The 85,827-nt window shown below is 59.9% G+C and carries 83 protein-coding genes (1 of these 83 running past the window's edge); 46 read left to right on the top strand and 37 right to left on the bottom strand.

Annotation, left to right across the window (positions count from 1 at the left end; all coding sequences use genetic code 11):
* The first annotated feature begins 7 nt into the window (after positions 1-7).
* Positions 8-1,132: an ISL3 family transposase gene (locus BFQ01_RS04240; RefSeq protein ID WP_083244914.1), complete on the top strand. Its 1,125-nt coding sequence runs from the start codon at positions 8-10 to the stop codon at positions 1,130-1,132.
* Between the two features lie 24 nt (positions 1,133-1,156).
* Here BFQ01_RS04240 and BFQ01_RS04235 read toward each other — a convergent pair whose 3' ends face one another.
* From BFQ01_RS04235 to BFQ01_RS04220, 4 genes are read right to left on the bottom strand one after another with little or no spacing between them, the layout of a single operon-like run.
* Positions 1,157-2,314, bottom strand: coding sequence for an osmoprotectant ABC transporter ATP-binding protein OsmV (locus BFQ01_RS04235; RefSeq protein ID WP_053131666.1), 1,158 nt, complete (start codon positions 2,312-2,314; stop codon positions 1,157-1,159).
* Positions 2,311-2,964 (bottom strand): ABC transporter permease, encoded by a 654-nt coding sequence (locus BFQ01_RS04230; protein ID WP_027604864.1) that lies wholly within the window; start codon positions 2,962-2,964, stop codon positions 2,311-2,313. Before BFQ01_RS04230 ends, BFQ01_RS04235 begins: the two co-directional genes overlap by 4 nt.
* 12 nt (positions 2,965-2,976) lie before the next feature.
* Positions 2,977-3,870, bottom strand: a complete 894-nt coding sequence (locus BFQ01_RS04225) for a glycine betaine ABC transporter substrate-binding protein (RefSeq protein WP_065924324.1) — start codon at positions 3,868-3,870, stop codon at positions 2,977-2,979.
* Between the two features lie 20 nt (positions 3,871-3,890).
* The gene (locus BFQ01_RS04220) at positions 3,891-4,643 is read right to left on the bottom strand and encodes an ABC transporter permease (protein ID WP_244653856.1); all 753 of its coding nucleotides are present in this window, start codon (positions 4,641-4,643) and stop codon (positions 3,891-3,893) included.
* 295 nt (positions 4,644-4,938) lie between these two features.
* Between BFQ01_RS04220 and BFQ01_RS04215 the strand changes: the two genes are divergently transcribed.
* Positions 4,939-6,522, top strand: coding sequence for a peptide chain release factor 3 (locus BFQ01_RS04215; protein ID WP_053131660.1), 1,584 nt, complete (start codon positions 4,939-4,941; stop codon positions 6,520-6,522).
* A 134-nt stretch (positions 6,523-6,656) separates the two neighbouring features.
* Positions 6,657-6,902 carry a hypothetical protein gene (locus tag BFQ01_RS04210; RefSeq protein ID WP_065924323.1) on the top strand — a complete coding sequence of 82 codons (246 nt, stop codon included), beginning with the start codon at positions 6,657-6,659 and terminating at the stop codon, positions 6,900-6,902.
* A gap of 208 nt (positions 6,903-7,110) precedes the next feature.
* Here BFQ01_RS04210 and BFQ01_RS04205 read toward each other — a convergent pair whose 3' ends face one another.
* The 11 genes from BFQ01_RS04205 to BFQ01_RS04155 all read right to left on the bottom strand — a co-directional run bounded on the left by BFQ01_RS04205 (position 7,111) and on the right by BFQ01_RS04155 (position 24,014).
* Positions 7,111-8,082 (bottom strand): peptide ABC transporter ATP-binding protein, encoded by a 972-nt coding sequence (locus BFQ01_RS04205; protein WP_017138288.1) that lies wholly within the window; start codon positions 8,080-8,082, stop codon positions 7,111-7,113.
* Positions 8,082-9,050, bottom strand: a complete 969-nt coding sequence (locus BFQ01_RS04200; RefSeq protein WP_065924322.1) for an ABC transporter ATP-binding protein — start codon at positions 9,048-9,050, stop codon at positions 8,082-8,084. The genes BFQ01_RS04205 and BFQ01_RS04200 overlap by 1 nt, the downstream gene beginning before the upstream one ends.
* Before the next feature lie 10 nt (positions 9,051-9,060).
* Positions 9,061-9,972 (bottom strand): ABC transporter permease subunit, encoded by a 912-nt coding sequence (locus tag BFQ01_RS04195; RefSeq protein ID WP_027604858.1) that lies wholly within the window; start codon positions 9,970-9,972, stop codon positions 9,061-9,063.
* 10 nt (positions 9,973-9,982) lie between these two features.
* A complete protein-coding gene (locus tag BFQ01_RS04190) occupies positions 9,983-10,993 on the bottom strand; it encodes an ABC transporter permease subunit (protein ID WP_003215992.1) in 1,011 nt (336 codons plus the stop codon).
* Between the two features lie 76 nt (positions 10,994-11,069).
* Positions 11,070-12,665: an ABC transporter substrate-binding protein gene (locus BFQ01_RS04185; protein WP_065924321.1), complete on the bottom strand. Its 1,596-nt coding sequence runs from the start codon at positions 12,663-12,665 to the stop codon at positions 11,070-11,072.
* A gap of 80 nt (positions 12,666-12,745) precedes the next feature.
* Entirely contained in the window at positions 12,746-14,143 is a 1,398-nt protein-coding gene (locus BFQ01_RS04180; protein ID WP_065924320.1) for an OprD family outer membrane porin, read from the bottom strand.
* 171 nt (positions 14,144-14,314) lie between these two features.
* Positions 14,315-15,859 carry an ABC transporter substrate-binding protein gene (locus BFQ01_RS04175; protein ID WP_370671244.1) on the bottom strand — a complete coding sequence of 515 codons (1,545 nt, stop codon included), beginning with the start codon at positions 15,857-15,859 and terminating at the stop codon, positions 14,315-14,317.
* Between the two features lie 364 nt (positions 15,860-16,223).
* Positions 16,224-17,852 carry an ABC transporter substrate-binding protein gene (locus tag BFQ01_RS04170; RefSeq protein ID WP_027604854.1) on the bottom strand — a complete coding sequence of 543 codons (1,629 nt, stop codon included), beginning with the start codon at positions 17,850-17,852 and terminating at the stop codon, positions 16,224-16,226.
* A 258-nt stretch (positions 17,853-18,110) separates the two neighbouring features.
* Entirely contained in the window at positions 18,111-19,712 is a 1,602-nt protein-coding gene (locus BFQ01_RS04165) for an ABC transporter substrate-binding protein (RefSeq protein ID WP_065924318.1), read from the bottom strand.
* Positions 19,713-19,807: 95 nt separating this feature from the next.
* The gene (locus BFQ01_RS04160; protein ID WP_256097677.1) at positions 19,808-23,113 is read right to left on the bottom strand and encodes a dermonecrotic toxin domain-containing protein; all 3,306 of its coding nucleotides are present in this window, start codon (positions 23,111-23,113) and stop codon (positions 19,808-19,810) included.
* A 190-nt stretch (positions 23,114-23,303) separates the two neighbouring features.
* Positions 23,304-24,014 carry an SIMPL domain-containing protein gene (locus tag BFQ01_RS04155; protein WP_065924316.1) on the bottom strand — a complete coding sequence of 237 codons (711 nt, stop codon included), beginning with the start codon at positions 24,012-24,014 and terminating at the stop codon, positions 23,304-23,306.
* 248 nt (positions 24,015-24,262) lie between these two features.
* Here BFQ01_RS04155 and BFQ01_RS04150 point away from each other — a divergent pair, with 248 nt between their 5' ends.
* From BFQ01_RS04150 to BFQ01_RS04140, 3 genes are all read left to right on the top strand, one after another.
* Complete coding sequence (locus tag BFQ01_RS04150; RefSeq protein WP_027604851.1) at positions 24,263-25,525, top strand: ATP-binding protein; 1,263 nt, start codon at positions 24,263-24,265, stop codon at positions 25,523-25,525.
* Positions 25,518-26,078 (top strand): response regulator transcription factor, encoded by a 561-nt coding sequence (locus BFQ01_RS04145; RefSeq protein WP_010565532.1) that lies wholly within the window; start codon positions 25,518-25,520, stop codon positions 26,076-26,078. The genes BFQ01_RS04150 and BFQ01_RS04145 overlap by 8 nt, the downstream gene beginning before the upstream one ends.
* A gap of 97 nt (positions 26,079-26,175) precedes the next feature.
* A complete protein-coding gene (locus BFQ01_RS04140) occupies positions 26,176-27,900 on the top strand; it encodes an ABC transporter ATP-binding protein/permease (RefSeq protein WP_065924315.1) in 1,725 nt (574 codons plus the stop codon).
* 114 nt (positions 27,901-28,014) lie between these two features.
* Here the strand turns inward: BFQ01_RS04140 and BFQ01_RS04135 are convergent, their stop codons facing one another.
* Positions 28,015-28,452, bottom strand: coding sequence for a YhcB family protein (locus BFQ01_RS04135; protein WP_003171734.1), 438 nt, complete (start codon positions 28,450-28,452; stop codon positions 28,015-28,017).
* Positions 28,453-28,599: 147 nt separating this feature from the next.
* Between BFQ01_RS04135 and BFQ01_RS04130 the strand changes: the two genes are divergently transcribed.
* The 3 genes from BFQ01_RS04130 to zapE all read left to right on the top strand — a co-directional run bounded on the left by BFQ01_RS04130 (position 28,600) and on the right by zapE (position 31,783).
* The gene (locus BFQ01_RS04130) at positions 28,600-29,229 is read left to right on the top strand and encodes an alpha/beta hydrolase (RefSeq protein ID WP_065924314.1); all 630 of its coding nucleotides are present in this window, start codon (positions 28,600-28,602) and stop codon (positions 29,227-29,229) included.
* 24 nt (positions 29,230-29,253) lie between these two features.
* A complete protein-coding gene (locus BFQ01_RS04125; RefSeq protein ID WP_065924313.1) occupies positions 29,254-30,609 on the top strand; it encodes a tryptophan--tRNA ligase in 1,356 nt (451 codons plus the stop codon).
* Positions 30,610-30,688: 79 nt separating this feature from the next.
* Positions 30,689-31,783 carry a cell division protein ZapE gene (gene zapE, locus BFQ01_RS04120; protein ID WP_053131627.1) on the top strand — a complete coding sequence of 365 codons (1,095 nt, stop codon included), beginning with the start codon at positions 30,689-30,691 and terminating at the stop codon, positions 31,781-31,783.
* A 130-nt stretch (positions 31,784-31,913) separates the two neighbouring features.
* On the opposite strand, the gene BFQ01_RS04115 is transcribed toward zapE, so the two are convergent.
* Positions 31,914-32,834 (bottom strand): GlxA family transcriptional regulator, encoded by a 921-nt coding sequence (locus tag BFQ01_RS04115; protein WP_169899207.1) that lies wholly within the window; start codon positions 32,832-32,834, stop codon positions 31,914-31,916.
* A gap of 220 nt (positions 32,835-33,054) precedes the next feature.
* On the opposite strand from BFQ01_RS04115, the gene BFQ01_RS04110 reads away from it, so the two are divergent.
* Complete coding sequence (locus BFQ01_RS04110; protein WP_065924312.1) at positions 33,055-34,191, top strand: acyl-CoA dehydrogenase family protein; 1,137 nt, start codon at positions 33,055-33,057, stop codon at positions 34,189-34,191.
* A gap of 60 nt (positions 34,192-34,251) precedes the next feature.
* On the opposite strand, the gene BFQ01_RS04105 is transcribed toward BFQ01_RS04110, so the two are convergent.
* Entirely contained in the window at positions 34,252-35,292 is a 1,041-nt protein-coding gene (locus tag BFQ01_RS04105) for an NADP(H)-dependent aldo-keto reductase (protein ID WP_065924311.1), read from the bottom strand.
* Between the two features lie 248 nt (positions 35,293-35,540).
* Between BFQ01_RS04105 and rplM the strand changes: the two genes are divergently transcribed.
* The 8 genes from rplM (at position 35,541) to BFQ01_RS04065 (ending at position 41,333) form a co-directional block, all read left to right on the top strand.
* Entirely contained in the window at positions 35,541-35,969 is a 429-nt protein-coding gene (gene rplM / locus BFQ01_RS04100; protein ID WP_003171742.1) for a 50S ribosomal protein L13, read from the top strand.
* Between the two features lie 14 nt (positions 35,970-35,983).
* Positions 35,984-36,376 carry a 30S ribosomal protein S9 gene (gene rpsI / locus BFQ01_RS04095; RefSeq protein WP_003171743.1) on the top strand — a complete coding sequence of 131 codons (393 nt, stop codon included), beginning with the start codon at positions 35,984-35,986 and terminating at the stop codon, positions 36,374-36,376.
* A gap of 266 nt (positions 36,377-36,642) precedes the next feature.
* On the top strand, positions 36,643-37,236 hold the full coding sequence (gene petA / locus BFQ01_RS04090; RefSeq protein ID WP_027604843.1) for a ubiquinol-cytochrome c reductase iron-sulfur subunit: 594 nt from the start codon (positions 36,643-36,645) through the stop codon (positions 37,234-37,236).
* Positions 37,236-38,447, top strand: coding sequence for a cytochrome b (locus BFQ01_RS04085; protein WP_003171746.1), 1,212 nt, complete (start codon positions 37,236-37,238; stop codon positions 38,445-38,447). Before petA ends, BFQ01_RS04085 begins: the two co-directional genes overlap by 1 nt.
* Positions 38,447-39,226, top strand: a complete 780-nt coding sequence (locus BFQ01_RS04080) for a cytochrome c1 (RefSeq protein ID WP_027604842.1) — start codon at positions 38,447-38,449, stop codon at positions 39,224-39,226. Before BFQ01_RS04085 ends, BFQ01_RS04080 begins: the two co-directional genes overlap by 1 nt.
* A 148-nt stretch (positions 39,227-39,374) precedes the next feature.
* Positions 39,375-39,992, top strand: coding sequence for a glutathione S-transferase N-terminal domain-containing protein (locus BFQ01_RS04075; RefSeq protein ID WP_027604841.1), 618 nt, complete (start codon positions 39,375-39,377; stop codon positions 39,990-39,992).
* 17 nt (positions 39,993-40,009) lie between these two features.
* Complete coding sequence (locus BFQ01_RS04070) at positions 40,010-40,429, top strand: ClpXP protease specificity-enhancing factor (protein ID WP_065924310.1); 420 nt, start codon at positions 40,010-40,012, stop codon at positions 40,427-40,429.
* A gap of 157 nt (positions 40,430-40,586) precedes the next feature.
* Complete coding sequence (locus tag BFQ01_RS04065) at positions 40,587-41,333, top strand: FadR/GntR family transcriptional regulator (protein WP_027604839.1); 747 nt, start codon at positions 40,587-40,589, stop codon at positions 41,331-41,333.
* A gap of 36 nt (positions 41,334-41,369) precedes the next feature.
* Here the strand turns inward: BFQ01_RS04065 and BFQ01_RS04060 are convergent, their stop codons facing one another.
* Both BFQ01_RS04060 and BFQ01_RS04055 read right to left on the bottom strand, forming a co-directional pair.
* Positions 41,370-41,612, bottom strand: a complete 243-nt coding sequence (locus tag BFQ01_RS04060; RefSeq protein WP_065924309.1) for a hypothetical protein — start codon at positions 41,610-41,612, stop codon at positions 41,370-41,372.
* 275 nt (positions 41,613-41,887) lie between these two features.
* A complete protein-coding gene (locus tag BFQ01_RS04055) occupies positions 41,888-43,042 on the bottom strand; it encodes a phospholipase (protein ID WP_065924308.1) in 1,155 nt (384 codons plus the stop codon).
* A gap of 242 nt (positions 43,043-43,284) precedes the next feature.
* Between BFQ01_RS04055 and kdgD the strand changes: the two genes are divergently transcribed.
* The 5 genes from kdgD (at position 43,285) to BFQ01_RS04030 (ending at position 49,881) form a co-directional block, all read left to right on the top strand.
* Positions 43,285-44,196 carry a 5-dehydro-4-deoxyglucarate dehydratase gene (gene kdgD / locus BFQ01_RS04050; protein WP_027604837.1) on the top strand — a complete coding sequence of 304 codons (912 nt, stop codon included), beginning with the start codon at positions 43,285-43,287 and terminating at the stop codon, positions 44,194-44,196.
* Between the two features lie 54 nt (positions 44,197-44,250).
* Positions 44,251-45,696, top strand: coding sequence for an aldehyde dehydrogenase family protein (locus BFQ01_RS04045; protein ID WP_027604836.1), 1,446 nt, complete (start codon positions 44,251-44,253; stop codon positions 45,694-45,696).
* Between the two features lie 99 nt (positions 45,697-45,795).
* Positions 45,796-47,160: an MFS transporter gene (locus BFQ01_RS04040; protein WP_027604835.1), complete on the top strand. Its 1,365-nt coding sequence runs from the start codon at positions 45,796-45,798 to the stop codon at positions 47,158-47,160.
* Between the two features lie 11 nt (positions 47,161-47,171).
* On the top strand, positions 47,172-48,725 hold the full coding sequence (gene garD, locus BFQ01_RS04035; protein ID WP_065924307.1) for a galactarate dehydratase: 1,554 nt from the start codon (positions 47,172-47,174) through the stop codon (positions 48,723-48,725).
* Positions 48,726-48,939: 214 nt separating this feature from the next.
* Complete coding sequence (locus tag BFQ01_RS04030) at positions 48,940-49,881, top strand: AEC family transporter (protein ID WP_027604833.1); 942 nt, start codon at positions 48,940-48,942, stop codon at positions 49,879-49,881.
* Here BFQ01_RS04030 and BFQ01_RS04025 read toward each other — a convergent pair.
* The 6 genes from BFQ01_RS04025 to gatC form a co-directional block, all read right to left on the bottom strand.
* The gene (locus BFQ01_RS04025; RefSeq protein ID WP_065924306.1) at positions 49,878-50,258 is read right to left on the bottom strand and encodes a carboxymuconolactone decarboxylase family protein; all 381 of its coding nucleotides are present in this window, start codon (positions 50,256-50,258) and stop codon (positions 49,878-49,880) included. The genes BFQ01_RS04030 and BFQ01_RS04025 overlap by 4 nt on opposite strands.
* Complete coding sequence (locus BFQ01_RS04020; RefSeq protein WP_065924305.1) at positions 50,255-51,301, bottom strand: calcium/sodium antiporter; 1,047 nt, start codon at positions 51,299-51,301, stop codon at positions 50,255-50,257. Before BFQ01_RS04020 ends, BFQ01_RS04025 begins: the two co-directional genes overlap by 4 nt.
* A 58-nt stretch (positions 51,302-51,359) precedes the next feature.
* Positions 51,360-51,731: a septal ring lytic transglycosylase RlpA family protein gene (locus BFQ01_RS04015; protein WP_065924304.1), complete on the bottom strand. Its 372-nt coding sequence runs from the start codon at positions 51,729-51,731 to the stop codon at positions 51,360-51,362.
* A gap of 159 nt (positions 51,732-51,890) precedes the next feature.
* Positions 51,891-53,336, bottom strand: a complete 1,446-nt coding sequence (gene gatB / locus BFQ01_RS04010; protein ID WP_065924303.1) for an Asp-tRNA(Asn)/Glu-tRNA(Gln) amidotransferase subunit GatB — start codon at positions 53,334-53,336, stop codon at positions 51,891-51,893.
* A gap of 10 nt (positions 53,337-53,346) precedes the next feature.
* Complete coding sequence (gene gatA / locus BFQ01_RS04005; protein ID WP_065924302.1) at positions 53,347-54,798, bottom strand: Asp-tRNA(Asn)/Glu-tRNA(Gln) amidotransferase subunit GatA; 1,452 nt, start codon at positions 54,796-54,798, stop codon at positions 53,347-53,349.
* A gap of 16 nt (positions 54,799-54,814) precedes the next feature.
* Entirely contained in the window at positions 54,815-55,102 is a 288-nt protein-coding gene (gatC, locus tag BFQ01_RS04000) for an Asp-tRNA(Asn)/Glu-tRNA(Gln) amidotransferase subunit GatC (protein ID WP_003171764.1), read from the bottom strand.
* A gap of 210 nt (positions 55,103-55,312) precedes the next feature.
* Here gatC and mreB point away from each other — a divergent pair, with 210 nt between their 5' ends.
* The 8 genes from mreB to tldD all read left to right on the top strand — a co-directional run bounded on the left by mreB (position 55,313) and on the right by tldD (position 66,523).
* Positions 55,313-56,350 (top strand): rod shape-determining protein MreB, encoded by a 1,038-nt coding sequence (gene mreB, locus BFQ01_RS03995; RefSeq protein ID WP_002555108.1) that lies wholly within the window; start codon positions 55,313-55,315, stop codon positions 56,348-56,350.
* 138 nt (positions 56,351-56,488) lie between these two features.
* Positions 56,489-57,610, top strand: a complete 1,122-nt coding sequence (gene mreC, locus BFQ01_RS03990) for a rod shape-determining protein MreC (RefSeq protein WP_083221158.1) — start codon at positions 56,489-56,491, stop codon at positions 57,608-57,610.
* Complete coding sequence (mreD, locus tag BFQ01_RS03985; protein ID WP_027604826.1) at positions 57,610-58,098, top strand: rod shape-determining protein MreD; 489 nt, start codon at positions 57,610-57,612, stop codon at positions 58,096-58,098. The genes mreC and mreD overlap by 1 nt, the downstream gene beginning before the upstream one ends.
* Before the next feature lie 51 nt (positions 58,099-58,149).
* Entirely contained in the window at positions 58,150-58,746 is a 597-nt protein-coding gene (locus BFQ01_RS03980) for a Maf family protein (RefSeq protein WP_027604825.1), read from the top strand.
* Positions 58,747-58,817: 71 nt separating this feature from the next.
* Positions 58,818-60,275 (top strand): ribonuclease G, encoded by a 1,458-nt coding sequence (gene rng, locus BFQ01_RS03975; RefSeq protein WP_010213134.1) that lies wholly within the window; start codon positions 58,818-58,820, stop codon positions 60,273-60,275.
* Between the two features lie 76 nt (positions 60,276-60,351).
* Positions 60,352-64,167 (top strand): YhdP family protein, encoded by a 3,816-nt coding sequence (locus BFQ01_RS03970; RefSeq protein ID WP_065924300.1) that lies wholly within the window; start codon positions 60,352-60,354, stop codon positions 64,165-64,167.
* Positions 64,168-64,215: 48 nt separating this feature from the next.
* The gene (locus tag BFQ01_RS03965; protein ID WP_065924299.1) at positions 64,216-65,064 is read left to right on the top strand and encodes a carbon-nitrogen hydrolase family protein; all 849 of its coding nucleotides are present in this window, start codon (positions 64,216-64,218) and stop codon (positions 65,062-65,064) included.
* Positions 65,065-65,080: 16 nt separating this feature from the next.
* The gene (tldD, locus tag BFQ01_RS03960; RefSeq protein WP_065924298.1) at positions 65,081-66,523 is read left to right on the top strand and encodes a metalloprotease TldD; all 1,443 of its coding nucleotides are present in this window, start codon (positions 65,081-65,083) and stop codon (positions 66,521-66,523) included.
* 44 nt (positions 66,524-66,567) lie between these two features.
* On the opposite strand, the gene yjgA is transcribed toward tldD, so the two are convergent.
* A complete protein-coding gene (gene yjgA, locus BFQ01_RS03955; RefSeq protein WP_017138246.1) occupies positions 66,568-67,089 on the bottom strand; it encodes a ribosome biogenesis factor YjgA in 522 nt (173 codons plus the stop codon).
* 108 nt (positions 67,090-67,197) lie between these two features.
* Here yjgA and pmbA point away from each other — a divergent pair, with 108 nt between their 5' ends.
* The 6 genes from pmbA to BFQ01_RS03925 all read left to right on the top strand — a co-directional run bounded on the left by pmbA (position 67,198) and on the right by BFQ01_RS03925 (position 72,452).
* A complete protein-coding gene (gene pmbA / locus BFQ01_RS03950; protein ID WP_065924297.1) occupies positions 67,198-68,544 on the top strand; it encodes a metalloprotease PmbA in 1,347 nt (448 codons plus the stop codon).
* Between the two features lie 147 nt (positions 68,545-68,691).
* The gene (locus BFQ01_RS03945; protein ID WP_027604820.1) at positions 68,692-69,087 is read left to right on the top strand and encodes a hypothetical protein; all 396 of its coding nucleotides are present in this window, start codon (positions 68,692-68,694) and stop codon (positions 69,085-69,087) included.
* Complete coding sequence (locus BFQ01_RS03940; RefSeq protein ID WP_065924296.1) at positions 69,080-70,456, top strand: class II fumarate hydratase; 1,377 nt, start codon at positions 69,080-69,082, stop codon at positions 70,454-70,456. Before BFQ01_RS03945 ends, BFQ01_RS03940 begins: the two co-directional genes overlap by 8 nt.
* A 27-nt stretch (positions 70,457-70,483) precedes the next feature.
* Entirely contained in the window at positions 70,484-70,912 is a 429-nt protein-coding gene (locus BFQ01_RS03935; protein ID WP_024073462.1) for a hypothetical protein, read from the top strand.
* 1 nt (position 70,913) lies between these two features.
* Positions 70,914-71,525 carry a superoxide dismutase gene (locus BFQ01_RS03930; RefSeq protein ID WP_065924295.1) on the top strand — a complete coding sequence of 204 codons (612 nt, stop codon included), beginning with the start codon at positions 70,914-70,916 and terminating at the stop codon, positions 71,523-71,525.
* 33 nt (positions 71,526-71,558) lie between these two features.
* Positions 71,559-72,452: a ZIP family metal transporter gene (locus tag BFQ01_RS03925; RefSeq protein WP_065924294.1), complete on the top strand. Its 894-nt coding sequence runs from the start codon at positions 71,559-71,561 to the stop codon at positions 72,450-72,452.
* Positions 72,453-72,475: 23 nt separating this feature from the next.
* Here the strand turns inward: BFQ01_RS03925 and BFQ01_RS03920 are convergent, their stop codons facing one another.
* The 10 genes from BFQ01_RS03920 to BFQ01_RS03875 form a co-directional block, all read right to left on the bottom strand.
* Positions 72,476-72,748 carry an HPr family phosphocarrier protein gene (locus BFQ01_RS03920; protein WP_027604815.1) on the bottom strand — a complete coding sequence of 91 codons (273 nt, stop codon included), beginning with the start codon at positions 72,746-72,748 and terminating at the stop codon, positions 72,476-72,478.
* Positions 72,749-72,764: 16 nt separating this feature from the next.
* Positions 72,765-73,622, bottom strand: a complete 858-nt coding sequence (gene rapZ, locus BFQ01_RS03915; RefSeq protein ID WP_027604814.1) for an RNase adapter RapZ — start codon at positions 73,620-73,622, stop codon at positions 72,765-72,767.
* Positions 73,623-73,624: 2 nt separating this feature from the next.
* On the bottom strand, positions 73,625-74,089 hold the full coding sequence (gene ptsN / locus BFQ01_RS03910) for a PTS IIA-like nitrogen regulatory protein PtsN (protein ID WP_065924293.1): 465 nt from the start codon (positions 74,087-74,089) through the stop codon (positions 73,625-73,627).
* A 10-nt stretch (positions 74,090-74,099) separates the two neighbouring features.
* The gene (hpf, locus tag BFQ01_RS03905) at positions 74,100-74,405 is read right to left on the bottom strand and encodes a ribosome hibernation-promoting factor, HPF/YfiA family (RefSeq protein WP_027604812.1); all 306 of its coding nucleotides are present in this window, start codon (positions 74,403-74,405) and stop codon (positions 74,100-74,102) included.
* A gap of 75 nt (positions 74,406-74,480) precedes the next feature.
* Positions 74,481-75,974 carry an RNA polymerase factor sigma-54 gene (locus tag BFQ01_RS03900; protein ID WP_065924292.1) on the bottom strand — a complete coding sequence of 498 codons (1,494 nt, stop codon included), beginning with the start codon at positions 75,972-75,974 and terminating at the stop codon, positions 74,481-74,483.
* A 197-nt stretch (positions 75,975-76,171) separates the two neighbouring features.
* Positions 76,172-76,897, bottom strand: coding sequence for an LPS export ABC transporter ATP-binding protein (gene lptB / locus BFQ01_RS03895; RefSeq protein ID WP_027604810.1), 726 nt, complete (start codon positions 76,895-76,897; stop codon positions 76,172-76,174).
* Entirely contained in the window at positions 76,897-77,430 is a 534-nt protein-coding gene (gene lptA, locus BFQ01_RS03890; RefSeq protein WP_027604809.1) for a lipopolysaccharide transport periplasmic protein LptA, read from the bottom strand. The genes lptB and lptA overlap by 1 nt, the downstream gene beginning before the upstream one ends.
* Positions 77,417-77,989, bottom strand: a complete 573-nt coding sequence (lptC, locus tag BFQ01_RS03885; protein ID WP_065924291.1) for an LPS export ABC transporter periplasmic protein LptC — start codon at positions 77,987-77,989, stop codon at positions 77,417-77,419. The genes lptA and lptC overlap by 14 nt, the downstream gene beginning before the upstream one ends.
* An 8-nt stretch (positions 77,990-77,997) precedes the next feature.
* Positions 77,998-78,522 (bottom strand): KdsC family phosphatase, encoded by a 525-nt coding sequence (locus BFQ01_RS03880; protein WP_065924290.1) that lies wholly within the window; start codon positions 78,520-78,522, stop codon positions 77,998-78,000.
* On the bottom strand, positions 78,523-79,497 hold the full coding sequence (locus BFQ01_RS03875) for a KpsF/GutQ family sugar-phosphate isomerase (RefSeq protein WP_027604806.1): 975 nt from the start codon (positions 79,495-79,497) through the stop codon (positions 78,523-78,525).
* A 311-nt stretch (positions 79,498-79,808) separates the two neighbouring features.
* Between BFQ01_RS03875 and BFQ01_RS03870 the strand changes: the two genes are divergently transcribed.
* From BFQ01_RS03870 to hisD, 9 genes are all read left to right on the top strand, one after another.
* Positions 79,809-80,618 (top strand): ATP-binding cassette domain-containing protein, encoded by an 810-nt coding sequence (locus BFQ01_RS03870; protein WP_065924289.1) that lies wholly within the window; start codon positions 79,809-79,811, stop codon positions 80,616-80,618.
* Complete coding sequence (gene mlaE / locus BFQ01_RS03865; protein WP_010213107.1) at positions 80,618-81,415, top strand: lipid asymmetry maintenance ABC transporter permease subunit MlaE; 798 nt, start codon at positions 80,618-80,620, stop codon at positions 81,413-81,415. Before BFQ01_RS03870 ends, mlaE begins: the two co-directional genes overlap by 1 nt.
* Positions 81,415-81,882 carry an outer membrane lipid asymmetry maintenance protein MlaD gene (mlaD, locus tag BFQ01_RS03860; protein WP_003171814.1) on the top strand — a complete coding sequence of 156 codons (468 nt, stop codon included), beginning with the start codon at positions 81,415-81,417 and terminating at the stop codon, positions 81,880-81,882. The genes mlaE and mlaD overlap by 1 nt, the downstream gene beginning before the upstream one ends.
* A gap of 11 nt (positions 81,883-81,893) precedes the next feature.
* The gene (locus BFQ01_RS03855) at positions 81,894-82,541 is read left to right on the top strand and encodes an MlaC/ttg2D family ABC transporter substrate-binding protein (RefSeq protein ID WP_065924288.1); all 648 of its coding nucleotides are present in this window, start codon (positions 81,894-81,896) and stop codon (positions 82,539-82,541) included.
* The gene (locus tag BFQ01_RS03850; protein WP_065924287.1) at positions 82,538-82,843 is read left to right on the top strand and encodes an STAS domain-containing protein; all 306 of its coding nucleotides are present in this window, start codon (positions 82,538-82,540) and stop codon (positions 82,841-82,843) included. The genes BFQ01_RS03855 and BFQ01_RS03850 overlap by 4 nt, the downstream gene beginning before the upstream one ends.
* A gap of 114 nt (positions 82,844-82,957) precedes the next feature.
* Positions 82,958-83,197 carry a BolA family protein gene (locus tag BFQ01_RS03845; RefSeq protein ID WP_027604803.1) on the top strand — a complete coding sequence of 80 codons (240 nt, stop codon included), beginning with the start codon at positions 82,958-82,960 and terminating at the stop codon, positions 83,195-83,197.
* 23 nt (positions 83,198-83,220) lie between these two features.
* Positions 83,221-84,486, top strand: a complete 1,266-nt coding sequence (murA, locus tag BFQ01_RS03840) for a UDP-N-acetylglucosamine 1-carboxyvinyltransferase (RefSeq protein ID WP_034102217.1) — start codon at positions 83,221-83,223, stop codon at positions 84,484-84,486.
* A gap of 212 nt (positions 84,487-84,698) precedes the next feature.
* Positions 84,699-85,334 (top strand): ATP phosphoribosyltransferase, encoded by a 636-nt coding sequence (hisG, locus tag BFQ01_RS03835; protein ID WP_003188599.1) that lies wholly within the window; start codon positions 84,699-84,701, stop codon positions 85,332-85,334.
* A gap of 128 nt (positions 85,335-85,462) precedes the next feature.
* Positions 85,463-85,827: the 5' portion of a histidinol dehydrogenase gene (hisD, locus tag BFQ01_RS03830; RefSeq protein WP_065924286.1), read on the top strand. 955 nt of this gene lie beyond the right edge of the window; 365 of the gene's 1,320 nt are visible here — the first part of the coding sequence; the start codon lies at positions 85,463-85,465; its stop codon lies beyond the right edge, outside the window.

Below are 85,827 nucleotides of genomic sequence, written 5' to 3'. Positions count from 1 at the left end.
TCTAAAGATCGATCTGATTCCCCACGCCACCCGATTCCCTTCCTGCGGCGGCTGCCAAAAACCTTGTTCAACCACTCATGAGTATTGCGAGCGAACCGTTCGTGATCTGCCCATTCTCGGTCGCGCGGTGCGCCTCAGCATTTTGCTCAGGCGTGTTGGCTGCCGCGACTGTGGAAAACGCATGGAGGCCGTCAGTTGGCTGGATCGCTATGCCCGCATGACGCGCCGCTTGGCCGAGGCGGTCATTCAGGCCTGCGAGCGCCTTCCCACCCTGCACGTGGCCCAGATGTTTGGACTGCATTGGGACACTGTTCGGTTGCTGGAGCGTCGAGCCTTGCAGGCGGTGTTGAGTGAGTTGCCGAAGGCGCAACCACGACGCCTGATCATGGACGAGTTCGCGTTATTCAAAGGTCATCGTTACGCCAGCGTTGTGCTGGATGCCGATACACGACGAGTGCTGTGGATCGGTGAAGGCCGTAGCCGAGCGGCAGTCAGGCCGTTCTTCGAGGAGCTGGGGCCGGAGGGCTGCGCTCGAATCGAAGCGGTGGCGATGGACATGAATACTGCTTTTGATCTGGAGGTTCGCCAGCATTGCCCGAAAGCGCGAGTGGTCTACGACCTTTTCCATGTGGTGGCCAAATATGGCCGAGAGGTGATTGATCGGGTCCGCGTCGACGAAGCTAATCGGCTGCGTCATAACAAGCCGGCTCGCAAGGTCATCAAGCAGGCACGATGGCTGTTGCTGCGTAACCCACAGAACCTGAAAACGCCGGAACAACAGGTCCATTTGCAGGATTTATTGGAGGCCAACCAATCGCTGATGACAGTTTATTTGATGAAGGCTGAACTCAAAACGCTCTGGACACCGAGCACTGCCTGGACCTGGAGATCGGCCTGGAAGCAATGGCTGCGCCATGCATATGAAAGTGAAATACCGGCTCTGATCCAGTTTGCCAAACGGCTAAAGGGTTATTGGCGGGGCATCGTCAGTCGGGTTCGCTGGCCGATGCACACCGGTCAGTTGGAAGGAATAAACAATCGAATAAAGGTCATCAAACGGATGGCGTACGGTTACCGGGATAGCGAATTCTTCTTCATGAAGATCAAGAGCGTCTTTCCCGGTAATCCGTGATGAACCATTTTTTACCGCGTTGTGTCAGGCCAGTGCGGTCTCGGCAGGCGACACGATGCTGGTCTTGCCCCCACGGGACTTACCGGAACTCAGGTACTCGGCAATCGACTCCTGGGTCACTTCACCCAGGAACACCCGTTCCGCATCCATCACCGGCAACCACGAGCGGTTGAACTCGTACATGCGCGACAACAGGATGCGCAAATGCTCGTCATACGCCGCCGTGGCGTTGAACTCGCGCAGGTACTGGCCGCAAGTGCCGGTCTGACGGTGCAGGTCGCGACGTCGTACATAGCCCAGCGCTTTGTTCTCGGCACAGGTGACGACCACATAACGGCGGTCGGTTTCGTCCATCAGCTCCAGGGCCTCGGCCACCGGAGTTTCTGGGCTCACCGATGGGGCGTTGTCCGCCGCATCTTCAGCCTTCACCAGCAACAGGCGCTTGAGGGTGCTGTCCTGGCCCACGAAGTTGCTGACGAACTCGTCGGCCGGATGGGCCAGCAGGGTGTCCGGATGATCGATCTGCAGCAGCTTGCCGGCGCGGAAGATGGCGATCTTGTCACCCAGCTTGATGGCTTCGTCGATGTCGTGGCTGACCATGATCACGGTCTTGTTCAGCGCACGTTGCATCTCGAAGAACTCGTTCTGGATCATCTCGCGGTTGATCGGGTCGACCGCGCCGAACGGCTCATCCATCAGCAGCAGCGGGGCGTCGGCCGCCAGTGCGCGGATCACGCCGATCCGCTGTTGCTGGCCGCCCGACAGTTCACGCGGGTAGCGATGCAGGTACTGCTTGGGTTCCAGCTTGATCATGCTCATCAACTCGCGGGCGCGGTCGTGGCATTTCTGCTTGTCCCAACCGAGCAGCTTGGGCACGACCACGATGTTTTCCTCGATGGTCATGTTCGGGAACAGGCCGATCTGCTGGATCACATAGCCGATGTTGCGACGCAGGGTCACTTCATCGAGGTCGGTGGTGTCTTCGCCGTTGATCAGGATCTTGCCCGAGGTCGGCTTGATCAGCCGGTTGATCATTTTCAGCGTGGTGCTCTTGCCGCAGCCCGAAGGGCCGAGGAATACGCAAATCTCGCCTTCGTTGACGGTCAGGCTTACGTCGTTCACGGCCGAAACAGTTTTGCCGTTGCTTTGAAAAGTCTTGGTCAGGTTTTGAAGTTCGATCATTTGAGCAGTCCTTTTGGAGTCAGCGAGCGTTGCAGCCATTGCAGAAGCAGGTCGGCGAAGATGGCCAGGAGACTGACCAGCACGGCGCCAACGATCAGCATCGACATGTCGCTGCGGCTGATGGAAGCCAGAATAAGTACACCCAGGCCACCGGCACCGATGGTGGCGGCGATGGTCATGACGCCGATGTTCATCACCACGGCGGTACGCACACCGGCGAGGATCACCGGCACGGCGATGGGCAACTCGACCATGCGCAGGCGCTGGCCGAAGGTCATGCCGATGCCTTTGGCGGCTTCGCGAATGCCCGGTTCAACGCCGGTGAGGGCCAGGTAGGTGTTACGCATGATCGGCAGCAGGGAGTAGAGGAACACGGCGGTGATCGCCGGCATCGGCCCCAGGCCCTGGCCGAATTTTGAGTAGAACGGCAGCAGCAGGCCGAACAGGGCGATGGACGGTACGGTCAGCAGCACCGTGGCGCTGGCTTGCAGGGGGCCGGCGAGGGTCGGGAAGCGGGTCATCAGCACGCCGAGGGGCACGCCGACGACAATCGCCAGGATGACCGCGATACCGACCAGGGTGATGTGCTGCCAGGTCAGGTGCAGGACCTGGGCCCAATCAAGATGGGAAAAGGCGTTCAGGAATTCCATGTCTTCTCCTTCTTAGTTGATCGGATGTTGGCGCAGGAAATCGGCGGCAACAGCGGAGGGGCTTTCATGGTCGACGTCGACCCGCGCGTTCAGCTGACGCATGGTTTGGTCGTCGAACAGATTGGCCAGCGGCTTGAGCTCAGCAGCCAATTGCGGGTGCTTGTCGAGGTATTCCTGACGTACCACCGGCGCGGCGGTGTAGTCCGGGAAGTAGTGCATGTCATCCGCCAGCAGCTTGAGCTTGAAGGCGTTCAGACGACCGTCAGTGGTGTAGACCAGGCCCGCAAACACCTGGCCATTACGCAGGGCGGTGTAGACCAGACCGGCGTCCATCTGCCGGGTGTTTTTGCGCGTGAGGTTCATGTCGTACAGCTTGACCATGCCGGCCAGGCCGTCGGAGCGGTTGGCGAACTCGGTGTCCAGGGCCACCAGGCGGTGTTCCTTGGTATCTGCCGCCATGGCCTTGGTGAGGTCGCTGATGCTGTTGATCTCGGGATGTTCTTCAGCGACTTTCTCCGGCAGTGCCAGGGCGTAGGTGTTACTGAAGTGCGACGGCGACAGCCAGACCAGGCCTTTTTTCGCGTCGAGTTCTTTCACTCGGGCGTAGGACTGTTCGCTGTCGAGCTTCTCATCGACATGGTTGTAGGCCACGAGCGAGACGCCGGTGTATTCCCAGATCAGGTCCAGTTGCCCGCTTTCCTGGGCACTGCGCGCCAGGTTGCTGCCCAGGCCGCCGGTCACCCGGGTGTCATAGCCCTTGGTGCGCAGGTACTGGGAGGTGATTTCGGCCAGCAGGGTCTGTTCGGTGAACACCCGCGCGCCAATGCGGATCACGGGTTTTTCGGCAGCTTGCGCAAAACCTGCAAACAGCAGGACGCAGCTCAGTATCAAGGTGATTTTTTTCATGTGTATTCCTTTGCCAAGCCTTAAGACGGACGCAACCCGCGTTCCAGCCAGAGGCGGCTGGCCATGGTCACCAGACCGTCGAGCAGCAATGCCAGCAGTGCGGTGCATGCGGCACCCAGCAGCAATTGCGGCTGATTGTTCAGGGCGATGCCGGGGAAAATCAGGCTGCCCAGGCTGTTGGCACCAATCAGGAACGCCAGCGGCGCGGTACCCACGTTGATCGCCAGGGCCACGCGCACGCCACCGATAATGATTGGCACGGCGTTGGGCAATTCGACGCGAAACAGCACCTGCCGCGGGGTCATGCCGATGCCGGTGGCGGCTTCTTTCAACGAGCCTTGAACGTTTTTGAGGCCTTCGTAGGTGTTGCGCACGATGGGCAACAAGGAGGCGAGGAACAGCGCGAAGATGGCCGGGCCACTGCCGATGCCGAGGACGCCGAGGGCGATGGCCAGTACGGCCAGGGGCGGGACGGTGTTGCCGATGTTGAAGATCTGCATGAAGCGTTCTGCGCGCCCGACCATGTTTGGTCGGCTAAGCAGGATACCGGCGGGGATGCCCACGACGAGGGCGGCCAGCATGGAGACTAGAACCAGGATCAAATGAGCTTGCAGGTAAAACAACAAATCGTCGCGGTACAGTTCGATCGTGTTGATGCCGATCCAGTGGACCAGCAGGGCCAGGAGAGCGACGACAACCACTCCTCCTATCAGCCCTTTGCCATAGCGAATAGCCACAGGCGGACTCCTTTTTTCTTTTGTCGGCGAACACATTTCCGAGCGGCAGTGCCATTCCTGGCTGTCGGCAAATGTGGTCGCGAAAAGCAGCTCGCCAATACCGGCAACGCGGTATCAAATCGAGCCATGAGCGCAGCCTCGTCAGGCTAACTTGCTGATTTATCAGCCCCTGTTCCGAGTGCGGTAGCAGGGGAGTGGACGTCTCTACCTTTTAAAAGGTTCCATACTTGGCAGCATTTAGCCACCCCCAATGGGGTGAACGGTGGTCCGGCACCTGCGGTTTGCGCTATACTCGCCGCCCTTTTTTGACTCACCTGCCAGGCGATTTCCCATGACCCACCAGGCCGCCGAAGTCGCGAAACGCCGCACTTTCGCCATTATTTCCCACCCCGATGCCGGTAAAACCACCATCACCGAGAAGCTCCTGCTGATGGGCAAGGCGATCGCAGTGGCCGGCACGGTGAAATCGCGCAAATCCGACCGCCATGCCACCTCTGACTGGATGGAAATGGAAAAACAACGGGGTATTTCCATTACCACGTCGGTCATGCAGTTCCCGTATCGCGACCACATGGTCAACCTGCTCGACACCCCGGGCCACGAAGACTTCTCCGAAGACACCTACCGCACCCTGACCGCGGTGGACTCGGCACTGATGGTCCTCGACGGCGGTAAGGGCGTCGAGCCGCGTACCATCGCGCTGATGGACGTATGCCGGCTGCGTGATACGCCGATTGTCAGCTTCATCAACAAACTCGACCGTGATATCCGCGACCCGATCGAATTGCTGGATGAAATCGAAGCCGTCCTGAAGATCAAGGCTGCGCCGATCACCTGGCCGATCGGTTGCTACCGCGACTTCAAGGGCGTGTACCACCTGGCCGATGACTACATCATTGTCTACACCGCCGGCCATGGTCACGAACGTACCGATGTGAAAATCATCGAGAAGCTCGACTCCGACGAAGCCCGCGCCCACCTGGGTGACGAGTACGACCGCTTTGTCGACCAACTGGAACTGGTGCAGGGCGCCTGTCACGAGTTCAACCAGCAGGAATTCCTCGACGGCCAGCTGACCCCGGTGTTCTTCGGGACCGCCCTGGGCAACTTCGGCGTCGACCATGTGCTCGACGCTGTCGTGAACTGGGCGCCAAAGCCCCTTGCCCGTGTCGCCAACGAGCGCACCGTGGAACCGGTGGAAGAGAAATTCACCGGCTTCGTGTTCAAGATCCAGGCGAACATGGACCCCAAGCACCGCGACCGTATTGCCTTCATGCGCATCTGCTCGGGCAAGTACGAAAAAGGCATGAAGATGCGTCACGTGCGCACCGGCAAGGACGTGCGCATCGGCGACGCCCTGACGTTCTTCTCCTCCGAGCGTGAACAGCTCGAAGAGGCCTACGCCGGCGACATCATCGGCCTGCACAACCACGGCACCATCCAGATCGGCGACACCTTCACCGAAGGCGAAGCGCTGGGCTTCACCGGTATCCCGCACTTCGCCCCGGAACTGTTCCGCCGCGTGCGCCTGCGTGACCCGCTGAAATCCAAGCAATTGCGCCAAGGCCTGCAGCAACTGGCGGAAGAGGGCGCCACCCAGGTGTTCTTCCCCGAGCGCAGCAACGACATCATCCTCGGCGCCGTGGGTGTGCTGCAGTTCGATGTGGTCGCCAGCCGCTTGAAAGAGGAATACAAGGTCGAATGCTCCTACGAGCCGATCACCGTGTACTCCGCGCGCTGGATCGATTGCAGCGATAAGAAGAAGTTGGAAGAGTTCTCCAACAAGGCTGTGGAAAACCTTGCAGTCGACGGCGGTGGTCACCTGACCTACCTGGCCCCGACCCGGGTCAACCTGGCGCTGATGGAAGAGCGCTGGCCGGATGTGAAATTCCGCGCGACCCGCGAGCACCACTAAGGTCTGAGCGCCGAAAACAAAATGTGGTAGGGGGGCTCGCCCCCTCCCCACATTTTTTTCTCCACCAGCCGTTAGATTGGCGAGAACCCGGCATCGGGTCTAGCGTTTATCTACCGACTGCAAAGGAGATCACCGTGCGAAATGCTCAACGCGTCATTCCCCTGGTGTTGCTGGCCGTCCTGGGGCTGACGTCCCTTCCGGCACTGGCGGGCGCAGGAGCGCCGCAGTGGAAAGACACCGGCCCGGTCACCAAGAAAAAGCAGAACGAGGTCAACTCCGGCAGTTGGCAACCCCAGGCCCAGCCTGCGCCCAAGGAAGATGCAGAAAACCCCTATAACGAAGGGGAAGACAGCGAAACCTATGACGACGGCGACAGTTAACCGTGGCCAAAAGAAAGCCCCTCCCACCAAGCTGATGCGCAACCTGACGGGAAGGGCTGTAGAACGCTGTATCACTGCTTACACATTTTTAATCTGATGTTCCGTAGCAGCTGCCGAGCCTTGGCGAGGCTGCGTTCGCGGTGTGTCTGACATACCGCTGACGCAGCCTCGCCAAGGCTCGGCAGCTGCTACGTGGCAGATGTTTTACTCAAGCAACGAACTGCTCCGCGTAGTGGCAAGCCACCTGACGGTTATCCAGCGCGCGCAACTGCGGTTCCTCGCTGCTGCAACGTGCCGTCGCATACGGGCAACGCTTGTGGAACGCGCAGCCAGGCGGCGGGTTCAGTGGGTTGGGCAACTCGCCAACGATTTTGATCTTCGGTTTGTTCGGATCCGGATGAATGGTCGGGGTGGCCGAGAGGAGCGCCTGGGTGTACGGATGCAGGGGGCGGGCGTAGATGTCTTCCTTGGGGCCCACTTCCACCGGGCGACCGAGGTACATCACCATCACATCGTCGGCGACGTGCTGCACCACCGCCAGGTTGTGGGAGATGAACACGTAGGCGGTGTTGAATTCCTGCTGCAGGTCCATGAACAGGTTGAGCACCTGGGCCTGGATCGACACGTCCAGCGCCGAGGTGGGTTCATCCGCCACCAGCACTTTCGGTTGCAGCATCATCGCGCGCGCCAGGGCAATGCGCTGACGCTGGCCACCGGAGAACATGTGCGGGTAGCGCTGGTAATGCTCAGGGCGCAGGCCCACTTGCTTCATCATCGCCTGCACTTTCTCGCGGCGTTCGGCGGCGGACAGGTTGGTGTTGATCAGCAGCGGCTCGCCCAGTTGATCACCAACCTTCTGGCGTGGGTTCAACGAGGCATACGGGCTCTGGAACACCATCTGCACGTCTTTGCGCAATTGCTTGCGCTGGGCCTTGTCGGCACCGGCGACTTCCTGGCCGGCGATTTTCAACGAGCCCGAGGATGGCTCTTCAATCAGCGTCAGCGCACGGGCCAGGGTGGATTTGCCGCAACCTGACTCGCCTACAACCGCGAGGGTCTTGCCGGCTTCCAGTTCAAACGACACACCATTAAGCGCGCGTACCAGCGCATGGCCCTTGAACAGGCCACGGGACACTTCGTAATGCCGGGTCAGGTCGCGGGCAGTAAGAACGACGGCCATTACGCCACCTCCTGGTTCAAGGGGTAGAAGCAGCGCGCAAGGCTGTTGCTTTTCGGATCAAGGCCGGGCCGCTGGGCACGGCATCTTTCCTGCACATACGGGCAGCGTGGCGACAGCAGGCAACCCTGCGGGCGGTCATAGCGGCCGGGCACGATACCCGGCAGCGTGGCCAGGCGCGTGGCGCCGAGGCTGTGCTCGGGGATCGCCTTGAGCAGCGCTTCGCTGTACGGGTGCGCCGGGATATCGAACAACTGCGGCACCTGGCCGACTTCCACGGCTTGTCCGGCGTACATCACGCACACGCGCTGGGCGGTTTCAGCCACCACTGCCAGGTCGTGGGTGATCAGTACCAGGCCCATGTTCTGCTCTTTTTGCAGGGCCAGGAGCAGGTCCATGATTTGCGCTTGAATGGTGACGTCCAACGCCGTGGTCGGTTCGTCGGCGATCAGCAGTTTCGGCTCGCCGGCAATCGCCATGGCGATTGCCACACGCTGGCTCATACCGCCGGACAACTGGTGCGGGTAGGCGTCCATACGGCTGGCGGCGCCTGGGATCTCGACTTTTTCCAACAGCTCGATGGCGCGCTTGCGGGCTTGCTTGCCGGACATTTTCAGGTGCAGGCGCAGCACTTCTTCGATCTGGAAACCCACGGTGTAGCTAGGGTTCAGCGCGGTCATCGGGTCCTGGAACACCATCGCCAGGTCTTTGCCGACGATCTGGCGGCGCTGGCGGTTGCTCAGCTTGAGCATGTCCTTGCCGTCGAAGTTCAGGGCGTCGGCGGTTACGATGCCAGGGTGCTCGATCAGCCCCATCAGCGCCATCATGGTCACGGATTTACCCGAGCCCGACTCGCCAACGATGGCCAGGACTTCGCCCTTGTCGACGGCAATATCGAGGCCATCGACCACCGGCACGGCGGTCTTGTCGCCGAAGCGGACGTTGAGATTCTTGATTTCTAACAGTGACATGGGAATCTCCTCAGGCGGCGTTCTTGAGTTTCGGGTCCAGCGCGTCGCGCAGGCCGTCACCCATCAAGTTGATTGCCAGCACGCTGAGCAAAATGGTCAGGCCAGGCAGGCTCACCACCCACCAGGCGCGTTCGATGTAGTCACGGGCCGAAGCCAGCATGGTGCCCCACTCGGGGGTTGGCGGTTGTACGCCAAGGCCAAGGAAGCCCAGGGCCGCGGCATCGAGGATCGCCGAAGAGAAACTCAGGGTCGCCTGCACGATCAGCGGTGCCATGCAGTTAGGCAGAACGGTGATGAACATCAGGCGGGGCAGGCCGGCACCGGCGAGGCGGGCGGCAGTCACGTAGTCACGGTTCAGCTCGCCCATCACCGCAGCGCGGGTCAGACGTACGTAGGAAGGCAGCGACACGATGGCGATGGCGATCACGGTGTTGATCAGGCCAGGGCCGAGGATCGCGACAATGGCGACAGCCAGCAGCAGCGAGGGCAGGGCCAGCATGATGTCCATCAGGCGCATGATGGTCGGCCCGAGCAGGCGCGGGAAGAAGCCGGCGAACAGGCCCAGCAGGATGCCCGGGATCAGCGACATCACTACCGACGACAAGCCGATCAGCAACGAGAGGCGCGAGCCCTGGATCAGACGCGAGAGCAGGTCGCGGCCCAGCTCATCGGTGCCGAGCAGGAACTGGATCTGCCCGCCTTCCAGCCACGACGGCGGGGTCAACAGGAAATCGCGGTATTGCTCGCTCGGGTTATGCGGCGCTACCCAGGGGGCGAAGATCGCGCAGAACACGATCAGCAACATGAACAGCAGGCCGGCAACCGCGCCCTTGTTCTTGGAAAAGGCTTGCCAGAATTCTTTGTACGGCGACGGGTACAGCAGGCTTTGATCGACTGCTGACACTTGAGTAGGTGTGGTCATGGTCATGATCTCAGCGCTGGTGACGGATGCGTGGGTTGGCGAAGCCGTAGAGGATGTCCACCACGAAGTTCACCAGGATCACCAGACAGGCGATCAGCAGGATGCCGTTTTGCACCACCGGGTAGTCTCGCGCGCCGATGGCCTCGATCAGCCATTTGCCGATGCCGGGCCACGAGAAGATGGTTTCGGTCAGCACCGCACCGGCCAGCAGGGTGCCGACTTGCAGGCCGACCACGGTGAGTACCGGGATCAGCGCGTTACGCAGGCCGTGCACGAACACCACGCGCGCCGGCGACAGGCCCTTGGCCTTGGCGGTGCGGATGTAGTCTTCGCGCAGCACCTCGAGCATGGATGAACGGGTCATCCGCGCGATCACTGCCAACGGGATGGTGCCGAGCACGATGGCCGGCAGGATCAGGTGGTGCAGCGCATCCCAGAACGCGTCCGGCTCGTCAGCCAGCAGGGTGTCGATCAGCATGAAGCCGGTGCGCGGCTCGATGTCGTAGAGCAGGTCTATTCGCCCGGAAACCGGGGTCCAGCCCAGGCTCACCGAGAAGAACATGATCAGGATCAGGCCCCACCAGAAGATCGGCATCGAATAGCCCGCCAGGGAGATGCCCATCACCCCATGGTCGAACAGGGATCCTCGCTTGAGTGCCGCGATCACCCCGGCCAACAGGCCCAGGATGCCGGCGAACAACAGGGCGGCCATGGACAGTTCCAGGGTTGCCGGGAAGAGGGCGGTGAACTCGGTCCACACGCTGGTGCGGGTACGCAGGGATTCGCCAAGGTCGCCGTGGGCGAGCTTGCCGACGTAGTCCAGGTATTGCGCGTACAGCGGCTTGTTAAGGCCAAGGCGTTCCATTGCCTGTGCGTGCATCTCGGGGTCGACGCGCCGCTCGCCCATCATGACTTCGACAGGGTCGCCAGGGATCATGCGTATCAACGCAAACGTGAGCAACGTGATGCCGAAAAACGTGGGGATCAATAACCCCAGTCGGCGGGCAATAAAACTAAACATCTTGTGGTGTACCTCAATCAGCCGGTTAGGCAGGTTCGGCACCGTCCTGGTGGGCGGTGCCGAGCGTTTCTCTTATTTACTTCACCTGGGTGGTGGCGAAGTTATTGTTCGTCAGAGGGCTTTGGGTATAACCCTCGACGTTCTTGCGCATGGCGGTGAACATTTTCGGGTACGCCATGGGAATCCACGGTTGGTCCTTGTCGAAAACCTCCAGGGCTTGTTGATAGAGTGCGGCCCGCTGCTGGGGTTCAGCGTCGGCGCGGGCCTTATCGATCAAGTCCTGAAACTCTTTGTTACACCAGCGGGCGTAGTTTTCGCCGTTTTTCGCTGCATCGCAACTCAGGTTCGGCGTAAGGAAGTTATCCGGATCGCCGTTGTCACCGGCCCAGCCGGCGGAAACCATGTCGTGCTCGCCGGCTTTGGCGCGCTTGAGCATCTCGCCCCATTCCATGACCTTGATGTTCACTTTCAGGCCGATCTGCGCCAGATCCGCCTGCATGCGCTGGGCGCCGAGCATCGGGTTGGGGTTGGTCGGGCCACCGCCGTTACGGGTAAACAGGGTGAACTCGGTGCCTTCCGGTACACCGGCTTCCTTGAGCAGGGCACGGGCCTTGTCCAGGTCGCGTTCAGGGTTTTTCAGCTTATCGTTGAAGCCCAGCAGGGTCGGCGGATACGGCCCGGTGGCGTCCACGGCGTTGCCTTTGCCATACAGGGATTCGTTGTAGCCTTTCTTGTCGAACGCGATGTTGATCGCGTGACGCACCCGCGCGTCGCTCATGTACTTGTGGGTGGTGTTCAGGGCGGTGTATGCGGTGGTCATCGCCGCCAGTTCGGCGACCTTCAGGTTTGGGTCTTTCTTGATGCTGGGAAGGTCGTCGGGCTTGGGATACAGCGCGATCTGGCATTCGTTGGCCTTGAGCTTCTGCAGGCGCACGTTGTTGTCGACCGCAATGGCCAGGATCAACGGATCGGCCGGAGGCTTGCCACGGAAGTACTCCGGGTTGGCCTTGAAGCGCACCTGAGCGTCCTTCTGGTAGCGTGTGAAAATGAACGGGCCGGTGCCGATCGGCTTGCTGTTGAGCTCTTCGGTCTTGCCGGCGGCGAGTAGCTTGTCGGCGTACTCGGCGGAGTGGATGGCGGTGAACGGCATCGCGACATCGGCCAGGAACGGTGCCTCAGGGCGGGTCAGAGTGAAGACCACGGTATGGTCATCGGTCTTCTCCACGCTCTTGAGCAGTTCCTTGAAGCCCATGCTTTCAAAGTACGGGTAGCCCACGCTGGATTTGTTGTGCCACGGGTGTTTCGGGTCCAGTTGGCGCTGGAAGCTCCAGAGCACGTCGTCGGCATTCATGTTGCGCGTGGGTTTGAAGTAGTCGGTGGTGTGGAACTTGACGTCGTCGCGCAGATGAAAGGTATAGGTCAGGCCGTTGTCACTGATTTCCCAGGAAGTGGCGAGCGCTGGCACGATCTCGGTGGTGCCGGGCTTGAAGTCCACCAGGCGGTTGAACATGGTTTCCGCGGCGGCGTCGGCGGTGACGGCGGTGGTGTACAGGACCGGGTCAAAACCCTCCGGGCTGGCTTCGGTGCAGACCACCAGGGGTTTGGCCGATACGCCGATAGCCACGCTTAACAGCGCAGCGGCAACGGCAGCTTGTAGCGGGAGCATTTTCATTCAGAGCCCTCTGCAATCGATGGGACCAGACAAGCGTAGACGGCAGGCTCGTCCTGAGCCTGCCGTCTACCTGGTGCTAGTTAAAGAATGTTGAACGGGATGGTGGTGACCAGACGGAACTCTTTGATGCTGCCGTCGGACTGGAACTCGCTGCCGCGGTGCTCAACGTAGGTTGCTCGCACAGTGGTGGCCTTGAGCGCGCCGCTCTGGATCGCATAAGAGGCGCCTACACCGTATTCCTGGTGTTTTTCGCCGTCTTGTTTCTGGATGCCGTCGTAGGCGAACTTGGCACGGCCATTGTTGCCGGTGTAGTGGGTACCGTCGATGTCCCAGCCGCGGGCCGAGTAGGCGTTGAACTTCAAGCCTGGCACACCGTATTCGGCCATGTTGATGGCGTAGGCGATCTGGAAGGACTTCTCGTTCGGGCCGTTGAAGTCCGAGGTCAGGGAGTTGGCCAGGTAGATGCCGTTGGTTTCGTGCAGGTAGTCGAAGTACTCGTTGCCGTTCACTTGCTGGTACGCGAAGGTCAGGCTGTGTGCCTGGTGAGCCAGGCCCAGGGACAGGGAGTAGGTATCGTTGTCGATTTCCCCCATCTCTTTTTTGCCTTCATCGACAGTTTTGTAGTAGTTGAAACCGGTGGTCAGTGCCAGTTGCTGGGCGTCGCCCAACTCGTGGGTTGCGCCGAAGTAGTACTGGTTCCAGAAGTCTTTTACGTTGGCGGCGAAGAAGCTGGTTTTCAGGCTTTTCAACGGCTGGTAGTTCACGCCCAGGGTCGATACCTTGTCGGTTTCCTGGGTGCCGTTGCCGTATTCGCTACGGAATTTCGACAGGCTTTGTTCGGTACGTGGCGAAACGCGATCGAAGATACCGCCCTGGAACGACAGGTTGCTGAACTCTTCGCTATTGAAGCTCACACCTTCGAAGCTCGATGGCAAAGCACGGTTGCCGATGGTGTCGACGATGCCGCTGCTGAAGTTCTGGCGACCTGCGGTCAAGGTTGTGTTGGACACGCGGAACTGCACGTTGGCCAGGCCTAGTTTGCTCCATTGATCGACTGCATCACCGTTGGAATCGGCCAGGGTGCGGTTGGAACCGCCTTTGATATCACGCTTGCTGCGGTCCAGGACCAGGGCGTTGTACACCGCCAATTCGGTCTTGACGCCTACAGTGCCCTGGGTGAAGCCCGAGCTGGCGTTGATGATGGTGCCCTGTACCCAGTTGGTGCGGTTACGGTCGGTACGGGTTACGCCGTGTTTCTCGTATTCGAAGGTGCCGCCACGGTATTTGCTTTCATGGGAGTACCAGTTACGGGTGGTGCCGCCCAGGCTGAAATCTTCGACAAAACCTTTGGCCTCGCTTTGGGCGCTGGTCCCGGCCAGGGTGGTTGGAACAAAATCCTGGCTTGCGGATTCAGCATAGGCGGTGGCCGTGATGCTGCTGATGGCCAAGGCCAGAAGCGCTTTGCTGCTCAGTTTCATGGGTTGAAGCTCCTTTGGTTCTCTTTTTAATGCCGGTCTTTTTTGGTGATCCGGCTATTGGGTGTGTAACTCGATCAAGCTGTTGCAAACGTTTGCTGTAGGAAAAATCCCAACAAAAGGCTGCGCGTTTGCGAGAGAGCTAACTTCGCTCCCTGCAATCCGGTTATTTTCTTATGGGGTAATGCTGACGCCCGAGAACACGTTGCGGCCGAACGGGCTTACTTTGAAGCCTTCGACTTTGGCGCTTAACGGCTGGTTGACCGTCGAGTGGGCGACGGGTGTGATCGGCACCTGCTGCTTGAGCAGTTGTTGCGCCTGTTTGTACAGAACAGTCCTTTGTTCGCGGTCGGTCACGACCTTGGCTTGCTTGATCAGCTTGTCGTACGCCGGGTCACACCACATGGAGTAGTTGTTCCCGCCGATGGCGTCGCAGCTGTAGAGGGTGCCCAGCCAGTTGTCCGGATCGCCGTTGTCGCCGGTCCAGCCGATCAGGCTGACATCGTGCTCACCGTTCTTGGTGCGCTTGATGTATTCGCCCCACTCGTAGCTGACGATCTTGACCTTGAGGCCGATCCTGGCCCAGTCGCTTTGCAGCATCTCGGCCATCAGCTTGGCGTTGGGGTTGTACGGCCGTTGCACCGGCATCGCCCACAGGGTGATCTCGGTACCTTCCTTCACGCCGGCGGCCTTGAGCAGTTCCTTGGCTTTTTCCGGGTTGTAGGCGGCGTCCTTGATGCTGTCGTCGTAGGACCATTGGGTCGGCGGCATGGCATTGACTGCCAACTGCCCCGCGCCCTGGTACACGGCGTTCAAGATGCTCTGCTTGTTCACCGCCATGTCCAGCGCCTGGCGCACTTCGAGCTGGTCGAACGGCTTGTGGCGCACGTTGTAGGCGATGTAGCCCAAGTTGAAGCCCGGCTTGGTCAGCAATTGCAGGTTCGGGTCGGCCTTGAGCGCGTCGACGTCGGCCGGGCGCGGGTGCAGGGTGACCTGGCATTCGCCGGCCTTGAGTTTTTGCACGCGTACCGAGGCGTCGGTGTTGATGGCAAAAATCAGTTGGTCCAGCTTGACCTTGCTCGGGTCCCAGTACTGTTTGTTGCCCACATAGCGGATCTGCGAGTCTTTCTGATAGCGCTGGAAGACAAAGGGACCAGTGCCGATCGGCTTCTGGTTGATATCGCTGGGCTTGCCTTCCTTGAGCAACTGCTCGGCGTATTCGGCCGACAGGATGGCGGCAAAGCTCATCGCGATGTTCTGCACGAACGCAGCGTCGACCGAGTTCAGCGTCATCACCACGGTATGAGGGTCGGTTTTCTCGACCTTGGCGATGTTCTTGTTCAGGCTCATCCCGTTGAAATACGGAAACTCGGTGGGGTAGGCCTTGCGAAACGGGTGGTCGGGGTCAAGCATGCGATTGAAGGTGAACAGCACGTCGTCGGCGTTGAAATCCCGCGTCGGCTTGAATTCCTTGTTGCTGTGGAATTTCACCCCTTCACGCAGGTGAAAGGTGTAGGTCAGGCCGTCTTCGGAAATATCCCACTTGGTCGCCAGTCCAGGTACGACGTTGGTCGCTCCCTTTTCAAACTCAACCAGGCGGTTGTACAGCGGCTCGGCCACATCGTTATCGGTGGCGGTGGTGTACTGCGCGGTGTCGAACCCTGCCGGGCTGCCTTCAGAGCAGAACACCAGGCTCTTCTTGTCGGCCGCCTGGCCCATCGTGGCTACAGCCAGCAGGCTGGTGCCAAAAATTGCGGATAGAACGGTGGTATGGCGCATGACGATCCCGATCCTTGTTTGTAGTTGTCATCAGCAAGCAATCACCCTGGCGTAGTGCCAGGGGGACATTACTGATCCCACACACAGCAAGTGCCTTTCCCAGGTTGGAGCCTCTGCTGTCCTACGACGGTATGGGTCGCGGACTGCGCAGTAAATGCGCCAAATTGGACTGACCTTGTAGGCAAAAGAGCTACTTGTCGCAGTTCGCAGCTGTAGGAAGCGGCGATTGCGAGCGTGGTCTATTTCCTACGGTCGAGGCGGATGCAATAACGGCGACGTTATGAAACGTCGCCGTCATTGGTCCTTACTTGCCGCTTACGCTCACGCCATAGAAGGAGTTCAGGCCAAACGGGCTGATCTTGAAGTCCTGTACGGTGTTGCGCATGGGTTGATACACCGTCGAGTGCGCGATAGGTGTCATCGGGACTGCATCTTTGAGGATATGTTGCGCCTGCTTATACAGCTCGGTGCGTTTGGCGACGTCCGACGTAGCCTTGGCTTCTTTCACGACGCCGTCGAATTTCTTGTCGCACCACTTGGAGAAGTTGTTACCGGCCAGGGAGTCGCAGCCGAACAGCACGTTCAGCCAGTTGTCCGGGTCACCATTGTCGCCGCTCCAGCCAATGATCATGGCCTGGTTCTCGCCGCCTTTGGAGCGCTTGATGTACTCGCCCCACTCGTAGCTGGTGATCTTGACCTTCAGGCCGATCTTGGACCAGTCGTTTTGCAGCATTTCAGCCATCAGCTTGGCGTTCGGGTTGTACGGACGCTGAACCGGCATCGCCCACAGAACGATCTCGGTACCTTCCTTGACACCCGCTTCCTTGAGCAGCGCCTTGGCTTTCTCGGGATCGTACTTGGCGTCCTTGATGGTGGTGTCGTAGGACCATTGGGTTGGCGGCATGGCGTTGACCGCCAGTTGGCCTGCACCCTGGTAGACGGAGTCGATGATCTGCTGCTTGTTCACCGACATGTCCAGCGCCTGGCGTACGCGCAGGTCAGCCAGTGGGTTGGGCTGGTCGCTGCCCTTGACCTTGTCCATGACGTTGTAGGCGACATAGCCCAGGTTGAAGCCGGCCTGGTGCGGCAGTTTCAGGTCCTTGTCTTCACCCAGCGCCTTGAGGTCGGCCGGACGTGGGAACAAGGTGATCTGGCACTCGTTTTTCTTCAGCTTCTGGATACGCACCGACGGATCGGTGGTGATGGCGAAGATCAGGTTATCGATCTTCACGTCCTCAGGTTTCCAGTAGTCCTTGTTACCGGTGTAGCGAATGTTCGAGTCTTTCTGGTAGCTCTTGAATACGAACGGGCCAGTGCCGATTGGCTTCTGGTTGATGTCCTGAGGCGTGCCATTCTTCAGCAACTGGGCGGCATATTCGGCCGACTGGATCGACGCGAAGCTCATCGCCAGGTTCTGGATGAACGCGGCGTCCACGGTGCCAAGGGTGAACTTGACGGTGTGGGCATCGACCTTCTCGATGTTCTTGATGTTGGTGTCCATCCCCATGTCCGTGAAGTACGGGAACTCGGTGGGGTAGGCCTTACGGAATGGATCGTCTTTGTTGATCATCCGGTTGAAGGTGAACAGGACGTCGTCAGCCGAGAATTCACGAGTCGGCTTGAAGTACGGGGTGGTATGGAACTTGACGCCTTCGCGCAGGTGGAAGGTGTAGGTCAGGCCATCCGGGGACACGTCCCAGCTGGTGGCCAGGCCAGGAACAACGGCGGTGCCGCCTCGTTCAAACTGGCTCAGGCGGTTGAACATGGTTTCGGCCGAGGCATCGAAGTCTGTTCCGGTGGTGTACTGGCCTGGGTCGAAACCGGCCGGGCTCCCTTCGGAGCAGAACACCAGGTTAGTCGCCGCTTGGGCGAATGGGGCCGCGGCCATAAGGCCAGCGCTCACTAATAACGGAAGGACTGCGTGTTTAAGCATGTTGGCCTCATGATTTGTTGTCATTTTTGGTGGTGAGGGCGACCTCGTGAGTCGGCCTGCGGATACTTATGCAGGCGCCATACCCATTGCAAGATGCTGAACCGTTGCAAGGCGGAAAGAGTGGTACGAACGTACAGGAATGTCGCAATTATGAAAGTTTTGACATATTTGAGCTTATTTATAGGTTTTTTTCGGTGCAGGAGGCGCACCAGGAAGGGTCAACCGAGGCGTCTGGCGCACTCGGTTGAGGCATTGCTGTTACTTATCTAGACTCACGCCGTAGAACGGTGTCAGCCCAAAGGGGCTGATCTTGAAGTCCTTCACTTCCTTGCGCAGGGGTTGGAAAACCGTCGAGTTTGCAATAGGTGTTATAGGTACTTGTTCTTTAAGGATTTTCTGTGCCTGCTGATACCACTTGATGCGTTGCTCGCGGTCGCTGCTGACCTTGGCCTGCTGCACCAGTTTGTCGTACGCCGGGTTACACCATTTGGCGTAGTTGCTGCCCTTGACCGCGGCACAACTGTAGAGCACGCCGAGCCAGTTATCCGGGTCGCCGTTGTCGCCGGTCCAGCCATAAATCATCGCATCGTGCTCGCCATTTTTGGCGCGCTTGATGTATTCGCCCCACTCATAGCTGACGATATTGGCCTTGATGCCGACTTTTTCCCAATCCTGCTGGATCATCTGGGCCGACATGCGCGCGTTCGGGTTGGAAGCGCGCTGGACGGTCATTGCCCACAGGTTGATGGTGGTGCCCGGTGCAACCCCTGCTTCTTTTAGTAGCGCGCGGGCCTTGGTCGGATCGTGCGGGGCATCCTTGATGGAGGGGTCATAAGACCACTGCGCCGGTGGCAGTGCGTTCTGCGCCAATTGTCCGGCGCCCTGGTACACCGCCTTGATGATCGCCGGCTTGTCGATGGCCATGTCCAGGGCCTGGCGGACCTTGAGCTGGTCCAGCGGTGGGTGGGTCACGTTGTAGGCCAGGAAGCCCAGGTTGAAACCGGCTTGCTGCAGCACGCGCAGGTTGGGGTCCTGCTTCATCACCTCGATATCCGACGGGCGCGGGTAGCCGCTGACCTGGCATTCGCCGGCCTTGAGTTTTTGCAGGCGCGACGCAGCGTCCGGGGTGATGGCGAACACCAGGTTGTCGAGTTTCACATCCTCGGGCTTCCAGTACTGTTTATTGGCCACGTAGCGAATCTGCGAGTCCTTCTGGTAGCGCTTGAACACAAACGGCCCGGTGCCCACCGGCTTCTGGTTGATGTCTTCGGCCTTGCCTTCTTTCATTAGCTGGGCGGCATACTCGGCCGATTGCACGGAGGCGAAACTCATGGCCAGGTTCTGCACGAACGAGGCATCGACGTTGTTCAGGTTGAAACGCACGGTGTGCCCGTCGAGTTTGTCGACGCTCTTGATCGTGGTGTTCAGGCCCATGTCGGTGAAGTACGGCGATTCGGAAGGGTAGGCCTTGCGGAACGGGCTCTCGGCATCCAGCAGGCGATTGAAGGTAAACAGCACGTCATCCGCATTGAAGTCGCGGGTCGGCGTGAAGAAATCGGTGGTGTGGAACTTGACCCCGTCGCGCAGGTGGAAGGTGTAGGTCAGACCATCCTTGGACACCTCCCAGCTTGTGGCCAGGCCCGGTTCGACTTCAGTGCCGCCACGCTTGAATTGGGTCAGGCGGTTGAACACGGTTTCGGCGGACGCATCGAAGTCGGTGCCGCTGGTGTACTGGCTGGGGTCGAAGCCGGCGGGGCTGGCTTCGGAGCAGTAGACCAGGGTACTGGCCGCGTGGGCCGTCGGCATGAAGGCCAGCAGGCCGGCGGCGAGAAGCAGTGGTTTGAAGGCGATTCTTTCCATGGAGACCTCTGAAGTGGCAGTGAGGTAACGCTGCCCGAACGAAAACGGCGGTAACCGAGGTTACCGCCGTTCTGGTTTTTGAGGTAGCCGCAGGGCTAGTTCTGGTCGGTGATAATCGACGTCCTCAGGGTGAATGGCGCGCTTTTATCGATGGCGTATGGATTTGCCGCTTCTTCCAGGTCGTTGCTTTCTCGAATGTGGAACGTTCGCCCCGTGGCGGCGGCGGTATTGGGAATGGGGGCAGCATCTTTGTCCAGATCGAGCAATGTCATTTGGGCTCCGACGGTGACCTGCGCCTCTTTAGTTGTCGGGTCATAGGTGACGATGTAATGGGTGTCCTTGCCTTTGAAACCGACGTGTTCTTGGAGTTGATTCATTTTCAGCTCCACCGATGCTGGGGCGACACTGCCCTGATGAGCGACTTCGGATATGCGCGAGCGCATGTTCGCGTCGGGGATTGCCTCCTCGAACTGCTGCAAGCGCCTACGCAGTGTTTCGCCATCGGCAGTTCCTGTGGCATCCAGTTCAAAAGTGGTGTGCCCTTCGGGCTGCTTTATCCGAACGGTATAACGGTCACGGTTCAGGTCTTTTATAAAGTTTGGCGAATAGTCAGTTGAGCCATATTCGTTGGGTTGCGCCCTTTCGTCGGGGAAAACTTCGAAGCTGTTTTCCTCGACGGTCCAGGACACCGTGAGTTTTCTTTTGAGGACTCCCGCCTCTTCAAGGTTGTTCACCGATTGCTGGTAGGCAGTGTTGCTGTTGTATTTAAAGATCTCATCAAACTTATCGGCACCACTGGTCTTGGGGTCGCCCAGGATTTCGAAGCCGTCTGAAAGTTTTGGCTCTACTTTGAGGTCGTTGCTGGGGTTCGGCGAAGGCTCGCGCTGCCACGGCCACTTGGCTCCGCCATCGGTTTTCATGCGGACCCAGTCGCCCTCGCCGTTAGCGTGCACCGTCATTACCGGCTTACCCGTACCGGGGTCAATGATCTGTACATAGTCATTGCTCAGTTTGAAGTCGCCTTTTATCTCAAACACCTGGCGAATACCTGTCTCGTCGGTATAGCGAATAAACCATTGGTCCAGGCCGGTTGTTGCATCCTTGACCTGGTAAATGCCCTTCGCGTTGCGTACGGCCCTTTCAATGAGCTGCTCACCGTTCGGTACACCATATTGGGTAATGTTGCCCGCTTGGCTGGGCTGCAGGCGGTTACTGCCAGGCAGGGCTCGTGGGCGTTCAATCCACGGGGACTCGTCTGGGGTGGGCGTGAGCGGTTTTTCTCCAGGGGGAATGAAGGGGTCTTCAGCCGAGCCACTGGCGCCCACCGAGAACAGCGTATTCAGCAAGCCATCGAATGCCTTCGATGCACCGTCATTGCGTTCGGCCAGGGTATCGCCGGAGGCTTGTTTTTCCGCCCCAAGCGCCAATTCGGTCAACCCGGTAGCCACAGCGGCGACGGCCACCGGGGCGGCAATAGGCGCCAGCTTTGCCAGCAGGCCCGCCGCCACGGTGATGTCGTTAAGCCAAGTGTCCCGCGTCACCTCGCTGTTGGACTTGATCATTACGTCGGCATCACTGGTCATGCGCTCTTTACTGGCGGACGTCATCGCAGAGAAGACGTCACCCTTGAGGTGTGAGCCGTCACCATTGAACGTCGGGTCTGTCAGTTTTCCATTGGCGAGTTTTTCGAAAGTGCTGTCCAGACCTTCGGTTTTGCTGCCCACGTTGGTAAACCACAATACGGGCATAAACACTTTCGCCAGTTTTTCAATAGTGCCGGGCTCGTGGTCCTGGCGGGCGATCAGTGGGAAATGAGTCATCAAGGATTCGCGCTTTTTCGGGTCCTTGGTTTGGTCGATCACCCATTGATCCAGTTTTTCCAGGGAATCGAACCGCAGAAATGCGGGTTCCGAGCCAGGGATGTAGAGGACCTGGCGGCCACCGTCGGCAGCGCTGAAGCGCACAATATCGTTGGACAAGAAGCCTTTGATATTGAAGGCGTGGGCCTGGACCGCACCTTTTACAGGGGCCTCGGCCTTGAGCTGTTCGACGTTGATCGGTGCATTTTCGTCGAGCGGAAGATTGGACGCCGCGCCCATGACCAAGCGGTAATCCTCCCGCGTGAACCGATACTCGGGCGCTTGCAGCGCTTGCTCGGCCGGCGGCCTGGCGGCGGCTGTCTTCAGTTGTTTTCGGGCCTGGTAGGCAAACTCGCCTTTGATCGCCGTCTGGTAGTCATTGCTGTGGGTGTTCCAGAAGTCGTCGATTTTTTGTGTCATGACCGATTGGAAGTCGGTTTTCCAACTCGTATGCATAAGCACCGAAGGGGCCAGCGGGAATTGGTTATGCGCACCGTACCCCCCGGTTTCACTTTTACCGGGGCCGTCTATATATAAACCGGCTTGCGAGTCCAGATTGCCGGGGACCCAGTCGTTTTCAGAGAAGTTTTTCAGCAGTGCATCCGGCAGGCGCAGAGAGGCGGTCGGCTCCTCGCCCTTATGCTCCCAGCCGGTAGCTGTTGAAGCGCTTTGCGAGCCATTGAAACGGTTCAAGTAAAGTGTATCGGCATCCACATGTTTGCCCGTCAGGTTGAAAATGACGGACTCCGCCCATTGTTTTGCTTGTGCACGTACGTTTGGCAGTGTCTCGGCAACCTCCACTGCCAGATGCTTGTAGGCCAATGCCTGAGGTGCATGGGTGTAGAACGTTTCGGCACTGAGCTTGAGTTGTTCAAGGGCTTGCGCCGAGCGCTGGTTGGCTGGGCGTACGGGATCATCCGGCGGGATGGGGTCGAAGGCTTTGTTGTGTTCCAGTCGCCTGATTTGTGTCCGCGCCTCGGCCAGTGATGTGGGAAGGCGCTCACCCTGGAAGTTGGCTACCAGCCCTGCGCGTACTTGAATGTAGTCTTCGCCAAAGCGTACCTGCAACTTCTCAACAGTTCCCGGCGCAATGATTTTGGCCGCCTCAAGAAGCGGGCGGCTGACTTGGCCCCAACCGGAGTTGTCCGTGAGGGAGAACGTTTTCATGTTTCCGTCCGCCATGGCAGTCAGAGTGCCTGTGCGGGGGTTGACGGTTAAAAGCGTGTTCTGGTCGATCTTCTGGTCGCGCATCCAACCTTGAACCACTGGGTGCTGCAACTGCGCCCGATAGACTTCGAGCCACTGGCCCAAATTGCTCTCGGGGGGGACTTTTATAAGCCCGGGATTGTTGCCCAGTACTTTGCTTTGCACCGCTGCCAGGTATTCGTTAAGCAGCGCTGTTTCGTGAGGGGAGGTGGACGGGCCAGGCGTATCTTGTGACGCCCGCGTGACGGCTGATTCGCTGTTGTTTATCGGCCCGCTTGAAACAGGGTCGATGTATTGCCGAATAGGGGAGGTGGTTTTGCTTGAAGGTGCGTACATGGTTTCAGTTCTCGTGAAGTGAATAAGTACTGCCACAGCACTCCCTGTTAGCGTGGGCACTCTTTGCGTAACGAAAACCGGGTGCTTGATTCCGCCGAATATGCCGCTGGATATGACGAGGTCGTGTGGAACAAGCGCAAAAAAAGGCGCAAGCCGTGAGGGCTGCGCCTTTGTTTTGTCGAAACCGGGGTTATTGCAACACTTCGATCACCCCATCGGCACTCATGCTCACCTGGCTGGTACCGGCTTCTACTTCTGGTGCCGGCGCCGAATCCATCATGGCGGCTTTCATCATCATCCCTCCACGTGCATAGGGCTGTGGATAACCATTGGTGTTGAAGTTCAGGTTGACGATCTTGTAGCCCTTGCCGCCCAGCGCATCGGTGGCCAGTTGCGCGCGTGCTTTAAACGCGGCGACCGCGTCCTTGAGCAGGGCGTCTTCGCTGGCCTTGCGCGTGGTGTCGGCGATGGCGAAGTCCATGTTTTCCATTTTCAGGGTATTGAGCAACTCGCCGGTGAGTTTGGACAGCGCCGGGAAGTCCGCGCTTTCCAGGCGCAGTTCGGCGCGCTCGCGCCAGCCGGTGATCTTCTGGTTCTTGTTGTCGTAGATCGGGTAGCTGTTACGGCTGCCCTGGCGCAAGATCACGCCTTGGACTTCGCGCGCCTGGCCCAGGGCCGTGTTCATGGTGGTGGTGATTTCGGCGGCGAGCTTGGCCGGGTCGGTGTTCTGGGACTCGGTGTAGAGGGTGACGATCATCTTGTCGCGGGCCACTTCCTGGCTGACCTCGGCGCGCAGGGAAATCTGGTTGTAATTCAGTGCATCGGCGGCCAGTGCCGGAAGGCTGGCCAGGGCGCTGGCGCTGAGGGTGAGAACAACTGCACTGCGAGTGAAACGAGACATGGAAGCTCCTTAGGGTGTTCGTATCGGTATGACTGTAGACGGTGGTGTCGGGTTCTTCGGGTTTACGAATTAGAAAAAAAGCTTCAAGCGGCAAGCTGCAAGTTAGCGGCGAAGAGGTTTCTTGCAGCTTTTGACTTGGGGCTTGCTGCTGCGGCGCCCATGCGTCAAAGAGCCACACACCCAATGCCCGAGGCGCCGCTTCGTTTATACTCCTGCCGATCCGCCTGCAGCGCTCATCGGGAGAGCTCATGCTCGCCGCCGTAAAACTGACTTCCGCCACCCGCCAGAACCTCTGGCGCCTGACGTTCATTCGTACCCTGGTACTGGCCGCGCAGGCTGGTTCGGTCGGGCTCGCCTATTGGTTCGACCTGCTGCCGCTGCCGTGGCTGCAATTGGGCGTGACCTTGGGTTTCTCCATCGTGCTGTGTGTGTTTACCGCCATTCGGTTGCGCACCACCTGGCCGGTGACGGAGCTGGAATACGCCCTGCAATTGGCCTGCGACCTCTTTATCCACAGTGTGTTGCTGTATTTCTCCGGCGGTTCCACCAACCCGTTCGTGTCTTATTACCTGGTGCCACTGACCATCGCTGCGGTGACCTTGCCGTGGCGCTACTCGGTGGTGCTGTCGGGTATCGCCCTGACCCTGTACACCCTGCTGCTGGCGCGGTTCTATCCGTTGCAAACGTTCCCCATCGCCCGCGAAAACCTGCAGATCTACGGGATGTGGCTGAGCTTTGCCCTGTCTGCCGCCGTGATCACTTTTTTTGCTGCGCGCATGGCCGAAGAGCTGCGCCGCCAGGAAGAACTGCGCGCCATTCGCCGCGAAGAAGGCCTGCGTGACCAGCAACTGCTCGCCGTCGCCACCCAGGCTGCTGGCGCGGCTCACGAATTGGGCACGCCGCTGGCGACCATGAGCGTGCTGCTCAACGAAATGACCCAGGACCATCACGACCCGGCGCTGCAAGAGGATCTCGGCGTGCTGCGCGAACAGGTCAAGCAATGCAAGCAAACCTTGCAGCAACTGGTACGCGCGGCTGAAGCCAATCGCCGCCTGGCGGTCGAGATGCAGGACGTGACCCAGTGGCTCGACGAAGCCCTGAACCGCTGGCACCTGATGCGCCCCGAAGCCAGCTACCGTTTCCATCTGCTGGGGCAGGGGACCGTGCCGCGCCTGGCGCCACCGCCGGACCTGACTCAAGCTTTGCTCAACCTGCTGAACAACGCCGCCGACGCCTGCCCCGAAGGCCTGGAAGTCCGGCTGGATTGGGATGTGGATGACCTGACGATCAGCATTCGCGACCATGGTGCAGGCGTGCCGCTGGCCATCGCCGAGCAGATCGGCAAACCTTTCTTTACCACCAAGGGCAAAGGCTTCGGCCTGGGCCTGTTTTTGAGCAAGGCCAGCGTGACCCGCGCGGGCGGCTCAGTGAAGCTCTATAGTCATGAGGAAGGCGGTACGCTCACCGAGCTGCGCCTGCCCCGTGTCGCACGAGGAGATATCGATGAGTGACGAGATCCAAGTCGAAGGCGAAGAACTGCCGCACCTGTTGCTGGTAGATGATGACGCCACGTTTACCCGCGTGATGGCGCGCGCCATGAGCCGTCGCGGTTTTCGCGTGAGCACTGCCGGCTCCGCCGAAGAAGGCCTGGCCATCGCCCAGGCCGACTTGCCGGACTACGCCGCGCTCGACCTGAAAATGGATGGCGACTCCGGCCTGGTGCTGTTGCCCAAGCTGCTGGAACTCGACCCGGAAATGCGTGTGGTGATCCTCACCGGTTACTCCAGCATCGCCACGGCCGTCGAGGCCATCAAGCGCGGCGCCTGCAACTACTTGTGCAAGCCGGCGGATGCCGATGATGTGCTGGCCGCATTGCTGTCCGAGCACGCCGACCTCGACACCCTGGTGCCGGAAAACCCGATGTCGGTGGACCGCCTGCAGTGGGAACACATCCAGCGCGTCCTCACCGAACACGAAGGCAATATCTCCGCCACTGCCCGCGCCCTGGGCATGCACCGGCGCACCCTGCAACGCAAACTGCAGAAGCGTCCGGTACGCCGCTGAACCTAAGCTGAACAGCCTGCTTCAGGCCGCACGGAACCCTGAACCGATCACCTATGATCGGTTCAAACGCCTGCCTTCCTCCCTACGAGCCTGAACGATGAATCAGAACGCTGAGTACTCTGCGGTCAATGACGCTGTGCGTGGGCAATTTTTTCGCCGAACCTGGGCGATGATCACGCCTTATTGGCGAAGTGAAGAGAAGGGCAAGGCCTGGTTGTTGCTCGCCGTGGTGATTGGCCTGTCGCTGTTCAGCGTGGCCATTTCCGTGTGGCTCAACCACTGGTACAAGGACTTCTACAACGCCCTGGAAAACAAGGACACCGCCGCCTTCTGGCAACAGATCGTTTACTTCTGCGGTATCGCCACGGTGGCGATTCTCGGCGCGGTCTACCGTCTCTACCTCACTCAGATGCTGACCATTCGCTGGCGTGCATGGCTCACCGAAAAGTATTTTGCCCGCTGGCTTGGCAACAAGAACTACTACCAGCTGGAGCAGGGCGGCTACACCGATAACCCGGACCAGCGGATTTCCGAAGACCTCAACAGCTTTACCCTCAACACCCTGAGTCTTGGCCTTGGGCTGCTGCGCAATGTGGTCAGCCTGGTGTCGTTCTCCATCATCCTGTGGGGCGTGTCGGGCAGTATTGAAGTGTTCGGTATCACCATCCCCGGCTACATGTTCTGGTGTGCATTGGTCTATGCCGGTGTCGGCAGTTGGCTGACCCATCTGATCGGTCGTCGTTTGATCGGCTTGAGCAACCAGCAGCAACGCTTCGAAGCGGACTTGCGTTTCTCCATGGTGCGGGTGCGGGAGAATGCCGAGAGCATCGCCCTGTACAACGGCGAACCTAATGAGCATCAGCGGTTGAGCGCGCGGTTCGGGAAGGTCTGGCATAACTACTGGGACATCATGAAGGTGTCCAAGCGCCTGACGTTCTTCACTGCCGGCTATGAACAGATTGCGATCGTCTTTGCGTTTATCGTGGCTGCCCCGCGCTACTTTTCCGGCAAGATCGAACTGGGCGAACTGATGCAAATCAACTCGGCGTTCGGCAACGTGCAGGGCAACTTCAGCTGGTTTATCAGCGCGTACGCCGACCTGGCCGGCTGGCGCGCGACCAGCGATCGTCTACTGAGTTTTCAGCAGGCCATGCGTGAAAACGAGCAACGCCCAGCGGCCATCGACGTCAGCGCAGAGGGCGAGCGTCTTGTGGTGCAAGGGCTGGGCTTGAACCTGGTGGATGGTCGCCACCTGCTGACCGACGCCAACATGATCGTTGAGCCGGGCCAGCGCGTCATGCTCAGCGGCCGTTCCGGCAGCGGCAAAAGTACCTTGCTGCGCGCCATGGGACATCTCTGGCCGGCTGGTCACGGCAGCATTCGCCTGCCGGCCAGGCGTTACCTGTTCCTGCCGCAGAAGCCCTATCTGCCGATCGGCACACTCAAGGCGGTGTTGAGTTATCCACAGGACGACAGCGTCTATTCGGCAGAACGTTATGCACAGGTCCTGGAAACCTGTCGCCTGCCGCACCTGGTGGGTCGCCTGGATGAAGCCAACCATTGGCAACGCATGCTCTCGCCCGGCGAGCAACAGCGCCTGGCCTTTGCCCGAGCCTTGTTGTTCGCGCCGCAATGGCTCTATATGGACGAAGCGACATCGGCCATGGATGAAGAGGATGAGGCGACGTTGTATCAGGCGTTGATTGATGAGCTGCCGGGGTTGAGCATTGTCAGCGTCGGCCATCGCAGCAGCCTCAAGCGCTTCCATGGGCGGCATGTGCGGATCGAGGGTGGGTGGCTTCAAGAGCAACCTGTGGCCTGAGGCCGGACATTGGTCAATGTGGGAGAGGGCAAGCCCCCCTCCCGCAAGAGCGAGGCCAACAAAAAGCCCGGTTGATCAGCGATCAACCGGGCTTTTCTATTGCTTGAAAATAACTTACTTCTTCAAGCCGTAATGCTCATCCAGCATGCCTGGGGCGTTTGGCGTTTTTGGCGCGTAGTCCCGTGGCGGCTCCTGGTTTTCCCGGGGGGGAGTCAGGCGTTCCCGTGGAGTTTGCGGTGCATCGGAATGCAGCGCGGCCAGCAGGCGCTGGCGGGTGATGTCGTCGAGGGCCAGGCGGTTTGCGCCATCGGCGAGGTGATCCTGTACTTCCTGGTAGCTCTGGGTGAGTTTCTTGACCAGGGTCGCGGTGCTGTTGAAGTGGGTAACAACCTCGTTCTGATAACTGTCAAAACGTTCCTGAATGTCATCCAACTGACGCTGCGTGCGGTTAGGCGCGGCATTCGGCAGCAGGCGGGCAACCAGGAATCCAATGGCGACACCGGCAACCAAGGCGAGAGTCGGCAACAACCAAACTAAGAGCGAGTGTTCCACGAGTCCTTCCTCTATAAACGGCTTTGCTTTACGTTAACGGCTCAAACCTGCGCTGTATACCGCGATTAAGCTCGCAATGATGCCATGCACAGACTTTTAGCTAGACGAGTCGACCCTTTGAGAGGTCACGGAGTTCATTCCTTGCTCATGCGTGAAACCCCCGTTTTGATCGATGGCCCGGTAGGCCAATTGGAAGCCCTGTACCTGGATCACCCCGAGCCACGTGGCCTGGCGCTGATCTGCCACCCTAATCCGGTGCAGGGCGGGACCATGCTCAATAAAGTCGTTTCGACTCTGCAACGCACGGCTCGCGATGCAGGGTTGATTACTTTGCGTTTCAATTACCGTGGCGTCGGCGCGAGTGCCGGCACCCACGACATGAGCACCGGTGAAGTGGACGATGCCGAAGCGGCTGCCACCTGGCTGCGTGAAAAGCACCCCGACCTGCCGATCACCCTGCTCGGTTTTTCCTTTGGCGGCTACGTGGCGGCCAGCCTCGGCGGCCGCCTGGAAGCCAAAGGCGAAAAGCTCGCGCACCTGTTCATGGTCGCCGCGGCGGTGATGCGCCTGCGCGATACCGATGTGCTGCCCCACAGCTGCCCGTTGACCCTGATCCAGCCGGAAACCGACGAAGTGGTCGACCCGCAAACCGTCTACGACTGGTCCGCCGCCTTGAAACGCCCCCATGAGCTGCTGAAAGTGGCAGAATGCGGGCACTTTTTTCATGGCAAGCTCACCGATCTCAAGGATCTGGTGCTGCCGCGCCTCTCGAATTGATAGCAGTCTGATAAGCGATTACCCATGACGACTCGTACCCGTATCCTCACCGGCATCACCACCACCGGCACGCCGCACCTGGGCAACTACGCTGGTGCGATCCGCCCGGCGATCCTGGCCAGCCAGGATGCCAATGCCGACTCCTTCTACTTCCTGGCCGACTACCACGCCCTGATCAAATGCGATGACCCGCAGCGCATCCAGCGCTCGCGTATGGAAATCGCCGCGACCTGGCTGGCCGGTGGCCTGGATGTGAACCGGGTGACCTTCTATCGTCAGTCCGACATCCCGGAAATCCCCGAGCTGACCTGGCTGCTGACCTGCGTCGCCGCCAAGGGGCTGCTCAACCGCGCCCATGCCTACAAGGCCTCGGTGGACAAGAACGTGGAGACCGGCGAAGACCCGGATGCGGGCATCACCATGGGCCTGTACAGCTACCCGGTGCTGATGGCGGCGGACATCCTGATGTTCAACGCGCACAAAGTGCCGGTGGGCCGCGACCAGATCCAGCACGTGGAAATGGCCCGCGACATCGGCCAGCGCTTCAATCACCTGTTCGGCAACGGTAAAGAATTCTTCACCATGCCCGAGGCGTTGATCGAGGAAAGCGTTGCCACCTTGCCGGGCCTGGATGGCCGCAAGATGTCCAAGAGCTACGACAACACCATCCCGTTGTTCACCAGCGCCAAGGACATGAAAGACGCCATCTCGCGCATCGTCACCGACTCGCGCGCCCCTGGCGAAGCCAAGGACCCGGATAACTCACACCTGTTCACCCTGTACCAGGCGTTTGCGAGCAAGGCCCAGGAAGAAGAATTCCGCGCCGAACTGCTGCAAGGCCTGGGCTGGGGCGAGGCGAAGAACCGTCTGTTCCAGCTGCTTGATGGTCAGCTCGGCGAAGCGCGCGAGCGTTACCACCAGTTGATGTCGCGCCCTTCGGACATGGAAGACCTGTTGCAGGTCGGCGCCAGGAAAGCCCGTGCCGTCGCCGCGCCATTCCTGGCCGAGTTGCGTGAAGCGGTGGGCCTGCGTTCGTTCGTCGAACAGGCAGCAGCGCCGGTCGCGGTCAAGAAGAAGGCCGCGAAGGCCGCGCGTTTCGTGAGCTTCCGTGAAGACGACGGCAGCTTCCGCTTCCGTTTGTTGGCCGCCGATGGCGAGCAATTGCTGCTGTCGCGCAATTTTGCCGATGGTAAAGCGGCCGGCGCAGTCACCAAGCAACTGCAAAGTGGTGCTGCGCTGGACGTACGCAGCGAGGCCCTGAGCTTCAGCGTATGGCTGGACGGTGCCGCAGTGGCCGACAGCGCCGAGTTCGCCGATGCCGCATCCCGTGATGCCGCCATTGCAGCCCTGCGCATTGCGTTGACCCCAATCGAGGATTAACCCGACCAAGGGTTGATTGCCATTATCCAGGGCCGTCGTTACAGTGACGGCCCGTTTTTGTTGCCTTGCTAACGAAATTATGACGCCCCTAGAACGATACCAAGCTGATCTGAAACGCCCTGAATTCTTCCATGACGCGGCCCAGGAAACGGCGGTGCGTCATTTGCAGCGCCTGTACGACGACCTGGTTGCGGCCTCGCAAAGCAAGCCGGGGATGCTCAGCAAGCTGTTCGGCAAGAAAGACCACACGCCGGTCAAGGGCCTGTATTTCTGGGGCGGCGTGGGCCGGGGCAAGACCTACCTGGTCGATACGTTCTTTGAAGCGCTGCCGTTCAAGGAAAAGGTACGGACACACTTCCACCGCTTCATGAAGCGCGTGCACGAAGAGATGAAGACCTTGCCGGGCGAGAAAAACCCGCTGACCATCATCGCCAAGCGTTTCTCCGATGAAGCGCGGGTCATTTGCTTCGATGAGTTCTTCGTCTCCGATATCACCGATGCCATGATCCTCGGCACCCTGATGGAAGAGCTGTTCAAGAACGGCGTGACCCTGGTCGCGACCTCGAACATCGTGCCCGACGGCCTGTACAAGGACGGCCTGCAGCGCGCGCGCTTCCTGCCGGCCATTGCGCTGATCAAGCAGAACACCGAGATCGTCAACGTCGACAGCGGCGTCGACTACCGTCTGCGTCACCTCGAACAGGCGGAGTTGTTCCATTTTCCGCTGAACGAAGCGGCGCACGAAAGCCTGCGCAAAAGCTTCCGCGCCCTCACGCCGGAATGCACCCAGGCGGTGGAAAACGACAAGCTGATGATCGAGAACCGCGAAATCATCGCCCTGCGTACCTGCGATGACGTGGCCTGGTTCGAATTCCGCCAACTGTGCGACGGCCCACGCAGTCAGAACGACTACATCGAACTGGGCAAGATCTTCCACGCAGTGATCCTCAGCGGCGTGGAGCAGATGAGCGTCACCACCGACGACATCGCACGACGGTTTATCAACATGGTCGACGAGTTCTACGACCGTAACGTCAAGTTGATCATCTCGGCCGAAGTCGAGCTCAAGGATCTTTATACCGGTGGCCGCTTGAATTTCGAGTTCCAACGCACCCTGAGCCGCTTGCTGGAAATGCAGTCCCACGAGTTCCTGTCGCGCGGTCACAAACCTTAAGATCAATGCAGATCAAATGTGGGAGGGGGCTTGCTCCCGATCGCGGAGTGTCAGTCACTGTAGAAGTTGACAGATCCATCGCAATCGGGAGCAAGCCCCCTCCCACATTTACCCTGTGTATACCCCTATTTTATGCGGCTTGCTGAAACTGTTGCCGATATTGGTTCGGTGACAGCTCCGTGTGCTGCCTGAACAACCGCGCAAAGAAACTCGCATCGTCGTAACCCACCTCATAACTGATGGTCTTGATGCTCTTGCGGCTGCCCGAGAGCAGGCCCTTGGCCGTCTCGATACGCAGCCGTTGCAGGTAATGCAGCGGCTTGTCGCCGGTGGCGGTCTGGAAGCGGCGCATGAAGTTGCGGATGCTCATGCCGTGTTCCCGGGCGACGTCTTCGAAGCGGAATTTGTCGGCGAAGTGCTCTTCGAGCCAATGCTGGATCTGCAGGATGATCACGTCCTGGTGCAGCTTCTGGCCGCCAAAACCGATACGTCCCGGCGAGTAGCTGCGCTGCACTTCGTAGAGGATGTCGCGGGCCACGGCCTGGGCGATGTTGGCGCCGCAGAAGCGTTCGATCAGGTAGATATACAGGTCGCACGCCGAGGTGGTGCCGCCGGCGCAATACAGGTTGTCGGCGTCGGTGAGGTGCTTGTCCTGGTTGAGCTGGACCTTGGGGAAGCGTTCGCCGAACGCGTTGAAGAAACGCCAGTAGGTGGTCGCCTCCTTGCCATCGAGCAGGCCGGCTTCGGCCAGCCAGAACACCCCGGTGGCTTCGCCGCAGAGTACCGCGCCCCGTGCATGCTGTTCGCGCAGCCACGGCAGCACTTGCGGGTAGCGCGCGCACAGGGCATCGAAGTCATCCCAGAAGGCTGGTAGCACGATAATGTCGGCGTCTTCCAGGCCGCCGTCCACCGGCATGATCACGTCACTGAAGCTGCGCACCGATTTTCCGTCGGGGCTCACCAGGCGTGTTTCGAACGCTGGGGTCAGGCCCAGGCCTTGCTGTTTGCCATAACGCAGGCTGGCGAGATGGAAGAAGTCCTTGGCCTGCATCAGGGTCGAAGCGAATACCCGATCAATGGCCAAAATGCTGACGCGCCGCAATGGCGTGGAGATTTGGTTAGACATAATTTCATTTATTCTTATAGGGGAAAGTGGTCACCAGACGGCTGGATCGTCTTATTTTTTGTCGCATGTGTCCAGTGTCCTGTGACGCCATCGGGGCATAGGCTCTGTGGGCTCGTCCTTGTCCGACAATCCACGCAGGTGACCCATGATTCCGAGAACCTTGTTCAGCCCGGAGCACGAACTCTTCCGCCAGAGCGTGCGCACCTTTCTTGAAAAAGACGCTGCACCGTTTCACGGGCAATGGGAGAAGCAGGGCTACATCGACCGTAACCTGTGGAGCAAGGCGGGGGAGGCGGGGATGTTGTGTTCCCATCTGCCGGAGGAATACGGCGGGCTGGGCGCGGACTTTCTCTACAGCGCAGTAGTGATCGAAGAGATCAGTCGCCTGGGCCTGACCGGCATCGGCTTTTCCCTGCATTCGGACATTGTCGCGCCCTACATCCTGCATTACGGCAGTGAAGCGCTGAAGCACAAGTACCTGCCCAAGTTGATCTCCGGTGAGATGGTCACGGCCATCGCCATGACCGAGCCGGGTGCCGGGTCCGACTTGCAAGGGGTCAAGACCACCGCGGTGCTGGACGGTGATGAGTATGTGATCAATGGCTCCAAGACCTTTATCACCAACGGGTACCTGGCTGAGCTGGTGATCGTGGTCGCCAAGACCGATCCCAAGGCCGGTGCCAAGGGCACCAGCCTGTTTCTGGTGGAGTCCGATACGCCCGGCTTCGCCAAGGGCAAGCGCCTGGAGAAGGTCGGCATGAAGGCCCAGGACACCTCGGAGCTGTTCTTCCAGGACGTGCGGGTGCCCAAGGAAAACCTGCTGGGCCAGGCCGGCATGGGCTTCGCCTACTTGATGCAGGAATTGCCCCAGGAGCGTCTGACTGTCGCGATTGGCGCGCTGTCGTCTGCCGAGGCGGCGTTGCAGTGGACCCTGGAATACACCCGTGAGCGCAAGGCGTTCGGCAAGGCGATTGCCGACTTCCAGAACACCCGTTTCAAGCTGGCGGAGATGGCCACGGAGATTCAGATCGGCCGCGTATTCGTCGACAAATGCATGGCGCTGCACCTGGAAGGCAAGCTGGATGTGCCCACTGCCGCGATGGCCAAGTACTGGGCCACGGACCTGCAATGCAAGGTGCTGGATGAGTGCGTGCAGTTGCACGGCGGCTACGGCTTCATGTGGGAATACCCGATTGCGCGGGCGTGGGCGGATGCGCGGGTGCAGCGGATTTATGCGGGGACCAACGAGATCATGAAGGAGATCATTGCGCGGGCGCTTTGATTTTTGCTGGTCTTGAATGCGTCATCGGGGGCAGGCCCCCGATAGCGCTCTACAGATCAATCAAGGCGCAGGATTCGGATGATCCTTCTGAATCGCCTCAATCCCTTCCAGTACTTCCTTCGACAGCTTCAGATCAGCACTGGCGATGTTGCTGTCCAGTTGCTCCAGGTTCGTGGCGCCAATAATGTTGCTGGTCACGAACGGCTGTTGTGTCACAAACGCCAATGCCATCTGCGCCGGATCCAGGCCATGCTCCCGCGCCAGTGCCACATACCGGCTGCACGCCGCCTCCGACTGCGGGTTGAAGTAGCGGCTGAAGCGGCTGTACTCGGTCAGGCGCGCCTTGGCCGGGCGTGCGCCACCTTCGTACTTGCCACTGAGCATGCCGAACGCCAGGGGCGAGTAAGCCAGCAGGCCGCATTGCTCACGGATGGCCACTTCGGCCAAGCCCACTTCAAAGCTGCGGTTGAGCAGGTTGTAGGGGTTCTGGATCGATACCGCGCGGGTCCAGCCACGGGCTTCGGCCAGGGCCAGGAATTTCATGGTGCCCCACGGGGTTTCATTGGACAGGCCGATATGGCGGATCTTACCGGCCTTGACCTGCTCGTCCAGGGCTTCGAGGGTTTCCTCCAGCGGGGTGAGGTCGTCTTCGTCCTTGTGCTTGTAGCTCAGTTGGCCGAAGAAGTTGGTGCTGCGCTCCGGCCAGTGCAACTGGTAGAGGTCGATCCAGTCGGTTTGCAGGCGCTTGAGACTGGCGTCCAGTGCCTCGACGATGTGCTTGCGGTTGTGGCGCAGGTGGCCATCGCGGATGTAGTCGATAGTGTTGCCGGGGCCGGCGATCTTGCTGGCGAGGATCCAGTCGCCGCGGTCGCCGCGGCTTTTGAAGTAATTGCCGATATAGCGTTCGGTGGTGGCATAGGTGTCGGCCTTGGGCGGCACCGGGTACATTTCCGCGGTATCGAGGAAGTTGATCCCCGCCGCCTTGGCCCGTTCGATCTGCGCGAAGGCCTCTGCCTCGCTGTTCTGCTCGCCCCACGTCATGGTGCCCAGGGCTATCGCGCTCACGTTCAGATCCGTACGGCCCAGCTGTCGATAATCCATCGGGTACTCCTTCAGGGAAAACAATCATAAAAGCAGGTTGAATTTTTTTTCGCAATCTGCATAATTGCCCACCTCTTTCTGCAGTGGAAGTGATGCGCCGCCTGCCGAAGAATCTTGCCGTTGAACGGACGCGCCGACCCGAGCCCCCGATAGCGTCTGTATCCGGCTGCCTTTGACTTGTCAAAGTAAGCACTATTCAGTAAGATCCGCCGTCTAATTTACAGGGCGGCCCCTGAGGCTATTAAAGAATGACAACTTTTACTGCAAAACCGGAAACAGTTCAGCGCGACTGGTTTGTCGTCGACGCCGCTGGTCAGACCCTGGGTCGTCTGGCCACTGAAGTCGCCAGCCGTCTGCGTGGCAAGCACAAGCCTGAGTACACCCCTCACGTTGACACCGGTGACTACATCGTGATCATCAACGCTGAGCAGGTACGTGTTACCGGCAACAAAGCGCAAGACAAAATGTACTACCGTCACTCCGGTTTCCCAGGCGGTATCAAGTCTTCCAACTTTGAAGGCCTGATCTCCAAGAAGCCTGAAGCCCCGATCGAAATCGCGGTCAAAGGCATGCTGCCGAAGGGCCCACTGGGTCGCGATATGTTTCGCAAGCTGAAAGTCTATGCGGGCGCTGTACACCCTCATGCTGCTCAGCAGCCCCAAGAACTGAAGTTTTAACGGAATAGTTCATTATGTCGGCGACTCAAAATTACGGCACTGGCCGTCGCAAAACCGCAACCGCACGCGTTTTCCTGCGTCCGGGCACTGGTAACATCTCGATCAACAACCGCACTCTGGACAACTTCTTCGGTCGCGAAACTGCCCGCATGGTAGTTCGTCAGCCGCTGGAATTGACCGAGACTGTTGAAAAGTTCGACATCTACGTCACCGTTATCGGTGGCGGTGTAAGTGGTCAAGCTGGCGCAATCCGCCACGGTATCACTCGCGCTCTGATGCAGTACGACGAAACCCTGCGTGGCGCTCTGCGCAAAGCTGGCTTCGTGACTCGTGATGCCCGTGAAGTTGAACGTAAGAAAGTCGGTCTGCGTAAAGCGCGTAAGCGTCCGCAGTACTCGAAGCGTTAATTCGCTTTACGTTCCACAAAAACGCCCAGCCTCCTTACGGAGCTGGGCGTTTTTTATTGCCTGCGATTTATGCACATTTTTCACCGTGACAACTTGCCACATCCGTAGACCCCCTATACTACAAGGCCTGGAGGCGGAGCCCCGGGCAATTCCCTTGTCAGACGTGGGGCTTTTCATTACCATTCGGCAAAATTTTTATAAGTTCAGATTTAATACTTAGTAGACGCCTGATTTAACAGGCCAAAAAGCTGATGGGAGAGGACTGAATGAGCAATGACGGCGTGAATGCAGGCCGGCGTCGCTTCTTGGTAGCAGCCACATCCGTGGTGGGTGCTGCAGGAGCGGTGGGGGCTGCGGTCCCGTTCGTGGGGTCATGGTTTCCCAGTGCCAAGGCGAAAGCCGCAGGTGCACCGGTGAAGGTGAATATCAGCAAGATCGAACCAGGCCAGCAGATGATTGCTGAGTGGCGCGGCCAGCCGGTATTCATTGTTCGTCGTACGGAGGAAATCCTGGGAAATCTGAAAAAGATCGAAGGCCAGCTGTCTGACCCCAAATCTGAGAAATCCGACCAACCCGCCTACGCCAAAAACGAAGCACGTTCGATCAAGCCAGAGATTCTGCTGCTGGTCGGCCTGTGTACCCACTTGGGATGCTCACCCACCTTCCGCCCGGAAGTTGCCCCAGTCGATCTGGGTAAAGACTGGGTCGGTGGTTATTTCTGCCCCTGCCACGGCTCCCACTACGATCTGGCGGGTCGCGTCTACAAGTCCCAGCCCGCTCCCTTGAACCTGCCCGTGCCTCCGCATACCTACGAAACTGACGACCTCATTGTCATTGGCCTCGATAAGGAGAACGCGTGATGAGCAAGTTCATGGATTGGGTCGATGCACGCTTCCCCGCTACTAAAATGTGGGAAGACCATCTCAGCAAGTATTACGCCCCGAAGAACTTCAACTTCTTCTACTTCTTTGGCTCCCTGGCACTGCTGGTGCTGGTCAACCAGATCGTCACCGGTGTCTGGCTGACGATGAGCTACACCCCGTCGGCGGAGGAGGCGTTTGCTTCCGTCGAATACATCATGCGTGACGTCGAGTACGGCTCGATCCTGCGTCTGCTGCACTCCACCGGCGCTTCAGCGTTCTTTATCGTGGTCTACCTGCACATGTTCCGTGGCTTGCTCTACGGTTCGTACCAGAAGCCCCGCGAGCTGGTGTGGGTGTTCGGCATGCTGATCTACCTGGCGCTGATGGCGGAAGCCTTCATGGGCTACCTGCTGCCATGGGGCCAGATGTCGTACTGGGGCGCCCAGGTGATCATCTCGCTGTTCGGTGCCATTCCGGTCATCGGCAACGACCTGACCCAGTGGATCCGTGGTGACTACCTGATCTCCGGTATCACCCTGAACCGCTTCTTCGCCCTGCACGTCGTGGCGCTGCCGATTGTGATCCTGGGCCTGGTGGTGCTGCACATCCTGGCGCTGCACGAAGTGGGTTCCAACAACCCGGACGGCGTTGACATCAAGAAGCACAAGGACGAGAACGGCATCCCGCTGGATGGCATCCCGTTCCACCCGTACTACACCGTGAAAGACATTGTCGGCGTGGTCGTGTTCCTCTTCGTGTTCTGCTCGATCGTGTTCTTTTTCCCGGAGATGGGTGGTTATTTCCTCGAGAAGCCGAACTTCGAACAGGCGAACGCCTTCAAGACACCTGAGCACATTGCCCCGGTCTGGTACTTCACGCCGTTCTACGCGATCTTGCGGGCGATCCCCGACAAACTCATGGGCGTCATCGCCATGGGCGCGGCCATTGCGGTGCTGTTCGTGTTGCCGTGGCTCGACCGAAGCCCGGTCAAGTCCATGCGCTACAAAGGCTGGCTGAGCAAAATCTGGCTGTGGGTGTTCTGCATAGCATTCGTGATTCTGGGCGTGTTGGGCGTATTGGCGCCGACCCCTGAGCGTACGCTGCTGTCGCAGGTCTGCACCTTCCTGTACTTCGCCTACTTCATTCTGATGCCGTTCTACACCCGGCTCGAGAAGACCAAACCGGTTCCGGAAAGGGTGACTGGCTGATGAAAAAATTATTCGTTGCATTGATGCTTGCGGCGCTGCCGCTACTGTCCTTCGCTGCCGAACACGGCGGCCCGGAACTGGAAAAAGTCGATATCGACGTGTCTGACAAGGCGGCTATGCAAGACGGCGCGCGTACGTTCGCCAACTACTGCATGGGCTGCCACAGCGCCAAGTTCCAGCGTTACGAGCGGGTGGCCGATGACCTCGGTATCCCCCATGAAATGATGCTGGAGAAGCTGGTGTTCACCGGTGCCAAGATCGGCGACCACATGAATATCGGCATGAAGCCTGCCGACGCCAAGACCTGGTTCGGCGCAGCACCGCCTGACTTGACGCTGGTGGCACGTGTACGCGGCACCGACTGGCTCTACGGCTACCTGAAATCCTTCTACGAGGACCCGGCGCGCCCTTATGGCGTGAACAACCGTGTGTTCCCGAACGTCGGCATGCCTAACGTTCTGGTCGGCCTGCAAGGCAAGCAAGTGGTAGGATGCAAGCAGGTTCAGGTCGTCGAAGACGGCAAGAAGCAATATGATCCGTTGACCGGGACGCCTTTGACTCATGAAGCGTGCGATCAACTGAAGATAGAAACCCCTGGTTCGTTGACTGACGAGCAGTTTGACGAGAAGGTCAAGAATCTGGTGACCTTCCTGGCCTATTCGGCCAACCCCGTCAAACTGCAACACCAGCGCATCGGGACGTATGTCTTGCTGTACCTGGCTTTCTTCTTCGTATTCGCTTATCTGCTTAAACGCGAATACTGGAAGGATGTGCATTGATCCAACCGTAAGCAATTGCTGTTAATCTTGCGCGCCCAGCGGCATCTCTAACCCGTAGCGACCTGGACTTTCCAGAGGCTGCAGAGATGCTTTCTGGGCGCGCTCGTTTTTGAGCTTTCCATAATTTCAACAAGCGAGGAGGACCGCCATGGGCGTGACCAATCGGTTGGCCTGTTACTCCGACCCCGCCGACCACTATTCCCACCGAGTACGCATCGTACTCGCAGAGAAGGGTGTCAGCGCCGAGATCATCAGTGTGGAGGTGGGTCGTCATCCGCCGAAACTGATCGAAGTGAACCCTTACGGCAGCTTGCCCACCCTGGTCGATCGTGACCTGGCGTTGTGGGAGTCAACCGTGGTGATGGAATATCTGGATGAGCGTTACCCGCATCCGCCTTTGCTGCCGGTGTATCCGGTGGCCCGTGCCAACAGCCGCCTGCTGATCCATCGGATCCAGCGAGATTGGTGCGGGCTGGTGGATTTGATCCTGGATACCCGCAGCAAAGAAGCCGCTCGGGTGCAGGCGCGCAAGGAATTGCGCGAGAGCCTGACCGGTGTTTCGCCGTTGTTCGCTGATAAACCTTTTTTCCTCAGTGAGGAACAAAGCTTGGTGGATTGCTGCCTATTACCCATACTCTGGCGCTTGCCGATTCTGGGCATTGAACTGCCACGGCCGGCCAAGCCGTTGCTTGATTACATGGAGCGCCAGTTTGCGCGTGAGGCTTTCCAGGCAAGTCTGTCTGGTGTCGAACGCGATATGCGCTAAGGCTTAAGGAGCCGTTGATGAACTCCAGTCGACCTTACCTGGTCCGCGCGCTCTATGAGTGGATTGTGGATAACGATTGCACCCCGCACATGCTGGTCAATTCCGAGTTTCCTGCGGTTCAGGTACCGCAGGGGTTTGCCAGTGACGGGCAGATTGTGTTGAACGTATCACCCAGTGCCGTGCGCCACCTGCACATGGACAATGAAGCGGTCAGCTTCGAAGGGCGTTTCGGCGGTGTGCCGCACACGCTGTACGTGCCGATTGGCGCTATCCTCGGCATCTATGCCCGGGAGAACGGCCAAGGCATGGTGTTCGATCTGGAGTCGCCTTTCGAGGACGACGAAGTGATTGAAGAGGAAGACGGCGATGATGTGCCGCCACCGGATAGCGAGCCACCGCGTCCAAGCGGTCGGCCGAGTCTGAAAGTGGTGAAGTAAGCGGCGTTCGCCTTCGGGTGCGCTGGAAAAATGCCTCGATCCGTATCGAGGCATTTTTTTGCACGCAGGATATGAGTGAAAGTCGCGACTGAACGGTGATCGTACAACCACCATGGGCTATGATGCCTCTTTACCCAACCGAGATAGATGACTCCAAATGGAAAACGCCAGCACCGCCCCTCGTCTTCCCCGCAAGCGCCGCAGCCTTGCCCAGGAATTGGTCACGGTGTTGTCCGAGCAGATCCGCGACGGCCAACTCAAGCGTGGCGACAAGCTGCCCACCGAATCGGCGATCATGGACGCCCATGGCGTCAGCCGCACCGTGGTCCGCGAAGCCATCTCCCGCTTGCAGGCGGCGGGGCAGGTGGAAACCCGTCATGGTATCGGCACCTTTGTGCTCGACACGCCGAGCCCGAGCGGCTTTCGAATCGACCCGGCTACGGTAGTCACTTTGCGTGACGTGCTGGCGATTCTCGAACTGCGTATCAGCCTGGAAGTGGAATCCGCCGGGCTGGCCGCACTGCGCCGTAGCGATGAACAGCTGGCCGCCATGCGCGCGGCCCTCGATGCCCTGAATGAAAGCGCGGCGCACGCCGGTGATGCAGTGGCCTCGGACTTCGCATTCCACCTGGAAATTGCGTTGTCCACCGGCAACCGCTACTTCACCGACATCATGACCCACCTGGGCACCAGCATCATCCCGCGTACGCGCCTGAACTCGGCACGCCTGGCCCATGATGACCACCAGCACTACATGGGGCGCCTGAGCCGCGAACACGAAGAAATTTATGAGGCGATTGCCCGCCAGGATTCGGATGCGGCGAGGGCGGCGATGCGCTTGCACCTGACCAATAGCCGTGAGCGGCTGCGCCATGCTCATGAAGAGGCTGAAAGGGCAGGCTGATCGTCAGCAGGTGGCTTATGTGCCGTTCAGCGTTTTCTATGACGTTTGCATTGATTGGATGTAGGACGCTAACGAGTCCAGTGTCGCTTTCTTCGCCACGTCATCAGGAAGGTTCAACTGAAGCGCCTTCACGGACGTGTCAATCACACGACGCCTTTCGTTCTCGTCAGCAATCAGCTCGGCCAAAGGCATATCGGGATCAAAGTCTTGATCTTTATTGTCCCGATGGGCTTCGAAACTGGAGGCCAGTAGGCCGAAAATTTCATCAGTGGTTTTCATGACGCACCTCTCTCATCAACCTTAGTAAAAGAAGCAAAAATCAAGCACAGACCGGAGCTGGCGCAACGTTAGGGTCCTTGATATTCAGTCGCATTGATTTTCCTGGGGTCCGTTCCCTTGTCGGCCTATGGTGCGGTGGCCTGACGCTTCAGGCATCAGGAGTGCTGCAACAAATCGCCTCAGGAGCCAATTTCTAAGCCCCCTGAGGTGTGTTATCCGCCCTTGATGAACGGTACATAACTGTTAGAACTCACAGTATCGACAGGCGGTACCGCTCAAGCCGGCGTATTCGGCTTGTAATCCTTGAGCAACAAATACGTACTCCACCCCCACCAATCATTGGTCCAGTGCTTGTCGTTGAGGTCATTCACGTCCTTGCGACGCAGCACCTTGTCTCCCTCCATCTTGAACAGCGGCGAAAAGTTATTCGCCGGGTTCTGCGCGGCATTCAGATCCGGCACATACAGCGGTGCCTTGAAGTTGGCCGGGGAGGGCGCAACGCCACTGATGAAGGTTTCGAAGATCTCATCAGCGGATGCCTGAACGGCGCGTTTGACCTGTGCCCGATTGGCTGCGTCGATACTGTCGAAATAGCGTTTGTCGCCATAGGCATGCCACTCGTCACCCATGGCATTGCGCACCTTGAGCCCGAACTTGCTGTCTTCATCGTGCATGAAGCGGCTGATCAGCGAGCCCAGTTCGCCCGGAGTGACGACCGCCGCCAGTTGTTTGCGCGGCACGCGCAGGTGGCCGGCAGAAAATAGATCGGTCAAGAAGTGATCGGCAAAGCCGTTCATGGCGTAGGCCAGTTCCAATGCCTGATCGGTACCGGTCTGGTGGGCCACTACAGCCTGTTGCAAGGCGGCTGTATGCCCCGCCAGGTAGGCCGCCATCGCCCATTCGCCGAAGTGGTCGGCGTTGTCCGCCGCCAGCTTCAGGTAGCGTCCAAGTGGGATCAATGCCGACACCGCGCTGCCGCCACCGGTGATGCGGTTCCATTCCTCGGACAATGTATCACCCAGGGCATCATAGGCTTCATGGGCTTGCTTGCCGTCCTTGATCGCCTGGTTGACCGCGTTGATCTCTTTTTGCATCACCGCCAGGATCTTCGGCGCTTCGTCCCGCGAGGCCGGCAGCACGGCCAGTGAGTTGAACGCGGCGCTGAAACGTTGCATACGATCGGCAGGTGAGGTGCCCTCGTTGATGGGCTGGCCGGGGATACCATAAAAGTCACCGCCCAGGGCGATCACTTGGCCGTAGGTGAGTGCCAACCCGTTGGGCAGGTGCAGTTCGACTTGCCGCGCGGGGATTGCCGGGGCGTCCTTGCTGAAGCGCAACAGCGTATCGTCGCCGATGGCGGTGTGTTCACCGCCTTCGAAGCGCAGGGTAGGCGGTTTTTTTTGGGGTGCCGCAAGTTCAGGGCCTGACATGTTAGCTCCTTGCTATGTCGTAGGAATCTTCCTTGATGACTGTATGTATATACAGTCATGCCGAGCATAGAGGAATAATTTCCTACGTCAAGAACACCGCTGCCCAAGCCTTTCAACTCCCTCAAGTGCACAACGCCGATGAATTGCAGTTGACGAAATTATTTATAGTTGTACGATGACGTACGACATCAACAAAACCAACAACCTTTCAATAGAAAGTCTTCGCCCAGGGTGTTCGAATAATGAATCCACAAGAACTGAAGTCCATCCTCTCCCACGGTCTGCTGTCTTTCCCGGTGACCGATTTCAACGCCCAGGGTGACTTCCACCAGGCGGGCTACATCAAGCGCCTGGAATGGCTGGCCCCCTACGGCGCCACTGCTTTGTTCGCAGCGGGCGGCACAGGTGAGTTTTTCTCCCTCGCCGCCAGCGAATATTCCCAAGTGATCAAGACCGCCGTTGATACCTGCGCTACCAGCGTGCCGATCCTCGCCGGTGTCGGTGGTTCGACCCGCCAGGCCATCGAGTACGCGCAAGAAGCCGAGCGCCTGGGCGCCAAAGGCCTGCTGCTGCTGCCGCACTACCTCACCGAAGCCAGCCAGGATGGCGTTGCCGCCCACGTTGAAGCGGTGTGCAAATCGGTCAAGATCGGTGTGGTGGTCTACAACCGCAACGTGTGCCGCCTGACCGCTCCGCTGCTGGAACGCCTGGCCGAGCGCTGCCCGAACCTGATCGGCTACAAAGATGGCCTGGGTGACATCGAGTTGATGGTGTCGATCCGCCGCCGTCTGGGCGATCGTTTCAGCTACCTCGGCGGCCTGCCGACCGCAGAGGTCTACGCCGCTGCCTACAAGGCCTTGGGCGTACCGGTGTACTCCTCGGCGGTGTTCAACTTCATCCCGAAAACCGCGATGGATTTCTACCACGCCATTGCCAAGGACGATCACGCCACCGTCGCCAAGATCATCGACGACTTCTTCCTGCCGTACCTGGACATCCGTAACCGCAAGGCCGGTTATGCCGTGAGCATCGTCAAGGCGGGTGCAAAAATCGTCGGCTATGACGCAGGCCCTGTGCGCACGCCGCTGACCGATCTGCTGCCGGAAGAATACGAAGCCCTGGCCGCGCTGATCGACAAGCAAGGTCCGCAATAAATTATCCACAAGGCCGCTGAGCAATCAGCGGCCTTTTGCGTCAGGAGAAGATTCGTGTCCCAAGTAAAGCGTTTTGAGAACTACATCAACGGTGAATGGGTTGCCGGCGCCGACTACTGCGTCAACCTCAACCCGTCGGAGTTGTCCGATGTCATTGGTGAATACGCCAAGGCCGACGTCACCCAGGTCAACGCCGCCATCGACGCCGCCCGTGCCGCATTCCCGGCCTGGTCCACTTCCGGGATCCAGGCTCGCCACGATGCCCTGGATAAAGTCGGCAGCGAAATCCTCGCCCGTCGCGAAGAACTCGGCACCCTGTTGGCCCGTGAAGAAGGCAAGACCCTGCCGGAAGCCATCGGCGAAGTGACCCGCGCCGGTAACATCTTCAAGTTCTTCGCCGGTGAATGCCTGCGGTTGTCCGGCGACTACGTGCCGTCGGTACGCCCGGGCGTCAACGTGGAAGTCACCCGTGAAGCCCTCGGTGTGGTCGGCCTGATCACCCCGTGGAACTTCCCGATCGCCATTCCCGCCTGGAAAATCGCCCCGGCCCTGGCCTACGGCAACTGTGTGGTGATCAAGCCGGCTGAACTGGTACCGGGCTGCGCCTGGGCCCTGGCGGAGATCATCTCCCGGGCCGGTTTCCCTGCCGGTGTGTTCAACCTGGTAATGGGCAGCGGCCGTGTGGTGGGCGATGTGCTGGTCAACAGCCCGAAAGTCGACGGCATCAGCTTCACCGGCTCCGTCGGTGTGGGTCGCCAGATCGCTGTCAGCTGCGTATCGCGCCAAGCCAAAGTGCAGTTGGAAATGGGCGGCAAGAACCCGCAGATCATTCTCGACGACGCCGATCTCAAGCAGGCCGTCGAGTTGTCGGTACAGAGCGCGTTCTACTCCACCGGCCAGCGTTGCACGGCGTCCAGCCGCCTGATCGTCACCGCCGGTATCCACGACCAGTTCGTCGCGGCCATGGCCGAGCGCATGAAGTCGATCAAGGTCGGCCACGCGCTGAAAAGCGGCACCGACATCGGCCCGGTGGTTTCCCAGGCTCAACTGGACCAGGACATGAAGTACATCGACATCGGCCAAAGCGAAGGCGCGCGGCTGGTGAGCGGTGGCGGCTTGGTCACCTGCGACACCGAAGGCTACTACCTGGCGCCGACGCTGTTTGCCGACAGCGAAGCCGCCATGCGTATCAGCCGTGAAGAGATCTTCGGCCCAGTCGCCAACGTCGTGCGCGTGGCGGACTACGAGGCGGCACTGGCCATGGCCAACGACACCGAGTTCGGTTTGTCGGCGGGCATTGCCACCACGTCGTTGAAGTACGCCAACCACTTCAAGCGCCACTCCCAGGCGGGGATGGTGATGGTCAACCTGCCGACCGCAGGTGTGGATTACCACGTTCCATTCGGTGGCCGTAAAGGCTCGTCCTATGGCTCGCGGGAGCAAGGTCGCTATGCCCAGGAGTTCTACACCGTGGTGAAAACCAGCTACATCGGTTCGTAATACGCAACACCCAGTGGGGGCCGGAGGCCTGCCGGTCCCCACGACAAAAAACAGAAAACCATTACCCGCAAAAAAAATAATTAGTGGGAGTACTTCTACATGCAAGCGACCAAGCCGACCCATGTCCGCTATTTGATCCTGCTCATGCTGTTCCTGGTGACCACGATCAACTATGCCGACCGGGCCACCATTGCAATCGCGGGCTCCAGCCTGCAAAAAGACCTCGGCATCGACGCGGTCACCCTCGGTTATATCTTCTCCGCATTCGGTTGGGCCTACGTGGCCGGGCAAATCCCCGGCGGCTGGCTGCTGGACCGATTCGGCTCGAAAAAAGTCTATGCCCTGAGCATCTTCACCTGGTCACTGTTCACCGTGCTGCAAGGCTATGTCGGTGAGTTCGGTGTCTCCACCGCAGTGGTTGCGCTGTTCATGCTGCGCTTCATGGTGGGCCTGGCCGAGGCGCCGTCCTTCCCGGGCAACGCGCGCATTGTTGCCGCCTGGTTCCCGACCGCCGAGCGCGGTACGGCCTCGGCGATCTTCAACTCGGCGCAGTACTTCGCCACGGTGTTGTTCGCGCCGCTGATGGGCTGGATCGTCTACCGCTTCGGCTGGCAGCACGTGTTTATCGTGATGGGCGTGATCGGCATCGTGTTCTCGCTGATCTGGCTGAAAGTTATCCACAGCCCGCGCCAGCACCCGATGATCAACGAAGCCGAGCTCAATCACATCGCCGCCAATGGCGCGATGGTCGATATGGATCAGGACAAGGGCAAGGGTAAGAAAACCGACGGTCCGAAGTGGGATTACATCCGTCAGTTGCTGACCAACCGCATGATGCTTGGCGTGTACCTGGGCCAGTACTGCATCAACGGCATCACCTACTTCTTCCTGACCTGGTTCCCGGTGTACCTGGTGCAGGATCGCGGCATGACCATCCTCAAGGCCGGTTTCATCGCCTCGTTGCCGGCGATCTGCGGGTTTATCGGTGGCGTGCTGGGCGGGGTGATTTCCGACTACCTGCTGCGCAAAGGCCATTCGCTGACGTTCGCCCGCAAGGCGCCGATCATTGCCGGTCTGCTGGTCTCCAGCAGCATCATCGCGTGCAACTATGTAGACGTTGAATGGATGGTGGTGGGCTTCATGGCCTTGGCCTTCTTCGGCAAGGGCGTCGGCGCACTGGGTTGGGCGGTCGTGTCCGACACCTCGCCGAAACAAATCGCCGGTCTCAGTGGCGGCTTGTTCAACACCTTCGGTAACCTCGCGTCGATCACCACGCCGATTGTCATCGGCTACATCATCAGCACCACCGGCTCGTTCAAGTGGGCCCTGGTGTTTGTCGGCGCCAACGCGCTGGTGGCGGTGTTCAGCTATCTGGTCATCGTCGGCCCGATCAAGCGTGTAGTACTCAAAGAGCCGCCAAGCAAGGGGCCTGAGTTGACCAACCTAACCGAAGCGCATTCCTGAGAGGCCCCGTGATGCAGTTGATTGAACATGCCGACTCGCCGCGCTCCATCCGCCTGCACGAGCGCGACAACGTAGTGATCGTGGTCAACGACCAGGGCGTACCGGCCGGGACCGAGTTCCCGGACGGCCTGGTGACCGTGGATTTCATCCCCCAGAGCCACAAAGTGACTCTGGAAGACATCCCCGAAGGCGGTCAGATTATTCGCTACGGACAGACCATCGGTTACGCCCTGGCGCCGATTCCGCGCGGCAGTTGGGTCCAGGAAGATCAACTGCGCATGCCCACCGCGCCACCGCTGGACAGCTTGCCGCTGTCCACCGAGGTGCCTGAAGCCCAGGCACCGTTGGAGGGGTTTACCTTCGAGGGCTATCGCAACGCCGACGGTACCGTGGGCACGCGCAATATCCTCGGCATCACCACCACGGTGCAGTGTGTGACGGGCGTGCTGGACCATGCGGTCAAGCGCATCAAGGACGAATTGCTGCCCAAGTACCCTCACGTCGATGACGTGGTGGCGCTGACCCACAGCTACGGCTGCGGGGTAGCGATCACCGCGACGGATGCCTACATCCCGATCCGTACCGTGCGTAACCTGGCGCGCAACCCGAACCTGGGCGGCGAAGCCCTGGTGATCAGCCTGGGCTGCGAGAAATTGCAGGCCGGGCAGGTGATGCACGACAACGACAGCTCCGTCGACCTCAGCGAGCCGTGGCTGTATCGGTTGCAGGATTCCAGCCATGGCTTTACCGAGATGATCGAGCAGATCATGGACTTGGCCGAAGTGCGCCTGAAGAAGCTCGACCAGCGTCGCCGGGAAACCGTGCCGGCGTCCGAGTTGATCCTGGGCATGCAGTGCGGCGGCAGTGATGCGTTTTCCGGCATCACCGCCAACCCGGCGCTGGGCTATGCCTCGGATTTGTTGCTGCGGGCCGGGGCAACGGTGATGTTTTCCGAAGTCACCGAAGTGCGGGATGCCATTTACCTGCTGACTTCGCGCGCAGAGACGAAGGAAGTTGCCGAAGAGTTGGTCAGGGAAATGGACTGGTACGACCGTTACCTGGCCAAGGGTGAAGCGGATCGCAGTGCCAACACCACGCCAGGCAACAAGAAGGGCGGGCTGTCGAACATTGTCGAGAAGTCCCTGGGCTCCATCGTCAAGTCCGGCAGCAGCGCGATCAACGGCGTGCTGGGCCCTGGCGAGCGCTTCAAGAGCAAGGGCCTGATCTTCTGCGCGACACCGGCCAGTGATTTTGTCTGCGGCACCCTGCAACTGGCGGCGGGGATGAACCTGCATGTGTTCACCACCGGGCGTGGTACCCCTTACGGGCTGGCGATGGCGCCGGTGGTGAAGGTCTCGACGCGTACGGAGCTGGCGCAGCGCTGGCCGGACCTCATCGATATCGACGCCGGGCGCATTGCCACCGGGCGCGCGACCATCGAGGAGTTGGGCTGGGAGTTGTTCCACTTCTACCTGGACGTGGCCAGCGGTAAGAAGCAGACCTGGGCGGAACATCACAAGCTGCATAACGACATCACCTTGTTCAACCCGGCGCCGATTACCTGATTGTGGTGAGCGGGCTTGCCCCGCGCTGGGTGGCGAAGCCGCCCTAAACTCAGGACTTTCAACTCTAACTGAAGGAGCTCAGTGCCTGAGATGGGGCGGCTTCGCCACCCAGCGCGGGGCAAGCCCGCTCACTACAGGGATCTGGACCAGACTAACCGGGTTGTAGTGGCTTATCATTAGCCACCTGACGACGCTCACCAAGGTTCTCCCCGGCATGCTGGCTATTTTCCTCACCACCCTCACCATCACTGCGCCGGTATTCGCCATGCTGTTCCTGGGTGTGCTGCTCAAGCGCATCAACTGGATCAACGACAACTTTATCCACACGGCTTCGTCCCTGGTGTTCAACGTCACCATGCCGGCGCTGCTGTTCCTCGGCATCCTCCACGCCGACCTGCACTCGGCGCTCAAGCCGGGGTTGCTGATCTATTTTGCCGTCGCCACGCTGCTGAGCTTTGCCCTGGCCTGGGGCTGGGCGATTTTTCGCTGCAAGCGTGAAGACCGAGGCATCTACACCCAGGGCGCGTTTCGCGGCAATAACGGAGTGATCGGCCTGGCCCTGGCGGCCAGCATGTACGGCGACTACGGCATTTCCCTCGGCGCGATCCTCGCGGCGCTGGTGATCCTGTTCTACAACACCCTGTCGACCATTGTGCTGGCGGTGTACAGCCCGGTGATCAAGTCCGACCCGTGGAGCATCTGCAAAAGTGTGGTAGCCAATCCGCTGATCATCAGCGTGATCGTGGCGGCGCCGTTCGCGTATTTTCAGATTGGCCTGCCGGGCTGGCTGGAAAAATCCATGCAGTACCTGGCGGACACCACCTTGCCGTTGGCATTGATCTGCATTGGCGGCACCCTGTCCCTGGCGGCGCTGCGCAAGAGCGGCAATATGGCGCTGAGCGCGAGCTTGATGAAGATGGTCTGGCTGCCGGTGGTCGCGACCCTGGGCGCGTGGCTGCTGGGCTTTCGCGGGCCGGAGTTGGGGATCCTGTTCCTGTACTTCGGTGCGCCGACCGCCGCGGCGAGCTTCGTGATGGCCAGGGCGGCCGAGGGCAATCATGAACTGGCGGCGGCGATTATCGTGATCACCACGCTGATGGCGGCAGTGACCACGAATATCGGGATTTTCGTGTTGCAGGCGGGTGGCTGGATCTAGCCTTCTTTCTGATAGGTGTCGATGACTTCCTGCGCCGCCCGAAACGCATCAATCGCCGCCGGTACGCCGGCATACACCGCGCAATGCAGCAGCGCTTCGCGAATTTCCTCCACAGTACAGCCATTGTTCAACGCGCCACGCACGTGGCCCTTGAGCTCCTGGGGGCACTTGAGTGCGGTGAGGGCGGCGAGGGTGATCAGGCTGCGCGTCTTCAGCGGCAAGCCTTCGCGGGTCCACACGCTGCCCCAGGCATGTTCGTTGACGAAGTCCTGCAGCGGCTGGGTGAATTCGGTGGCGTTGCCCAGGGCGCGGTCGACGAACACATCGCCCATCACCTGGCGACGCATTTCAACCCCGGGCTTTTTCTGATCGGTCATTGCGATTCCCTCTTGTGTTGGCGGCGCCAGGCTCGCAGCGTGCTGAACAACAGGAAAGCCACCAGCACTGGCAGGACGTAATACAGCATCAGTTGTTCAAGCTTGTTGGCCAGGGGCATGCCGGTGGTGAACGACATCACGTGCAGCCCATACGCCAGGTACAGGCCCAGCAGTACCAGGCCTTCGGCGCGGGTGACGCGGTAGCCGGTATAAAACACCGGCAGGCACAGCACCACCACGCCGAGCATCACCGGCAGGTCAAAGTCCAGGGCGTTGGGCGACACCGACAGCGGCGAAGGCGCGAGCAGCGCGGTCAGCCCCAATACACCCAGCAGGTTGAACAGGTTGCTGCCGATCACGTTGCCCACGGCAATTTCCCGCTGGCCGCGCAGGGCGGCAATCAGTGAGGTGGCCAGGCAGGGCAGTGACGTGCCGACGCCGATCAGCGTAAGGCCGATGATGCGCTCCGACAGGCCCAGGTCAGCCGCCACATCCACCGCCGCGCCGAGCAGCAAGTGCCCGGCCAGCACGAGGATCAACAACCCGCCGAGCATCTGCAGCACACTGCTCAGCCAGGGCGCCCGGGCGACGGTATCCAGGGTGCGCGGGCGGCGCGAATGGCGGGTCTGGTAATGCAGCACGCCGAGGTAGGCCAGCAGAGCAATCAGCAGCAGCAGGCCATCGACCGGCGTCAGTTCTTCATTGGCCGCCAGGGTAAACACCAGCAGTCCGGCGAGGATCATCACCGGAATATCCAGGCGCACCAGCTGCCGCGAGACGCGCAGGGGGATGATCAGCGCCGACAGGCCCAGGGTCACGAGGATGTTGAAGATGCTGCTGCCGATCACGCTGCCCACGGCAATGTCGGTATTGCCGGCCAGGGTGGCCTGCAGGCTGACGGTCATCTGGGGCGCGCTGCTGCCGAAGGCGACGACCGTAAGACCGATGATCAGCGGCCGCACCTTGAGGCTGGCGGCCAGGCGCACGGCGGCGCGCACCAGGATCTCGGCGCCGAGGATCAGCAGCACCAGGCCGCTGACCAGTTCGAGCAGGCTCCAGGGCGAGAGGGCGGTTAATCCGAAAATGGCCAGGGCTCCGTCTTCAATTGCTCAGGGCTTGCACGCGAACCCGCGCAGTGCCGCTGCCCAGCATACCCAGTTGCTCGGCCGCCTTGCGTGATAGATCGATCAAGCGCCCACGGGTATGCGGGCCGCGATCGTTGATGCGGACCACGACGGATTTGTCGTTGTCGAGATTGGTGACCTTGACCTGGGTGCCGAAGGGCAGTCGCCGGTGGGCGGCGGTCAGGGCGTTCTGGTTGAAGGGTTCACCGCTGGCGGTTTTCTTGCCATGGTGCCTGGCGCCGTAATAAGAGGCGGTGCCGGTTTCGTCGTAGCCGTTGGGGTCGATGAGGCCGCTGGCGCAGCCGGCCAGCAGTGAGAATAGAGCCCATAGGCCTAATAGACGCTTCATTATCAAGGTGCCCCCATCACAAATGTGGGAGGGGGCTTGCCCCCGATAGCGGTGATTCAGTCAAAACAGCAGTGACTGACACTCTGCTATCGGGGGCAAGCCCCCTCCCACAGGGAGTCCGAGTCAGGCATGAAGTCTCGCCCGGACCATTCATCGCAATCAGCCTTCGAGCTTGCTTTTCAGCAGTTCGTTCACCTGTTGCGGGTTGGCCTTGCCTTTGGAGGCTTTCATCGCCTGGCCGACAAAGAAACCGAACATCTTGCCGCGCTTGGCTTCGTCTGCCGCACGGTACTGTTCGACCTGCTCGGCGTTGGCCGCCAGCATTTCATCCAGCACGGCCGAGATGGCGCCGCTGTCGGTGACTTGCTTGAGACCGCGTTTCTCGATGATCTCGTCGGCGCTGCCTTCACCGCTGGCCATGGCTTCGAACACGGTCTTGGCGATTTTGCCGGAGATGGTGTTGTCCTTGATGCGCAGCAGCATGCCGCCCAATTGCTCGGCCGACACCGGTGCTTCGTCGATCTCCAGGCCCTGTTTGTTCAGCAGGCTGCCCAGCTCGACCATCACCCAGTTGGCCGCCAGCTTGGCGTCACCGGCAATGCTCACGACCTTTTCGAAGTAGTCGGCTTGCTCACGGCTCGAAGCCAGCACGCTGGCATCGTAGATCGACAGGCCGAACTGCGCCTGGAAGCGCTCGCGTTTTTGCGGCGGCAACTCCGGCAGGGTGGCGCGGATGTCATTGAGGAACGAATCCTCAAGCACCACCGGTAACAGGTCCGGATCGGGGAAGTAACGGTAGTCGTTGGCTTCCTCTTTGCTGCGCATGGCGCGGGTTTCGTCTTTGTTCGGGTCGTACAGGCGCGTTTGCTGGATCACCTTGCCGCCGTCCTCGATCAATTCGATCTGGCGCCGCACTTCGGTGTTGATCGCTTTCTCGATAAAGCGGAACGAGTTGACGTTCTTGATCTCGCAGCGAGTGCCGTACTCGGCCTGGCCTTTTGGCCGCACCGACACGTTGCAGTCGCAACGCAGCGAGCCTTCGGCCATGTTGCCGTCACAGATGCCCAGGTAACGCACCAGCGCGTGGATGGTCTTGACGTAGGCCACGGCTTCCTTGGCGCTGCGCATGTCCGGCTCGGACACGATCTCCAGCAGCGGGGTGCCGGCACGGTTCAGGTCGATACCGGTGGCACCGTTGAACTCTTCGTGCAGGCTCTTGCCGGCGTCTTCTTCCAGGTGCGCACGGGTGACGCCGACACGCTTGATGGTGCCGTCTTCCAGCGGGATGTCCAGGTAGCCCTTGCCGACGATCGGCAATTCCATCTGGCTGATCTGGTAGCCCTTGGGCAGGTCCGGGTAGAAGTAGTTCTTGCGCGCGAACACGTTGTGCTGGCCGATCTCGGCGTCAATCGCCAGGCCGAACATCACCGCCATGCGCACGGCTTCCTGGTTCAGCACCGGCAGTACGCCAGGCATGCCCAGGTCTACCAGGCTGGCCTGGGTGTTGGGCTCGGAGCCGAACGTGGTGGCGCTACCGGAGAAAATCTTCGATTGGGTGGCGAGCTGGGTATGAATCTCCAGCCCGATCACAACTTCCCATTGCATAGTGTTCTCCTCAGAAGCCGGTAGGGGTGCGAGTGTGCCAGTCGGTGTTCAACTGGTACTGGTGCGCCACATTGAGCAGGCGGCCTTCCTGGAAGTACGGGGCGAGCAATTGCACGCCCACCGGCAGGCCATCGACGAAACCGGCAGGCATGGACAAGCCCGGCAGGCCCGCGAGGTTGGCGGTGATGGTGTAGAGGTCTTCCAGGTACTCGGCAATCGGGTCGCCGGTCTTGGCGCCGATCTTCCAGGCCGGGTTCGGCGTGGTTGGGCCGAGGATCACGTCGACTTCTTCAAAGGCAGCCATGAAGTCGTTCTTGATCAGGCGTCGGATCTTTTGCGCCTTGAGGTAGTACGCGTCGTAATAGCCGGCGGACAGGGCGTAGGCACCGACCATGATCCGGCGTTGCACTTCGGCACCGAAGCCTTCGCCACGGGAGCGTTTGTACAGGTCGGTCAGGTCCTTCGGGTTCTCGCAGCGGTAGCCGAAGCGCACGCCGTCGAAACGCGACAGGTTGGAAGAGGCTTCTGCCGGCGCGATCACGTAGTAGGCAGGAATCGCATGCTGGTTGTTCGGCAGGCTGATTTCCTTGATCACGGCGCCGAGCTTTTCCAGCTCCTTGACGCTGTTGTGCACCAATTCGGCAATGCGCGGGTCGAGACCGGCGCTGAAGTATTCCTTCGGCACGCCGATGCGCAGGCCCTTGAGCGAAGCATTGAGGCTGGTGCTGTAGTCCGGCACCGGTTCATCGATGCTGGTGGAGTCCTGGGCGTCGAAGCCTGCCATGCCTTGTAACAAAATCGCGCAGTCTTCGGCCGTGCGGGCCAGTGGGCCGCCCTGATCGAGGCTGGAGGCGTAGGCGATCATGCCCCAGCGGGAAACCCGACCGTAGGTCGGCTTCAGGCCGGTGAGGTTGGTGAAGGCCGCCGGCTGGCGGATCGAGCCGCCGGTGTCGGTCGCCGTGGCGGCTGGCAGGAAGCGCGCGGCAACGGCCGCAGCCGAACCACCGGACGAACCGCCGGGCACGTGTTCCAGGTTCCACGGGTTCTTCACCGCGCCGTAGTAGCTCGACTCGTTGGCCGACCCCATGGCGAATTCGTCCATGTTGGTCTTGCCCAGGGTCACGGCCCCGGCAGCGGCCAGCTTGGCGACCACGGTGGCGTCGTAGGGCGCCTTGAAGTTGTCGAGCATCTTCGAGCCGCAGCTGGTGCGCACGCCCTGGGTGCAGAACAGGTCCTTGTGGGCGATCGGTGCGCCCAGCAGGGCACCGTTTTCACCGTTGGCGCGGCGTACATCCGCGGCCTTGGCCTGGCTCAGGGCCAGCTCTTCGGTGAGGCTGATGAAGCTGTTGACCTTGGGGTCCAGCTCGGCGATGCGCGCAAGCAGGGTCTTGGTCAGCTCTTCGGAAGAAAACTTTTTGTCGGCGAGACCGCGGGCGATCTCGGCCAGAGTCATGTGATGCATGAAAGGCTCTTTCCCTTTAGTCGATGACTTTCGGAACCAGGTACAGGCCGTTTTCGACCGCTGGCGCGATGGACTGGTAGGCCTCGCGATTATTGCGCTCGGTCACGACGTCTGCGCGCAGGCGCTGGCTGGCTTCCAGCGGGTGAGCCAGGGGCTCGATGCCGTCGGTATTCACGGCCTGCATTTGGTCAACCAGCCCGAGAATGCTGTTCAGGGCTGCGGTGGTCTGTGGAAGATCGGCTTCATTCAGGCCAAGCGAGGCCAGATGAGCGATTTTTTCCACGTCGGAGCGTTCAAGCGCCATGGGAATCTCCAGTGGAAAACAGAACGGAGGCTGTCCGTGTGTTAGATTGTCGGAACACTACCGCATTTCTACGGTCTTACGGCCGCGATTGTGGGGGTTGGTGCACAGAAAGTCGGCCAATTTAGCACATTGGCGCCTTGCCCAAAATCCCTGTCGTTGTTAGAGTTTGCCGCACTTTTTTACCCACGCGTTGCCTAGGGTCCTTTCCCCATGTTCAAGAAACTGCGTGGCATGTTTTCCAGCGATCTTTCCATTGACCTGGGCACTGCCAACACCCTTATTTACGTGCGCGAGCGCGGTATCGTCCTGAATGAGCCGTCGGTTGTGGCCATTCGGACCCATGGTAATCAGAAAAGTGTCGTTGCCGTCGGCACCGAGGCCAAGCGCATGCTCGGCCGAACACCAGGCAATATTGCTGCCATTCGTCCGATGAAAGACGGCGTGATCGCCGACTTCAGCGTCTGCGAAAAGATGCTGCAGTACTTCATCAACAAGGTTCACGAAAACAGTTTCCTGCAGCCCAGCCCTCGTGTGCTGATCTGTGTTCCGTGCAAATCCACCCAGGTGGAGCGTCGTGCCATCCGTGAATCGGCCCTTGGCGCCGGTGCCCGCGAAGTGTTCCTGATCGAAGAGCCGATGGCTGCTGCGATCGGTGCCGGCCTGCCGGTTGAAGAAGCGCGCGGTTCGATGGTGGTGGATATCGGTGGTGGTACCACTGAAATCGCCCTGATTTCCCTGAACGGTGTGGTGTATGCCGAATCCGTACGTGTAGGCGGCGACCGTTTCGACGAAGCGATCATCACTTATGTACGTCGCAACTACGGCAGCCTGATCGGCGAATCCACCGCCGAGCGCATCAAGCAGGAAATCGGTACCGCTTACCCGGGCGGCGAAGTTCGCGAAGTCGATGTTCGCGGTCGCAACCTGGCCGAAGGCGTTCCACGTGCCTTCACCCTGAACTCCAATGAAGTGCTGGAAGCTCTGCAAGAGTCCCTGGCCACCATCGTTCAGGCTGTGAAGAGCGCCCTGGAGCAATCGCCGCCGGAGCTGGCTTCTGACATCGCCGAGCGAGGCCTGGTGCTGACCGGTGGTGGCGCCCTGTTGCGCGACCTCGACAAGCTGCTGGCCCAGGAAACCGGCCTGCCGGTGATCGTCGCCGAAGACCCGCTGACCTGCGTTGCCCGTGGCGGTGGTCGTGCACTGGAAATGATGGATAAACACACCATGGACCTGCTCTCCAGCGAATAAGATCGTTGGTTGCACCATGTTTCGCCCGCAGGCAGCACTTTGCAGTGCTGCCTGTTGGCGTTTATCTTCTTCAATCTGCATCCAGGCCGGTTAGATGCCGTATGAATAAAGAGAACATTTGCCTGGGAGGAGCGGCCTATTAAACCGCTTTTCGCCAAAGGCCCCTCATTGGGCGTGCGCTTATTGGTGCTGGTCGTGCTTTCGGTCGCATTGATGGTGGTCGATGCCCGCTTTGCGCTGCTCAAGCCGGTGCGTAGCCAAATGTCGCTGGTGTTGATGCAGACCTACTGGATCACCGACCTGCCGCAACGTCTCTACCAGGGCGTGGCCAGCCAATTTGGCAGCCGCACCGAACTGGTTGCCGAGAACGAAAAACTCAAGACCGAAAACCTGCTGTTGCAGGGGCGCATGCAAAAGCTGGCAGCCCTCACCGAGCAGAACGTTCGGCTGCGCGAGTTGCTTAACTCTTCTGCGTTGGTCAACGAAAAGGTCGAAGTGGCCGAGTTGATCGGCATGGACCCCAACCCCTTTACCCATCGCATCATCATCAACAAGGGTGAGCGCGACGGTGTGGTCCTTGGTCAGCCGGTACTGGATGCCCGGGGACTGATGGGGCAGGTCGTCGAGCTGATGCCCTACACCTCGCGGGTCCTGCTGCTGACGGACACCACCCACAGCATTCCGGTGCAGGTCAACCGTAACGGCTTGCGCGCGATTGCCAGCGGTACCGGTAACCCTGAGCGCCTGGAATTACGTCACGTCGCGGATACGGCCGACATCAAGGAAGGCGACCTGCTGGTCAGCTCCGGCCTGGGCCAGCGGTTCCCGGCAGGCTATCCGGTGGCAACGGTCAAGGAAGTGATCCACGATTCCGGCCAGCCCTTCGCCATTGTGCGTGCCGTGCCCACTGCCGCCCTGAACCGCAGCCGCTACCTGTTGCTGGTGTTCAGCGACAACCGTACTCCGGAAGAACGCGCCAACGACGCCGCCCAGGCCCAGGAAGCGGAAGACAAGAAGAACGGCACCGCGCCGATCATTCCTGCGACCGTGCCCAAGCCTCAGTCGACTACCCCCGCTGTACCGGCGGCAACTCCGGCAGCTACTGCGCCTGTGGCCACACCGGTCAAGCCTGCGGTCCATAGCGTGCACCCGGTGAAACCGACTGCAGCGAAACCGCCGGCCACCACGCCTGCCACTACGACGCCCGCTGCGAAGCCTCCAGCCGCAGCCCCGGCCACCATACGGCAGAGGGAGGAATAATGGCCGGTACTCATTCGAGCAATGGCTGGATCGTCTGGCTGACATTCGCCATCGGCTTGCTGCTCAGCGTTTCGCCGCTGCCGCAGTTCATGGAGATCCTGCGTCCGCTGTGGCTGGCATTGCTGCTGGCATTCTGGTCGCTGAACCTGCCGCATAAAGTGGGCATGGTCACGGCCATGTTCCTGGGCTTGGCGGAAGATGTGCTGTATGGCACCTTGCTGGGCCAGAACGCGTTGATCCTGACCCTGATCACCTTCCTGGTGCTGTCGTTGCAGCAGCGCCTGCGCATGTTCCCGATGTGGCAGCAATGCCTGGTGATCCTGGTGATCTTCGGCCTGGCGCAGTTGGTACAGTTGTGGCTCAGTGCCTTGACCGGCAACCGCCAGCCAACCCTGGCGCTGGTGTTGCCGGCCCTGGTCAGTGCGCTGTTGTGGCCGTGGATCAGCTTCGGCCTGCGTGGGTTACGTCGTCGCTATAAAATCAATTGAATGGATTGCGAGGCTCTGCCTGGTTATCGAACCCCACAGGGAGAGTCTGCAATGAATTCGCTATATCTGGCCTCGGGCTCCCCGAGGCGGCGTGAACTGCTGACCCAGATCGGTGTGCCTTTCACCGTGGTCAGCGCCGCCATTGATGAAACCCCTCTTACAAACGAAACCCCTGTTTCCTACGTCGAGCGTCTCGCTCGAGGTAAGGCCGCAGCGGGTTTTGCCGCGCTCGGGCAACGCTCGGCCGCCTGCGTCCTGGGCGCCGATACCGCAGTGATCGTGGACGGCAAGATCCTCGGCAAGCCCGTAGACCAAGCCGATGCGTTGGCGATGTTGATGGCACTGGCGGGGCGTGAACATGAAGTTCTGACTGCGATTGCCCTGACTGACGGCCAGCGCTGTGAAACCCGATGTGTAAGCAGTCGTGTACTTTTCCGTGGGATTTCTGTCGAGGAGGCTACAAGCTACTGGCACAGCGGCGAACCCCAGGACAAGGCGGGCGGCTATGCTATCCAAGGGCTTGGCTCGGTGTTTGTGGCCGGGCTCAATGGCAGCTATTCCGCCGTGGTAGGCCTGCCGGTGTGCGAAACCGCGCAACTGCTTGCCCAATTCGGCATACCCTGTTGGCAAAACCTTACCGCGCGCTGAACGCGTTACTCCAGCGCCCAGCCTTACAGCGATCGGTCACTATTGTGAAAACGCCTGAACGAGACCCAGCCATGAGTGAAGAGATTCTGATCAATATCACGCCGATGGAATCGCGCGTGGCGGTGGTAGAGAACGGTGTTCTGCAAGAAGTGCATGTCGAGCGCACCCAGAAACGCGGGATCGTCGGCAATATCTACAAGGGCAAGGTGGTGCGGGTGTTGCCGGGGATGCAGGCGGCATTTGTCGATATCGGCCTGGACCGGGCAGCATTTATCCACGCCTCGGAGATTTCCCTGCGCGAAGGGCCGGCGGTGGAAAGCATCAGTGCCTTGGTGCATGAAGGGCAGAGCCTGGTGGTGCAAGTCACCAAGGACCCCATCGGCTCCAAGGGCGCACGCCTGACCACTCAACTGTCGATTCCGTCGCGCTACCTGGTGTATATGCCGCGCACCGCCCATGTCGGCATTTCCCTGAAAATTGAAGACGAAGCCGAGCGCGAGCGCCTGAAAAAGGTGGTCAGCGACTGCGTGGCCGCTGAAGGTATCAAGGAAGCGGGCGGCTTTATCCTGCGCACCGCAGCCGAGGGCGCCGGTGCCGACGAAATCCTCATGGACATTCGCTACCTGCGGCGCCTGTGGGACCAGATCGGCGCACAGATCAAGACCATCGGCGCGCCGAGTGTGATCTACGAAGACCTGGGCCTGGCCCTGCGTACCTTGCGCGACCTGGTCAGCCCCAAGATCGAGAAAATTCGCATCGACTCGCGGGAAACCTTCCAGCGCACCACGCAATTTGTTGCCGAGCTGATGCCGGAAATTGCCGATCGCCTGGAGCATTATCCTGGCGAACGGCCGATCTTCGACCTGTATGGCGTCGAGGACGAAATCCAGAAAGCCCTGGAGCGCAAGGTGCCGCTCAAGTCCGGTGGCTACCTGGTGGTGGACCCGGCGGAAGCGATGACCACCATCGACGTCAACACCGGCGCGTTCGTAGGCCATCGCAACCTTGAAGAGACCATCTTCAAGACCAATCTCGAAGCGGCCACGGCGATTGCTCGTCAACTGCGCCTGCGTAACCTGGGCGGCATCATCATCATCGACTTCATCGACATGGAAGATGAAGAGCACCAGCGCCAGGTGCTGCGCACGCTCGAAAAACAGCTGGAGCGCGATCACGCCAAGACCAATATCATCGGCATCACCGAGCTGGGCCTGGTGCAGATGACCCGCAAGCGCACCCGCGAGAGCCTGGAGCAGGTGCTGTGCGAGCCCTGCAGCAGTTGCCAGGGCCGCGGTAAGTTGAAGACTCCGGAAACGGTTTGCTACGAGATTTTCCGGGAAATCCTCCGAGAGGCACGGGCCTACCAGGCCGAAGGTTATAGAGTGCTTGCCAACCAGAAAGTGGTCGACCGCCTGCTGGATGAAGAGTCCGGTAACGTGGCTGAGCTGGAGGGGTTTATCGGGCGTACGATTCGCTTCCAGGTCGAAACCATGTATTCCCAGGAACAATATGACGTGGTGCTGCTCTGATCCCCATTCGCTTTCTTTTTACGCGACTCGCAGACCTTGATCTGCAGTCCGACTACTGCCTTGAGGGTCGCCTGACATGGAGCGTCTGACACGCTTTTTTGCCGCTTTGACCCGTTGGGGCCTTGGGCTGTGCGCCTTGCTGCTGGTGTTGGCGGCGGTGTATGTGAGCCTGGGGCGTGAATTGACCCCGCTGGTGGCCGAATACCGCGCGGAAATCGAAGCCAAGGCCCAGGCTGCGGTGGACATGCCTGTGCACATCGGCAGCCTTGAAGGCCGCTGGAGCGGTTTTGCGCCCGTGTTGCTGGCCCACGACGTAATGGTCGGCGAGGGCAGCAGTGCCTTGCGCCTGGACCAGGTCGAAGTGGTGCCGGACATGTGGGCCAGCCTGATGGCGCGCGAAGTGCGTATTGCGCACCTGGAAGTCAGTGGCCTGCAACTGAGCGCCAAGGAAGACAAGGACGGCCATTGGGCGCTGCAAGGCTTGCCGATACAGGACGACCAGCCGCTGGACCCGGAGCAATTGCTCAAGCGCATGCAGATGGTCAAGCGCGTATCGCTGCTCGACAGCCAGGTCACCCTGCAACCGTTCGACCAAGCGCCGCTGACCCTGACGTATGTGGGCTTGAGCCTGCACACGGGCGTCACCCGCCAGCGCCTGGACGCTCGCCTGACCTTGCCCGACGGCCAGCCCCTTGCCCTGAGCCTGCGCAGCCGCATTCGCGCGAGCCAGTGGAAGGACGCTGAAGTCGAGGCCTACCTGAGCCTGCCGCAGAGCGACTGGGCCAAGTGGATCCCCGCCAGGCTGACCCAGCAGTGGAAACTCACGCAGTTCAAGGCCGGCGGTGAGTTCTGGCTGAACTGGGGTAAAGGCACGGTGCAAAGTGCGGTCGTGCGCCTCAACTCGCCGCAGGTGAAGGGCAGCTACGCCGAACGCAAGCCGGTGCATATCGAAAACCTTGCACTCACGGCCTATCTGCAACGCAGCGATACCGGCTTGAAGGTGTTGTTTGATTCCCTGGCGATGAACCTGGGCGAGACCCGATGGGAATCGCGCCTGCAATTGCAACAGACCCTGGCGACCGACAAGGACCAGGAAGCCTGGAAGCTGCAGGCTGACCGCCTTGACCTGACCCCCATCACACCGTTGCTCAACGCCCTGGCGCCGCTGCCGGAAGGCGTCGCCAAGACCGTCGAGCACCTGAAGGCCACCGGCCTGCTGCGTAATGTGCTGGTGGATTTCCGTCCTCAAGACACCACCGATCAAAAAGTCAGCTTTGCCGCCAACCTGGAGCGGGTCGGGTTTGACGCCTACTTCGGTGCGCCGGCCGCACGCAACGTTTCCGGCAGCATCAGCGGCGACCTGGGCCAGGGCGAGTTGCGCATGGACAGCAAGGATTTTTCCCTGCACCTCGATCCGATCTTCGCCAAGCCCTGGCAATACCTCCAGGCCAATGCACGCCTGACGTGGAAGCTGGATAAACAAGGCTTCACCCTGATCGCCCCGTATATCAAGGTGCTGGGGGAAGAGGGCAAGATCGCCGCCGATTTCCTGATTCGCCTGCATTTCGACCATAGCCAGGAAGACTATATGGACCTGCGGGTCGGTATGGTCGATGGCGATGGACGCTTTACCCCTAAATACCTGCCGGCCGTACTGAGCCCCGCGTTGGATGAGTGGCTGCGCACGGCAATTCTCAAGGGCGCGGTGGACCAGGGGTTCTTCCAGTACCAGGGCTCGCTGAACCACGACGCATTGCCGGCCGCGCGCAATATCAGCCTGTTCTTCAAGGTGCATGACGCCGAACTGGCGTTCCAGCCGGGTTGGCCCCATGTGAACAAGGTCAATGGTGAAGTGTTTGTCGAAGAGACGGGCGTACGCATCCTGGCCAGCAAGGGGCAGTTGCTCGACACCAAGGTCAAGGACGTCTACGTCAATATTCCCCACGCGCCGTCCGGCAAGGAAAGCCATCTGCTGCTTACCGGTGGTTTTGCCGGTGGCCTGGGTGATGGGCTGAAGATTCTCCAGGAAGCGCCAATTGGTACGGCCTCCACCTTCGCCGGCTGGAAAGGCGAGGGAGACCTGCAGGGCTCGCTGGATCTGGACGTTCCGCTGGTCAAGGGCATCGAGCCCAGGATCGTGGTGGATTTCCAGACTGACAAGGCACGCCTGCAATTGGCGGAACCGCCTCTGGACCTGACGCAGCTCAAGGGTAATTTCCGCTTCGATAGCGCCAAGGGCTTGAGCGGCGAAAAGATTACCGCCCAGGCATTTGACCGGCCGATCACCGCGCAGATCTTTGCCGATGGCAAGCCAGGCAATATCAGCACCCGTGTCGCTGCCAAGGGGCAGGTGACGGTCAAGCGTCTGACGGATTGGTTGAAAGTCAGTCAGCCGTTGCCGGTGTCCGGTGATATTTCGTATCAGTTACAGCTCAACCTGGACGGTGCCGACAGCCAACTGATGGTCAGCTCCAACCTCAAGGGCGTTGCGGTGGACTTGCCGGCGCCGTTCGGCATGCCGGCCAGCCAGGGACGTGACAGCGTATTCCGCATGACCTTGCAGGGGGCTGAGCGCCGCTACTGGTTTGATTACGGTGAGTTGGCCAACTTCACCTTTGCCGCGCCGCCGGACAAACTCAATGACGGCCGTGGCGAGTTGTTCCTTGGCGATGGCGATGCCGTGCTGCCAGGCGCCAAGGGCTTGCGCATCCGTGGCGTACTCTCGGAGCTGGATATCGACCCGTGGAAAAAACTGGTGAACCAGTATGCTGGCAATGACCCAGGTGGCAGTGCCAAGCAGCTGCTGAGCGGTGCCGAATTCAAGATTGGCAAGCTCACCGGCCTGGGTACCCAGTTCGATCAGGTTAACCTGCAGTTGGATCGAAAGCCCGCTGCCTGGGGCTTACAGTTCGACAGCCAGCAGGCCAAGGGGGCGGTGAACCTGCCGGATGCCAAGGGCGCGCCAATTGCGGTCAACCTGCAATACGTGAAGCTGCCGGCGGTGGACCCGACGGTACAGGCTGATGAAAATGCACCGGACCCGTTGGCCAGTATCGATCCCAAGGATATTCCGGCGCTGGATATCGCCATTGACCAGCTGTTCCAGGGGCCGGACCTGATTGGCGCCTGGTCACTCAAGATCCGGCCAACGGCCAAAGGCCTGGCCTTCAATACGCTGGACCTGGGCCTCAAGGGCATGCAACTCAAGGGCGCCGGCGGATGGGAAGGTGTCCCGGGTGACAGCAGCAGTTGGTACAAGGGGCGCCTGGACGGCAAGAACATCGCCGATGTACTCAAAGGCTGGGGCTATGCGCCCACGGTCACCAGCGAGGATTTCCACCTGGATGTGGATGGGCGGTGGCCGGGTTCGCCGGCCTGGGTCGGGCCTAAACGTTTCTCCGGCAGCCTGGATGCGACGTTCCGTAAAGGTCAGTTTGTCGAGGTGGAAGGTGGCGCCCAGGCGCTGCGGGTATTCGGCCTGCTCAACTTCAACTCCATCGGGCGCCGCCTGCGCCTGGACTTCTCCGACCTGCTGGGCAAGGGCTTGAGTTATGACCGGGTCAAGGGCCAATTGGTCGCCAGCAATGGCGTGTTCGTGACGCGCGAACCGATCACCATGACCGGCCCGTCGAGCAACCTGGAGCTCAACGGTACCCTGGACCTGGTGGCTGACCGTGTCGATGCGAAGTTGCTGGTGACGTTGCCGGTGACCAACAACCTGCCGATTGCCGCGCTGATCGTGGGCGCGCCGGCGATTGGTGGCGCACTGTTCCTGATCGACAAGCTGATCGGTGACCGTGTTTCGCGTTTCGCCAGCGTGCAATACAAGGTGGAAGGCCCATGGAAGGATCCAAAAATCACCTTCGACAAGCCCTTTGAAAAACCAAACTGAGAGCCTGTGGAGTAGCATGGCCCCATGCCTTTTACGGAGTATCGGCCCATGTCCTTTGCAGTAATCCAAATGGTCAGTCAGAGCGATGTGCTGGCCAACCTGGTCCAGGCCCGGCGCTTGTTGGAACAAGCGGCGGCCGGCGGTGCGAAGCTGGCGGTGCTGCCGGAAAACTTTGCCGCCATGGGCCGCCGCGACGTGGCGGATATCGGCCGCGCCGAGGCGCTGGGTGAAGGTCCGATCCTGCCATGGTTGAAACAGACCGCCCGCGACCTCACCTTATGGATAGTGGCTGGCACACTGCCGTTGCCGCCCAAGGATCAACCGCACGCCAAATCCAATGCCTGCTCGCTGCTGATCGATGATCGCGGCGAAGTCGTCGCCCGTTACGACAAGCTGCATTTGTTTGATGTGGACGTGGCGGACGCCCGGGGTCGCTATCGGGAGTCCGATGACTATGCTTTCGGGAGTAACGTGGTGGTGGCGGATACGCCGGTCGGCCGTTTGGGCCTGACGGTGTGCTACGACTTGCGCTTCCCCGAGCTGTACAGCGAGCTGCGCGCGGCGGGGGCTGAATTGATTACCGCGCCCTCGGCCTTTACCGCCGTGACCGGTGCCGCCCACTGGGATGTGCTGATTCGTGCACGGGCCATCGAAACCCAGTGTTACCTGCTGGCGGCCGCCCAGGGCGGTGTGCATCCAGGGCCACGGGAAACCTATGGTCATGCGGCGATCGTCGACCCATGGGGCCAGGTGCTGGCACAACAGGATCAAGGCGAAGCGGTGTTGCTGGCCGAACGCGATAGCAGTGAACAGGCGTCGATACGGGCGCGCATGCCGGTGGTCAACCATCGGCGCTTTTTCTCGCAGGGCGCACAGCGGCCTGCTTCAGAACGATGAATTTAAGGCCAAACCTATGAGCGAGTTGTTGTCCTCAGTCAGTGAACACCTCCTGGCACCCGGTGGCGTGACCATCGAAAGCTTGCAAACCGTGCTCGGCGATCTGGCCGGGCCAGGCATCGATGCCGCCGACCTGTATTTCCAGGGGCAGATCTCCGAGTCCTGGGCCCTGGAAGATGGCATCGTCAAGGAAGGCAGTTTCAATCTTGACCAAGGTGTAGGCGTCCGCGCGCAATCCGGTGAAAAGACCGGTTTTGCCTACAGTAACGCGATCACTCTGGAGGCGTTGGGCCTGGCCGCACGTGCCGCGCGTTCGATCTCCCGTGCCGGTCAACATGGCACGGTACAGGCGTTCAGTACCCAGGACGTGGCGCAGTTGTATGCGCCGGACAACCCCCTGGAAGTGATCAGCCGCGCGGAAAAGGTCGAGTTGCTCAAGCGTATCGATGCGGCCACTCGCGCTCTGGACCCGCGTATCCAGCAGGTCTCCGTGAGCATGGCCGGTGTGTGGGAACGCATCCTGGTGGCGTCCACCGACGGGGGGCTGGCGGCGGACGTACGGCCGCTGGTGCGTTTCAATGTCAGCGTGATCGTCGAGCAGAACGGCCGCCGCGAGCGTGGCGGCCACGGCGGCGGCGGGCGTACCGACTACCGTTACTTCCTCACCGACGACCGTGCCATGGGCTATGCCCGTGAGGCTTTGCGCCAGGCGTTGGTGAACCTGGAAGCCATTCCTGCGCCGGCCGGCACGCTGCCGGTGGTGTTGGGCTCGGGCTGGTCCGGCGTATTGCTGCACGAGGCCGTGGGCCATGGCCTGGAAGGCGATTTCAACCGCAAGGGCAGTTCCGCCTACAGCGGGCGCATGGGCGAGATGGTTGCGTCCAAGCTCTGCACCATTGTCGATGATGGCACCCTGGCCGGTCGCCGCGGCTCGCTGAGCGTCGATGATGAAGGCACGCCGACCGAATGCACCACCTTGATTGAAAACGGTGTGCTCAAGGGCTACATGCAAGACAAGCTCAATGCCCGCCTGATGGGCGTTGCGCGCACCGGTAATGGCCGTCGCGAATCTTATGCGCACCTGCCGATGCCACGCATGACCAACACCTACATGCTCGGTGGCGAAAGTGACCCGGCGGAGATCATCGCCTCGGTGAAACGCGGTATCTACTGCGCCAACCTCGGCGGCGGCCAGGTGGATATCACCAGCGGCAAGTTCGTGTTCTCCACCAGCGAGGCGTACCTGATCGAAGACGGCAGGATTACCGCGCCGGTCAAAGGGGCAACGTTGATTGGCAATGGCCCGGAAGCCATGAGCAAGGTGTCGATGGTCGGCAATGACCTGGCCCTGGACAGTGGTGTGGGCATGTGCGGGAAGGATGGGCAGTCGGTGCCGGTAGGGGTCGGCCAGCCAACGCTGAAAATTGATGCGATCACCGTGGGTGGCACGGGGTCGTAAGGGGGGAGCTTCGGGTGGCGAAGACCGCCACCCGGGGAAGGGCATCAACGCAGGCCGCGTTGAGTCTCGTCCAGCTCACGGATGTATTTGAAGATTTTACGGCTGGTGGCCGGCGCCTTGTTATGCGCCTGCTCGTGCTGGGCCTGACGGATCAGGGAGCGCAGTTGCTGGCGGTCCGCGTCCGGGTAGTCCAGCACGAATTTCTCCAGCACCGCGTCATCGCCCGAGATCAGGCGGTCACGCCAACGTTCCAGGTTATGGAAACGTTCGTTGTACTGGCGAGTGGAGGCATCGGTTTGATCAAGCAAGGCGAGAATGGCGTCAGTGTCCTGATCGCGCATCAGCTTGCCGATAAACATGATGTGTCGTTTACGCGCGATATTCGCGGTGTGCTTGGGTGCGTCCGCAAGCGCCCGGCGCATTTCGTCGGTCAGTGGCAGTTTTGCAATCAAGTCTTTCTTGAGCGTTGTAAGGCGCTCGCCCAGGTCAACCAGAGCATGCAGCTCACGTTTGACCTGGGTTTTGCTTTTCTCCCCATCGAGGGAGTCGTCGTAAGAATCAACCATGGTGGCAGTCCGCAAAGAAACGCCGCCATGATAACCAGTCGGGGGCCGCTTGTCCGGCCCGGTCGCTCGATGGCCTTAGCCGAAAGCAGAATTTGAGTGGAGAAAACCATGAGTGCAGCCCAAAGCGTCGGTCCGCAAGCGTTACCGGCCCTGCAGGAACAAGTCGAGCAGATCCTTGCCGAGGCCAAGCGCCAGGGGGCCAGTGCCTGTGAAGTGGCGGTGTCGCTGGAGCAGGGGTTGTCGACGTCGGTACGTCAACGGGAAGTGGAAACCGTCGAATTCAACCGTGACCAAGGCTTTGGCATCACCTTGTATGTGGGGCAGCGCAAAGGTTCGGCCAGTACGTCGGCCAGCGGTCCGGAGGCCATACGCGAAACGGTTGCCGCGGCATTGGCGATTGCCCAGCACACTTCCGAGGATGAAAGCTCGGGCTTGGCCGATAAGGCGCTGATGGCCAAGGACTTGAAGGATTTCGATCTGTTCCATGCCTGGGACATCACGCCCGAGCGGGCCATCGAGCTGGCGCTGACCTGCGAAGCGGCGGCGTTCGATGCCGATGCCCGCATCAAGAACGCCGATGGCACCACGTTGAACACGCATCAGGGCTGTCGCGTCTACGGCAACAGCCACGGGTTTATCGGCGGGTATGCGTCCACGCGCCATAGTCTGAGCTGCGTGATGATCGCCGAGGCCAATGGCCAGATGCAGCGTGATTATTGGTACGACGTAAGTCGTCAGGGTGAGTTGCTGGCAGACCCGGTCAGCATTGGTCAGCGTGCCGCACAACGTGCCGCGAGCCGCCTGGGCGCGCGCCCGGTGCCGACGTGTGAAGTGCCTGTACTGTTTTCGGCGGAGCTGGCAGGCGGTCTGTTTGGCAGTTTCCTGGGGGCCATTTCTGGCGGCAACCTGTATCGCAAGTCTTCGTTCCTTGAAGGGGCGATTGGCCAGACGTTGTTTCCCGATTGGCTGACCATTGATGAGCGTCCGCACTTGATGCGGGCCATGGGCAGTTCGGCGTTCGATGGGGACGGCCTGGCCACGTATGCCAAGCCGTTCGTCGAAAACGGGGAGCTGGTGTCTTACGTACTCGGCACCTACTCAGGCCGCAAACTCGGCCTGCCAAGCACTGCCAACGCCGGTGGCGTGCATAACCTGTTCGTGACCCATGGCGATGAAGACCAGGCGGCGCTGTTGCGTCGCATGGGACGTGGTCTGTTGGTGACCGAATTGATGGGCCATGGCCTGAATATGGTCACTGGGGATTATTCCCGTGGCGCGGCGGGCTTCTGGGTGGAAAACGGTGAGATTCAGTTTGCCGTCCAGGAAGTGACCATCGCCGGCAACATGCGCGATATGTTCAAGCAGATCGTTGCCGTGGGAAATGACCTGGAGCTGCGCAGCAATATTCGCACAGGCTCGGTGCTGATCGAGCGGATGACTGTCGCAGGCAGCTAATCCCGCTACAGCGGCACAAAAAGGCGCGCCCTCTTACGGAGGGCGCGCCTTTTTTGTGGCCGTGTTTCAGAGGGATTGAGGTGCTACTCTTGTTTTGATTCTCAATATCATTTAATAATAAATATCATTACCGGATGAGTGTGGATCATGAGTTCTGTCCTGCATGAGGATCCTTACCTGGAAAGCTGGCGCTGGATGAGTCGCCAGATTCGCTGTGGTCTGGATCCCAATGAGCCTCGCCTGATCGAACATTACCTCAATGAGGGCCGATACCTGGCGTGCTGTACCGCGACCCATCCGTGGACCATCGCTGAAACCTCATTCCGCCTGCTGATCGACACCGCCAGCGATATTGCACTGCCGTGGCATTGGCGATCCCTGTGTCTGGATCAAGCCTGGCGCCCACTGCGCGACCTGGAAAAACTCTCTCACTGTGCCTGCCGCCTCAAGCGCTGGCAGACCTTTGCCTGGCAATTGGCGACCTGCGAACTGCTTCCCTCCATTTCCGTTTCTGACCTGGTGCAAGGATCTTCCGATGAGTAACACCCGTATCGAACGCGACAGCATGGGCGAACTGCAAGTCCCCGCCGAGGCCTTGTACGGTGCGCAAACCCAGCGCGCGGTGAACAACTTTCCGATCAGCCACCAACGCATGCCGGCGCAATTCATTCGCGCACTGATCCTGGCCAAGGCGGCGGCTGCCAAGGTCAACGTCGACCTCAAGCAGATCAGTGAAGGGCAGGGCAAAGCCATCGTCGATGCCGCCCAAGGCTTGCTCGAAGGCGATTACATGCGGCACTTCCCGGTGGATATCTTCCAGACCGGTTCCGGCACCAGTTCGAATATGAATGCCAACGAAGTGATTGCGACGCTCGCCAGCCGTTTGCTCGGCGAAGCGGTCAATCCCAACGATCATGTGAACTGCGGCCAAAGCAGCAACGACATCATTCCGACCACCATCCATGTCAGTGCTGCGCTGGTGCTGCACGAGCAAACGCTGCCAGCCCTGCTGCACCTGGTGCAGGTGATCGAGCAGAAAGCCGAAGAGGTTCACCCATTCATCAAGACCGGCCGCACGCACCTCATGGACGCCATGCCTGTGCGCATGAGCCAGGTGCTCAATGGTTGGGCCCAGCAACTCAAGGCCAACCTCGGCCATCTGCAAGATTTGCTGCCGAGCCTGCAGGCTTTGGCCCAGGGCGGTACGGCGGTGGGCACCGGGATCAACGCGCACCCGGAATTCGCCGCGCGTTTCAGTCAACAGCTCAGTAGCCTGGCGGGTGTGAAATTCACCCCCGGCAAGAACCTGTTCGCGCTGATCGGCTCCCAGGACACTGCTGTCGCCGTCTCCGGCCAGTTGAAAGCCACCGCCGTATCGCTGATGAAAATTGCCAATGACCTGCGCTGGATGAACTCCGGCCCGCTGGCCGGCCTGGGGGAAATCGAACTGGAGGGCCTGCAGCCGGGGTCTTCGATCATGCCAGGCAAGGTCAATCCAGTGATTCCGGAAGCGACCGCCATGGTCGCTGCACAAGTCATCGGCAATGACACGGTGATCACCGTTGCCGGCCAATCCGGCAACTTCGAATTAAACGTGATGTTGCCGATCATTGCCCAGAACCTGCTCAGCAGCCTCGAGTTGCTGGCCAATTCCAGCCGTCTGCTGGCAGACAAGGCCATCGCCAGCTTCAAGGTCAACGAAGCCAAGCTCAAGGAAGCGCTGTCGCGCAACCCGATCCTGGTCACCGCACTCAACCCGATCATTGGTTACCAAAAGGCCGCTGAGATTGCCAAGAAAGCTTATCAGCAGGGCCGTCCGGTGATTGAGGTGGCCCTTGAGCACACCGACCTGCCCCGTAGCCAACTGGAAGTCCTGTTGGATCCGGAAAAACTCACGGCTGGCGGCGTGTAATCACCGACCCTGCTTTGGAGGCTCACCATGGAGCACTGGAAACGCACGATCGAACGGGCCAATCGCTGCTTTATGCAGGGCGAATTGGTTGACGCTCGCGAGGCCTATCTGCAAGCCCTGGCCCTGGCTCAAGTGCTGTTCGAGCGCTGGGCGAATGCCGACGAAGCAGTGGCGGCCTGCGTCATTTCCCATCACAACCTGGCGGATTTGCACCTGCGCCTGAATCAGCCCGAGGAAAGCGCCGAATACCTCTGCGCTATTCACCAGCGCTTGCTCCAGGCCATGCAGGACGTGCGCCTGAGCCCGCAGCTGCGGGAAGCGGCCCTGCGCCAGAGCAGTAAGACTTACGTCGAACTGTTGAATTTCATCAGCGATCACGGTGAGTACCCGCGCACCCATCGCTTGCTGGGCGGTACTGCGGTGCAGCCGACCACGTCTCAATACGGAGCACATTGATATGACCTACACCTTGCCTGCCTTGCCCTATGCCTACGATGCCCTGGAACCGCATATCGATGCGCAAACCATGGAGATTCACTACACCAAGCACCACCAGACCTACATCAATAACCTCAATGCGGCGGTCGAGGGCACCGAGTTTGCGGGCTGGCCTGTAGAGAAACTGGTGTCCAGCGTGCAGCAACTGCCGGAAAAACTGCGTGCGGCCGTCATCAACCAAGGCGGTGGCCACGCCAACCATTCACTGTTCTGGGCGGTGATGTCGCCTAAAGGTGGCGGCAAGCCCGACGGCGCGTTGGGAAAAGCCGTAGAAGAGCAACTCGGCGGTTTCGACAGTTTCAAGGAAGCCTTCACCAAAGCCGCCTTGACCCGTTTCGGCAGCGGTTGGGCGTGGTTGAGTGTCACTCCGCACAAGACGCTGATAGTGGAAAGCAGCGGCAACCAGGACAGCCCGTTGATGAATGGCAACACGCCAATCCTCGGCCTGGACGTCTGGGAGCATGCTTATTACCTGCGCTACCAGAACCGTCGCCCTGAATACATCAATGCGTTCTACAGCGTCATCAACTGGCCGGAAGTTGCCGCACGCTATCAGGCCGCGTTGGCCTGACATTCACCTCGATAACAAGATCTAAGGCCGACTATGGGCACTGAAACACTGGCGATCAGCAGCGTGCGAATGTTTCGTTATGCGTTTGGCTCGCTGCTGCTATTGGCAGGTACTGCATTGCTGGTGGCCCACGGGCTGGCCTGGCTGGATCTGGAGCCGCGCATCATGCGCGCCTTGCAGGGCGGGGCGATTTGCGCGCTTGGCACGGCGCTGGGGGCGGTTCCGGTCTTGGTGATTCGGCGGATGCCGGTGGCGTTGAGCGATACCTTGTTGGGCTTCGGTGCCGGTGTGATGCTGGCGGCGACCGCGTTTTCGCTGGTCGTGCCGGGAATTGCTGCGGCCGAAGCCCTTGGTCTTTCGCCCTGGGGTGCAGGTGGGCTGATCAGCTTCGGCATCATGCTGGGGGCATTCGGTTTGTATCTGGTGGACCGCAAGGTCTCCGGCGCCAGTCCGGAAATGTTGGTGGGCACACCGGATAAACCGGTGATTCCACCGCGTATCTGGCTGTTCGTGTTTGCCATCATCGCCCACAACATCCCCGAAGGCATGGCGGTTGGCGTCTCAGCCGGCGGCGGCATGCCGGATGCCGATAGCTTGGCCATGGGCATTGCTTTGCAGGATGTGCCCGAAGGTCTGGTCATTGCGCTGGTATTGGCTGGGGCAGGGATGTCGCGGATCAGGGCGTTCCTGATCGGCGCCGCGTCAGGCTTGGTGGAGCCGGTGTTCGCCGTGCTTTGCGCCTGGCTGGTGACCCTGGCCGAGGTGCTGTTACCGTTGGGCCTGGCACTGGCTGCTGGCGCGATGCTGTTGGTGGTCACCCACGAAGTGATCCCGGAGTCGCGCCGCAACGGTCACGAAAAACTCGCGAGCCTGGGGCTGTGCATGGGGTTCTGCTTGATGATGGTGATGGATACCGCCTTGGGGTGAGGCCTCAGCGGGGATAGGGGTTACTACTCACCCTCATCAAAGAAGTTGTTGATCAGCGCTACCAGGGCGTCCATTGCTTCCTGCTCTTGCTCGCCCTCGGTGCTCAAATGAATCTTGGTGCCCTTGCCGGCCGCCAACATCATCATCGCCATGATGCTTTTGCCATCGACCATGCTCTCCGGTGTACGCCCGGCGCGGATCTGGCAAGGGAACTGCCCGGCAATACCGACGAATTTGGCCGAGGCGCGGGCATGCAGGCCCAGCTTGTTGATGATTTCAATTTCCAGAGCGGGCATCGCGGGGGTGTTCCTTTCAGCTAAGGTCGCGGTGGCGAACCTGGACGTTCTTGAGGGTTTGTTGCAGCACCTGGCCCAGGCGCTCGGTCAGGTAGACAGAGCGGTGGTGACCGCCGGTGCAGCCGATGGCAATGGTGACATAGGCTCGGTTGCTCGCAGCAAAGCGCGGCAACCATTTGAGCAGGTAGCTGGAAATGTCCTGGAACATCTCCTCCACATCCGGTTGCGCGGCCAGGTAATCGGCCACAGGCTGATCCAGCCCCGACTGGTCGCGCAGTTCCGGCTTCCAATAAGGATTGGGCAGGCAGCGCACGTCGAACACCAGGTCGGCATCCACCGGCATGCCACGCTTGAAACCAAAGGACTCGACCAGAAATGCAGTGCCAGGCTCCGGCTGGTTCAGCAGGCGTAGCTTGATGGCATCGCGCAACTGGTACAGGTTGAGGCTGGTGGTGTTGATCTTGAGGTCAGCGAGGTCAATGATCGGCCCGAGCAGCTTGGTTTCATCCTCGATGGCTTCGGCCAGGGAGCGGTGTGGGCTGCTGAGGGGGTGACGTCTACGGGTCTCTGAGAAGCGCTTGAGCAGGGTTTCTTCGTCGGCGTCCAGATATAGCACATCGCAATGAATGTGTTTGGCACGCACCTCTTCGAGCAATTCCGGAAAACGCGTGAGGTGGCTCGGCAGGTTGCGGGCGTCAATCGAAACGGCGACCAGAGGTTGTGCCAATTCGGTATGGATCAGTGCCCGCTCCGCCAATTCCGGGAGCAGGCCGGCGGGCAGGTTGTCGATGCAATAGAAGCCGTTGTCCTCAAGGACGTTGAGGGCGGTACTTTTACCCGAGCCGGAGCGGCCGCTGACGATGATCAAACGCATGATTACTGCCCGTTTTGCTCATCCAGGACAACTTGATACAGCGCCTCGTTGCTACTGGCACTGCGCAGTTTGTCGCGTACTTCCTTGCGGTCGAGCATGCTTGCGATCTGCCGAAGCAGTTCCAGGTGTGCATCGGTGGCGGCCTGTGGGACCAGCAGAACAAACAGCAGGTCTACCGGGGCGCCGTCGATCGCGTCGAAATCTATAGGTGCGTCCAGGTGCAGCAGGGCGCTGACAGGTGACTCGCAGCCTTTGAGGCGGCAGTGGGGAATGGCGATGCCGTTGCCAAAACCGGTGGAGCCGAGTTTTTCACGGGCAATCAGAGCCTCAAAGACATCTTGCATCTCCAGTTCAGGCACTTGGCTGCTGATCAGGTTGGCAATTTGTTCGAGGGCTTTCTTCTTGCTGCCGCCCGGCACGTTCACGAGGGAACGGCCGGGGGTCAGGATGGTTTCAAGTCGGATCATGGGGGGAGAGTTAACGACCTGTGCCCTGAAGCAGGCTCAGATTCTTTTCCTTATGCTTTTTGAGTTGGCGGTCAAGCTTGTCTGTGAGCAAGTCGATTGATGCATACATGTCTTCATGTTCGGCATTGGCGACCACTTCTCCACCGGGTATCTGAAGAGTCGCTTCGATTTTCTGCTGAAGCTTGTCGACCTTCATGATGACCTGCACGTTGGTGATCTTGTCGAAATGACCCTCAAGCTTCCTCAGCTTCTGCTCGACGTAGTCGCGTAGTGGAGGGGTGACTTCTACATGGTGTCCACTGATGTTGACTTGCATACAGCTTCTCCTTCGTTGCCAGTGCATAAAGCGGCGGGTAGGAATACCCACCACTGGAACGCTGTGGCCCGCCCGTCACATCAAACGCTTACGCTCGCTGGAAGGCGCGATCCCAAGGGACTCGCGGTACTTGGCGACGGTTCGACGGGCGACCTGAATGCCTTGTGCCTCCAGTAAACCAGCGATCTTGCTGTCACTCAACGGCTTTTTCTGATTTTCCGCAGCAACCAGTTTTTTGATGATTGCGCGGATCGCCGTGGACGAGCATTCGCCGCCTTCGGATGTGCTGACATGACTGGAGAAAAAGTATTTCAGCTCATATATGCCCCGTGGGGTATGCATGAATTTTTGTGTGGTCACCCGGGAAATCGTCGATTCGTGCATGCCCACCGCTTCTGCGATGTCGTGCAGGACCAGCGGTTTCATCGCCTCGTCACCATATTCCAGGAAGCCGCGCTGATGCTCGACGATCTGGGTGGCCACTTTCATCAGGGTTTCGTTGCGGCTCTGCAGGCTCTTGATGAACCAGCGCGCTTCCTGCAACTGGTTGCGCATGAAGGTGTTGTCGGCGCTGGTGTCGGCACGGCGCACAAAACCGGCATATTGCGGGTTGACCCGCAGGCGCGGCACCGACTCCTGGTTCAGTTCCACCAACCAGCGCTCGTTGTCCTTGCGCACGATCACGTCGGGAACGACGTATTCGGCTTCGCTGGACTCGATCTGCGAGCCTGGACGCGGGTTGAGGCTTTGCACCAGCTCGATGACCTGGCGCAGGTCGTCTTCCTTGAGCTTCATGCGCCGCATCAACTGGCTATAGTCGCGGCTGCCCAGCAGGTCGATATAGTCGGTGACCAGGCGCTGGGCCTCGGCGAGCCATGGGGTCTTGGCGGGCAGCTGGCGCAGTTGCAGCAGCAGGCATTCGCTCAGGGTGCGGGCACCGATGCCGGCGGGCTCGAACTGTTGGATGCGGTGCAGGACCGCTTCGATTTCGTCCAGCTCGATGTCCAGTTCCGGGTCGAAGGCCTCGAGAATCTCTTCGAGCGTCTCGTCCAGGTAACCCTGGTTATTGATGCAGTCGATCAGGGTCACGGCGATCAGGCGATCGGTGTCCGACATCGGCGCGAGGTTCAGTTGCCACAGCAGATGGCTCTGCAGGCTCTCGCCGGCGGAAGTGCGGGTGGTGAAGTCCCACTCGTCATCGTCATTACTGGGCAAGCTGCTGGCGCTGGTCTGGTAGACGTCCTCCCAGGCGGTGTCCACCGGGAGTTCGTTGGGAATGCGTTCGTTCCAATCGCCTTCCTCAAGGTTATCCACCGTGGGGGCGGTTTCCTGGTAGGAGGGTTCCTGTACGTCGGAATTGGGTTTTTGCTCGATGTTGTCGGCCAATGGGTCTGCATTATCGAAGTCGTCGCCTTCTTCCTGGCGTTCGAGCATCGGATTGGACTCCAGGGCCTCCTGGATTTCCTGTTGCAGGTCCAGGGTCGACAATTGGAGCAGGCGGATGGCCTGTTGCAGCTGCGGTGTCATCGTCAGCTGCTGGCCCATTCTCAGGACTAGCGATGGTTTCATGGCAGGGGCTTAACACCTTATTCGCCGGCGCAATGCGCCATCCACGACAGGGCGCGTGAGCGCCAAACATAAGCAAATTATATGCCTGATATCGGGGGCTTTGCCTAGAGCGCGGTAACAATAAAAATCCGGAGGTTTTCATTGACTCCCGCGCGTCGGGCAAACGACCTGCCGCCGCCTTGTTTTTGCAGGCGGCCTTACAGGCGGAACTCGTGACCCAGGTACACTTCCTTGACCAGTTCGTTGGCCAGGATGGTGGCAGAGTCGCCCTCGGCGATCAGCTGGCCATCGTTGACGATATACGCGGTTTCGCAGATATCGAGGGTCTCACGCACGTTGTGGTCAGTGATCAGTACACCGATGCCCTTGGCCTTGAGGTGGTGGATGATCTGCTTGATGTCGCCGACCGAGATGGGGTCGACGCCGGCAAACGGTTCGTCCAGCAGGATGAACTTGGGGGCAGTGGCCAGGGCGCGGGCGATTTCCACGCGACGACGCTCACCACCGGACAGGCTCATGCCAAGGTTGTCGCGAATATGGTTGATGTGGAATTCCTGGAGCAGGCTTTCCAATTCTTTGCGGCGGCCTTCACGGTCGAGTTCCTTGCGGGTTTCAAGGATGGCCATGATGTTGTCGGATACCGACAGCTTGCGGAAGATCGACGCTTCCTGCGGAAGATAGCCGATACCTGCGCGGGCACGGCCATGCATTGGCTGGTGGCTGACATCCAGGTCGTCGATCAGTACGCGACCTTGGTCCGCCTGGACCAGGCCGACGATCATGTAGAAGCAGGTGGTCTTGCCGGCGCCGTTAGGGCCAAGCAAGCCGACGATCTGGCCGCTGTCGATCGACAGGCTGACGTCGCGCACGACCTGACGGCTTTTATAGGCCTTGGCCAGATGCTGGGCTTTCAGGGTTGCCATTACTCGGCCTTCTTCTTCGGCTGGATAACCATGTCGATACGTGGGCGTGGCGCGGTGACCTTGCTGCCATTGGCGCGACCGGCGTTGGCGATCTGCTTCACGGTGTCATAGGTGATCTTCTCGCCTTCCGTGGAGTTGCCATCGGGGCTGAGTACCTTGGCCTGGTCGATCAGCACGATGCGATTCTGCTGGGCGTGATACTGGATGGTCTTGCCGTAGCCCTTCATCGGGCCGGTGTCGGTAGCCGACTGCTTCTGTTCGAAGTAAGCCAGGTTGCCCACCGAAGTCACCACGTCGATATCGCCCGCCTGGGTGCGCGTCAGTGTCACCGTGTTGCCGGTGATCTTCATCGAGCCCTGGGTGATGATCACGCCGCCGGTATAGGTGGCGACGCCTTGCTTGTCATCCAGTTGCGCATCGTCAGCCGAGATGTGGATCGGTTGCTGGCTATCGTTCGGCAGAGCCCAGGCGCTCACGCTTCCCAGTGCTGCGCCCAGACCGAGCAAAATAGGGAGAGTTTTAACGAGCCTCATACTGTCCTCTTACGTTCGATAGCAGGTGTATCCTGCTTTCTTTCAAATACGCTTTCATTCCCTTGCCAGTCGATACACCGCCAGCGCCGTCGATTCTAACGTCTTGCTCGGTCTGCGCATATTGCTTCTGTGGGAATACGGTCATGCGACTGCTGGTAATCACGGTGTCACGGTTTTTGGCGTCAGTACGCGCAACGCGTACCGAGTCAATCAGTTCTACCTCGGTGCCGTCCGGGTTCACCTCGCCACGCTTGCTCGTGACATGCCATGGGAACTCGGTGCCGCGGTACAGGTTCAGGTCCGGGTTAGTCAGCAGGGTGACTTCGGTGGCCTTCAAATGCTCGACTTTGTCCGAGGTCATTTCGTACTGCACCTTGCCGTCAGGCAGGAACTGCACGCTGTAGGCATTGGTTGCGTAATAGTCGATAGCCCCTTCTTCAACCTGCGCTGCAGGCTGGTCGAGGAAGCGCCCCGGGCTGATATTCCAGTAGCCCACCGCGAGGAACAGTGCGGCGATGACTCCGAATAGCAGGAAGTTGCGAATCTTTTTACTCAGCATAAAACGCTCTATAGGTAGGCGGCGTGGGCCGCTTCAAGACTGCCCTGGGCTCGCAGGATCAGTTCACAGAACTCGCGGGCGGCACCTTCGCCGCCACGGGCGGTGGTGACGCCATGGGCGTGCTCGCGAACAAACGTCGCCGCATTGGCGACGGCCATGCCCAGGCCCACTCGGCGAATGACCGGCAAGTCGGGCAGATCATCGCCCAGATAGGCGACCTGCTCATAGCTTAGGTTGAGTTGGCCAAGAAGCTCGTCCAGAACCGCCAGTTTATCCTCGCGGCCCTGATACAGGTGAGGAATACCGAGGTTTTGTGCGCGGCGTTCCACAACGGGGGTTTTTCTGCCGCTGATAATCGCCGTTTGCACGCCCGAAGCCATCAGCATCTTGATGCCCTGGCCGTCGAGGGTATTGAACGTCTTGAATTCGCTGCCATCTTCGAGAAAGTACAGGCGGCCATCGGTCAGCACGCCGTCAACGTCGAAAATCGCCAGTTTGATGTGTTTGCCGCGTTGCAACAGGTCGCTGGTCATTTACATCACTCCCGCACGCAGCAAGTCGTGCATGTTCAGGGCGCCAACCGGGTGGTCGTCGCTATCGACCACCACCAGCGCGCCGATCTTGTGGTCTTCCATGATCTTCAAAGCTTCGGCCGCCAGCATTTCAGGGCGTGCAGTCTTGCCATGGGGGGTCATCACGGCGTCGATGGTCGCGGTGCGGATATCGATGGTGCGGTCCAGGGTGCGGCGCAGGTCACCGTCAGTGAATACCCCGGCCAGGCGCCCGTCGGCTTCCAGGATCACGGTCATGCCCAGGCCCTTGCGGGTCATTTCCATCAGCGCGTCCTTCAGCAGGGTGCCGCGCTGGACGTGGGGCAATTCCTCGCCCGAATGCATGACGTTTTCCACTTTCAGCAGCAGGCGGCGGCCCAAGGCACCACCCGGGTGGGAAAATGCGAAGTCTTCAGCGGTGAATCCACGGGCTTCCAGCAGCGCCACGGCCAGGGCGTCGCCCATGACCAGGGCGGCGGTGGTGGAGGAGGTCGGCGCCAGGTTCAGCGGGCAGGCCTCGTGGTCCACGTGAACATTCAGGTTCACGTCGGCGGCCTTGGCCAGGGTGGATTCCGGGTTGCCGGTGAGGCTGATCATCTTGATGCCCAGGCGCTTGATCAGCGGCAGCAGGGTCACGATTTCGTTGGTGGTGCCGGAGTTGGACAGCGCCAGGATGATGTCATCCTTGGTGATCATGCCCATGTCGCCGTGGCTGGCTTCGGCCGGATGCACGAAAAATGCGGTAGTCCCGGTGCTGGCCAGGGTGGCGGCGATCTTGTTGCCGACGTGGCCCGATTTGCCCATGCCAACCACGACAACACGGCCCTTGCTGGCCAGGATCATCTCGCAGGCGCGTACGAAATCTGCGTCGATATGGGCCAGCAAGCCTTCTACGGCTTCAACTTCGAGGCGGATGGTGCGTTGCGCGGATTGAATAAGGTCGCTGGATTGGCTCATGTCTGAAGTCGTATAGCCTGACGAAAAGTCGGCGATTATAGCGGTAATGATCAATTCCCTCACGCAAGTTCGTCAGGCTTTATTCAACGAATGCCTGAGATCGATCCTCAGTAACATAGCCAGCAACGTTTTTTCCCTGTCCTTAAACTGAACTAGCGCAGTTCCGGCCTTGGGCGCCCTGTACCAGCAGTGATATAGTTCGCCGCCAGTTCGGTCCGCCCAGCCCATGTGGCTATCTATATGCGTCACCGTTGCAAACGTTTGTCGCATGCATGGTGTCTGAGTGAGAGGCTGCATCCCAAGGAGTTTAGATGAGTGCCGATAACGCCTACGCGGTCGAGCTGAAGGGACTGACCTTCAAGCGCGGGACGCGCAGCATCTTCAATAACGTCGATATTCGCATTCCCCGCGGCAAGGTCACGGGCATCATGGGTCCGTCCGGTTGCGGCAAGACCACGCTGCTGCGTCTGATGGGCATGCAATTGCGCCCCAGCGCCGGTGAAGTATGGGTCAACGGCCAGAACCTGCCGACACTGTCGCGCAGCGATCTGTTCGATGCGCGCAAGCATATGGGGGTGCTGTTCCAGAGCGGTGCGCTGTTTACCGACCTCGATGTGTTCGAGAACGTGGCATTTCCGTTGCGGGTGCATACCCAGCTGTCCGATGAAATGATTCGTGACATTGTGTTGCTGAAATTGCAGGCCGTGGGCCTTCGCGGCGCCATCGACCTGATGCCCGACGAACTGTCCGGCGGCATGAAGCGCCGCGTGGCCCTGGCGCGCGCCATTGCCCTCGACCCGCAGATCCTCATGTACGACGAGCCCTTCGTCGGCCAGGATCCGATTGCCATGGGCGTGCTGGTACGCCTGATCCGTCTGCTCAACGATGCCCTGGGTATCACCAGCATCGTGGTCTCCCACGACCTTGCAGAAACCGCGAGCATTGCCGATTACCTTTATGTAGTCGGCGATGGCCAGGTGCTGGGGCAGGGTACGCCTGAAGAACTGATGAACGCCGACAGCCCGCGTATTCGCCAATTCATGACCGGCGATCCCGATGGCCCCGTGCCTTTTCACTTTCCGGCAGCGGATTACCGCTCAGACCTTCTGGGGAAGCGCTGATGCGCAAGACATCTCTTATCGAGAAGGTTCGCCTTTTCGGTCGATCCGGTATCGACATCGTCGAAGTGCTGGGCCGCTCGACGATTTTCCTGTTCCACGCGTTGCTCGGCCGCGGTGGCATTGGTGGCGGCTTCGGCCTGTTGATCAAGCAGTTGCATTCGGTGGGCGTGATGTCCCTGGTGATCATTGTGGTCTCCGGGGTGTTCATCGGGATGGTGCTGGCGTTGCAGGGCTTCAATATCCTGTCCAGCTACGGTTCGGAGCAGGCAGTGGGGCAGATGGTTGCCCTGACGCTGCTGCGTGAGCTGGGGCCGGTCGTGACTGCGTTGCTGTTCGCCGGGCGTGCAGGTTCTGCGTTGACCGCCGAAATCGGCAACATGAAGTCCACCGAGCAGTTGTCCAGCCTGGAAATGATCGGCGTGGACCCGCTCAAGTACATTGTTGCCCCGCGCCTGTGGGCCGGCTTTATTTCCCTGCCGTTGCTGGCGATGATCTTCAGCGTGGTCGGTATCTGGGGCGGCTCGTGGGTGGCGGTGGACTGGCTGGGCGTCTATGACGGCTCCTACTGGGCCAACATGCAAAACAGCGTGACCTTCAGCGGTGACGTGCTCAACGGCATCATAAAGAGCATCGTCTTCGCCTTTGTAGTGACCTGGATCGCCGTATTCCAAGGCTATGACTGTGAGCCCACTTCAGAAGGGATCAGTCGCGCCACCACCAAGACCGTTGTGTACGCCTCGTTGGCAGTACTGGGCCTTGACTTCATTTTGACCGCCTTGATGTTTGGAGATTTCTGATGCAAAACCGCACTGTGGAAATCGGTGTCGGCCTTTTCTTGCTGGCTGGCATCCTGGCTTTACTGTTGCTGGCCCTGCGAGTCAGCGGCCTTTCGGCCAGCCCCACCGCCGATACTTATAAACTTTACGCGTACTTCGACAATATCGCCGGTTTGACTGTCAGAGCTAAAGTGACCATGGCCGGTGTGACCATCGGCAAGGTCACGGCAATCGATCTGGATCGCGACAGCTTCACCGGGCGAGTGACGATGCAACTGGACAAGAAGGTAGATAATCTGCCGACCGACTCCACTGCATCTATCCTCACTGCGGGTCTGCTGGGCGAGAAGTACATCGGTGTCAGCGTGGGCGGGGAAACAGCCCTGCTCAAGGATGGCTCGACCATCCACGACACGCAGTCGTCGCTGGTACTTGAAGACCTGATCGGTAAATTCCTGCTCAATACGGTCAATAAAGACGCCAAATGAGGAATCTGTACATGATCTCTACCTTGCGACGTGGCCTCCTGGTACTGCTGGCAGCGCTGCCGTTGATGGCCAACGCAGCGGGTTCTGCGCACGAACTGGTGCAGGACACTACCAACAGGATGTTGGCTGACCTGACTGCCAATAAAGAGCAGTACAAGCAAGACCCGAGCAAATTCTACGAAGCACTGAATACCATCGTCGGCCCGGTCGTCGATGCTGAAGGTATTTCGCGCAGCATCATGACGGTCAAATATTCGCGCAAGGCCACCCCTGCGCAAATGCAGACGTTCCAGGAAAACTTCAAGCGCGGCCTGTTCCAGTTCTATGGCAACGCTTTGCTTGAGTACAACAACCAGGGCATTACCGTCGCTCCCGCCGGGGATGAGTCGGGCGACCGCACCAGTGTCAACATGAGTGTCAAGGGCAACAATGGTGCCGTCTACCCTGTGCAGTACACGTTGGAGAAGATCAATGGCGAGTGGAAACTGCGCAATGTGATCATCAATGGCATCAACATCGGCAAGCTGTTCCGTGACCAGTTCGCCGACGCCATGCAGCGCAATGGCAACGACCTGGACAAAACCATCAATGGTTGGGCCGGTGAAGTCGCCAAGGCCAAGGAAGAGACCGATAAAGCCGCTGGGAAACCTGCCCAATGACCGAGTCGGCTGTTCGTCTCGGCGACGCGGGCGAGCTGTTCCTCAGCGGCGTGCTCGATTACCGCACCGGGCCTGACCTGCGCAAGCAGGGCCAGGCGCTGATCAAGACCAGCACGGCCCCTGCGTTGGTGCTGGATTGCTCGGCGGTAACCAAGTCCAGCAGTGTCGGCTTGTCGTTGCTGCTGTGTTTCATGCGCGATGCCGAAGCGGCCAAAAAGTCGGTCACCCTTCGTGCATTGCCCGAAGACATGCGTGAAATCGCCGAAGTTTCCGGTTTGACCGAGCTGTTGGCGCATCCTTAATACACATTATCGATAAAGCCCCCCGTCAGAGTCCTGCTATGCGGGGTTCGCAGGCGCGGGGCTTTTTTGTATGATGTGCGACCCGTGCGCACTGGGCGCCGATAGAGGTTGATCATGCAGGCCCTAGAAGTTAAGAGCTTTCTCGAAGGAAAGCTGCCGGATACGAACGTAGAAGTTGAAGGCGAAGGCTGCAACTTCCAGCTGAACGTGATTAGCGATGAACTGGCGGCACTCAGCCCGGTCAAGCGTCAGCAGCAGATCTATGCCCATTTGAACCCGTGGATCACCGATGGCAGCATCCACGCGGTCACTATGAAATTTTTCAGCCGCGCGGCCTGGGCCGAGCGCACCTGAGCCCCCAAGGCGTCGAGATTCTTATGGATAAATTGATTATTACCGGCGGTGCCCGCCTTGATGGCGAGATTCGCATTTCCGGTGCGAAAAACTCTGCCTTGCCGATCCTGGCTGCGACCCTGCTGTGCGATGGCCCTGTGACCGTGGCCAACCTGCCGCACCTGCACGACATCACCACCATGATCGAGCTGTTTGGTCGCATGGGTATCGAGCCGGTAATCGACGAAAAGTTGGCCGTCGAAATCGACCCGCGCACCATCAAGACCCTGATCGCCCCGTACGAACTGGTAAAAACCATGCGTGCGTCGATCCTGGTACTGGGCCCGATGGTCGCTCGTTTCGGCGAAGCCGAAGTCGCATTGCCTGGCGGCTGCGCCATTGGCTCGCGTCCGGTGGACCTGCACATCCGTGGCCTCGAGGCCATGGGCGCGACCATCGACGTCGAAGGCGGCTACATCAAGGCCAAGGCTCCGGAGGGCGGCCTGCGTGGCGCCAACTTCTTCTTTGATACCGTCAGTGTGACCGGTACCGAGAACATCATGATGGCGGCCGCCCTGGCCAACGGCCGCAGTGTGCTGCAAAACGCTGCGCGCGAGCCTGAAGTGGTCGACCTGGCCAACTTCCTGATCGCCATGGGTGCCAACATCACCGGCGCCGGCACCGACACCATCACCATCGACGGTGTGAAACGCCTGCACCCGGCCACCTACAAAGTGATGCCGGACCGCATCGAGACCGGTACCTACCTGGTGGCTGCCGCCGTCACCGGTGGTCGCGTCAAGGTCAAGGACACCGATCCGACCATCCTGGAAGCGGTCCTGGAAAAACTGCGCGAAGCCGGTGCCGAAATCACCACCGGTGAGGACTGGATCGAGCTGAACATGCACGGCAAGCGGCCAAAAGCCGTTAACGTGCGTACCGCTCCGTACCCGGCGTTCCCGACCGACATGCAGGCGCAGTTCATCTCCTTGAACGCCATTGCCGAAGGCACGGGTGCCGTGATCGAGACCATCTTCGAAAACCGCTTCATGCACGTGTACGAACTGCACCGCATGGGCGCGAAGATCCAGGTCGAAGGCAACACTGCCATCGTGACCGGCACCGAGAAGCTCAAGGGCGCGCCAGTCATGGCCACCGACCTGCGCGCGTCGGCCAGCCTGGTGATCTCGGCGCTGATCGCCGAAGGCGATACCCTCATCGACCGCATCTACCACATCGACCGTGGTTACGAGTGCATCGAAGAAAAACTGCAGATGCTCGGCGCGAAAATCCGCCGCGTACCGGGCTAGTCCCTCTGCATTGTAGGAGCGAGCTTGCTCGCGAAGAACTCGTGGGCACCGCGTTGAGTCTGAATAAACGCGTTATCGTTGACGTTTTTCGCGAGCACGCTCGCTCCTACAGACACTGGTTTGTTTCAAATCGAGGCTGTCATGGCCTCGATCTGTGTCTGGCGCCGTTTGCGACCGGGCAGCAATAGCCTGATGAAGGACTGACGTTTCCCATGTTGACCATCGCACTGTCCAAGGGCCGCATCCTTGACGACACTTTGCCGCTTCTGGCTGAAGCGGGCATCGTGCCGACCGAGAATCCGGACAAGAGCCGCAAGCTGATCATCCCAACGACCCAGGACGACGTTCGCCTGCTGATCGTACGGGCTACCGACGTGCCGACCTATGTTGAACATGGTGCAGCCGACCTCGGTGTCGCCGGTAAAGACGTGCTGATGGAATACGGCGGCCAAGGCCTGTACGAGCCGCTGGACCTGCGTATTGCCCTGTGCAAGCTGATGACCGCCGGCCGTGTCGGTGATGTCGAGCCTAAAGGCCGCCTGCGCGTGGCCACCAAGTTCGTCAACGTCGCCAAGCGCTACTACGCCGAGCAAGGCCGCCAGGTCGACATCATCAAGCTCTACGGCTCGATGGAGCTGGCGCCGCTGATCGGCCTGGCCGACAAGATCATCGACGTGGTCGACACCGGCAACACCCTGCGTGCCAACGGTCTCGAACCACAGGACTTTATCGCCGACATCAGCTCTCGGCTGATCGTCAACAAAGCGTCGATGAAGATGCAGCACGCCCGTATCCAGGCGTTGATTGACACCCTGCGCAAGGCAGTGGAGTCTCGACACCGCGGTTGACTCACCCGCGTAGCTGAAAAGCTGCGCCCGTCTATCCGCCTCATAGCCAGAATTCTCAGGTGCCCAAGCGGAAACGACTGCTAGTTTAGGGCGCCTGAGTTTTTGCCAATTCTATTGAGGCCCTCGCTATGACCACGTCCACTGCAATTGCCCGACTCAACGCTGCCGACCCGGATTTCGCCCATCATCTGGATCATCTGCTGAGCTGGGAAAGCGTGTCCGACGACTCGGTCAACCAGCGGGTCCTCGACATTATCAAGGCCGTGCGCGAGCGCGGTGATGCGGCGCTGGTGGATTTCACCCGGCAGTTCGACGGTCTGGACGTCAAGTCCATGTCCGACCTGATCCTGCCCCGCGAACGCCTGGAACTGGCCCTGACGCGCATCACCGCGCCCCAGCGCCAGGCCCTCGAAGTCGCCGCGACCCGAGTGCGCAGCTACCACGAAAAACAGAAGCAGGACTCCTGGAGCTATACCGAGGCTGACGGCACCGT

Source organism: Pseudomonas sp. 8 R 14 (genome assembly GCF_900005955.1).
In the GTDB taxonomy this organism is placed as follows: Bacteria; Pseudomonadota; Gammaproteobacteria; order Pseudomonadales; family Pseudomonadaceae; genus Aquipseudomonas; species Aquipseudomonas marginalis.
The sequence above is the reverse complement of the archived record's forward strand: the minus strand, read 5'-3'. Positions and strand labels throughout refer to the sequence as shown.

Bases quoted from the DNA above. Each gene is read 5' to 3' on its own strand.
- BFQ01_RS04150 (WP_027604851.1), top strand. From the start codon at position 24,263: ATGCTCGCCGCCGTAAAACTGACTTCCGCCACCCGCCAGAACCTCTGG.
- tldD (WP_065924298.1), top strand. From the start codon at position 65,081: ATGAGCGAGTTGTTGTCCTCAGTCAGTGAACACCTCCTGGCACCCGGT.
- rapZ (WP_027604814.1), bottom strand. From the start codon at position 73,622: ATGCGTTTGATCATCGTCAGCGGCCGCTCCGGCTCGGGTAAAAGTACC.
- BFQ01_RS04215 (WP_053131660.1), top strand. From the start codon at position 4,939: ATGACCCACCAGGCCGCCGAAGTCGCGAAACGCCGCACTTTCGCCATT.
- BFQ01_RS03970 (WP_065924300.1), top strand. From the start codon at position 60,352: ATGGAGCGTCTGACACGCTTTTTTGCCGCTTTGACCCGTTGGGGCCTT.
- BFQ01_RS03880 (WP_065924290.1), bottom strand. From the start codon at position 78,522: ATGACCAGCGACCTGTTGCAACGCGGCAAACACATCAAACTGGCGATT.
- BFQ01_RS04110 (WP_065924312.1), top strand. From the start codon at position 33,055: ATGATTCCGAGAACCTTGTTCAGCCCGGAGCACGAACTCTTCCGCCAG.
- BFQ01_RS04125 (WP_065924313.1), top strand. From the start codon at position 29,254: ATGACGACTCGTACCCGTATCCTCACCGGCATCACCACCACCGGCACG.
- zapE (WP_053131627.1), top strand. From the start codon at position 30,689: ATGACGCCCCTAGAACGATACCAAGCTGATCTGAAACGCCCTGAATTC.
- BFQ01_RS04130 (WP_065924314.1), top strand. From the start codon at position 28,600: ATGCGTGAAACCCCCGTTTTGATCGATGGCCCGGTAGGCCAATTGGAA.
- hisG (WP_003188599.1), top strand. From the start codon at position 84,699: ATGTTGACCATCGCACTGTCCAAGGGCCGCATCCTTGACGACACTTTG.
- BFQ01_RS04030 (WP_027604833.1), top strand. From the start codon at position 48,940: ATGCTGGCTATTTTCCTCACCACCCTCACCATCACTGCGCCGGTATTC.
- BFQ01_RS04220 (WP_244653856.1), bottom strand. From the start codon at position 4,643: ATGTGTTCGCCGACAAAAGAAAAAAGGAGTCCGCCTGTGGCTATTCGC.
- gatC (WP_003171764.1), bottom strand. From the start codon at position 55,102: ATGGCGCTTGAACGCTCCGACGTGGAAAAAATCGCTCATCTGGCCTCG.
- hpf (WP_027604812.1), bottom strand. From the start codon at position 74,405: ATGCAAGTCAACATCAGTGGACACCATGTAGAAGTCACCCCTCCACTA.
- BFQ01_RS04065 (WP_027604839.1), top strand. From the start codon at position 40,587: ATGGAAAACGCCAGCACCGCCCCTCGTCTTCCCCGCAAGCGCCGCAGC.
- rpsI (WP_003171743.1), top strand. From the start codon at position 35,984: ATGTCGGCGACTCAAAATTACGGCACTGGCCGTCGCAAAACCGCAACC.
- BFQ01_RS04180 (WP_065924320.1), bottom strand. From the start codon at position 14,143: ATGAAACTGAGCAGCAAAGCGCTTCTGGCCTTGGCCATCAGCAGCATC.
- mreB (WP_002555108.1), top strand. From the start codon at position 55,313: ATGTTCAAGAAACTGCGTGGCATGTTTTCCAGCGATCTTTCCATTGAC.
- lptA (WP_027604809.1), bottom strand. From the start codon at position 77,430: ATGAGGCTCGTTAAAACTCTCCCTATTTTGCTCGGTCTGGGCGCAGCA.
- gatB (WP_065924303.1), bottom strand. From the start codon at position 53,336: ATGCAATGGGAAGTTGTGATCGGGCTGGAGATTCATACCCAGCTCGCC.
- BFQ01_RS03875 (WP_027604806.1), bottom strand. From the start codon at position 79,497: ATGAGCCAATCCAGCGACCTTATTCAATCCGCGCAACGCACCATCCGC.
- BFQ01_RS04170 (WP_027604854.1), bottom strand. From the start codon at position 17,852: ATGCTTAAACACGCAGTCCTTCCGTTATTAGTGAGCGCTGGCCTTATG.
- BFQ01_RS04195 (WP_027604858.1), bottom strand. From the start codon at position 9,972: ATGACCACACCTACTCAAGTGTCAGCAGTCGATCAAAGCCTGCTGTAC.
- BFQ01_RS04070 (WP_065924310.1), top strand. From the start codon at position 40,010: ATGAACTCCAGTCGACCTTACCTGGTCCGCGCGCTCTATGAGTGGATT.
- gatA (WP_065924302.1), bottom strand. From the start codon at position 54,798: ATGCATCACATGACTCTGGCCGAGATCGCCCGCGGTCTCGCCGACAAA.
- BFQ01_RS04145 (WP_010565532.1), top strand. From the start codon at position 25,518: ATGAGTGACGAGATCCAAGTCGAAGGCGAAGAACTGCCGCACCTGTTG.
- BFQ01_RS03935 (WP_024073462.1), top strand. From the start codon at position 70,484: ATGGAGCACTGGAAACGCACGATCGAACGGGCCAATCGCTGCTTTATG.
- BFQ01_RS04105 (WP_065924311.1), bottom strand. From the start codon at position 35,292: ATGGATTATCGACAGCTGGGCCGTACGGATCTGAACGTGAGCGCGATA.
- BFQ01_RS04160 (WP_256097677.1), bottom strand. From the start codon at position 23,113: ATGTACGCACCTTCAAGCAAAACCACCTCCCCTATTCGGCAATACATC.
- BFQ01_RS04155 (WP_065924316.1), bottom strand. From the start codon at position 24,014: ATGTCTCGTTTCACTCGCAGTGCAGTTGTTCTCACCCTCAGCGCCAGC.
- pmbA (WP_065924297.1), top strand. From the start codon at position 67,198: ATGAGTGCAGCCCAAAGCGTCGGTCCGCAAGCGTTACCGGCCCTGCAG.
- BFQ01_RS04060 (WP_065924309.1), bottom strand. From the start codon at position 41,612: ATGAAAACCACTGATGAAATTTTCGGCCTACTGGCCTCCAGTTTCGAA.
- mreD (WP_027604826.1), top strand. From the start codon at position 57,610: ATGGCCGGTACTCATTCGAGCAATGGCTGGATCGTCTGGCTGACATTC.
- mlaD (WP_003171814.1), top strand. From the start codon at position 81,415: ATGCAAAACCGCACTGTGGAAATCGGTGTCGGCCTTTTCTTGCTGGCT.
- BFQ01_RS03925 (WP_065924294.1), top strand. From the start codon at position 71,559: ATGGGCACTGAAACACTGGCGATCAGCAGCGTGCGAATGTTTCGTTAT.
- BFQ01_RS03945 (WP_027604820.1), top strand. From the start codon at position 68,692: ATGAGTTCTGTCCTGCATGAGGATCCTTACCTGGAAAGCTGGCGCTGG.
- BFQ01_RS04080 (WP_027604842.1), top strand. From the start codon at position 38,447: ATGAAAAAATTATTCGTTGCATTGATGCTTGCGGCGCTGCCGCTACTG.
- BFQ01_RS04075 (WP_027604841.1), top strand. From the start codon at position 39,375: ATGGGCGTGACCAATCGGTTGGCCTGTTACTCCGACCCCGCCGACCAC.
- BFQ01_RS04015 (WP_065924304.1), bottom strand. From the start codon at position 51,731: ATGAAGCGTCTATTAGGCCTATGGGCTCTATTCTCACTGCTGGCCGGC.
- BFQ01_RS03980 (WP_027604825.1), top strand. From the start codon at position 58,150: ATGAATTCGCTATATCTGGCCTCGGGCTCCCCGAGGCGGCGTGAACTG.
- rng (WP_010213134.1), top strand. From the start codon at position 58,818: ATGAGTGAAGAGATTCTGATCAATATCACGCCGATGGAATCGCGCGTG.
- BFQ01_RS03930 (WP_065924295.1), top strand. From the start codon at position 70,914: ATGACCTACACCTTGCCTGCCTTGCCCTATGCCTACGATGCCCTGGAA.
- BFQ01_RS04190 (WP_003215992.1), bottom strand. From the start codon at position 10,993: ATGTTTAGTTTTATTGCCCGCCGACTGGGGTTATTGATCCCCACGTTT.
- BFQ01_RS04205 (WP_017138288.1), bottom strand. From the start codon at position 8,082: ATGGCCGTCGTTCTTACTGCCCGCGACCTGACCCGGCATTACGAAGTG.
- murA (WP_034102217.1), top strand. From the start codon at position 83,221: ATGGATAAATTGATTATTACCGGCGGTGCCCGCCTTGATGGCGAGATT.
- BFQ01_RS04230 (WP_027604864.1), bottom strand. From the start codon at position 2,964: ATGGAATTCCTGAACGCCTTTTCCCATCTTGATTGGGCCCAGGTCCTG.
- garD (WP_065924307.1), top strand. From the start codon at position 47,172: ATGCAGTTGATTGAACATGCCGACTCGCCGCGCTCCATCCGCCTGCAC.
- petA (WP_027604843.1), top strand. From the start codon at position 36,643: ATGAGCAATGACGGCGTGAATGCAGGCCGGCGTCGCTTCTTGGTAGCA.
- BFQ01_RS04165 (WP_065924318.1), bottom strand. From the start codon at position 19,712: ATGGAAAGAATCGCCTTCAAACCACTGCTTCTCGCCGCCGGCCTGCTG.
- BFQ01_RS04055 (WP_065924308.1), bottom strand. From the start codon at position 43,042: ATGTCAGGCCCTGAACTTGCGGCACCCCAAAAAAAACCGCCTACCCTG.
- BFQ01_RS04175 (WP_370671244.1), bottom strand. From the start codon at position 15,859: ATGGGCCAGGCGGCCGACAAGAAGAGCCTGGTGTTCTGCTCTGAAGGC.
- BFQ01_RS03965 (WP_065924299.1), top strand. From the start codon at position 64,216: ATGTCCTTTGCAGTAATCCAAATGGTCAGTCAGAGCGATGTGCTGGCC.
- BFQ01_RS03855 (WP_065924288.1), top strand. From the start codon at position 81,894: ATGATCTCTACCTTGCGACGTGGCCTCCTGGTACTGCTGGCAGCGCTG.
- BFQ01_RS04140 (WP_065924315.1), top strand. From the start codon at position 26,176: ATGAATCAGAACGCTGAGTACTCTGCGGTCAATGACGCTGTGCGTGGG.
- BFQ01_RS03850 (WP_065924287.1), top strand. From the start codon at position 82,538: ATGACCGAGTCGGCTGTTCGTCTCGGCGACGCGGGCGAGCTGTTCCTC.
- BFQ01_RS04200 (WP_065924322.1), bottom strand. From the start codon at position 9,050: ATGTCACTGTTAGAAATCAAGAATCTCAACGTCCGCTTCGGCGACAAG.
- BFQ01_RS03900 (WP_065924292.1), bottom strand. From the start codon at position 75,974: ATGAAACCATCGCTAGTCCTGAGAATGGGCCAGCAGCTGACGATGACA.
- mlaE (WP_010213107.1), top strand. From the start codon at position 80,618: ATGCGCAAGACATCTCTTATCGAGAAGGTTCGCCTTTTCGGTCGATCC.
- BFQ01_RS04185 (WP_065924321.1), bottom strand. From the start codon at position 12,665: ATGAAAATGCTCCCGCTACAAGCTGCCGTTGCCGCTGCGCTGTTAAGC.
- BFQ01_RS04025 (WP_065924306.1), bottom strand. From the start codon at position 50,258: ATGACCGATCAGAAAAAGCCCGGGGTTGAAATGCGTCGCCAGGTGATG.
- BFQ01_RS04225 (WP_065924324.1), bottom strand. From the start codon at position 3,870: ATGAAAAAAATCACCTTGATACTGAGCTGCGTCCTGCTGTTTGCAGGT.
- BFQ01_RS04085 (WP_003171746.1), top strand. From the start codon at position 37,236: ATGAGCAAGTTCATGGATTGGGTCGATGCACGCTTCCCCGCTACTAAA.
- lptC (WP_065924291.1), bottom strand. From the start codon at position 77,989: ATGCTGAGTAAAAAGATTCGCAACTTCCTGCTATTCGGAGTCATCGCC.
- BFQ01_RS04235 (WP_053131666.1), bottom strand. From the start codon at position 2,314: ATGATCGAACTTCAAAACCTGACCAAGACTTTTCAAAGCAACGGCAAA.
- BFQ01_RS03940 (WP_065924296.1), top strand. From the start codon at position 69,080: ATGAGTAACACCCGTATCGAACGCGACAGCATGGGCGAACTGCAAGTC.
- BFQ01_RS03920 (WP_027604815.1), bottom strand. From the start codon at position 72,748: ATGCCCGCTCTGGAAATTGAAATCATCAACAAGCTGGGCCTGCATGCC.
- ptsN (WP_065924293.1), bottom strand. From the start codon at position 74,089: ATGATCCGACTTGAAACCATCCTGACCCCCGGCCGTTCCCTCGTGAAC.
- rplM (WP_003171742.1), top strand. From the start codon at position 35,541: ATGACAACTTTTACTGCAAAACCGGAAACAGTTCAGCGCGACTGGTTT.
- yjgA (WP_017138246.1), bottom strand. From the start codon at position 67,089: ATGGTTGATTCTTACGACGACTCCCTCGATGGGGAGAAAAGCAAAACC.
- kdgD (WP_027604837.1), top strand. From the start codon at position 43,285: ATGAATCCACAAGAACTGAAGTCCATCCTCTCCCACGGTCTGCTGTCT.
- BFQ01_RS03870 (WP_065924289.1), top strand. From the start codon at position 79,809: ATGAGTGCCGATAACGCCTACGCGGTCGAGCTGAAGGGACTGACCTTC.
- lptB (WP_027604810.1), bottom strand. From the start codon at position 76,897: ATGGCAACCCTGAAAGCCCAGCATCTGGCCAAGGCCTATAAAAGCCGT.
- BFQ01_RS04115 (WP_169899207.1), bottom strand. From the start codon at position 32,834: ATGCAGGCCAAGGACTTCTTCCATCTCGCCAGCCTGCGTTATGGCAAA.
- BFQ01_RS03845 (WP_027604803.1), top strand. From the start codon at position 82,958: ATGCAGGCCCTAGAAGTTAAGAGCTTTCTCGAAGGAAAGCTGCCGGAT.
- BFQ01_RS04040 (WP_027604835.1), top strand. From the start codon at position 45,796: ATGCAAGCGACCAAGCCGACCCATGTCCGCTATTTGATCCTGCTCATG.